The organism is Psychrobacter aestuarii, assembly GCF_904846035.1.
GTDB lineage: Bacteria > Pseudomonadota > Gammaproteobacteria > Pseudomonadales > Moraxellaceae > Psychrobacter > Psychrobacter aestuarii.
Map to the genome: position 1 here is coordinate 2,591,617 of NZ_CAJGYT010000001.1, position 115,343 is coordinate 2,706,959.

Sequence of the window (115,343 nt, forward strand, 5' to 3'; positions counted from 1 at the left end):
TTTTATAATAAGTTAAAATTAAAAACATCTCATTTAATAAAAGCTAATGTAAATATTATGGTATTCCTATAAGAATTTTTACCGATAGTATTATTTAAAAAATAACCTTGTCATCTGATAAGAGCGATATGATGACGAATGAAAAAACGAGCATATAAGGCAGTCTTTTTTGCGCTTGTATGACAAAGCGAAGCATTTTGTCGTTCGGGTCGATGATTGGGAACGATGAGGCACGCCATTTTAGGTTGAGCAGTTTTCTTCTGTCGTGTACCAGTTGATGTTTAAAATCTTGAAAGGAGTCAAAGATTTGCGCGCGTACAACGAGTTTTATGCTTAAAAAAGCAACAATCAAAACATATAAAAATACGATGGCAAAAAAGACATCTCTAAGACTAAACATAGATAAATACTCTAAATAATAAGATTAAAACTGAAGTAGCGGTCACGGATGCATGCTCGTCCATGAGCGCTATGGGGTGTGTTCGGTTTTATAGTATAGAGGCACGGGTTATAAAGCAATTGTTGTGCGTCTTTATGGGGTATTTGAGCGCAGCAAGACACTGTGGTAATGGCGTAAGGTTTTTGCTTGCTTTTCGCGCAGTGCTATTGTACCGCTCATAGATAATCGCTATTATCTTAGGCGCAGTGTGCCAAAACCTATCTGTAACGGGCGTGCTAATGTTGGGTAGGATGGCGGCTGTATGATGAGTGACAACATCAGATACCGCAGTTGCTTTGAGGCGATAGGGCAGCTTATATATTCACTAATAACAATACACCATAACAATCATTTTTCAGACCAGTGATAGGACTGCTTTATGCGTAATACGTTAGTAAATTTTGTGACCGATACAGCAAAAAAGGGTAAGGCGCATGCCTATAGTGCGCTACAGCCAGAGCGCTATTTGGTAGGACTCGAAAAGCAGCAAGCAGGCAAAGACAAGACAATACTCATCACAGGCGCAAGCTCAGGTCTTGGTGAAAATATGGCACGGCAATTTGCCAAACTGGGTTATAACTTGGCCATCTGTGCGCGCCGCGAATCGCGTTTAGAGCAGCTAAAAGGCGACTTGAACGAGCAGTATCCTGATATTCGTATCGAATATCGCACGCTGGATGTGGCGGACTATAAAGCCGTGTTTGAGGTGTTTCAGGCGTTTGCCAAAGACTTTGGGTCGATTGATAAGGTGGTAGTCAATGCAGGTGTTGGCGAGAGCCGCCGCATTGGTAAAGGTCGCTTTGAGACCAATCGCCGTACAGCGGAGATTAACTTTGTAGGGGCGCTGGCACAATGTGAAGCGGCGATGCAGATTTTTCGTGCGCAAAACAGCGGTCAACTGGTCGTCATATCGAGCATGTCAGCGATGCGCGGTTTGCCACGCCATATGACCACATACGGCGCTTGTAAAGCAGGCTTGGCATATTTAGCAGAAGGCATCCGTGCCGATATGATTTTGACCAAATTACCGATTAAAATCAGTACCATTTATCCAGGTTATATCCGTACCGAAATCAATACCAATGCCAAGCCGCTGCCGTTTGAGGTCGATGCCGATACAGGGTCACGCGCGATTGTGGCTGCGATTGAGTCTGAGGTCGAAGAGGCGTGCGTCCCCAGTGTGCCATGGTCATTGGTGGGGCAAATGATGAAGCATCTGCCGCTGCCTTTGGTCAATAAAATCAGCTAATCTGTAGGGATAATAAAAAAGTCCGACTAAGTTCGGGCTTTTTTTATGGCTATGGATTCTTGATTGTGTCTAAAAACTCTCTAAAGCGCAGCAGGTTTGTTACTGTTTTGCAAATACAGCAGGATTTTTGCGCGATAAGGGGTTTTTATTGGCATATCAAGGGGCTAGGCAGATGACCCTTATATCTAAACCCCGTATAATGGGCTGATTTTCTTGTCATCCGCCATATGGCGCGGGATTTATTTTTTTATTTACAGATGTGATATGGGCGTGCGCCAATGTAACCGTTGTCTGTGTTGATGGCTGAATAGGGCGAGCAACACAGACAACGGCAGCCGCCTATAAAAGAGCTTGGGAGTAAAGCGGTATGAGTGCAGTCAATCATCAGTGGAAAAAATGGCAGCAAATAGCAGGGATTACGGTTGTATGTGGTCTGGCAGTTGCTGGATGTAACCGCTCAGAAGACAAAGCAGAAGAGACGGCTGAAGAAGCCCCTGTCGTGGTAGAAGAGCCACAAACGCCACTTATCCAGTGTAATGACCCTATGCTAGAAGACCGCCTAAAAGGTGCGCTCGAAAATGGTCTGAATCAAGAGGCACAGCGTATCTTGGCAGACTATGCTGAGCGTGCCGATATCAGTATCGACAGTGCCGCGCTCAGCACAAAGAGCAACCGCGTGATGATCGATATCAACAATGCCAATATCTTGCCAGACGCAAGCGATGGCACTATGACCACTTGTCAAGCCAGTGTGAGCATGACGCTGTCTAGCGAAGACTTGTATCAAGCCAGCACCTTTGGCGCGGCCAACAACCAGCCCAGCTTGCCTTCGCGTCTTGCTGAGCAAAATATCCGCATCAACAACAATATGCTGATTGATGATGCCTTTACCTATGTGGTCGGTATGCAAGGCGGACAGCTACAGATGCGCATTGCGGGTCGTCCAGCGATTATCGATAGCGTGTCAGAAGTATTGGCAAGCGCTGTGGTGAAAGAGCGTATCGATGAAATCAATGCAGAACGCGCAGCAGCCGCTGCCACGCGCCGTAATGAGCAGCGTGCCAACGAAATCCAGCGTACCCCTAAACCGCCACGCGTCGAGCCAATGCAGCCCACGCAGCCAGCACCTGCCCCTGAGCCAAGTAGCAACAGTGGCAGCACCAGCAGTAGCAGCTCAAGTAGTGCAAATAGCAGCGCTGCCAGCCAGCCTACTGAGAGCAAGCCTGCCAACCAATCAGGTCTGAACCAAGTGCCGACGGACAAGCAAACCGAAATGGTCATCACTTATGACAATGAGGCGACCTACTAATAACAGCGGCTTGAAAGACGCAAGCTGAAAAAATATTGATACAAAAAGCGCCCAGTGAGCAAGACTTACTGGGCGTTTTGTCGTTTTAGTCAAATAGCTTGTAGGCGGTATAGTCCTTATTCTGCGTTATCAAAGCCTTGTAGCACTGCCGCATTCCACAGCGTCTCGGCGCTATGCTGGGTGTCGGTACAAAAGCGCGCTGCCACAAACAGCCAGTCAGACAAGCGGTTGATAAAGCCAAGTGCGCTCTGGCGGATAGCATCACTGCGCTCGATACGCAAAGCCACGGCTTGACGCTCGGCGCGGCGGCAGACACTGCGCGCAATGTGCAACTGGCTGACAAGCGCTGAGCCTGTTGGCAAAATAAAATCCTTTAGCGGTGGCAGTGTGTTGTTTAAGTGGTCAATCTGCGCCTCTAGCCACAAGATGTGCTGGTCATTCACGCCTTGATATTCTGGCATGGCAAGCTCACCGCCTAGGTTAAACAGTAGATGCTGAATGATGGTCAAGGTCTGCATCAGCTCGGCATCTGCTTTATCCCCGTGGTGTGTGGGTGCGGCTGAGAGCTGCGCGCGTACCATACCGAGCTGCGAGTTCAGCTCATCAACGTCACCCATCGTGGCAAATATGGCATCGGCTTTACTGATACGCTGTCCATCTGCCATGCCTGTGCTGCCATCGTCGCCCGTACGCGTGTATATCTTGCTTAAACGGTTGCCCATAGTTATGCCTACTTATAAAATTGAGTATTTATGCGCCATTGTAGTATTTTATGCCCATTTTCGCTAAGATAATCGGCGTCCGCGCGCACCCAGCCGTGCTGCGGCACATATATCTGATATGTATTCGACGATAGTTTTTATATTCTGACCAAAAAGGCGATACCTTTATGACCACACCTCTTGCCGATGCTGCCACGCAGCTCGCCATCTATGATTCATTGACTGGACAAAAACGTCAATTTCAGCCGCTTGTTGCAGGGCAGGTGGGCATGTACGTCTGTGGCATGACGGTGTACGACTACTGTCACATTGGTCACGCGCGGGTGATGGTCGCCTTTGATATGGCGGTGCGCTGGATGCGAGCGCTTGGCTATGACGTCAACTACGTGCGCAATATCACCGATATTGATGACAAAATCATCGCCCGCGCCGCAGAGAATAATGAAGACATCGGTAGCCTAACCGAGCGCTTTATTGCGGCGATGCACGAAGACGCGACGATGCTCGGCTGCGAGCGACCGACTGCCGAGCCACGCGCCACCGACCACATTGATGACATGCAATCGATGATTCAAAATCTGGTCACCAATGACTACGCCTATAGCGCGGATAATGGTGATGTGTACTACGCGGTAGACCACTTTGCCGACTATGGCAAGCTCTCAAAGCGCAACCTTGATGAGATGCAGGCAGGCTCGCGTGTCGATGTGGACAATGACAAGCGCAATCCGTTTGACTTTGTCTTGTGGAAAGCAGCAAAGCCCAATGAGCCACACTGGGCATCACCATGGGGCAACGGGCGTCCAGGCTGGCACATTGAATGCTCGGCGATGTCGACCAAGTGCTTGGGACACACCTTTGATATTCATGGCGGCGGGCATGACTTGCAATTTCCGCATCATGAAAACGAAATTGCCCAATCTGAAGCCAGCACGGGCTGTGAATACGCGCGCAACTGGATGCACGTGGGCTTTATCAATGTCGATGGCGAAAAGATGTCCAAGTCACTGGGTAACTTTTTTACCATTCGCGACGTAATGCAGCAGTATTTGCCTGAGACCATTCGCTTTTTCTTATTATCCAGCCATTACCGCAGTCAGGTAAACTTCTCAGACAGCGCCTTGACCGAAGCGCACAATAGCCTAAGCCGCCTGTATCACGCATTAAAAATCGCTGAGCAACAACATGACGCGCTGCCCACTGATGCCGCCACCACCGATGCGGCGTATGCCAGTGAGGCAGGTCAGCAGTTCATCACGGCGATGAATGATGACTTTAACAGCGCTGCGGCAATCAGCGTGCTGTTTGGGCTGGCACGTGATGTCAATCGTGCCGTCAAAGCAGAAGACATGACAAGCGCACGCCAAGCTGCCAGCCATCTCAAAGCACTTGCCGCTGCGCTGAACCTGTTGCGGCAGCCTGCGTCGCAGTTTTTACAAGCAGTGGTCGGTGACGACAATGCAGATGGCCTTAGTGACAGCGCCATTGATGCGCTGATTGCCGAGCGCGCCGCCGCCAAAAAAGACAAAAACTTTGCGCGTGCTGATGAGATACGCGAGCTGTTAAAAGCAGCGGGCATTGAGCTGGAAGACAGCCGCAGCGGCACGACATGGCGCCGTGCGTAACTTGGGGTTTAGGCGCTAAAAATAAGCGTATAGTCAACAACATATCAACAAAAAAAGCCTGCGATTGCAGGCTTTTTTTTGTACAGTGAGAGCATCATCTGCCCTGTTATTATGGATACCATTTTGTTACCTAACATTAAGTCTACACCTGTTGGTGCTAAGCGTTCTGCTTGGTCGTCACCGCTTTTGTCATTTTGGCGGTTTTTGTGCTGGTTTGTTCTGTCTGCGGTAGTGACCCTCAGCCATGCCGTGACGCACACTGAAGCGGACACAGCGGGTAATGCTGAGCAAACCGAGCCTGCGCCCGATGACTTTATGGGCTATGCTGAGCAAAAGCTAGAAGAGATTAAACAAGTCAGTCGCAACCCCTCTGAAGTAAAAGAGGAGATTTTAAGCCCAATCAACAACAATGCCGCCCAGCAGGCAGGGCAGTTGCAGGGTGATACAGGGCTTACTGGCGATTTTAACGAAAGCTATTATGAGCTAAAGGTACTAAATGCTGGACTGCCAGAGTTGGCAGAGCCGCCGAACTTATCGACGCCACTATCGACGCTTGAGTTTTTTCAGTCCGCCATCGTGCAGCGCAAGTTTGATTTGGCCGCTTATGCGCTGAACATGAACTTGATTGATGTTGAGCTGCAGCGCGGGCAGGCGATAGAGTTGGCACGGCGTTTGGATTTTTTATTAAACAAAAAAAAGCTTTATGCCTTTGATGAGATGCCTGACCGTTCTGATGGCTTGATTGAGCCACCGATTGGCGATACCAGCAGCGTGATGGGCGTGCCTCGCCGCTCTATTAAGCTTGGCTACATTGATTACCGTGAGCGGCGCATACCGATTTATATAGAGCGGGTGCGGGTCGAGGAGCAGACGCCGATTTGGGTGTTTTCGGCGCAGACGGTTGAGAATATCGACAACCTCTATGAGCAGTACCATCCTGCCCAGTTTGAGCGCTATTTGCCTGACTGGATGGAGATGCGTATCTTTGGCATCGCGGTTTGGGAGTTCGTCGCGCTATTTTTATTCGTCGGTTTGACCATGGGGCTTGGGTGGCTGTTTAGTAAAAGCACAGCCAAGCTGCTCAACTGGTATGTGATTGACGAGAGCAGCAGCACCCATTTGCAAGGGCGTCGCGGCGTTGCCGATTTGGTGGACAAGTTCACCGTACCCTTGACCTTTACCATCAGCTCTTCATTGGTGTTTACGCTGGTCTCTGGGGGCTTTCCGTATCTGGATGCGGTGGCGTCATCGTTACGCCCGATTGTGTGGATCGTATTGGTGTTCAGCGCCATGTGGCTTGGCGTGCGCATCATTAACTTTTTTGCCAATCGCTATCGAGATTTGCAGATTGAGACGCTCAGCTCCGAGCATTTTGACAAAGGTCGCCGCCGCCGTACTTACGTGTCGATATTTCGGCGGGTCTTTATCTTTGTCATGATATTGGGCGGGATTTGGATTGGTCTTAGCGAATTTGCCAATATCGAAGGGCTTGGCAAGACACTGTTGACTTCTGCGGGGATTGCAGGCGCGGTGATTGGTATTGCAGCGCAGCCTATTTTGGGCAACATCATCGCAGGGATGCAGGTGGCCATCACCCAGCCTGTGCGTATTGGCGACAGTGTGATTTTGGATGGCGACTTTAGTACCATTGAAGATTTGCGCTATACCTATGCGGTGCTTAAAACATGGGATGAGCGCCGCCTGATTGTGCCGATGCGTAATTTTAGTACCGATGTGATTGAAAACTGGTCACACACCGAGGCGCATCAGACGTGTCCTGTATTTTTGTATGTCGATTATGGTGCCGATATCGGTGTGATTCGCCAAAAATTCATTGAGGTGACCAAAAACAATGCGCTGTGGGATGGCGAGACGACGCCTGAAATCTTTGTGGTAGAAGTGACCGAAAACACCATTCAAATGCGCGGCGCGGTCTCAGCCATCGGACCGATTGAGGCGTGGACGCTGGCCTGTGAAGTGCGCGAGACGATGCTTGGCTACTTGCACCGTGAGCAAAACGCGTATCTGCCGACAGAGCGCTTTACCTTAACTCAAGACAACAGCAGCGCGCAGACGCCAAAAGACATCGTATTGCCAGACGCGGACAAATAATCTGACAAATATAGTATGCTAGGGCGGGGCTTATTTGTTATAATGTGGCGTTATTTTTATAGGATAACTGAGCGCGAATGACCGCGATGACGTATGACGGTGTTTTTAGTCGTTATGGTCAGTTGAGTCGGTCATCACCTAGGTATGACTTAGGCGCTTGGTATCTGCCCACCAAAATAACCACCGCTAGGGGTATGTATGTTGCGAATTGTCGATGACGCTTTTACTTTCGATGACGTTTTATTGTTGCCAGCTTATTCTGAAGTGCTGCCAAAGACGGCCGACCTCACGACACGTTTGACGAAAGATATTTCGCTAAACCTGCCACTCATTTCAGCTGCGATGGATACCGTCACTGAGTCTGAAATGGCCATCACCATGGCACAGCTCGGCGGTATGGGTATTTTGCACAAAAACATGGACATCGAGCAGCAAGCCCGTCAAGTCCGCCGCGTCAAAAAATTTGAAGCGGGCACTGTGGTTGACCCCATCACCGTCACGCCAGAGACGACCATCGGTGAGCTGATCAAGCTGACCAAAGACAACAACATCTCAGGCGTGCCTGTCGTCACCAAAGGCACGGATCACGTGGTCGGTATCGTAACCCACCGCGACTGGCGCTTTGAGACCAATTTGTCACAGCCTGTCAGCAACATCATGACGCCAAAAGAGCAGTTGGTCACCGTACAAGAAGGCGAGAGTAACGAAAATATCAAGCGCCTATTGCACGAGCACCGCATCGAAAAAGTCGTGGTCGTGAGTGATGACTTTAGCTTGCGCGGTCTGATTACGGTCAATGACTTTGCCAAAGCAGAAAACAACCCGAACGCCTGCAAAGACGAAAAAGGTCGCCTACGTGTGGGCGCTGCTGTCGGTACTGGTGCAGACACGCAAGCACGTATCGAAGCCCTTGTCGCCGCTGACGTTGACGTTATCGTTGTGGATACCGCACACGGTCACTCGCGCGGCGTGATTGAAAAAGTCTCTTGGGTCAAAAAACACTTCCCGCATATTCAAGTCATCGGTGGCAACATCGCGACAGGCGACGCGGCAAAAGCCCTACGTGACGCAGGTGCGGACGCGGTCAAGGTCGGTATCGGTCCTGGCTCTATCTGTACCACGCGTATCATCGCAGGTATCGGTGTGCCACAAATCTCAGCCATTGACAGCGTGGCAAGTGCACTACAAGACACCATTCCATTAATCGCTGATGGTGGTATTCGCTTCTCAGGCGATATGGCAAAAGCCATTGCCGCAGGCGCGTCATGCATCATGGTTGGCTCATTGATGGCTGGTACTGAAGAAGCCCCAGGTGAAGTTGAGCTGTTCCAAGGTCGCTACTACAAAGCCTATCGCGGTATGGGTAGCCTTGGCGCGATGTCTGGTCAAAACGGCTCATCTGACCGTTATTTTCAAGATGCCAAAGACGGCGTTGAAAAATTGGTACCAGAAGGTATCGAAGGTCGCGTACCGTATAAAGGTCCAGTTGCGGGCATCGTTAACCAATTGGTTGGTGGTCTGCGCTCATCAATGGGCTACACTGGCTGCGCCACCATCGAAGAGATGCGCCGCAAGCCACAGTTCATCAAAGTGACTTCAGCAGGTATGAAAGAATCACACGTACATGACGTACAAATCACTAAAGAAGCGCCAAACTATCGCGTGAACTAAGCATTAGTGACAATTTGTCTATAAAATAGCCAACAATGCAGGTTCATTGTTGGCTTTTTTTTTGTACAATACGCTATGATACAAAACCAAGAGACAGACCAATAACGATAATTGCGGACCAGCGTGTTCGGCAGCTGATATTTTTATAAACAGGAGTAAGTTCACTATGAGTTATTTTGGCACAGATGGTATTCGCGGAAAGTTCGGTCAATTGCCAATCAGTCCTGACTTTATCTTAAAACTCGGCTACGTCACAGGGCGCGTACTCATAGAGAACAACCAAAAAAGCAAGCGCAAGCCAAGCGTGGTCATCGGTAAAGATACCCGTCTGTCGGGCTACGTGATTGAAGCGGCGCTACAAGCGGGCTTTAACGCGGCAGGTGTCGATGTACACATGCTCGGTCCCTTGCCAACCCCTGCAATCGCGCATTTGACGCGCAGTTTTCACGCCGATGCAGGCGTGGTCATCTCCGCCTCACACAACCCGTATTATGACAATGGCGTCAAATTCTTTTCTGCAGAAGGCAAAAAGCTGAGCGATGAGATGCAAAACGCCATCAATGATAAGCTGAACGACATCATGAATGCTGAGCCTGACACCGTCATCATGCCCATCATTGACCCTGCTGAGCTTGGCAAAAACAACCGCATTGCCGATGCCAAAGGTCGCTATATCGAATTTTGTAAAGGCAGTTTCCCTTATCAATACGATTTGACGCACCTAAAAGTGGTGGTCGATTGTGCCAATGGTGCAGGCTATAGCGTTGCGCCGCGTGTGCTGCGTGAGCTGGGCGCACAAGTTATCGCTATCCACAACACCCCTGATGGCGTCAATATCAATGCTGATTGCGGCTCTACGCACCCAGAATCTTTGCAGCAAGCCGTCATTAATCATGATGCTGACGTGGGCATTGCCCTTGATGGTGATGGCGACCGCATCATTATGGTCGATGAAAAAGGCAATCTGGTCGATGGCGATGGCATCTTGTATATCCTAGCCACCAAAGGCGCAAGCAAAGCTGAAGGCGTGGTCGGTACCTTGATGAGCAATATGGGGCTGGAGCTGGCGCTACAAGCAGCAGGTATTGACTTTAAACGCGCCAAGGTCGGCGACCGCTATGTGATGCAGGACTTGGAGCGCGCAGGCTGGATACTGGGCGGCGAGCCATCAGGACACGTTTTGTGTTTGGACAAGAGCCGTACGGGCGATGCCATTATTGCAGGCTTGCAAGTGCTGGCAGTAATGCAAGCATCAGGCAAGGCGCTCAGTGAGTTGACCGATGGTTTTGAAGTGCTGCCACAAAAGCTGGTGAATGTGCGCCTCGCTCAGATGCAAGACCCGTATGACAATGACGAGCTAGTTGCCGCCTTTGATAAGGCAGAGGCGACGCTGGCAGGGCGCGGGCGCTTATTGATTCGTAAGTCAGGCACTGAGCCGATGATTCGTGTCATGGTCGAGTCGGACGATGAGATTGAATGCGATGTGATGGCCAATGAGTTGGCCGATAAAATCAGAGCGGTATTGGGATAATTGCTGTCGGGTCGCGGCCCGCAGTACACTATAGCGTAACAGCGTAAAGGAGCCATCATGAGTTTGGATTTTACCGAGCAGCGCCTGTCTTACGAAAAAGGCAGCCTTGAACAACAGTCGGTGCCGCAATCGCCCTTTGTTTTATTTGGACAATGGATGCAAGACGCCATTGAACAACAAGTACCTGAGCCATACGCCATGAGCCTCGCCACGTGCGGCGCGGACAATAAGCCAAGCGTGCGTATTGTACTGATGCGTGAGCTGACCGAGTCGGGTGTGGTGTTTTATACCAATTATGAAAGTGCTAAAGGTCAAGATATCGCTGACAATCCGCAAGCGGAAGTTCTGTTCTTTTGGCACGCGCTCGAGCGACAGATTCGTATCAGCGGACATATCCATAAAATCGATGCGCAAAAATCTGCCGCCTATTTTCAAAAGCGTCCGCATGACAGCCAAGTCGGCGCATGGGTCAGTCAGCCGCAAAGTGGCGAGGTTGATAACCGTGAGGTGATGGAAGCACGTTTTGAAGCACTGCAACACCAATACCCTGAAGGCAGTGCCGTACCGACGCCTGAATTTTGGGGCGGCTATGAGCTTTGTGCGGAGCGCGTTGAGTTTTGGCAAGGGCGCGCCAATCGTATGCACGACCGCATTGTCTACACCAAAGATAATGCACAAACCGACTGGCACACGGCGCGCTTGCTGCCTTAGTCGTTAAGTGATTAGCGTTCATAAAAAAACCACGGTATCAGCATTTACGCTGTACCGTGGTTTTTTTTATGTGTAAGCAATCGTGATGACTTTAGCTTTTATCACGCACGCGCTTTTATAACACGATGCGCTTACTGCGCGCGGGTATCGATACTGGCGGCGACCGACATCCCAGGACGCATCTGCGTCAGCTGCGGCTGATCGGGGTCGAGATCGATACGCACAGGAATACGCTGAGTGATTTTAATATAGTTGCCCGTTGCAGGGTTGCTCGCGGCGGCACTAAACTCACTGCCCGTTGCGGGTGAGATGTTACTGATGTGCCCAGTGAACTCCGTACCACCGAGTGCATCCACGCGAATGGTCGCTGGCATGCCGATGCGCATATCTGCCACTTGGGTTTCTTTAAAGTTGGCAATCACCCACACCCCTTTGGGCACGATGTACATGAGCTGCGTGCCCGCATTGACGAACTGACCTGCCTTGACGCTCACTTGGCTCAGCTGTCCTGGCTCAGGGGCAGTGATGACGGTATTGTCCAGATTGATTTGCGCTTGCTTGGCGGCGGCTTCGGCGTTTTTGATATTCGCGTCCAAAGAGGAGCGGCTGCCACGGGTTTTGTCTTTGGCTTCACGCGCGGCTTGTAGATTGGCTTCGGCTTGTTGCACCGCAGCGCGCGCTTTTGCCAGTTGTGCCTTGGTATGGGCGACTTCTGCCTTGGATACCGCACCGATGGCGTCCAGACCTTCGTAACGGCGTACATCTTCTTGCGCACTTTGTACGCTCACTTGTGCGCTATACAGGTCGGCTTGCCGCGCTTCAATCTGAGCGCTGCTGGACTGCGTGTCTTGGACGTTACTGGCACGGTTGGTGGTGGCCACATCGATATTGGCCTGCGCTTGCTCCAGCTGCTGGGTGAAGGTGCGGTCGTCAATTTTTACCAGCACATCACCTGCTTTGACCGTATCAAAGTCCTGCACCATCACACTATCGACGTAGCCTGAGACTTGCGGGCTGATGATGGTCGTTTTGCCTCTGATAAAGGCGTTGTCCGTCTGCTGTACATGCGAGGTGAATGGCGGCAGCTGCCATGCGTAGAGAATCAAGCCCACGCCAATCAAGATTAACGCGCCAAACAGACCCAAGCCAAGGGCAGATTTTTTCTTGGGTGACCAGCGCGCAGGCGAGGGAATCGGCTCTTTTGGCGGCATGGGGGTGTCGTCTGCTGCGGCGTTTTCATTGTCCGTTTCTTGTGCAGCATCATTGTCCGCAGTCGTTGGCTGCTCGCTATCTGCAGGGGCAACAGGGCGGTTGTCTGCACTCTCTTTGGGGTACTGCGTGGCATCATCACGGGAGTCTTGACTCATGACGCACTCCTAAATCAATTAATCAAAATAAATAAAACAGGCCATCGGGTATCTGCTCAGTAGCGCGCGACGCTGTCCGTTGTTTGCGCAATCGTGCTCAACAACAAACAAATAACGCCGCGCGCGCCCACCCATCGCTGCAATCGTGTTAGCGGTTTTCCCGCATTTTCGCCAGCGTCGCCAGCTCTTTTTCTAAGGGGTTGCGCTTGTGGTAGCGGTAGTACAAATAATTCAGCGACAATATCACCACCGTGATACTGGCAAGACTTGCCAAAATAAAGAACAAGTCATTATAAGCGGCGACAACCGCTTGACGCTGTATCTGCCCAAACACCTGCTGCGCCGCCTGCGTGCTGGCAAGTGCGGTGTCGGTCATCTGGCTGCCCACCTGCGCGCGCGCTGCTTGTAGCTGCTGCACCAATGCAGGGTCGCCAAAGTTCAAAGAACCCACCATATCGTTATAATGGGTCTGCGTGCGAATGGTTGTGAATGCCTGAATGCCCGCAGCACCTGCCAGACCACCAATGGTCTGTGAAATACTAAAAATCACCGAAAAGCTGATGATATACGCAGGACCATTGGCAATCGCTCGCAGCATGCCTTCAAAGACCATGGGTCCCATAAAATAAATGGCGGCAAAAGCAATCAAAAACTGACTGACATAAAACATATAAGGCGCAGAGTCGATAGACACGCCCGTATCTATCCAAGCACCAATAGCAATCAAAAGCGCCGCAAAAATAACAGGACGCCGCAAGTCCATCGCATTGGTACGCCAAAAGCTGACCGCCAGCGCACATAAACTGGCCACAGCAATCACCACATAGAACGTCACCAGCTGATCATTGCCATAGCCCAGCTGCGCAAGCAGACCCGCCGCGCCTACGCTTTGTTCTGATAGCAAAATCCGCATCACCGCACCGGTAATCATAAAGGCAATGATGTTGCGGCTTCGCATCCAGCGCACTTGCAGCATGGGGTTTTTACGGTGCGTCTCAATCCATAATGCAGCACTGATGCCCAGCACAGCGATGAGTAGCGGATAGCTGAGCCAAGGCGTGCTCCACCACAGCACCCGCCCTTGCACCAAAAACACCGACAGCGCCGCAAGCCCACTGGCAAACAGCGCAAAGCTGACGATATCAAGCTTTTCAAACACCTGCTGTACATTGCCTGGTGGTAGCTGGAGCAAATTAATCAGTCCAAAGCAAATCAGCGCCAGCCCAAACTCAAACAAAAACAAGCTCTCAATCTGACCGCCTGCTGCCAGATAAGGCGAGATGATGCGCGATAAAGGAATGCCAAATTGCACCACACCAAAGCCCAAAATCAAACCACTGATACGCTTGGCGGTCGGCATGCCTTGCAAGCAATAAAACACCGACAAAATGGTCATGGCACTGGCGACCATACCACTCATCGCCCGCGTCAGAATCTCCAGATAATAAGGGTCAAACAGCGTACTTATCGCACCTGTTAATATGTCGGTACTGATGAGCCACTGCATGCTGGTGGCGAGCAGCAAAAAGAACAGCGTCAGCTTACAAAAGGGCGCGATACCGAACTGCTGACGTATCTTGTAGAGCAATACCGTAATACAGGCATTGGTCATGTTATACGCCACTGATATCCAGCCGCCCTCCATCGGGGTGAGGCTAAGACTCCCTTGAATCTGGGTCAAATTGGCAACGAGCAGACCGTTTTGAAAACCTGCAGTCAGCCCAACGAACAATCCAATCAGCAAATACAACACTTTGCGCGGGACAGGATGGTCAGGATTGGCAGGGGAGCCGACCATAAACGGCTGTTCATGGGGCTTAAACTGGTATTCTTGAGTCATGAAACACGGCAACGTACAAGGGCAAGGAACACGCAACCAACCGCGTCATCGCCGTCAGCTGCATCGTAAAAACAACAAAAGCCCAAGATAGGCTTGGGCTATTTTAACATAAGTCACAGTCGCAAAGGCGCGGGTACAGCCCAGCAATTGACACTAGCGGGTCACATCGGCAGCAATTGCCTAAATGGCGCTGCTGGCATCATAATTCGCCTCAAGGCGCATCGCACGTTGATAACTGTCAAGTTTGGCGAGCTGTAGCGCGTATTGTTTGATGTGTGGATAGTCTTCGAGCGCTTGCTGTTTGGCCAGCATAATCAAGTCAAATGAGAGCATAAAATCTGCCCCGCTTAACTGATTGCCGACGATATACAGCTTGTCGGTGACAGCATCATCTAAATAGCTGAGGACTTTGCGCTTTTCTTTAGCGACATAGCCTTGTAGCGCGGTGCTGTCTTCTAGCTGCATTTTTTTGCTAAACATCTCAAGCAATAAGGGCAGCATCAGCGAGCTTTCGGCAAAGTGTATCCACGACAAATAGTCGGCATACGCTGACGTGTCAGGCTGCGGGCGCAATCGTTTGGGCGCAAAACGCTCAACCAAAACCTCTGTAATCGCGCCAGACTCAGCGATGATGTGCCCATCTATCTCAATCACAGGCGACTTGCCAAGCGGGTGTACCGCCTTTAAGTCCTCAGGAGCAAGGTGGGTGCGCGCATCGCGTTGATAGCTGACCACTTCATAAGGCTGCCCAAGTTCTTCGAGCAGCCACAAAATACGCAGTGAGCGCGATTGATTCAGATGATGTAGACGTATCACAGTTTAGTCCTTAAATCGTGCCAAAAGATGCTCAGCAGTGGCTTCTGATGAGGCTGGGTTTTGCCCTGTGATGAGCAAGCCGTCTTCGACCACGTACGACTGCCAGTCATCGCCTTTGACATAATTGGCACCATTGGCTTGCAGCGCGTCTTCTAGTAAGAACGGCACAACGTCGGTTAGACCAACGCCTTCTTCTTCGCTATTGCTAAAGCCTGTCAGTTTTTTGCCCTTAACAAAGTATTCGCCATCGCTCTTGACGTCTTTTAGCACGGCAGGCGAGTGACACACGAACGCTACAGGCTTCTCAGCTTTAATGAAGCGCTCAATCAGGGCGATAGAGTCGCTGCTGCTTGCCAAATCCCACAATGGGCCATGACCACCTGGGTAAAATACCGCGTCAAAATCCTGTGCATTGATATCACTGAGCTTTTGCGTGCTGGCAAGACGTGCTTGCGCTTCGTCATCTTGTTTAAAGCGCTTTGTGGCGTCTGTTTGCGCGTCTTCATCATCACTTTTTGGGTCGAGGGGCGGCTGTCCGCCAGCAGGTGAGGCTAAGGTCAACTGCGCGCCTGCATCCAAAAAGGTGTAATACGGGGCGGCAAATTCTTCTAGCCAAAAGCCTGTCTTTTCGCCAGTGTCACCTAAAGTATCGTGTGAAGTCAGTACCATTAAAATATTCATAATTATCCTTAATTGTTATTTGATAAGAGCGGTCAAAATAGACGCTACTGTTCGTGCTTGGTATCGATAGGAGAAGGGCTGCAATGGGCGCGTATCTAATTGAATACGACCATTGCTACCCCATTCACAGTAGCGCGTTTCTTTGGACGATATATAGGAAAAATGTTACTTATCAGTGGATATCTGCAACCTGAATCACGGTTTTGCCAAAGTTTTGACCATTGAGCATATCCACAAAGGCGCTCGGCGCGTTGTCCAAACCTTCGACCATATGTTCAAGCGTTTTGATGTCGCCCGCTTCGACCCATTCGCCCATGGTTTGTAAAAACTCAGGGAAATGCTCGCCGTATTCTTCAAAGATAATGAAGCCTTTGACAGTGAGGCGCTGCTTGAGAATCGTGCCCATCAGCATACCCAAGCGGTCTTTGCCATCAGGCGTTTCGGTGGCGTTGTACTGCGAGACCAGACCGCACACAGGGATACGCGCATGGGCATTGAGTAGGGGCAGTACCGCATCGAATACCTTGCCGCCGACGTTTTCATAATAGATGTCGATACCATCGCTGCAAGCGCGCTCAAGCTGCTCGGCAAAGTCATCGGCATAATGGTCGATACAAGCATCAAAGCCCAGCTCGTCAACGGCATAGGCGCATTTTTCCGCGCCGCCTGCCACGCCGACCACGTGCAGACCAAGACGCTTGCCCACTTGTCCGACGGTTGCGCCAACAGGACCGGTCGCTGCGGCAACAACTAAGGTTTCGCCCGCTTTTGGTTTGCCGATATCGGTCAGACCCATGTAGCCTGTAAAGCCAGGCATACCGAGCACACCCAGACCGTAAGAGGGGTGCGGCATGTTGTTATCAAGCTTGTGTACGCCCTCGCCAGTGCTTACGCTGTAGTCTTGCCAGCCAGATTGGGCGACCACAATATCACCTTCACTAAAGCCGTCGATATTGGATTCGACCACTTGCGCGACCGTGCCGCCAGTCATCACATCACCGATATTGAGTGGGTCGGCGTAGCTTTTTGCCGCGCTCATACGTCCACGCATATACGGGTCGAGTGACAGATACAGCGTGCGTAGCAGCATCTCGCCTGCTTTTGGGGTTGGGATGTCGCTGGTCGTCAGCTCAAAGTTGTCCGAGGTTGGCTCGCCGTGTGGGCGGCTGGCAAGTTTAATCTGGCGATTGGTATTGTCGGTTTGTTCTGAAGTAAAGCTCATAATTATTGTCCTTATCGTGTCTTTATTGTTGATTATTTAGGGTTAATAATGATGGATTAAGTTTATACGGCGGCGCGCTCTAGGATGCGACGCGATACGTCCAAATCATTATTGCCGTGCTCACCCAGCTTGGTCATATGATGCGCTTTTAGCTGGTCGATGATGGCATCGATATGGCTGCTGTCGAGCGAAGCGTCAGCAAAATTAACGGGCAGACCGAGGCTGACAAAGAATTCTTCGGTATAAGCAATCGCAGCTTCGATGGCCTCATCATCACTTAGCGTCTCGTCGGTGATGTTCCAGACATTACGCGCATATTGGCGCAGCTTGTCTTTTTTGCTCTCTTTTAGCTCGCGCATGACCGATGGCAAGACGATGGTGAGCGTACGTGCATGGTCAATGCCGTGTAGTGAGGTCAGCTCATGACCAATCATGTGTGTCGTCCAGTCTTGTGGCACACCAGTACCAATCAGACCGTTGAGCGCCATGGTCGCTGTCCACATGATGTTTTTGCGCGTCTCTAGATTCTCTGGGTCTTGTTTGACCACCAAGCCTTCATCAATCAAAATCTTAAGCAGGCTTTCGGCAAAGGCGTCTTGTACCTTGGCATTGACAGGGTAGGTCAAGTACTGCTCCATGACGTGAACAAACGCATCTGCCACACCATTCATGACTTGGCGCTCAGGCAAGGTCAAGGTCTTTTTGGGGTCAAGGACAGAAAACTTAGGATAGACCAAAGGGTTGCCAAAGGGCAGCTTGGCTTGGCGCTCACTGTAGTTAATCACGCCGCCTGAGTTCATCTCTGAGCCTGTCGCAGGAATGGTCAACACCGTGCCCAAGTCAATCGCCGTATCCACCGATTTGCAGTAGCTAAGCAGTGATTCCCAAGCGCGCTCACGCGATACCGTGCCGTCATCTTCGGTCATGTGCGAAACCAGCGCGACAAATTTGGTCCCGTCAATCACTGAGCCGCCGCCGACTGCCAATAAAAAATCGATGTCGTTGGCAACGACGCTGTCTGCTGCGTTTAGCAAAGTGGTAAATTCTGGATTGGCTTCGATACCGCCAAACTCAAACACCGTGCGTTCGCCACTTTGTGCCAAAGCGTTTTTGACTTCGTCTAGTGTGCCTGTACGCTGGGCTGAACCGCCACCATAAGTAATCAGTACGCGGGCATTCTTAGGTACGAGGCTGTCTAGTTGGCTGACTTGGTCATCGCCAAAAACGATGCGTACAGGATTGTAATATTGAAAGTTATTCATAAAGTATCCAATTTTTTGGTGAATAATAATGTGTTAAGCAAATTCGATAGGAAGTATTGTACATGAATTAGACCAGTCGTCTAGAGACGCTTACAAAACTGTCGTACAGCCATAACGGTTGCGTTGTTTTTTATAACATTGGAATAAGCGGCAAAGACGATGCGATTTTGCGTAGCGCCGCAAGACTGGGCGATACGCAAGGCATAAGACGATTAAAAAATAATTGCGCGGGTTTACAAAAGGCGTTACCTATCCGTAAGTATCAGTGACTTATCGCATTAACGCCCCAGCTGCGTGGTGGTCATCTGCCAGACTTCGGCAAGTGGGGTATTGGTCTGACTGATTTTGGCGACCAAGCTGGCACCCAGCCACGCAAAGTACCAGCGCTTGGCAAGACTCTCGGCTGAGATGTGGGCGTCATTCGGTATTGAGCCTTCTGCCCAGCCAGTTTTGATTTGCTGCGCAAGCCACGTGATGATGTACTGATAGCCTTCGTTCAGCGCTTGGCGCATTGGCTCTGAGATGTCCGACACTTCGGCGGAGAGCTTGACCACAAGGCACTTTTCGTCATCACAGCCGTTTTGCTGCGTGTCGTACCAGCCCTGAAAATAACGATAAATGCGCTGCTGTGCGCTGTCCTCAGCCTTGGTCAACGACGTTAGGCGCTGCTGATAGCGGGTAAAGTAGCGCGTAATCACCGCCTCACCAAAGGCTTCTTTAGAAGCAAAGTAGTGATAAAACGAGCCCTTTGGCACGCCTGCGGTGTCTAGGATTTGCTTAATACCCACCGCTGTAAAGCCTTTTTGGGCAATCAGCTGTGTTGCAATAGCCAGTAGATGCGCTCTGGTATCTGACGTGGGCACGGTGTTTTGCGTGGGCATAATGGTCAAAGACTCCTAAATAATAATGCGCCAACCAGTCGGTTAAAGGACAATAGGCTGTGGCTTTTGCAGTACGGCACCAATAAAGTCGAACAGTGTGCAAAAAGGCAGGCTATTGTATAAAACGTGCGTGGCTGCGGCAACAGATAAACGCGGTTAAGAATACTAAGTATTAAAACCACTTACCGCTATAGTAGCATTAGACCAGTCGTCTTGCAAATTGCACAGTGATACACTAGGTAGATGGGTTTAGCCGACAGGTATCGAGATTTGATTGGTGTTTATAAATTTTGATGGGCAAAAAGCCCCGCTGGGCACGCATAGACGCCAAGCAGGGCAGTATCACTTTCAGCAAATATTATCTAGCGCTCTTTAAAGCCAAGCAGCGATTCGATTTGTTCGCTGGTGATGCCGCGCACGACCGCTTGCTCTTCAACCGACAAGCGATTGTTATATTCTTTAATCATCACATACAGCTGGCGCGCCACCTCAGAGGTGCTGGCGTAATACATCTGCGGATCTTCGCTCGTCAGACGTGCCAAAAAGCGATTGACGATTTGGCGTTTGGTCACAGGGGCGTTTTGTGTGCTCATAATCTTCTCCTAATAATCAATCAGTATAGCGAGAATTGATGAGGACTTGGGCACTATCTCAGAACAAATCTAAAGCCGTTAGCCAAACCAATACAATGCGTATCAAGCACCAACTGACAAGTTGTCTTTTTTATTTACGGGTAAGTTTTATGTAATTGGCGTTAAGTTCTTGTTGTGAAGACGGCTGGTTTCTGGGGTTCGCTCAATAATTGTGTTACACATAACAGCACTTACGATAATACACCAGATGATTCATCACCAACATTGAAGCGCGTATTGCCATGGATAAGGGACTGTTTATAGAAAGTAAAAGGCAATACCAATACGATAATTGCCTATAGATTGAATGGGTTTTATCGTCATCGCTGGCGGCGCAACACTGTCAGTAAGCGTTTTTCTGTTGTTAAAATTTGGCTTTGAGGACACCACCACTTATGAGTAACGGTTCACGCTCTACGATTTTATTGCCCGTTTTTGTGCCTGCAGCGATTATTATGATTTTGCTGGTAGTCGGTACGTCGATAGACCCTGAGGCGGCAGGGGAGTTGTTTAGCGATGTGCTGAGCTTCACCACTGAGACCTTTGGCTGGTTTTATATGTTGGCGGTGGCGCTGTTTTTGCTGTTTATCACAACCTTGGCGTTTTCTTCTTATGGCAGTATCAAGTTGGGTCCTGACCATGCTGAGGCGGAGTATCAGTTTGGCGAATGGTTTGCCATGCTGTTTTCGGCAGGTTACGGTATTGCGCTGCTGTTCTTTGGTGTCGCCGAGCCTGTGCTGCATTTTGCCAGTCCGCCGATGTCCGACCCGCAAACGATTGAAGCGGCAAAAGAGGCGATGCAGATTGCTTATTTCCACTGGGGTTTTCATATTTGGGCGATTTATGGGGTGGTCGGCTTGTCGCTGGCTTATTTCTCTTTTCGCCACGGTTTGCCGTTGTCCATGCGCTCGACCTTGTACCCCCTGATTGGCGATAAGATTCATGGACCTATCGGGCACACGGTGGATGTGTTCGCCATTTTGGGCACGTTGTTTGGTATTGCCACAAGTTTGGGCTTGTCCGTCTCGCAGATTAATGCTGGTCTCAATTATTTACTACCTGACCTAATTCCAGTAAATACCAGCGTGCAGGTCATCGCGATTGTGCTGATTACGGCAGCAGCTTTGGTGTCGGTGCTGGCAGGGATGGATAAAGGGGTCAAGCGCTTATCCATCCTCAATATGGTGCTGGCGACGGCGCTGATGATTTTTGTGTTCGTCGTCGGTCCGACGATTTTTATTCTGAACGCCTTTATGGAAAATACGGGCAGTTACTTGGGTAATATCGTCGAGCGTACCTTTAGTTTGCAGGCGTACCAATTAAGCGATTGGATCAGTAACTGGACCCTGTTTATCTTTGCATGGACGATTGCATGGGCGCCGTTTGTGGGGTTGTTTATTGCCAAAATCAGCCGTGGTCGTACCATTCGTGAGTTTGTCCTTGGTGTGATGCTGGTGCCGACGTTCTTTACCTTTTTTTGGTTCGCCGTCTTTGGTGATACCGCGCTGCACATGATTATGATAGACGGTTATGAGTCCTTGATTACGGATGTGCAAAACAACCAAGCGATTGCCTTATTTAAACTACTCGAAAACCTGCCCTTTACGCAGTTTGTTTCGACATTAACTGTCCTATTAATTATTACCTTTTTTGTGACTTCTTCAGATTCTGGCTCATTGGTGATTGATTCCTTAGCGGCAGGTGGGCGTAGCGATACGCCGTGGTGGCAGCGCACGTTTTGGGTGGTGACAGAAGGCGCGGTGGCGTCTGTATTGCTGCTGGCAGGTGGTCTGACGGCGTTACAGACAGCAGCGATTGTCAGTGCCTTGCCTTTTGCGGTGATTATGTTGATTTCGATGTTTGGTATGTGGCGTGCGCTGCGTATCGAAGGACACCGTAACCAAAGCCTCGGTAACAACAATCGCTTACCGCCGCATCTGCTCAAGTCCTCTGCATGGCGCGACCGTATTGATTATATTACCAATCAGCCCACGCGTGACAAGGTGCTCGGCTATATCAAAGAGGTGGTGATGCCATCGATGGAGGAGGTGTCCAAAAAGTTCGCCGAGACAGGCTGGCTGCCAAAGGTGACCTATGATGATGTTAATAACCGCGCCGTCTTAGAGCTGGGTCGTGGTGAAGATGTGGAGTTCTGGTACGAAGTGCGCTTATCGGAGCATGATGCGCCTGATTATTACACAGAGGCGGGCGTAGACAGCTTGCCGCAAGAGCATCATTACCGCGCTGAGGTGTATTTGCGCCGCGGCGGTCAGACCTATGACTTGTATGGCTATCAGCCTGAGTCAGTGATTAATGACATTATCGATCAGTTTGAAAAATACCTGCACTTCTTAAACGTCTCGCCAGACAGCTTGCCATGGCGTATGGCGGAGCATGACGATGACCTAACGCTAGAGCAAGGCAGTACGTTTGATAAATAAGTGCGCCGCCCGCTGAATGACATCCGCCGTATTTATTGACTTAACTATGACGGCTTGGGTCAAATCCAGCGGGTCAAATGCTTGCAATATCTCAAATAAGACTTAGAATAACGGCTTGTTTTATAACGGTTTCGTCGCTTTATGTCTATCTTGTCCACTGATGCTCATCCACTGCTGCAACCCCTATCTATTGGCGGTTTGCAGATTGACAATCGCTTGATGGTTGCGCCGATGGCGGGCGTGACGGACAATCCGTTTCGCCGTCTATGCAAATCTTTTGGTGCAGGGCACGCGGTCAGCGAGATGATTATTGCCGATACCGCGCTGTATGCGCGTAAAAAGTCGCTGTACCGTGCCAACTTTGATGGCGAGATTGCGCCGATTTCCGCGCAGATTGCAGGCGCAGAGCCTGACAAATTGGCAGAGGCGGCGCGCTATCAGATTGACAATGGCGCGCAGATTATTGATATCAATATGGGCTGTCCTGCCAAAAAAGTATGCCGCAAGCTCGCGGGCTCAGCGCTGCTACAAGATGAAGACTTGGTCGCGCGTTTGCTTGATGCGGCGGTGGCAGCGGTTGACGCGCCTGTGACCTTAAAGACGCGCCTTGGCTTTGAAAACGGACGCGAAAACATTTTGCGCGTGGCAAAGCGTGCCGAGCAGGCAGGCATTACCGCGATTGCCATCCATGGGCGCACGCGTGAGGATATGTATACAGGCAATGCACGCTATGAGCTGATACGCGAGGTCAAGGACAGCATTAACATTCCTGTGATTGCCAATGGCGATATCGACAGTCCCGAAAAGGCACAAGCCGTGTATGAGATGACGGGCTGTGATGCGGTGATGATCGGGCGCGCGGCGCAAGGGCAGCCGTGGCTGTTTCGAGATATTGCCCATTACTTGCAGCATGGTGAGCTGCTTGCCGCGCCGAGCATCAGCGAGATTAAGCAGATTGTGCTTGCGCATTTGCAGGAGCTGTACGCGTTTTATGGTGAGTATTCAGGTTGCCGCATTGCGCGCAAACACATCGCGTGGTACACCACAGGCATTCCCAATTCCAACGCCTTTCGCCAAGCCATGTATAGCGAAGAGAGCACCGCAGGACAGTTTAAAGCGGTGGAGACGTTTTTAAGTGACAGCATCGCGCAGCAAGCGTAAATGGTCGTAAATGAATAATCACTTATTCTGTAGGCGTGGTTGGTAATGGCGCGGGTTTGGCGGTGTTCTCATCGTCGGGCGCGCGTTTTTTTTGCCACGGAAAGCGCCCCTCTAATTCAACCTGCAAAGACAAGCTCAAAAAAGTACGAATCAAGACAATAAAGCCCAATACCTGCACATCACGCAAGGTCGGCTCAGTGACCACCGTCGCCATGATATCGGCAGCAATCAACACCTCTAGCCCCAGCAAAATGGATTTACCGACCGTCTGTCGGATAGCGACATACACCGACTGGTCAAAGTTACCAATGGCGCGCAGCGTCTGATAAAGCGCAAATACCAGACCGAGCACCATAATCATCACACCAATAAACTCAATCACTTTGGCAATCATGTCAATATACTGGGTCAGCATGGCTATCATATGCCTTGTCCTTACTGCGCTTTTGGGCAGGGTGTTCTTATGTATTATTCTATTAGTAACGGCTGATGCGGTTGTTCTGAGCGTATGGTTTGGCTAAATTTAGCTAAATATGCGCCATAAAATCCAAAAGACACCAATCATCACAATCGCGATAATCAGCAAGCGGCGCACCCAAAACGGCATGAGTGGTTTTTTATAGCCCATATCGTTCAGCTGGCGGTCTAAGCCGTTTTTGAGCTGATGAAAGTCTTGGTCTTTGTCATTGGATTTAAGATGACTTTTGACCAGGGCATCGTCTTGCTCGGCCTCTGCGCTGCTATCAAAGCGCATGGCTTTATTATCAATGCCTTGCTTATTGGCGATGGCGGTCAGTTTTTGTTGTTGCTTAACCTTGAGCGCATTTTCGTAGGCGTCAATACGCGTCTTTGCCTCATCCATGCTGATGTTTTCTTCAGCGGCAAGGGTTTTGATGGCCATGACCAAGTTGTTTTTTTCAATCATCATGATGACGGCTTTGGGCAGCTTGGGGGTTTTGGCTTTGTCGCTTGGGTCAGGGTTAAACATGGCTGTCCTTGGTGAGCGTTTTGATAAAAAGGTAAAAATAAAGGCAATAAGTATTGTGCCAAAGTATAGCAGTCGCCCGCCGCAAATGGCATAGCGGAGACGGCGCTGGTTGCATACGCTAACCATCTTTTGGCAAAGCGCTGCAAAACAACCACAAAAAAATACCGCCATCGGTCAGACAGCGGTATTTTTTAAGCTTTCAAAAAGCGGGGTAGGCGCGGCTTATTTGTCTGCCCAACGCTTGATGGCTTCTTTAATCACTTCTTTGGCTTCAGCAGTGTCGTTCCAAGATTCAACCACAGTGGTGCCTGCTTTTTTCAGGTCTTTATAGTGGTTAAAGTGGAATTCGATTTGGTTGATAAGCTGCTTTGGCAAGTCTTCTAGGGTATTGATCGCGTTGCCGTTGTTGCGGTCATCAGCAGGAACTACGACGATTTTGTCGTCTACTTCGCCATCATCAACAAACTTCATTACGCCGATGACTTTTGCTTTTAGGAAAACGCCAGTGGTTAGTGGCTGCTCAGTGATGATTAGCGCGTCTAGCTCATCGCCGTCTTCGTCTAGTGTTTGTGGGATAAAGCCGTAGTTACATGGCTTGGCAAAGATTTGTGGGTCAACACGGTCAAGCTCAAATACCGCAAGGTCACGGTTCCACTCGATTTTGTGGCTGCTGCCAGTAGGAATTTCAACGACCACATTGATGATGCCGCCGTCTACGTCGCCTGCGTCCAAAATCTGATTAAAGTCTGCCATACAGCGCTCCTGTGTGCTTTTGTTTGTTATGGATATCCTGATGATTAAAATAGGCAACCATCGAGGTAAAAAAGTGTGCACGCCCAGACCTAAGGCTGCCTAGCGTGTGCCGCCTGCGAGTATAACAAGTTTATTATGATTTTGCTCGCACTGCTTAATTCCAAGCAGGGAAGTGATTATGCAAAATCCGAATCAATCGGTCGTAGCGTTATCTCGCCTGCGTGGCGTTTGGCGATATTGTCGATGAGCTTTTGCGTGACCAGATTGGCAGTCAGCGTACTCGCGGCAGGCAAGTCCACAAAGTCTGCCACACGTAGCATCTGCATGCCTGCATAACCGCAAGGGTTAATCGCGTTAAACGGTGCAAGGTCGCAGTCAATATTGAGCGCCAAGCCATGATAGCTAAAGCCGTGCTTAATCTTAAAGCCGAGCGAGGCGATTTTGCCGAGCATAATCTCGCGCCCTTTATCATCATAGGCATACAGATACACGCCAGGCGCGTCACGGCGAGCGCGGGCAGTGATGGTGGCGTCGTCGTCTGTGCCTTCTGGTGTGAGCAGCTCGCGCAGTACATCTTCTATTGCTTGCTCAGCATGTGAGACCAGATTGCGCACGCCCCAGCCCAGACTGTGCAAGTCAAACAGCCAATACAACACCAGCTGCCCATGTCCGTGCCACGTCACCTGTCCACCGCGGTCGGTCTTGATAATCGGCGTGTCGGTATGCGCGAGGATATGCTCTTCTTTGCCCGCCTGCCCCAAGGTATAGACGTCATTGTGATCGACAATCCACAGCTCGTCAGGGGTGCGCGTGCTGTGCTCTTTTTTTAGGGCGATACGCTCAAGCGTACGTGCCAGCATCGCATCGTGCGTCTCGTTGTAGTCGGCGTGGGTGAGCGATTTAGTGATGAGCATATCGCTCACGGTATGGGTCGGGGCGTTAGATATCATGGGCGCTGTCAAATACAATAATGGATAGAAAAAGCAAAATAACGAGTCAGACACACGGGCAGATGCAGCCATCAGAGTGCCATAACGCTGCTGCTGAGTGTAGCAGCTTTTGTGAGACATCCCCAGCGCTTATCTTGACCTTGGCGCATAGGCGTTGACGCAGTTTACCATTTATCACGCATCGCTTACCGTTCGGTAGCCGCGCACTGCCATGTAACGATTATTACACCAATTGCGCAAGGTGGGTGCTTTTCATTAATCCTGCAATGGGCTACATTAGATTGACACAATAAGGACGCATTATGATGGACGAGTACGCCACCGACCCCGCAGCCAGCCCCGCGCAAAACAGCTACAGTATCATTACGGACACAGAGACTTTGCAGGCACAGTTTGCACACCTGCAACAGCTCAGCCGCCAGCAACCGATTACCGATTGGGCGATGCGCGCCGAGCAGCTTGACAACCTTGAGGCGATGCTGCGCGATGAGCAAGCCGCGTTTGCGACTGCCATCAGTGCCGATTTTAATCACCGCAGCTATGCTGAAACGCAGTTTGCTGAGCTGTTCCCAAGCTTTACGGGCATCACGCACGCCAAAAAACACGGCAAAGGCTGGATGAAGACGCGCCGCGTGGGCATCTCCGCGCTGTATCTGCCCGCGCACAATGAGATACAGCCGCAGCCACTCGGCGTGGTCGGTATCATGGTGCCATGGAATTATCCGTTGTATTTGGCGATTGGTCCTTTGATTGATGCCTTATGCGCGGGCAATCGTGTGCTGATTAAGATGAGCGAGTCTGCGCCGCGTTTTGCTGAGTGCTTTGCCAAGGCGATTGCCCATTATTTTTCGCCCGATATGGTCGCTGTGGTGGTGGGTGAGGTGGCACTTGCCGAAGCCTTTAGCGCGCTGCCGTTTGACCATCTGTTGTATACAGGCTCAACCGAGGTGGGCAAAAAGGTCATGCGCGCGGCGGCGGCGAATCTGACGCCTGTGACCTTGGAGCTGGGCGGCAAGTCGCCTGTGATTGTGCTTGAGGACGCGGCGCTTGAAAATGCGGTCAATCGCATCATGATGGGCAAGACGCTAAACGCAGGGCAAACCTGCATTGCCCCTGATTATGTCTTGCTGCCAAAGGCGCAGCATCCGCGCTTTATCGCCTTGGCAAAAGAATGGTTTGCCAAGCACTATCCCGATATCGGTAACAATACCGATTACTCACACCTGATTAATGACGCGCATTTACAGCGGGTGCAGGGCTATCTTGCCGAGCAGCCTGTTGACATCACTCATCCGCTCAGCGAGCTGCCAACAGACGATGACACACGCTTTATGCCGCCTATCATCGTGGCCGAGCCTGATGCCGATAGCGCCTTGATGCAAAACGAGATATTCGCGCCCATTTTACCGCTTGTGCATTACGACACCTTAAATGATGCCATTGCCTTTGTGAATGCGCGTCCGCGTCCATTGGCGTTATATGTGTTCGGGCAAAAAGAAAGCGCTATTGAGCGCGTGCGTACGCAAACGGTATCGGGTGGCGTCTGTGTGAATGAAGTACTGGTACACGTGGCTCAGCACGAGCTGCCGTTTGGGGGCATCGGGCACTCAGGTATCGGCGCGTATCATGGCAAGGCAGGCTTTGAGCGTTTTAGTCATTTAAAGCCTGTGTTTGTGCAGTCCAAATTAAACGGCATGAACCTTTTATTGCCGCCTTATGGTGAGCTTTTCAAAAAAGGTATGGCATTACTGCTGAAGTAGGCGTATGCTGGTAGAGTAAGAAAAAGTTATTAAAATCAGTGAATTATAAAAATTAGTTGCTTGTAATTATTATCAACGCCCCTATATTTATAAGTCATAGGGTACGATAATAGACGCCGTAAAAGCCACACCACGCTGTCTAAGTTATCGCCATTTTATTTCAAAAGTACCGCGTGTACTTTTACAGGATAAGGTAGCTTATGCCAAAGCATTCTGCAAATCGGTCACTCACAGATTCGCAAGCGTCCGCACATGAGCCGCGCTCAAAATCTGCCAGCGCCACACGGCGATTAATGTATGTGGGCTGCTTGTGTAGCGCAGGTCTGCTCGCCGCTTGCCAACCGAACGAAGCGGGGCGACAAGTGGACAATCCTGATGCCACAAACGCAGGCATCACAAGCTCACGTGACATGCTGCCATCCGATACCTTATTGCGCCTGCAAGCGCTACCGCAGCTTACAGAAGGGCTGGGCAAAAACGGCGCGGCAGTGATTGATAAAGACAAGCCGACCTTGGTGAAGTTTTGGGCGAACTGGTGTCCGCTCTGCCTAGGCACGCTCGAGGAAACTGAGGCGTGGCGCACTGATCCGCGCTTTGATGGGCTAAATGTGGTGACGGTCGCAAGTCCAGGGCATTTGAATGAAAAAAACACCGCTGACTTTACCGCGTGGTATCAAGGCGTGCAAAAAGACTTTGCCAATTTGCCAGTCTTGATTGACGATACAGGCACGCTGATTAATCAGCTTGGCGTGCAGGTGTATCCGAGCTGGGCGATTTTGGACAAACAAGGCAACCTAGTGCAGCTCGTCAAAGGCAACCTGACTGCTGAGCAAGCCTACGCACTGGCGGACAATGCGGACAATGACTTTGCTGAATTAAAAGCGGGCAAAGCCAAGCCTGAGGGCGCGGTCACCAGTACCGCTATGAAAGATGTCAAAAAACAAGGCGATGTCTACTACAACGCGCAAGGTAAACCCATCAATACCCGCACCATTTATCTGGCGGGCGGCTGTTTTTGGGGCGTTGAAGCCTATATGGAGCGCGTAGCGGGCGTGGTCGATGCGGTATCGGGCTATGCCAATGGCGACCCAAAACTCAAAGACCCAAGCTATGAGCAGGTCATCGACGGCTCAGGTCACGCCGAGACGGTCAAAGTCACTTATGACGCCGATAGAATTGATTTAGAGACGGTGCTCGATTATTACTTTCGCGTGATTGACCCGACGAGCATGAACAAGCAAGGCAATGATCGCGGCGTGCAGTATCGCACAGGCATTTACTACACCGATGCCAAAGACAAAGACATTATCGAGCGCGTGATTGCCCAAAAGCAGCAAGACTATACGCAGGCGATTGTGGTTGAAGACAAGCCCTTGGACAATTTTTATTTTGCCGAGATGTACCATCAAGACTACTTGGCAAAAAACCCCAACGGCTACTGCCACATTGATTTGAGCTTGGCTGATGACAAGCCTGAAGGTCAGCTCTCAGGTCGTACGCTTGCACCCGTTAGTAGTGTTGCAGATACCCTAAAACCCAAGCGCTATGCCAACTATGACAAAAACGCACTCAAAGACACCCTGACCCAAGCGCAGTATGACATCACGCAAAAGGCAGGCACCGAGCGCGCGTTCAGTCATGAGTACGACCATCTGTTTGCCCCAGGCGTGTATGTCGATGTGGTCAGTGGCGAGCCGCTGTTCTTATCGACCGATAAGTATGATTCAGGCTGCGGCTGGCCAAGCTTTACCAAGCCGATTGACCCGCAAGTCATCACTGAGCATAAAGACAAGAGCTTTAATATGACGCGCATTGAGGTGCGCTCACGGGTCGCCGACTCGCATCTTGGGCACGTGTTCGATGACGGTCCCAAAGACCGTGGCGGGCTGCGCTATTGTATCAATGGCGGCGCACTACAGTTTATCCCTGTCTCGCGCATGGCGCAGTCAGGTTACGCGCCTCTAGTACCGCTTATTAAAGACAGCAAAACCGCGAGCACTTAATGACCCGCGATTGATGTAAAAAAGACAGCCTATGCGCTGTCTTTTTTTTGTGTCGGGTTTATGCAGGCGTTGTCTGGATGGCGGCAAACGTCGGGGACGGGGCGTACTTGGTGATGTTTTGTACCGCTGATGGTGAAATTCTGCAAAACTAACCAAACTTCGTTATACTAAACGCCCTGTGCTGGCTGGTCGTTTGCTTGGATGTGTGCTTGTGAGCGAAAGACGCCCATACTGTCGTATCGATTTTTATTTTTGTGTTGTTAAGGCTGTCACATGACCGTTATCCATGAACCCATTATTACCTCATTATTAGACAATGATTTGTATAAGTTTACGATGCTACAAGCGATGCTGCACCAGTTCCCGCAGACGCACAGTGTGTATCGGTTCCGCTGCCGCAACAACCATGAGACAGCCTATCCTTTAGCCAATATCAAAGAGTCGCTAGAGCATCAGCTCGACAGCCTATGTCAGCTGCGCTTTTTGCCCGATGAGCTTGAGTATTTGCGCCGTTTGCGCTTTATCGGTTCTGATTTTGTCGACTATCTAGAGCTGTTCCAGCTCAAGCGCCGCTTTATCACCGTCAGTATCGATGCCAAGTCGCGTCTGTGTATCGATATCGAAGGTCCGATGATTCAGGCGATGTTCTTTGAAGTGTTTGTGCTCGCGATTGTCAATGAGCTGTATTACAACGCGTTGACAACCCCTGATGTACTTGCCGAAGGGCAGCGCCGCCTTGATGACAAGGCCGCCCAGCTCAAGCACTACGCCCAGATACAAGGCAAAGATGTGCCACCGTTTATTGTCGCTGATTTTGGTACCCGCCGCCGCTTTAGCAAAAGCTGGCAAGCGCATGTGGTCGATACCCTGCGTGATGCCGCGCCCAGCATCTTTGGCGGTACGTCTAACGTGTATCTGGCAAAGACGCTGAATATGACGCCTATCGGCACAATGGCGCACGAGTTCATGCAGGCGTTTCAGGCACTCGATGTACGTTTGCGCAATTCACAAAAGGCGGCGCTTGAGGCGTGGGTACGTGAGTACCGTGGTGATTTGGGTATTGCGCTGACGGATGTGGTGGGTATGGACGCGTTTTTGCGCGATTTTGATTTGTACTTCGCCAAGCTCTTTGATGGCTTGCGTCACGACAGTGGCGACCCGTATGTGTGGGGTGATAAGGCAATTGCCCATTACGAAACGCTCAAAATCGACCCAAAAACCAAGATTCTCACCTTTAGTGATGGGCTGGACTTGACCAAAGCATGGCAGCTGCACCAGTATTTTAAAGAGCGTATTCGTACCAGCTTTGGCATCGGCACCAACCTGACCAATGATATGGGGCTGGTGCAGATTAATATCGTACTCAAGCTGGTCGAGTGTAACGGTCAGCCTGTGGCAAAAATCTCAGACAGCCCAGGCAAGACTATGATTAACAACGACACCTATTTGGCGTACCTGCGTCAAGTGTTTGAGTTAGATGCGCCAAAATAAGGCAAGCAAAAGATAAGATTTATATCTTATTATTGGCAGATGCCTCGGTAGCGGTCTGAGCCTCGTCTTCTTGCGCGGCAAAGGCAGCATCCAGCGCTTCTTGTACGGCATTGATACGTGCTTCGCACACACGGTAGGCGGCGATAGACTCCTCGACCGTGGTCATCAGATTGTCAATGTCAGGGGTGTCTTGCTGCTGTAGCTCAGTGGCATTGTTTTGCAGTATCTCATATGCCGCCTTAAAGTTCTTTGGGGCGGCTTTTTTGCGTCTTTTTGGGGTGCTGCTCATGGCAAATCCTTGTCGTAAATAAAGCGATAAACATAAATAAATGGGTCAAATAGGGCAGACCGTGCGGTCAGCTTGTCGTCTCGTCAGGACGGATAATGTCAGTCACGCGTGCGCGCAGCTGACCGTCTTGTAAGCGGATGGTGACGGTGTCCTCAGGCGTGACGTCATCGACACTGCTGATATAACGCGCATCGCGCTGGAGGAGGGCATAGCCTTTTTGTAATAAGTGCGTCGGCTGATGCAGTAGTACAATGTCGCGCAGGTGGCGACTGTTGGCACGGGCGCTTGCCAGTTGCTGATAGGCGTGGGTATTTACGTGCTGCTGGGTATCGCGGATATGCTGGCGTGTGCGGCGCAGCTGCTGCTGACTGCGGTCATGAATGTTTTGATAATGACTGCTTGAGGTGGTGCGCGCGCGCTTGAGCTGCTGGCGTGCGCTGTGCTCGGTGGTCTGCCACGCGTAGTAACAGTCTTTTTGTACGGCGGTCAGCGTACCTTGGCTGCTCGCTTGGATGTGCGCCAATGAACGCGCTGTCTGCTGGCGTGCGACATACAGCTGCTGCTGGGCTGCGTGCCAGATTTGCGCTTGGTATTGCAAAGTCTGGTGAATGAGCGTCGATAGATGAGTGACAATCGCGGCAATCACTTTGGAGGGCGTATCAAAGCTGTGATGCGCCACCTCATCGAGCATCACACGGTCGCGCTCGTGACCGATACCGACCCAGACGGGCATCGGCAGCTCAGCGACCAACGCGGCAAGCTCGTAGTCATTTAGGTACGCCAAATCACCCACCGCGCCGCCGCCGCGAATAATCACCAACAAATCAGGAGCGCACGCATGGCTTGCGGCAAACTGCTGCTGCGCGCTGATGATGGCTTGGCGTATCTCAGCATGCGCGTGATTGCCCTGAAAAGTGGCGTGATGGTAATGAAACTGACACGCCCCGTGGCGCATCAGCCTGTCGGCATCGGCACGAAAATCGCCCAGACCCGCCGCTTTTTCAGGGGCAATGACGAGGACATGCTCGATATCAAAGGGGGCGGGCAGCGCTTTATTACGCTCAAGCAAACCCTCACCCGATAGGCGCTCCAAAATCGCCGCGTACTGCTGCGCCAAATCGCCTAGAGTATAGCTGGGGTCAATGTCTTCGATGTTTAAAGAAAAGCCGTACTGTGGATGAAAGCGCGCCGATACCTTTAATAATACCGTCAAATCGCGCGCCAAAGTCATGCCTGCACCGCGCTCGAATTTTTGTAGTACGCGCGGGGCAAGTGAGCGCCACAGCGTCCCGCGGCAGCTGGCGACCACTTTGCCAGCATCGTCTTTTTCTGCCAGCTCAAAATAATAATGCCCGCCCTTGCTCGATAAGTTGCGAATCTCTGCCTTGACCCACACGCGGTGGTCAAAGGTCTGTTTGATGACCATATCGACCGCTGACAAATAGTCGCTCAAGCGCAGCACCGTATCCTCTAGCGCATGCTCCATGGCGGACAGCTCGCCTTGTAATGCCGAGACATCATGCATGCTGTCAGTTGCGGGGTGGTCTGTGAGCTGGTTGAGATTCGGTTTGCGCATAGTACGGTGTCTGTGTGCCATAAAAAGCATAAGATAGCATAGCCGCTCATAAACGCCAGCCATTCGCGCAAAATCTATACCAAAGTCGCCAAAAAAATACCGCAGCTTAATGGCATAAGCGGCGGTATGTCTTTTAAATCGTTAAGTGATGTCTCTGAATTACTGACAACGGAAGCTGACGGTATATTCATAATCGTCATCACGCGATAAATTTGGTGAGCCTGTCCCAAAGATTGTGCCGACCACCGCGCCGACTTGTCCAACCACGCGTCCTGTACGCTCATCGAGCAGGCCGTTATATTTGACTTCATCATCGAGTACGATGACTTGACGTGAGCCACACGTTTTTTTGGCACTCTCAAGCGCATTTTCTTGGGCGCGGACTTTGGTTGAGGCGATGCCTGTGGTCTCATAGGTTGAGTTGGCGCGCTGAATCACAGGTGATGAGGGCGTGCTCTGGCAAGCACTGAGCAGCAATGCCCCTGCCAAAATACCAACGCTAGCGATGGGCTTGTTCCATAAGCGGTTGTTTTTACTTGGTGTCATAACACTGTCCTAAACGGTCTGTAAAAAGGATAGCTTACTGTAACGTATGCCGATTTAAAGCGTCTACAGGGTTATTGTGTGCGCTGTTACGACAATGTTTCGAGTTTAAGTGTTCATCAAAAAGTGCGATTAAGCAAAAAACTCGCCATTATCAAAAGCCAAAACCTCAAACACACGACAAAACCCAGTCAATACACAGCAAATGACTTGAAATATAAACCATATCTAGGATAATTGGTTTATCCATTTTTATACAGATACGAGAGTTATGCCTTTAATTCCTGCCCCTGCTGGCGTGCTAGAAGTCGATGCGCTCTGGCAACACGACAATCCCAACGACCCAGCCACCGATACCGTTGCCTTACTTTGTCACCCAAACCCCTTATTTGCGGGTACGATGAACAATAAAGTCGTGACCACCATGTACCGTTTTGCCCGCGACAGTGGTATGCATGTGGTGCGTTTTAACTTTCGCGGCGTGGGGCAGTCGACAGGCGAGCATGACTATGCAGAAGGCGAAATTGTTGATGCCATGACCGTGCTACAATGGATTGCTACTCAAAGCAGCGCCCGAAAACTGTGGCTCGGCGGCTTTTCATTTGGCGGCTATGTGACCGCGCGGGTGGCTGAGCAGATGCTGACCGCTGCCCACATTTGGGGGTTGGATGATTTTGAGTTGCAGCGTGTCGCGCTGATTGCGCCGTCTGTTGAAAAAAACAACAGCGAGGATTTGAGCTTACCGACTGCGGACACGTTCCAGATTTATGGCGATGCCGATGAGGTGATTGCGCCTGAGAGTATGCGGGTTTTCGCGGAGCGTATGGGCATCACCACCAGCATTGTCGAGGGCGCAGGGCACTTTTTTCACGGGCGTTTGCCTGAGCTAAAGTCGCTTTTAGAAAGCCACAGCGCCTCTTGAGCGTTTTGTGTGCCGCGCTTTAATCTATCAGCGCACCTGTATGCAGTGGCGTGCTGGCGCGCGCCTTGCTGATGCCTTGATGTGAGCGCGGCGGCAGGCGCAGCACGATGTTTTTTTATTCACCCTTTGACCAACAATGAGTCAGCGTATGAAACTATCCCCTTTGCAGCGTTACGAAGCCGCCATCAGTACCGATGAGTTCACCCGTGACGAGCAGCAATACCAAGCCATGGCGTACCTTGACACGCTATACCACGAGCTAAAACAAAACGCGCAGCAAAAAAAGGGCTTTTTTGGGTTTTTAAAAGCCAAGCCGCAAGCGCCGAAAGGTCTGTACATGTGGGGCGGGGTAGGACGCGGTAAGACGTGGATGATGGACATGTTTTACAACTCGCTCGATATTGAGCGCAAGACACGTCAGCACTTTCATCATTTTATGAAGCGCGTGCATCATGAGTTGAATAAACTACAAGGACAAAGCGACCCGCTAGAAAAGGTCGCGGACATCATTCACCAAGAGTCGGTGGTGATTTGTTTTGATGAGTTTTTTGTGTCCAATGTGTCAGACGCGATGATTTTGGGCGACTTATTTACCATGCTCTTTGAGCGCGGGGTGACCTTGGTCGCCACTTCAAACATTGAGCCTGCAGGACTCTACAAAGACGGTCTGCACCGTGACCGCTTTTTGCCTGCCATCAAAGAGGTCGAAGCGCACACGCAAGTGATGAATATCGACTCAGGTATTGACTATCGTCTGCGCGTCTTGCAGCAGGCTGAGCTCTACAAATACCCACTGACCAAAGAAAACCATCACTGGCTTGCCAACCGCTTTGCCAGCCTGAGCAATAACCTAAAAATCAGCCGTGAGCCGATTACGGTTAATGGGCGCGAGATTAAAATCAATGCGCGTACCGAGACCATCTTGTTTTGTGAGTTTCGCCATCTGTGTATGGATGCCCGCTCGGCGGCGGATTTTATTGAGATTGCCCATTGCTACAGTACGGTGATGGTGGACAATGTGCCCGCGCTTGATGACGACTTTCGTGACCCGACCCGACGCTTTATTTATCTGGTCGATGAGTTTTATGACCGCAAGGTAAAACTGCTGGTACGCGCTGAGCAGTCGATTCTTGAGCTGTATCAAGGCGAAAAACTGGCGTTTGAGATTGAGCGTACCCGTTCGCGCTTATTAGAAATGCAGTCTGAGGAATACCTCAAAATGCCGCACCATCTGGATGACTGAGCGCCAAGACTTAGCATACCTGCCCACCACAGAGAATCATGAGGATATTTTTATGAGCCAAACGGACGCCCCAAACAGCACGGTCACGGACGAGCAAGTCATTAATTGGATAAAATCCAGACGCAGTATTGGCAACCTAAATATCCCTGCTCCCAACCACGCGCAAATCACCGCCGCGATTGAATGCGCTGCCACCGCCCCCGACCACAAAAAGCTGCAGCCATGGCGCTTTATCGTGACCGAAGGCAATGCCCGTCACCGCTTGGGTGATGCTTTGCTGGCGGCAGCTGAAGCCAAAGCGCACGCAGAAGGCACGAGCCTCTCGGACAAAGAGCGCAGCAAAACCAAAAACATGCCGCTACGTGCGCCCGTCATCATTACGGTCGTCACCCAAATGCAAGCGCACAAAAAAGTTCCGCCATTTGAGCAGCTACTGAGTGCAGGCGCGGCGGTGCAAAATCTGATTTTGGCGTTAAAAGCGCAAGGTTTTAGCACCGTATGGCGCACGGGACTGCTGTGTAATGAGCCTGCCGTCAAAGCGTACTTTGGCGTAAGCGAGCAAGACTACGTGACCGCGTTCGTGTATACCGGCAGCAGCCACTGTGATATGCCCGTGCGCGAAGCTATGGATGTCGAGGAATTGCTGCGTTTTGACTCTTAACAAGACCAGCAGTAGGGCGGTGGCAACGGATATGCCAAAGCCCACCTCGCACCAATAAACACAACAGACAGGCATTTTGCCCCCAGAATTGACCCTTTATAGTGAATAATACGGATATACGGATATGACAAACGCAAAAAAGACCAACAAAGACGCTGCCAAAAAAGCCGATGCGAGCGCTGAGGCCAAGTCAAAAGCCGCCGCAAAGAGCAGCGCAGACAAGCAAAATGGGCTATTGGCTGGCATCATCGGGCGCGCTGCCAAAACCGCACGCCCACGGCGCAAACTTGACCCAAGTGCGGTTGCGGTCGATGTGGTCAAAAACATGCCGCAGCTGCCAAAAGACCCCACCAAGCTGCGCCTTGCTGTATTGGGCGGCGGCAGCTTTGGTACCGCGATGGCAAACCTTGCGGCAAAAAATGGCTGTGACACCACGCTATGGGTCAGAAACAAACGCACGGTCAAATCTATGGCCAAGCTGCATATGAACAAAAAATACCTGCCAGGGCACAAGCTGGATGAACGCCTGCACTACAGCCATGATTTGGCAGCAGCGATTAAAGACAAAGACATCATCTTTTTGGCCGTGCCCAGCATGGCATTTCGCCAAACCCTCAAAAACATCAAGCCCTTTATCACAGGGCAGGCGCTGGTGTCCTTGACCAAAGGTATGGAAAAAGATACCTTTGCCTTGATGAGTGACATCATCCGCGAAGAGTTGCCTGAGGTCAATTTTGGGGTCATGTCAGGACCCAATCTAGCGGTTGAGATTATGCAAAACATGCCCTCAGCCACCGTCATCGCCAGCGACTCAGAGCCGCTGCGTCACGCGGTACAAGCCGCCTTACACAGTGCGTTTTTTCGCGTGTTTGCCAGTGATGACATTCGCGGGGTGGAGCTTGGCGGCGCGCTCAAAAACATCTATGCCATTGCCATGGGCATGGCTGCAGCCTACGATGTGGGTGAAAACACCAAAGCCATGCTCTTGACCCGCGCGCTGGCTGAAATGAGCCGCTTTGGGGTTGAGACAGGCGCCAATCCCTTGACCTTCTTGGGGCTTTCAGGCGTCGGTGACTTGTACGCCACTTGCGGTTCAGAGCTGAGCCGCAACTACCGCATTGGCAATATGCTTGGTCGCGGTATGAGCATTGATGCGGCGGTCAAAAAGCTGGGACAGACCGCAGAAGGCGTCAACACCATTCAGCAAGTCCATGAAAAAGCGAGCAAAGATGGCATTTACATGCCCATCACCCATGCATTGTACGCGGTCATCTATGAAGACAAAGCCGCGCTCGGTGTGGCGCTAAACTTGATGGAAGCGGGCTTTCGTAGCGATGTCGAGTTCGTCATGCCGCACGACCACAGCAACGCCGCTTTGCGCGCGCAAATGCAAGCCGCGCAAGCAGAGCGCACCGACTCGCCGACGAGCAGCAAAGCGTCCAAATAGCCGCATCTTAATAGATATAAGGAGTCATGATGAAAATTATCTTAATGCGTCACGGACAGGCCGCGCACGATGCGCCAACCGACAGCGAGCGCCCGCTGACCACCTTTGGTGAGGCGCAAGCGCTTGAAACGGGCGAGTATTTGGCGGCGAAATACACCCCTGAGCTACTCATCGTCAGCCCCTATCTACGCGCGCAACAAAGCGCCGCAAAAGTGAGTGCCTGCTTTGACGCGCTTCCAAGCCTCACGCAAGACAACATCACGCCTGAGGACGATGCCCGCGCCGCTTTAAACACCTTGGCACAATATGATGACAATGAATGCATGGTGGTGGTCTGTCACATGTCGATAGTCGCGCATATTGCAGGTTTGCTGACAGGTGAGTACCCAGAGTCTTTTGAGCTGGCAGAAGCGAGGGTGTTTGAGACCGATTTTGTGATGATGGGTATGGCGACCGAGTGCGACCGTTTTGTACCAACGCAGCCGTAACGCAATAATGGCTACGGCTCACAATAAGATGATGGAATAAGGACGATATCTGGTGTTACAGGTTTGGTTACGTACGCAGCACAGCCCGCTACTGGTATGGCATGTAGACGCCCAAGAGTGGCACCCTGTCGATAACTGGCAGCAGCTGCACGACATCTATGGCACGCATGGGCAAAAGGGCGTTTGCCTTTATTTTCCATCGGCGCATGCCTTGCATGTCAGTAGCGTCCTATCGCCCGCGCAGCTCAAACAGCTGGGCGTGAGCGGTCAGCAGTATTTGTTTGAGGAGCTGTCTATCAGCGCGCCGAGCACACTGGTGGTACGCCGCAGCGCTGCAGATACAGACGCGATGCAACATTTGTACGCGCTCACCGACATCGATATTGCCGCATGGGAGCAAGGGCTGGCGTTGGTCGGGCTTCATTTGCAAGCCCTGCTGCCAGATTTTTTATTGCTGCCTGCACCTGAGCTGATGGACGGCACCGAGGTGACCCTATATCAGGATATGGACACCACGGTCTTTCGGCAGTCGATGGCGGTGGGCGGGGCGCTCAGTTACGCGCCGCTATTGCTTGAGCAGCTGCCGACGTTGCAAAGCATCGCGATGCTGCCAAACAGCGAAGGCATCACGCGTGACGATACGGTGCTGACAGCATTGATGCAGCTGCCCGTACAGCTGAGCGAGCGCTATGTGTCGCCCAGTCCCATCACACTGCCTGAACGCCATGCGCTGAATTTTTTTGCGAAGACACACAGCTCAGCACTGTCTCCATATCTGCGTGTGGCTTTGATGGTGGCGCTTGCCGCCTTAGTGCTACAGATGGCAACCGATGCCGCGCAGCTCTACCGCTACCACCAAGCGACCGAGGCGACCAAAGCGGCGACCGCGGAGCAGTATCAGGCGTGGTTTCCAAACGAGCGCCTAAACCCCAAAACCAAGCTCCAAGCACAAGTACAGCCAAAACTGCGCCAAAGTGCCACCACACAGTCTGCGCACATGACCATGCTTGCGCGGGTGTCGCCTGTGCTCAAGCAATCAGCGGTAACTGCGCAAACGCTCAACGTACAGCCCGCCGCCATTCAAATGCAGCTTATCGCGCCCAATCGCCAAAGCCTTGATGATTTGGTAGCGACGCTTGGCACGCAAGGCATCAACGCGCAATTACAACAAGTGAATGCTGCCGAAGCAGGGGCGGTGAATGGTGAGGTACAAGTGCTGATAGATACTGCAAACAATGATAAGGGCGGGGCATGAGACAACTGATGCAGCGTATGACACGCCGTAATGAGGGCGCGGCAGCTGCGGCTGTACCACTACAACAGACGCGCGAGCAAATGCGCCAGCGCTGGCAAGCACTGCCAAAACGCGACCAATGGGCGCTATTGATACTGGCGCTGTTTTTATTAATGGTCGTGGGCGGTTATGGCGGCTACAGCCTGCATCAAGCGGCCAAAGACAGTAAAGCCGATTACCAAGCGGCGATTGCAGATTATTTTTGGCTGCGCGCACAAGCGAATCAAATCGATACGCAAGCGGCGCAGCAGGACACGACAGGCGCCATCGACCCTGCCAGCCAAGTGACGAGTTTGCTTGGGCAGTCAGGCATCAGTAGCCCGCAGGTATTGGCAGTCGGGGATGGCGTGCAGGTCAGCTTTACCCACAGCAGCCAAACACAAGCGAGCAGCGCTTTGGTGGCACTGCAAACCAAAGGCTGGCAAATCAATCAGCTGCTCATGCAGCAAGACCCAAACAGCAAAAGTATTCAGGTGCAAGCCACATTGGCGCAGTGAAGCTAACACAGTAATAAGAACATCGCGCCTAGAAAAAACCGCGCCGCCTTGTGATTGGTAGGGCATGTGTGTGAAGCGCTGCTCGATAGCATGATAATGTACACTTGAAAATCATCCGCACTGCGCCCATAACAGTGACAAAACCAATAAAAATTATCGAGTGCTTATCATGACTGACACCAAACATCGCGGACTGGTCACTTACAATCATATTACTTATTTTTTATACGTCATCAGCTACTTTACCGCAGGGCTTTTGTGGATTGTGCCCATCGTCATGAATTATGCCAAGCGCCGTGACGCAAAAGGGACGTGGCTGGCGACGCATTTTGACTGGCAGATAAAGACCTTTTGGTACAGCATCTTATTATTTATTGCTGGTATTTGGTGCATGGTGTCTTCGGTTGGCGGCATTGGTATCGGTATCGCCGCCGATATGGGCGATATCGTGCAAGGCTCGGGCATGCTGTTTTTCATTGGTTTGCTTATCATGGGTTTTGCCGTTATCTGGCATTTGTATCGCATTATTCGCGGCTGGATTGCTTTGGCTGACGGTCGTCCTGTGCCTTAAATGCTTTGATAATGATGCTAGCGCTGATATAAAAGGGACTGACAATACCTTTTGCCCATTTTGCGGCAGACGCGCTAATGAAACTTTGGTCTTATGGGCATGAAGCTGATATAATCGCAGCGCTTTGTCCTTCTCACGCTATTTTTATTAAGGTTGTTTACCATTATGTCCTACGCCTTACTTCGCCCATTTTTATTTCAAATGGAGCCTGAGCAGGCTCACGAGATGACGCTGTCATTGCTGGATAAGGCACATCGCGCGCGGGCGCTGGGACTCATGTACGGGCAACCGATGCAGCCAACCGATTGTATGGGTTTGCAGTTCGCGAACCCTGTGGGGCTGGCGGCGGGACTGGACAAGAACGGCGAATATATTGACGCCTTAGCAGAGCTGGGTTTTGGCTTTATCGAAGTGGGTACTGTCACGCCAAAGCCGCAGGCGGGCAATGACAAGCCGCGTCTGTTTCGCTTAAAGCAAGCGGATGCCATCATCAACCGCATGGGCTTTAACAATCATGGCGTGGACTATCTGATTGACAATGTGCAGCGCTGCAAATACAAAGGCAATATCGGCATTAATATCGGTAAAAACGCCGCCACTCCTGTTGAGCAAGCGGCGGACGATTATGTTTACTGCCTAGAGCGCGTCTATCCCCACGCCTCATACATCACGGTGAATATCTCCTCACCAAACACCAAAAACTTGCGCGATTTACAAAGTGGCGAGGCGTTAACCGCCTTGTTGTACACCATCAAAAACCGTCACAGTCAGTTGGCAAGCGAATATGGCTTTTATGTGCCGCTGGTGCTAAAAGTTGCGCCCGACCTTGAGCCTGAGCAGATTGATTATATTGCTAAGCAGCTCATTGACTTTGAGATTGACGGCTTGATTGCGACCAATACCACGCTCAAGCGCACAGGCGTTGAAGATTTGCCAGATGGCGACCAAGCAGGCGGCTTATCAGGGCGTCCTGTCAGCCATACCAGTACCCAGATTTTGCATCAATTTGCCGAACAGCTCGAGGACAAAGTGACCTTGATAGGTGTCGGCGGCATCGATAGCGGCGAGAAAGCAGTCAAAAAAATCAAAGCAGGCGCAGAGCTGGTACAGCTCTATACAGGGCTCATCTATCGCGGGCCAGGCTTAGTACAGTCTTGTGTACAGGCCATCGGCGGCTATTATGACGCGATAGAAGGTCAATAAGCTGAGCGCAGCGGACACACAATAAGGCGGTAACTATGAGTGGCTTGGATATCATGATTGCGGTGGTGGTGCTCATCGGGCTGTGGCGCGGCTTTCAGGTGGGTCTTATCAAAACTGCGGTCGGTATGGTCGGCTGGTTTATTGCCTTGATTGCAGGCACGCAGCTGGCGAGCAGTATTGCGCCCAGTATGGCAGGCTTTACTGAAAACCCAGTGCTACAGATGGCATTTGCCTTTATTGCTGTGGTCATCGTTGTGCTTGCTGCCATGCATTTGGCGGCGGCTTTATCTGCAGGTATCGTCAAAACGTTGCGCCTAGGCGTCCTTGATAAGATGGCAGGCGGCGTACTCGGTGCGGCAAAAAATACCTTGATCGTCCTTGTTATCATGAGCGTCGCTGCGCCATTAATGATGCAAATGCCGCAGTGGCAGCACTCGGTCATTGCGCCTGAATTGCTCCCTTATGCGCCTATGGCGAAGACCTTGGCCGCAGATATGTTCGGTGCGGCGTGGGAGCAAATGAACCAATCGTAATCCAAACGCCTGCCCTTGAATTTACAGCAGCTGGCATCATCTAAGGCGTCAGCGCTGGCAGGTGAGTACAAAACGTAGCAGTTACATCAGCTAGGTAAAAACACTGTCTGTGCTGCCACTACAGGTCGCGCAGAGATTGTCATTCGTTGTCATCGGCGAAGTGGTCAGATAAGGGGTGGGTCTTTTTGCCCCTCCTTATCATCGTAATACTAATATATGGTCTAAAATAGGACATAGCTATGTGTGGAGTCGTTGGGGTTGCAGCTCATGAGCCAGTCAACCAAATTCTTTATGATGCCTTAACCATGTTGCAGCACCGCGGTCAAGATGCGGCAGGCATTGTGACACTACAAGACGGTCGCTTGTATCTACGTAAAGAAAACGGCATGGTGCGTGATGTGTTTATGACTCGTCACATGCTGCGCTTGGTCGGTAAGTTTGGTATCGGTCACGTGCGTTATCCTACTGCGGGCACCTCAAGCAGTGCTGAAGCGCAGCCTTTTTATGTCAACTCACCGTATGGCATCACCTTGGCACACAATGGTAACTTGACCAACGCTGAGAGCTTGGCAAAATCTTTGTACCAAGAAGACCGCCGTCACCTAAACACCGATTCTGATTCAGAAGTTTTGCTTAACGTGCTGGCGCATGAAATGCAAAACCTGAACAAAACTGACCCAAGCGCGAGTGATATTTTCAAAGCCGTTTCCGCGGTATATCAGCGTGTCGAAGGTGCTTATGGCGTGGTCGCACTGATTACAGGTCATGGCTTGCTGGCGTTCCGTGACCCAAATGGCATCCGCCCGCTGATTTTTGGCAAGCGCATGTCCGAAAATGGTGGCACTGAATACATGGTCGCCTCAGAGTCGGTCGCCTTGACAGGTTCTGGCTTTAGCATCGTCCGTGATGTGAAGCCTGGTGAAGCCATCTTTATTGATCTTAACCACAACTTACATACCCATCAGTGTGTGGAAGGCAAAGAATACACGCCATGTATCTTTGAATATGTGTACTTTGCGCGTCCAGACTCTATCATTGATAACATCTCTGTGTACAAAGCGCGCCTGCGTATGGGTGAGACGTTGGCACAAAAGATTTTGCGCGAATGGGGCGAAGAGCACGATATCGACGTGGTCATCCCGATTCCAGACACCTCGCGTACCTCAGCGATGGAGTTGGCGCTAAAGATGAACGTTAAGTACCGTGAAGGGTTTATGAAAAACCGCTATATCGGTCGTACCTTTATCATGCCAGGTCAGCAGCAGCGCAAAAAATCGGTACGCCAAAAGCTCAGCGCTGTACCGTTGGAATTTAAAGGCAAAAACGTGCTGCTCGTCGATGACTCTATCGTGCGCGGCACCACCTGCCATGAAATCATCCAAATGGCACGCGATGCGGGCGCGAAAAAGGTATTTTTCGCCAGCGCGTCACCACCAGTAAAATATCCAAACGTCTATGGCATCGATATGCCAGCGCGTACTGAGCTGATTGCCTCAGGTCACAGCGTTGAAGAAGTGCGCGAAATCATCGGCGCAGACCGCTTGATTTTCCAAGACTTGGACGATTTGATTGATGCGGTTAAAGACACCAAGCACAGCCGCGTTGAAGGCTTTGATTGTGCGGTATTTAACGGCTGCTACATCACAGGTCAGATTAACCAAGCGTACTTGGACTATCTACAAGAGCGCCGTAGCGAAACTGCCAAAACGGGTAAAAAAGGCGTACAAGTCGTCGCCGACACCCCTGTAGATATGACGGGCGTTGACGAGTTTTAATCCGTTATCGTACTCATAATAAAAAAGCTGAATCCTAATGGGTTCAGCTTTTTTTATGAAGGTTAACCAACCTTTTATAACATATTGGCAAACAGCCAAATAAAGCCATTTATCGCCGCGATGCCTACGACCATGCTCACCAATAATTGACGACTGACATGATAAATCAGCAGTACCACAGCCAATGCGCAAACTTGCGCCAGTAATAATTGCGTGTCCGTATTGGTGGCATCGATATCCGATAAGGCAGGAACAGACAAACTGCCCAAGATGAGCAGTATCAAAACGGACAGCGGTAAGCTTTCGTTCAAGCGGTGCAGCCATGGTTTGTCCAGCCATGCCTTGGGCAATAACGCAGGCGTGGCGCGGGTCAAAAAGGTCACTGCTGCCATAGCGAGCGTGGCAATAATCAGATAGCTACTGCTCATGATGGTCTCCTTGTGCTGCCTTTGGTTGCCACATGCCGCGTAATAAAATCAGCAGCATACAGATACCAATCGCTAGCAGCAATACCCACTGCTCAGTGAGCGATGACGCAATGATAAACGCCATCGCCGCAATTATGATCGGAAAATAACGCTGAATACTCGCAAACTGCTCATACGCCAAAATCACAAACAAGCACAGCAGCGCAAAATCCAAATGCGGTATCAGCTCGCCCAATGCGCCGCCAATACTGCCACCGATGAGTGAAGCAACGATCCACCACATATGATTATAAAAACTGAGCGGCGTGATAAGCTGCTGGCGCTCGCTGTGCGGCAAGCTGGTCAATACCGAAAAGGTCTCATCAGTCAAGGCAAACAGGCAATATGTACGCGCAACACGCTGCGTCGGTAGCGCACGCATCAAAGGCATGGCATAAAAAATATGGCGCAAATTAATCGCCGCAATATTGGTCGCCATGCTGCCAATAGGCATGCCTGCTGTGAGCATCGGCAAACAGGCATACTGCGCCGCACCCGCATACAGTACCACGCTCAGCATCATGATTGCCCAAAGCGGAACGCCTGCCACTTGTGCCAGTACGCCAAAAGCAATACCTGCAGGCAAATAGCCCATCGCGACAGGCACGCTTTTTTTAAAGCCAGTCAGCCAGCGTTGCCTTGGTGAATAGGTGACAGAGGAGGCGCAAGCGGTCACGGAAATCTCCTTAGGGATAGCGTATTATTTGATAAAGGAAGAAATGAATATACAAACCACGATACAAACAAAGAGTTTATTTTATCTAGTGTGTCAGCGTCATAACTACACGCAGAAATGGCTGTAAATCAATAAACATAAAGCTGCCAACCTATCGCGCAATCATGCTGACAGCGTTTTTTATACTCACCATTGTCTTAAAATATATATTGTATATACAAATATAAAATCACACAATCTATGCGCAAAAATGGCGACGTTTTACACGGTTAGGTGATAAAGAGGATTAAACTGCTGTCGTTGATGATACATTATCTGTACGGCGTTTTAGCCATAAAAAGACAGCCAAAATAAGCAGACGCAGCAGCAATAATGCCCAAACGCTGAGCCAAATACCGACTACCGAAAATTGCTGATACAGCCAAAAGCTCAGCGGAAAAAATAATCCCGCAAGAATAATCGCCGCATAGCGAATCAAGCGTCCTGCGGTCAAACCAAAGAAAATCCCATCTAGCCAGTACGCACCAACCCCGACCAAAGGCAGCAGCACCGCATAATGCTGATACTGCCGCGCAAGGGCAAGCACATCGGTAATGTCGGTCATTGCGTTGAGATAATGGGGCATCAGCAGCCACCACAGCAGGCTAAGCGCTGCTGCGAGCACATAACTGACCAAGCCTGTCCGCGCCACCACCTGATAGAACTGCCGCCAGTTGCGCCGCCCATAGGCTTGCCCGCTTAGGGTCTCTGCAGATACCGCCACACCGTCTAAAGCAAATGCCGAGATGCTGAGCACTTGCAGCAAAATGGCATTGGCTGCCAAGACCAAATCACCACTTTGGGCAGATAGGCGAGTAATCCAAGCAAAGCTCACTGTTAGGATAAGCGTGCGGATAAAGATGTCTTTATTGAGCGAAAATAGCCTAAGCATTTTTTCACGAGTAAAATCATTGCCATTCAGTGTGAGTAGGGCACGTGCATTAATAGTTAAGTGACGCTGACTGAGCCACAACGCAAGCCCAATACCCAACCAGAACGCCAGCACCGTACCGAGCGCAACACCTACCAAACCCATATCCAGCACGTAGACAAAAAACAGCGTCGCCAAAATATTGATAACTGCAATAAAGCTTTGCTGGTACAGCATATAGCGAGTTTTGCCTTGCCCTGCAAACCAGCCCAAAAAGGCATAGTTCATCAGCTCAGCGGTCACGCTCCAAAAACGCACATCCAAATAGGTTTTTGCCGCCGCGCCACTATCAGTATTGGCAGAGAGCAGCTGGAGACCGATATCAATAATCCATGGCTTGAGTACCAGCAGTATAACGCCAATCACTATGGCCAGTACCAACGCGCGCTGTAGGATAGAGAGTAGCGGCGCAGGGTCAATGGTAGCGGTGTGCGCTTGTCTGCCCAGCGCTTGCGCGGAGAGTCCTGAAGAGGCATATTGCAAAAAATTAAAGCTCACCAAGGCTAAGGAGAACAGCTGAATCGCCAAGCCCATGCCCGCCAATTTTGCCGCTTCTGGCATATTGCCCACAATCGCAGTGTCGATGACGCTTTGCATTGGAATGGCAAGATTGGCAAATATCACAGGAACGGCAATCGCCAGAATGCGTCGATAGCTGATATCAAAGGCAGTGGAGGTGACAGCAGACATGGCGCGTGACCTTGAACAAAAAGAGGGTATCAGTGATGAACAACGATGGCAAACGGCAGCGATATATCGCCGCCATCGCGTCCGCCACCAAAAAGCAAAGCACCTAGTGATTAGGTGCTTTGCGTAATATATCATGAAAAGAGCAGACAATTATCAGTCATACATCTTTGGGTCATTAAAATTGATAATTTCTTCTTCAAACTCAGGTTTTACCTTGACCACGAAGTCATCGCGTGACAAGCCCATACGCAGTGGAATCGAGCTTGCGATATAGACCGAAGAGTAGGTACCTGCCAGCAAACCAATGAACAACGCCACTGAGAACCAGTACAAACCATCACCGCCCAAGAACAGCATGGCTAAGACCACCAGCAGTACTGTAGATACGGTCATGATGGTACGGCGCAGCGTCTCGGTCAATGACAAGTCCAAAATCTGACGCGGACTGATACCACGCACGCGGCGGAAGTTCTCACGGATACGGTCATAGACCACGATGGTGTCGTTCAATGAATAACCAATCAAGGCGAGAATAGCGGCAAGTACGGTCAAATCAAACGGAAAGCCGAACAGCGCAAACACACCCAAAGTCACAATGGTATCGTGGAACAGTGCCACGACCGCACCGAGCGCCAGTTTGAACTGAAAGCGAAACGCCACGTAACCAAGCATACAAAGTAGCGCCAAGCCCAATGACATCACAGAGCTGAAATAGACCTCATTGCCCACCTGACTGCCGATAATATTGACGTTACTGATGGTGGCATTGTTGCTGGGCAAATCGAGCGCTTGGTCTAAAGACACGCTCAAGCCATCGACGTTGTCCGACTGCGGCGGCAGACGTACGAGCAGCTCATTACGTTTGCCCAAGTACTGTACGACCGCGTCTTCAAAACCGTCATTGGCAAGGGCGTCAACCACCGTATTTTGCTCAACAGGTTGCTCATAAGTGATGTCTGCTGAAACCCCACCTGTAAAGTCCAGACCAAGGTTTAGACCATTGACCGCAATCGCGATAATACTGCCAACAATGAGTAAAAAAGACACCAACGCCATGGGCTTTTCAATTTTCATAAACGGAATGAGACGCTGCTCACCGATGGCCTTGATACCGCCTTCGGCATTTGCTGCAGCCTCATCAGCACTATCAAACGTGTCTGCGGTGTTCGTATTGGCAACGGCACTGCGCTCAGCGGCGGCTAGGTTGGCATTGGCCGCTTGGTTGCTGCCTTTACCGTTACGGCGCGGCTTTTTACGGCGGCGGCGTGGCTCAGGCGCACCCTCAGCGGTCGTGCGCGTGTTGCCTTGCTCATTGGGGTTCTTTTGTTCAATCGCCATGTTTTTCTCCTAGCCGATGCTCAAACGTTTAATAGATTTGCGCTTACCATAAGCGATTTGTACCAGCGCGCGCGTGACCAAAATTGCTGTAAACAGCGAGCTGACGATACCGATGGCAAGGGTAATGGCAAATCCTTTGATTGGGCCGCTACCGATGGCAAACAGAATAAAGGCAACCAAAAGGGTGGTGATGTTGGCATCAAAAATACTGCTAAAGGCACGGTCAAAGCCTGCAACAATCGCCGACTTGGCACGCACGCCGTTGGCAATCTCCTCCCGTATGCGCTCAAAAATCAGCACGTTGGCATCGACCGCCATACCGATGGTCAGAACGATACCTGCGATACCAGGCAAGGTCAGTGACGAACCAATAATCGACATAATCGCTATCATCATCACAAGGTTCATACCCAAAGCGATGTTGGCAATCAAACCAAAGAGGCGATAGAAGATAATCATAAACGCAAAGACCAATAGGTAACCCACTTGCGTTGAAAACAGACCTTTATCGATGTTTTCTTGACCAAGCGATGGACCAATGGTGCGCTCTTCTACAAAGTACATGGGCGCTGCCAATGCACCTGAGCGTAGCAATAGCGCAAGCTCAGCGGCTTCTGCGCTGCTGTCGAGACCTGTGATACGGAATGATGCGCCAAGTACCGCTTGAATGTTCGCGCGGTTAATGACCTTGGTTTCGGCATATGGCGTACGTACTTCAGTCATCTCGCCAGTAGCAGGGTCTGTCTCATAGGTAATTTTTTGCTTGTTTTCAATAAACAATACCGCCATCTGCTGACCGACCGCCGTACGTGTGGCGTTTTGCATCAGCTTACCGCCAGCATTGTCCAAGGTGATGTTCACCTCAGGACGACCATTTTCATCGACGCTGGTTTGTGCGTTGGTGACTTTATCACCCGTCACAATCGCCTGACGCTCTAGCAGTACGGGCGGACCATCGAGGGTTTCAAACGGAAAGGCTTCGGTGCCTGCAGGTGGAATGCCACCTGTAAAGTTTTCGCTGCCGTCTGCCACCATACGAAACTCAAGGTTTGCGGTACGACCAAGAACACGTTTGGCTTCTGCGGTATCTTGTACCCCAGGCAGCTCGACCACAATACGGTTAGCGCCTTGTGACTGTACCAAGGCTTCGGCAACCCCAAGCTCACTGATACGATTACGCAGGGTGGTCAAGTTTTGGTTGACCGCATAGCTGTTAATCTCATCAATGGTCGCATCGTTGTATTGCAAGGCAAGGGCAGGGCCTTGGGCGTCGATGGTGGGCTGTAGATTAAAGCGGGTACCTATGGCTGACTGCAAGACGTTTTGGGCGCGACCACGAGCGTCAGTATCGGTGAAGTGCAACATGATGCCTTGCTTATCGGTTTTGATACCCGTCACCGCGATACGCTCAGTGCGCAGGCTACGGCGTACTTCACGGCTGTCATTGCTCAAGCGCTGCTCAAGTGCTTTGTCCATATCCACTTCTAATACAAAGCGTACTCCGCCGCGCAAATCCAGACCCAGCTTCATGGGACGTGCGCCGATATCGCGCAGCCACTGCGGGGTGGTTTGGGCAAGGTTCAATGCCACCACATAATCTTCGCCTAAGTTTTGGCGCAGCACCTCTTGTGCTTTTAGCTGAGAGACGGCGTTGTCTAGACGTACCAGCGCGCTGTTGTCTTCAAACGTACCGTCGTGATAGCTGACGCCCGCTTCTTGTAACAGACGCTCAGACTCATCCAAGATGCCCTCAGACAGCTGCGTACCCGCGGCGGCACTGGTAATCTGTACCGCAGGCTCATCAGGGTAGAGGTTCGGGGCTGCATAAAGACCGGCAATGATAAGCACGACGGCAATGAGTAGGTATTTCCAAGTGGAGTATTGCATAATCACTTCTTAAAATTGATAAATACTGGTCACACACCCAACCAATACCCAAAAGCTACAGCACGCGCGGCGCTGCACATCACTTGCAAGGGAGGTTGAGCATCGAACCAGTCGGTCAAAACACGACAAGCAGATATGAAGGTAGCAAAAAGATTGCCAAGTCTATCATCAGCCATGACAAGGTGATGTGGTTGATGATGAGCAGATACTGCGTCGTGGACTAAGAGCAAAAAATGACCGCATACCATAAGCGGTCATTTGATGTCAGCGAGATGGTATCACGTCAGTGATTATACGCTTTCAATGGTGCCTGCTGGCAATACTGAAATGACAGAACCACGTTGTACTTTAATCTCGTTGTTACGGTTTAGGCTGATGACCGCATAGTCGCCTTCAAGCTTTTCGATGCGGCCCATCAAGCCCCCTGCAAAAATCACTTCGCTACCCACTTTTAGTGAATCGACCATCGCGCGGTGCTCTTTGGCACGCTTAGACTGTGGACGAATGACCAAAAAGTAAAAAATGGCAAAAAAGGCAACAGGCAATAAAATAGAGCTCAGCATGGAGCTGGCAGTGTTTGGCTCTGCGGCATGGGCGGCTTGAATAAAAAAGCTCATAATTTCTCTCGGTAAGTGACAGATATAAATAAAATTAGACGCATAGTAACAAAAAATACCAAGCTTGGTAACTGTTAATACGAAGCGAGACGCATTTTATATGACAAAAGTAATCTGATGGGGTACGTCATATAAAAAGGCAAAGACCAAGGTCAGATGCCAGCGGGTAGCGGTATTGGGTGCAGGTTACAAAGGCGTTATCAGGTATTGTTTGGTATGCGAGTAATTGGGTCATCTTCGATGTGAATGATACCTTGAAAAACCTGGTAAGAACCATAACTGGACATGACGCAAGCGTTATCGTTTTGTTTATTCTTAGGGTGATTGTACAATCGAAATATCAGTGCTACTATCAAACGACTATAATAGCCACCATGTTTAATTTTCTTTAATTTTCTTTTCACTTCATTCGATTAGGTTATCTCACTTGTTGACCACTTTGTTTTCTGTATCTTCTGTTCAGCGCACCAGCGCCTATTGTGAGGAGGCAGCATCAGAGCCTCCGCCGGCACCACGACGCATAGCACCTTTTGGTTATCGTCAGTTTGTGTTGTCAGCGCTTGGCGTTGTAACCGCATTATTACCTTATCCTGCCCTCGCTGTTGGTGCAGGTTCAGCCACTGCAGAGATTGCCGCTGAGCCCACCGCGGTCAATGTGCTGCTACTGCTACTGTTTGTCTTTGTTGCTATTGGCATCTCCTTTATATGTTCGTTGGCGGAGGCTGCGTTATTGACTATGACGCCCTCGTATATCGCTGATGTCGAAGAGACGAGTCCTAAAAAAGCAAACATGCTCAGACGCTTGAAAGTTGACAATATCGATCAGTCCTTGGCGGCGATTTTGACCCTAAACACCGTCGCGCATACATTAGGCTCTATTGGAGCAGGTGCGCAGGCGACGATTGTCTTTGGTAGCGCTTGGTTTGGTCTGTTCTCAGCGCTCATGACGCTGGCGATTTTGTTCTTATCAGAGATTATTCCCAAAACACTGGGCACCATATATTGGCGTCAGTTAAGTGGTGTGGTGGCGTATTTTGTTCGCGGTATTATTTTACTGCTGTATCCACTCATTTGGATATCAGAGCGCCTGACCAAACTGCTGGTACGCGGTAAAGAGCACCAGACCTTTAGCCGCCGTGAGTTTGCCGCACTTGCCAGTATTGGTGAGGAGTCAGGACAAATCGACCCGCTGGAGTCGCGCATCATCCGTAACCTATTGGCGTTTGGTGCCATGAAAGTTGAGGACATCATGACCCCGCGCTCAGTGATGCTCGCTTTTGAACAACAAAAAACGGTCGCTGAACTGCTTGTAGACCGACCCAAGCTGACCTTTTCACGTCTGCCGATTTATGATGGTGATTTGGATAACATCACAGGGTTTGTCTTAAAAACCGACATGCTGCTTGCCAAAGCCAACCATGGTATGCATAAGCCATTGACCCAATTTCAGCGTGAGATTAGCTTTGTTTTTTCGAAGATGAAGCTGTTCGATTTGCTCGATTTGATGCTCAAAAACCGCATTCATATTGCCATCACGGTCGGCGAGTATGGCGAAGTCAAAGGTTTGGTCACGCTAGAAGATGTGTTTGAGACCTTGCTTGGGCTTGAGATTGTCGATGAGATTGACCGCGTAGAGGATATGCAGGCGCTGGCAAGACAGCTGATGGACAAGCGGGTTGAGCGCTTAGGTATGCGCCTTGCAGATGATGAGTCTGCAGTCGAGCAAAAATGACACAGGGTGTTACATGGCTGTGATGATTTAATGATAGGCTAAACAATATGGCTATTGTCTATCCACACAGGCAAAACACCGCTGCCACACTAGGATTAAGGATAATTATGAAACGTATGTTCGGTAAAGGGTTGTTGGCATTGGCGCTCAAAGGCGCAGGCGTGGTCACCGTGGCTGCTGCTGTCAGTGCTATTGCGATGTCTGCTCAAGCCGCAACCATGACAGAAGGCTTGGTAGAAAACTACGCGTCGGCTATGAAAACGGCGGCAAACAGCCAAGACATCAACCGTGTGGCGAATCTGGTATCCGATGAAGCGCTGATTTCGCTGTCTCGTCGCGGCAAATCAACGAGCCTTGATAAAGACGGCTATCTTAACTTGCTACAAAGCAGCTGGAACCAGACGTCCAACTACCAATATGACATCCAAGTCGAAGATGTGGTCACCTCAGGCACGCAAGCCAAAGCCAACGTACGCACTGTAGAAAGCTGGGTAAAAGATGGCAAACAAGTCACCTTTGTCACAAGCTCGCGTGTGACGTTGACCGTCTCTACTGGCAATGCTGTGCTGCTGCGCGCCGTCTCTCAGGTCACTATCAATTAAAAGTTATTCACTGTTTATTTAAGACACCACCGTCAATTCAATCAATAACGGTGGTTTTTATTATGTAGAATAGATTATACTTTTTTTGTTTAATTTTACTTACTTATCGCTGTTAGGAAGTCGTCGTTATCATGTCTACTGTGTCATCCTCTTCTCGCTCTTTTATCGCGCTGCCTTTGACGCTTGCGGTTTCTACATTGCTTATTAGTGCGTGTAGCAACACAACAGCAGTAAAAAATACCAGCGTGAACAACCGCACCCCTGTGGTTAATAAGCGACCTGCGCAAAATACTGCCCAGCGTCCACAAAACACTACCGATGAAGGCTACTCGACCGCCTATCTTGACGAAGAAAGTCTCGATGAGCTCGCCGACTTGCTCGAAGCGACCGACATGACGATGGTAGAGGACAACAAGCTTGCCATTCAGCAATACGGCGACTTGTGGAATCGCTTGCGCGCAGGCTATCGTATGAATGGCGGCAAACACGGCTACAACCAGCGTATCGAAGCACAAAAGAACTGGTTTATTACCCGTCAAGACTACTTAAACCGTCTAACGGCGCGTGCCAGTCGTTATATTTACCATACCGTCCGTGAAGCCGAGCGCCGCAACATTCCTACCGAGCTTGCGCTACTGCCTGTGATTGAAAGCTCGTATGATCCAAGTGGTACCAGTACGGCTGCTGCCGCAGGTTTGTGGCAGTTTATCCCCAGTACAGGTCGTATCTATGGTCTGAACCAAAGCAGCAGCTATGATGGTCGCCGTGACGTGATTGAGTCGACGCGCGCCGCCTATGACTTTTTGACCGCGCTGTACAACCAGTTCGGCAGTTGGGAGCTGGCATTGGCGGCTTATAACGCAGGTCCAGGTCGCGTGCAAAAAGCCATTGATGCCAACCGAGCAAATGGTCTGCCAACCGATTATTGGTCACTAAGACTGCCAACTGAAACCATGAACTATGTACCGCGTTTCTTAGCGGTGGCAGATATCGTCAGTAAACCTGATCAATATGGCGTGTATTTCCCAGCGATTGCCAACCGTCAGCATTTTCGCAGTGTGCCCGTCAATTATGGCGTCAGTCTCGCTGAAGTCTCACAAATCACAGGCGTGAGCTACGATGAGCTGCAAAAGCTAAATACCGCGCTGATATCAGGGCGTGTCGATTCTGCAGGTCCGCAGCGCGTTATCGTACCGAACGATGTCAGTCTAAACGCCGATGCCAAGCTCAGTATGCTGCGCGGTAATGGCACGAGCAATGTCCTAGCGGCTGCCGCAAACACGCCAGCACCAACCACACCAAGCAGTAGCAGTAGCCCAAGTTATAACAACAAGCCTTACACAGGCGGGTCATTGCCAACGACAGGTGCAGGTCTTGCCGATTATGCGGCGAGCGCGAGCGTACCGCAGCAGACCACCAGTTATATCTCGCCCTCTGCCAACCCAAGCAGCAGCTCAGTGTATAGCAACAACGCCCCGCGTTATAGCGAGCCACCAATTAGCAGCAAAGAAACCAGTCGTATCAATGCGGAGCTAAAAGACAGCAACAGCTTGCCAACGACCTCAGCGCAAATCACGCAAAACAACACCATCGTGCAAGAGCCTGCGCTCAGTAAAGCCGAGCGTGACTTTATCGCGCGGCAAATCCAAGCGCAAACGCGTGAAGACGATGTGGTCAGCTCAGTGGATGGTAACATCAAGCTCTCAGCAATTCAGACGCAGCAATCTATCCTAGAAGCCAGCGGCAAAGAGAAAAAACTCAGCTTTGCGACCAGCAACAATACTGCCAAGCCAAAACCACAAGGCACGCGCAGCACTTATACCGTCATGCGCGGTGATACCTTGTCCAACATTGCCAGCCGTGCTGGAGTCAGCTGGCGCGACATCGCTGAATGGAACCAGATTGACCCTTCGGCAAGTCTGTTTGCAGGCGCGACCTTGTATCTGTACAACGCCAAGCCGATTGAGCCGCTTACGAGCAGTACAAGCAGCAGCACATCGAGTAACAGTAGCCAATCCAGTAGCAATCAATCCAGCAGCCGTAAGCCTGAAAGCTATACCGTACAATCGGGCGATACGCTTATCGGTACAGCAAGCCGTTTTGGACTGTCGGTATCGCAGCTTGCGAGCTACAACAACCTAAGTACCCAAGCCTCACTGCTGCGTGGACAGAAGCTGTGGCTGATACCTGGCAAAGTGGCAACGCCTGCGCGTAGCAGCACGTCTACAAATACCAGTAGCAGCTCAAGCAGCAGCGCCGCACGTACGCAAAACTATAAGGTTCAAGCAGGTGACGGTCTGATTGCACTCGCGCGTCAGTTTAATATGTCATCAGCCGCGCTTGCGGACATGAACGGCATCAGCGCCACAGACAATCTGTATGTTGGGCAAACGCTAAAAATCCCAGCCAGTGTTGATGTCAATGCCGCGAGCAAGTCGAGCAGCAGCTCAAGTAGTGCAAGCAGCACACGTAGCACTTCAAGCACCAGTTCATCAAGCAGCTCACGCACACCGACCAGTACCTATACAGTAAAATCAGGCGATACGCTCATCGGTATTGCCAATGAGCTGGGCGTCAGTGCAGCAGACATCGCAGCGGTGAACAGCAGCTTTGATGCCAACGCGCGTCTGCAACGTGGACAGCGTATCAATGTTCCTGTAGCACAAGCGAAAGTGGACTTGAAACTGAACGACAAGCCTGTCAGCTACAAGGTACAATCGGGCGACAGCTTGACCAGTGTCGCGCGCCGTTACAACATCGGCATTAGTGACTTGGCGGCAGCAAATGGTCTGAGCACCACATCGAACCTTATCTTAGGACGCAGCATCACCATTCCTGCTGGCGGCAGCGCACCTGCGGCAAGTAGCAGTGCATCCAGCAGCAGCTCAAGTGCTAAAGCTTCAACCAGCAGCGCACCAGCAGCAAGCAGCAGCAGTGGTAAAAAACTGGGCAATACGGAGCGCTACAAAGTCCAGTCGGGCGATGGTCTGATTGTTCTTGCCCGCCGCGCAGGGGTATCGGTTGAGGACTTGGCAGCGACCAACAACCTCGCCACCAACGCACAGCTACAAGTCGGACAAGTGATTCAGATTCCAAAGGCGACGGTCACTTACACCGTCGGCTCTGGTGATAGCTTGATTGGTCTGGCGCGCAAATACGGTATCTCGACCCAAGCGCTGGCGGATATGAACAACATCCCAGCCGATACCATGCTCCAGCGCGGTCAGCGTCTGACCGTACCAAACCGCTAATCGCAATAATATAAATTAAGCACAAAAAAACGGCATCTAAGTATGCCGTTTTTTTATAGTTATTTTTTGATTGAGGTTTTCGACAACTTAGCCTTTAAAGGTCAACCAATAGCGCCCTGTCATTATGCCACCTTATGCGATTTGCGTTTTGATGGCTTCAAGATAGCTGCGAATATTGCTCACATAATGCATGCACTGGGTATAGCGACTGTTCAGCGCTTGGTTTTTATCGAGATACGCATAGACATTGTGCCAGCTGTTGCTGTCGATGCCCGCAGCGGTCAGCTTGTCTTGGATGCCTTTGACGGCATTGGGACCCATGTTGTAGGCGGCAAGGGCAAACCACAGACGATCGCCCGTCGGTACATCAGCAAATTCTGCTTTCATTTTTTCTAAATATTTTGCGCCGCCTGTGATGCTCTGAACCGGGTCAATACGGTTGGCAATGCCCATGGCTTTAGCAGTGGCATTGGTCAGCATCATCAGCCCGCGCACGCCCGTTGGCGATACGGCATTGGCATTGAGGTGCGATTCTTGATAGCCCATCGCGACCAAGACTTCCCAGTCATGATTGTACTCGCGCGCTTCTTTTTGAAAAAACGCCTGATAATCGGGCAGTTTTTCGCTCAACGTGTCCTTAAAGTGCTGCTGGCTATAAGCGTCTTTTAACAGCTTGCGGTTATAAAAGGTCGCCAGCTGCTGAGTATTGTCCAGCTTGATGTTATCACACAAAAAGTAGCTCGCCTTTTTTGACAATGGGTCGCTTGACTGGCGAAAGCTCCAGCTGACTTTTGGGTGCAGCCCGTTGTCGGTTAGACTGGTATCGTAGCCACAGCTTAGATTGACCGATGCCAGCTCCAGCTGGTTGTTCAGCTGAGTACTGGCGGTGGTCAGCGCCATGTCCGCTTGTCCTGATTTAAGCGCGCGCAGGGCGGCCTCATCGGTGGCATAGCCTTTTAGGTGCACAGCAACACCCAGCTCATCGGCATACTGGCGCACCAAATCATAGCCAAAGCCGTGCTGAAAGCCATCGGTTGCAAAAAACGTGCTGTCACCAGGAACAGCGGCGATGGTCAAGGTTTTTTTGCTCATCACTTGCTGATAGCTGGGTGCTTCGGTATTGAGCGCGGGCGCACTTTGCGCGGGCAAGGATAATAGTGCAATTCCCGACGCCTGAAGCCAGCGTTTGGTCATCTGATACATGGTCTGCTGCATGATGAATCTCCTAACTGTGGTCACTAAGCCTACCGTGCATGGCAGTGAGCGTTGCTACTGCATGCATATATAATGCCAAGTCAAGCAAGGCGGCACTGTGTGCTGTGGCGGTAGGGTCATGAAAACGCAATTGGACAAAATGCCAGCACATACGTTTATGGGTCATGGGGTGTGATTGTCCGCGCCGAGGACTTGGTCAAAATGTGGCGCGCTCAGGCAGTGATGCCGTAATCGTTACACGGGGCATAGGGGTTGGGTAGCATGTCCCTTTGTCCCTATGGCAGTCGTGGTTTCCCATATTTTTCATGACAAATAAATTTCATAACAAAATAATGTGGTAGCCATAAGATAGGGGCGCATGAGCTTTATTCAAGTTATTGTCATACTCTGGTAAGATGCGGTAACATTTAGATGTTAAGTATTTGAAATTGCGATATTTTTTCGATGAGCCAAGTATCTTTTGCTGGGCGCGATGATAGCACAGCCATATCACGCCCATGTCTCTATATTCTTTATAAGTACATGTATCGTGTGAGTTAGGTATATCCCTCAGCAATCTAAGCAGGATTGTCAATATCAATAAAGGTCACAGGCAAGTTAAATTCTGCCTTTAGATGTTCGCCTAATGCTTCGATACCGCCGCGCTCGGTCGCGTGGTGTCCTGCAGCAAAATAATGAATGCCCAGCTCGCGCGCGCTATGTGTGGTGCGCTCGGAGATTTCTCCTGAAATATAAGCGTCGCAGCCCATCTCTGCCGCTTGCTCAATCATATCTTGCGCGCCGCCCGTACACAGCCCCACGCGGCGAATCAAACCGTCATCATTAGGCAATTCGGCCGCGATGTGTAGCGGTGTACGTCCGAGCGCAGTCGCAATCTTGGTTGCCAGTGCCTCTGCCGTTTGCGGCGCGCAGGTCGCAATATTGCCGACAGGGTGCAACTCGTGAGGATAGAGTCCGCCTGTTATTTCTAAATCCAGCAGCTCGGCTAAAATGGCATTGTTGCCTATCTTTGGGTGCGCATCGAGTGGCAAGTGATAGGTGATGAGCGAGATACCATGTGTCAATAATTTACGGATGCGCGTGCCTTTCATGCCTGTCAGCGGGGCAGGCTCGCCTTTCCAAAAATAACCGTGATGCACCAAAATGGCATCGGCATTATCGGCAATCGCCGCATCAATCAGGGCCTCGCACGCGGTCACGCCTGTGACGATACGGCGAATCGGCTGCCCGCCATCGACTTGTAAGCCATTTGGGCAATAGTCCTTGAAGTCATGCGCTGATAGGTAGTCATCGCAATAAGCGGTCAACTGCTGGGCGCTGATGCCATCATTGGGCGTACTTGAGGTATCGCTTTGGGTACTCATAAAAATTCCTTATATCAGTATCGTTAACGCGGTCTTAACGTGCGCGCGGTTATGCTTATATTTTGGTGATTGTATGCTCGTTAAAGGGGTGTACTGCGCCAATCACAGCACAAATAAAAAATGGCATCAGCCCTTATCATTTGGGCGCTGCGTAAAGGTCTTATCTTACCATAAGCAGCAAAAAGCCCGATAACTTCACTAACTGAATAAATACACGATACGTTACTATTTATAAGGTGTGACCGTTATAATTTGAAAACCAAAAGCGCTTTACTTGCTTAATTTTGTGCCGTCTATTTCATTTATGTGTCGAGGTTTTTTTGTATGTCCACCCCCAATAACAATCGTAATACCCCGTTTTTCCGTTGGCTGCCTTGGGCGCTACTTGCCGCTGCGGTTGTGGTCGCGATTTGGTTATTTATCAGTACAAAAGGTGCCTCAGAGACAACGTGGCAACCGCCAAGGACACCTGAATCCGAAAAACTCACGCCGCCGCCTGTGAGCAGCACCGCGCCTGCGGTCAGCTCGTATCACGATGCGGTGGCACGTGCGGCGCAATCGGTGGTCAATATCTACACCACCCAAAGCATGGCTGAAAACCCATACATGAATGACCCTGTGCTGCGCCGATTCTTTGAATATCACAATGGCGTGCCCAGCGACCAAGGCGAAACCAACTTAGGCTCAGGCGTCATCGTGTCCGATGATGGCTATATCGTCACCAACGCGCACGTGGTCGAAAAGGCGGATGAAATCATCGTCGGTTTTAATGATGGGCGTAAAAGCCGCGCAACGGTGGTCGGTGTTGACCCTGACAGTGACCTTGCGGTAATCAAAGTCGATATGAAAGGACTGACGCCGCTTGCATTCCGCGAGTCGCCGATTCAGGTCGGTGATGTGGCGCTAGCGATTGGTAACCCCTTTGGGGTTGGACAGACCGTGACCCAAGGCATCATCTCAGCGACAGGGCGCACGGGTCTTGGCGTCAATAAGTTTGAAGACTTCATCCAGACCGATGCGGCGATTAACCCTGGTAACTCAGGCGGCGCGCTCGTCGATGCCAGTGGCGAGCTGGTCGGCATCAATACCGTGATTTTCTCTAAGTCGGGCGGCTCTATGGGCATTGGCTTTGCCATTCCGACAGCGCTCGTTGAGCAGGTGATGACCGCACTGATTAAAGACGGTCGCGTCAGTCGTGGTTGGCTCGGCATCGAGATTCAATCCCAGCTGCGTGACCCAACGCAATTAGAGACCTCAACGGGCGTCGAAGTGCTCAATGTCGTGCCCAATGGTCCAGCGGCGAAAAGTGGTCTAAAAGTAGGCGATATTATCCTAAGTATCGACGGCGTTGAGATGACCGATGCCAATACCTTGGTACAATATGTGGCACGAAAACCACTCAATACCAAGCTCAATGCCCAAGTATTGCGCGGCGGCAAAACGGTACAGGTAGAAATCACCCTGACCGCACGTCCACAACAAGAAGAAATCCCCGCGCAGCCTGCGGCATTTGAGGGTGACTTTAACAATGAAATGGGCGCGCAAGATGAAATCCGAGAAGCGCCCACCATGTCAGATGAAGAGCGTCTGCGCCTGCGCGAGGAGCTGCTCCAGCTGTTTGAACAAAATGGCATGGCGCAGCCACAACAACAGCCCACACAGTAAAGGCGGCGTATGGGTTACACTCGAGGCATAAGACCCGACTGAATCTATAAACAATCCATAAAAAAGCGCCCGTTAATGACAGCGGGCGCTTTTTTAGGTCGTTATTTTTTAATCACTATCCATTGATTCGCTAACACGCTTACTCAATAATCAATTCTTCATTGATATGAATCACGCCTTGGACGCGGCAGCAGCAGGGCAGTATCTCGTCTTCATCAATCATCGCCAGCGGGTGAATAAAATACTCAATCGGCTGCGAATGCGCCAGCTTTTGCACGCGGCAGCTGCCACAGTAGCCCTCACGGCATTGGTAGTTGATGTCGTGCCCAGTACGCAGCAAGCCGTCTAGCAAGGTCTCGCTATCGTGCAGATAAAAGCGCTGTTTGCTGGTCACTACCCATGTCATGACGACATACCTCCTGATGTTAATGGTGCTTTAGATAAATAGTAGCGCGCGTGGATGACAAAAGGATGTCATCTACGCGCGTGGTTTGGGTTACAGCTCAAAGTCGTCAAAGTCACTGTTGGACAAGTCAGAATCAATCTGTCCGACCAAGTACGAGCTGATTTCGGTCTCTTGCGGCGCAACCTGCACATTGTCAGACGACAGCCATGTATTAATCCACGGAATCGGGTTGGATTTTGAATGCGGGAACGCCGCTGGCAAGCCCACCGCTTCCATACGCAAGTTGGTGATGTACTCCACATACTGACACAAGATGTCTTTGTTCAGACCAATCATTGAGCCGTCTTTAAACAAGTAGCCCGCCCAGTCTTTTTCTTGCTCGGCGGCCTTGCGGAAAATCTCGATGCTCTCTTCACGGCACGCCTCGGCAATCTCTGCCATCTCAGGATCGTCCTTGCCATGACGCATGAGGTTAATCATGTGCTGCGAGCCTGTCAGATGCAGCGCCTCATCACGGGCAATCAGCTTGATAATCTTGGCATTGCCTTCCATCAGCTTGCGCTCGGCAAAGGCAAACGAGCAGGCGAACGACACATAAAAACGAATCGCCTCTAGCACATTGACCGCCATGATGCACAGATACAGCTGCTTTTTGAGACTGCGCAAGTCAACGGTGATTTGCTCGCCATTGACCGTATGCGTGCCCGCGCCATATAGGCTGTATAGCTGACTGTTGCGGTACAGCTCATCGTAGTAGTGGGCGATGTCCGAGGCGCGCTCTAGGATATTGTCATTCGCCATAATGTCGTCAAACACCACGCTTGGGTCATTGACAATATTGCGGATGATGTGCGTATAGCTGCGCGAATGGATGGTCTCAGAAAACGACCATGTCTCAATCCACGTCTCTAGCTCAGGGATAGACACCAGCGGCAACAGCACCACGTTTGGGCTGCGACCTTGAATCGAGTCGAGCAAGGTCTGGTACTTAAGGTTGCTCAAAAAGATGTGCTGCTCGTGCGAAGACAAGTTACCAAAGTCAATACGGTCGCGCGACACATCGACCTCTTCGGGACGCCAAAAAAAGCTGAGCTGCTTTTCAATCAGCTGCTCAAAGATGGGGTGCTTTTGCTGGTCGTAGCGCGCCACATTGACGGGCTGACCGAAGAACATCGGCTCGCTCAAAGCATTGTTTGGGGTTTGACAAAAGATTGAGTAAGTCATGGCATTGCCTTTTTGGGTTTTCGGTGTTGGTCTGTGTGTAAGGGTTTTTTAGCTTCAACTAGTCTTGTAAGCAAAAGACTTTTTCAAATGAGATTGTGTTATCAGAAATAATCTCAAGTACAGCTTTTATTAAACATGCGCTAGAAAATTGCTTAATGATTATTGTATAAGGTGCCCAAAAGTAGTTATTAAATACGTCTATGCTGGTATCTGCATTCAAAGCGATAACACTGTCTAGTGAAAATGCCGTACAAGCGTAATGATTACCTTGGTACGCCACAAAAAAATCTAAATTTTCATCTTGTTTAGATTTCACTTCAAACGAATGATGTGTATAAATATGGACGTCATTATCATGATACAAAGTATTAAACATAGGGATGTTCTCTATCTGCGCTGACATTCAAAATATGGCAAGTTTAAAGCAGACTACATAGGACTACAAATTATCTAACGCTATCTGCGCCGAGCCTTGACCATCATTGATATACGCCTTGAGCATTTCGCTCAGCTCGCTGTCGTCCAGTGCGTCCAGCTCACTGATGGCTCTATCACGCAGGGTGTCTGCGTCTGCCACCTCCGCCATCGGCGGGACTGCGGGCGCTTTTCTGGCGGTTTTTTTTACTGGCTTTTTGGCGGCTTTTACGCTGTCCTTTGGTGCGGCATCACTACCTAACTGCTGACGAACACTTGCCATATCAACGGTCACTTGAACGACATGGGTGCGGTCGTCGTCTAGGTCTGAAAATACATTGGGAATAAACAAGCCACCATCTTTGATGATTGCGGTATATTGCACACGACCTCCGTTGTTTTAGTTCTGTCTACTGCTGTGAGTATAATAGTGTGAATTTTACTTTATGCAGTATTTTTTCAATTCATCATTTGAGTTTAAGAGGATATATTATCTCTGCTCATTTATCTTCGTTATCGACTTGAACTTGAGATTTATGATTTTTACACTTATTTATAGGCACTTCTAAGCCCAGCTTTTCATTTAGTCTTTTATACATTTGAAAATTATCGCTATCTTTTGATGAGAGATGTTGAGTAACTTGAGCAACAAGAGTTTCTTGATGCTCTTCTGAAAAGTTAATAGGAATATCTAAAAGCCAATTTATTTTCTGTATATGATTGCTATCTATCCATATTATAAGTCTTCTTTCTAAATTTCTCTGATCTACATTCTTAATATAGGGTTCAATAGATGGTGCTATTAACATGAAACCTATATCATCTAAAGGATCTTTGTCGTTAGGTTGAAAATAAGTTTTTGTTAAATCTTCAATATGTAATTCTATATCCAAAACTTTACTTTTCAAGTCCCAAAATAATTTTAAATTATCATGATGTGGTGAACTAGAAACATTAGAGAAGATCTGTTTGAAGTAACTTGACCACGCCAAACTAAAAGCAGGAACGCTTTCTGGAACACATAATAATAGCTCATTTTCTTTTTCAAAAGCTTCTAACCATTGATCTTTAGTAAGATTTTTTAAAAGCGATATAGCAAAATTCTTAGCATCATGAGTACCATATCGAGTTAGTAGGTTAATAGATCTATGATACAAATGAATATTTTCTTTCATATCTTCATGTATATTTTCTAATGCCCCGCTCTCACATACTTTAATAATTACTGCCTTCAATACTGATTCATTGCTCCAATTTATTTCATCGAAATACCTTGCATCACATGAAAATAAATCTGAGTCATTACTAGTTTCTAGAATATGTATAGCAAATTTATTTTCTTTATATCTAGCTAATTCCCAAATGGTATGTAAGCTATCAGCTTGTCTAAATAAATTTAAAATCCAATCAAGTTTATCTTCTTCAAACTCTTGTAATAAATAGTCTTTAATAAATTCAGGTACTTGGGTGTTATTTCTATAATCTTCATCTAGAATAGTTACTAAAAAAGGTAATGTTGGGTTTTTTTCTATACTTGAATGCCTAGATCTTTGCCAAAATTCAGGTGATTTTATACACTCTTCCAGTTTTTCTCTACTATTTCCTTTTAACATAGAAATTATGTTTATAATGAAACTATAGAATGGTTCTATATCAGATTCCCTGGAAGGTAAGTTAAGCCAGTTTATAACTGAAGGTACTAAGGTTTTCCAGTTGGATATATCGCTATCTATTTTTAGAGAGTTAATTAATACTTTAAAGTTTTCTGTTTTTAGTTGATTAGAACTAAAACCACAATTAGCAACAATTTGTTCGTAAATATTAGTTCTAGGTAAAACCGTATTGATTATAACGTTTTCATCTGAACACTCTGTTATCCATATTTTCCAGTCTTCATAGGTAAAAGAATAACGAAATTTTTTTATAGTGCTATCATTCGTAAACAGGATAGCCTCAATTTCTGATAAACCTAATAACTCTGGACGGCTAAATTTTTCAGTACCAACTGATTTTACTAAACTATTCATTCTAATTTTAAATTTAGAGTTTAAAGACTCAATAAAACATTTCTCATTCTTAATAACTTTAATTAATTTTTGCACAGTTTCGACATAACTGTATTTTTCAAAATTTAAATCCTTGAAGGAATGTATAAAAATAGTTTCTATTCTATTTGTATATTCATATATATATTCTACTTCATCTAAAAAAGCATCGTGTAAGCTAGCAATAGCATTTATAAGATAACCATCGCTATTACTGTTTTGAACTATCCATTCGTTTTCACTAGCTCTAAGTGCAAGCCAAAAAGCATCTTGGTGATTTTCTCTAAGTTCTTTAAGTTTCTTACCGTCACCCTTAAAAATAGATGATCTTATTTCTGGAGAGAGAAGTAGTTGTGTGCCTTTATCTGCGCTAACACCGAATAAAAGACCCGCAAGCTCAGGTTTTATCTGTGATTCCTCGAGGCTAATTGGAAATGATCCAGGAATACCTTCTTTCAATAAAGTATTTCTAAACTCATTCTCAGTCATTGATTGTCGAGCAAGACTATAGATACATAATGATTCAGCACTAAATTCGTTTTTCCAGTGCAAAGCTAGAATTCCAACTCTATTAATTGTACTATGTATATATCTAGGCGATGGTGACTTATCTAGTTTGCTCATACATTTTATATAACTCTCTATGTATTCATCTTTAAATTCTTCAGGCCAACCATGACATGACTTATCAACACATTTTTTAAAATAATCAATCCAAGCAGACATGACAGGAGGTGGTACCTCAATTGTAATTTGAAAGCTTTTCTCCATAAATGAAGTTGCTACTATACTTTTTGATGCTGCTCCAATTTTCCCATTATCAGCCTTTAAATCGTTATCGTTATGCTGAACTTGAAAACTGTCACTTTGCCATATTTTCTGTATAGCCTCCCTATCAAATGGAATTAGAAACCAAAGTTTATCCTTCCAATCGAGCGATTTTGGGTTGAGTGAAGAGCTTCTATGCTGAAAAAAAGTTTGTAATGTTGACCAAATTGTTTGGGCGTAGTCAGGATCAACTCTATCAAGATTATCAATAACAATGACAGCCTGTTCGTAAGTAGTTGTGGATTCTGATGAGAACAAATGTGACATAATCTCATCAAAGAATTTCTCAAACTCGATAGAGGTTCTTTCTCCATCTTCAGTAATATCTTGAGTATAGTTTTCAGTAGACTCTGATTCAAAAAAGTCCCATTTAGTCTTACCTTTAGAGTTTTTTTCACCCCACAGCCACCAATAAACAATCATTAATAAAGGACCGAATGCAAACAGAAGACCAAAGATCAGTCTAAAGCTAGGAGAAGTGGCTGATTCATTAAAAGGCCATACTAAACTATCATAGGGAGTTTGGTTTAATAGTGCCGCTCCTGCAGGTACAAGAATAGCAACGGTTGATAAGTATTTTCCAAGTTTTGAAGCAGACTTTTCAGAGTTGACAGTTACAGTTTTCTTTCTAGCACTTACTTTGTTTTTTAGCTCAATTAATTTCTCATCTTCACTGCTTGATTCTATAGAATCAATTAAGCTTTCTAAAAAAATTTTTCTTAAAGGATCTCCATCATGTGCCCATGCATCAAAAGCGAAAAAAAATACCTTTTTGTTTTCTTCTTGTAGTTTTTGTCTAAGAATATTAATGATTGTGGATTTTCCAGAACCCCAGCTGCCTTCTAAACCAATAGTCAGACCGTATTTTTCTTGATTCATTAATGTGTTTAAGGTCGTTGCTACCTTTTCATGAGTTTTATCTTCGAACAGGTCAGTTTTTGCGACTTGTTCGTGAAGTACATGAAATGAGTAATCATGATTGAGTTCTTTATCATTCATTGGAGTTACGGCCCTTTTATTTTTGAGCAAAAGGTATAATTCTTTGTAAACATAAAATACATGCTTAGTACGACACTTGATTATGAAATAAGTTTGATGTTCAAACTTATTTCATATGACAGATAACTTATGACTTATATAGAAAAGTATTAATAAGTTTTTATAGTCAAATCTAAATAAAAGAGATGCAGAATAATAAATTCATTTAATTCAACGCTATTTTTCTTGCTTGCTGTGACTACGTCTCCAGAGGCTGCAAAAAATAACGTTGAATCTCTTTGTATCGACTTTATCGTGAACTGACTATATCTTATAAATAAAGATCTCAATTTTTCTAAATTATTTAAACCTTACAACTTACACGCGCCGCCAGCACAGCCGTCATCTTCCATATCCGCTTGGGCATCGTTCGCACCGTCACGGGTGTTGTGGTAGTACAGCGTTTTTACGCCCAGCTTATACGCGGTCAATAGGTCTTTTAACAAGACTTTCATCGGTACGCGCTGACCCTCAAAGCGAGTGGGGTCGTAGTTGGTGTTCGCCGAGATGCTTTGGTCGATGAACTTTTGCATGATGGCGACCAATTTTAGGTAGCCGTCATTGCTTGGCATTTGCCACAGCAGCTCGTACTGATTTTTTAGCGTATTAATCTCAGGCACGACTTGCTTTAGGATGCCGTCTTTTGATGCCTTGATAGAGACCAGACCGCGTGGCGGCTCGATGCCATTGGTCGCATTGGCAATCTGACTTGAGGTTTCAGAGGGCATCAGCGCCGATAGGGTCGAGTTGCGCAGACCGTGTTCGGTGATGCTGCTGCGTAGCGCTTCCCAATCGAGGTGTAGCGGCTCTTGGCAGATGCCGTCCAAGTCCTTTTTATAGGTGTCAATCGGCAAGATGCCTTGCGAGTAGGTGGTCTCGTTAAAGGCAGGGCACGCGCCTTTTTCTTGCGCCAGCTTGTTTGAGGCTTTTAGCAAGTAGTATTGCAGCGCTTCAAAGGTCTGGTGCGTGAGTCCAAGCGCACTGTCGTCCGAGTAGCGTGCGCCATTTTTGGCAAGGTAATAGGCGTAGTTGATAACGCCCACACCGAGCGTGCGGCGGCGCATACTGCCATTTTCGGCAGCGGCGACAGGGTAGTCTTGATAGTCGAGCAGGGCATCAAGGGCGCGGACGATAAGCTCAGCGGGCTCTTCGATGTCGCTCACGTTATCGACTTTGCCAAGGTTGACGGCAGACAGTGTACAGAGCGCAATCTCGCCCATCTCGTCATTGATGTTGTCCAGCGGGCTGGTCGGTAGCGCGATTTCCATACACAGGTTTGACTGACGAATCGGCGCAACTTTGGCATCAAAGGGGCTGTGCGTATTGCAGTGGTCGACGTTTTGGATATAGATACGACCTGTGCTCGCGCGCTCTTGCATCATCAGGCTGAATAGGTCAGCGGCTGGGATTTGGCGCTTGCGGATGCTCTCGTCTTGCTCGTACTTGGTGTATAGCGCTTCGAATTTGTCTTGGTCTTCAAAGAACGCATCATACAGACCGGGTACATCTGAAGGTGAGAACAGGCTGATGGCTTGTCCTTTGATCAGGCGCGTGTATAGCGTTTTGTTAATCTGTACGCCGTAGTCCATGTGGCGCACGCGGTTGTCATCAACGCCGCGGTTGTTTTTGAGCACCAGTAATGACTCAACTTCTAAGTGCCATAGCGGATAGAATAGGGTCGCAGCACCGCCACGGACGCCGCCTTGTGAGCAGCATTTGACCGCGGTTTGGAACAGTTTATAAAACGGGATACAGCCTGTGTGCTGCGCTTCGCCGCCACGGATAGGGCTGCCTAGGGCGCGGATGCGACCTGCGTTGATGCCGATGCCTGCGCGCTGAGACACATAGCGGACGATGGCGCTGGTGGTGGCGTTGATAGAGTCAAGACTGTCGCCGCACTCAATCAACACGCACGAGCTGAACTGGCGCGATGGCGTACGCACGCCTGACATGATGGGCGTGGGCAGTGATATTTTAAACTGAGACGCGGCGTCATAAAAACGCTTGACGAAGTCTAAGCGCGTGTCTTTGTCGTAGCTTGAGAACAGGCACATACCGACCAGCATGTATAGGAACTGCGGGCTTTCATAGACTTTTTTGCTCACGCGGTCTTGTACAAGGTACTTGCCCGCCATTTGCTCAACGGCAGCATAGGCAAGGTTCATATCGCGCCAATGGTCGATATAGTCGTTTAGCTCGTCAAATTCGGCTTTGTCGTAGTCGGCGAGGATGTGCTCGTCGTACTTACCCGCTTCGGTCAATGTTTGCACATGGTCAAACAGGTGCGGCGGGGTAAAGGTGTTATACGCAATCTTACGCAGATGAAAAATCGCCAAACGTGCTGCCAGATATTGATAGTCTGGCGTGGTTTCAGAGATGAGGTCGGCGGCAGACTTGATGATGGTCTCATGGATATCGCGGGTCTTGATGCCTTCATAAAACTGAATGTGCGACTTTAGCTCCACTTGCGACACTGACACATTGTCTAAATCATGCGCGGCCCACGTGATTACCTTATGGATTTTGTCCAGATTAATCGGCTCTAGACGTCCGTCACGTTTGGTCACTTGAATCTTGTCAATATGTGTCATGGTGTCCTCATGGGGTTGTGGTGCAGTACGGCAAAAACCGCGCAAAATATCAAGCTATCTATAGGGCGATGCGGGATGGTGACTGCCAAAAATTAGGCAATACAAAGCCGTTATCTACTGCTCGTTTTTTGAACAATAGATACTATATATAGCGTTCTTTGTTGTTGGTAGGCACAATATAGCGGTATTTTTTTTAAAATACTAGATTGATTTTAGCCAGATAATATGTTGGACGTGCTCAAAATGGTGCTGAAATTGGGGTTGATTTTTCGCAACAAAAGAGCGCATAAGGGCTAAGCGGAATTTGTAAAAAATTAAATTTTTTTGTGCCTGTTTTTACCCCGCCCAGATACGTCACAAAAAGGCGTGCGCGGCGGCAAAGGGCGCTGATTGTAGCGCAAAATGCAGCAAATCGCCAGCCATTCGCATGACGATTGTGCCTATATAAAAAATAGCATAAAACGGGGGAAAAAAAGGCGGCAGCGGACGCGTGATTTATAGGTGCGCTGCCAAGCGATTACAGCACCATACGCACCGTTTTGGCGTTATCGAGTGCCGCGTACAATGCATTGACCTGCTCGGCTGAGGTCAAGTACAGGTTGACACGTACCGAGTGGAAGCGGTTGGTCTTTGAGGGTTTGACTTCCATTGAAGCAAAATCAAAATCAGGGAACATGCCGCCCAAGATAAGCTTTAGCTCATTAAGGAGCGTGTCGTGCTCGCCTTCGTGTCCGATGATGCTCATCGGGTAGTTCATGGGAAAGTCCCACAGCTCAGGATTTTGGATGTCGGTTTTTTTACCACGGATGCCTTTTGCCGCGCCAATCGCGTTGATGTTTAGTGCCTTGTTGGTTTTGTTGTCGTTGTTTTGACTCATAATAAATGCCTTGTGTTGACGGTATCAATAAAATGGGTGGTGAGTGCCCTTGTTTATAATGGCGCACGGCGCGTTATTCAAGCGCACGTGTTTATCGCTGTATTTGTGCTTGGCACAAAGCGGTCAGGGCAGATAGCCATTCACAGGTGCGATATCAGGCGGAATGTCGCCGTCGTCCAGTGCCTCTAACAGATTGACCTCAATCGTGCGTGACAGCGCCATCAAGGGCAGCTGATTGGCTGCCATGCCAAAGGGGTCTTCAAGCTCTTCGCTCAGCGCGTCTAACCCAAAGAAGGTATAGGCAATCACCGCGCAGACAAAGGGCGTCGTCCAGCCCATCGATGCCACCAGCCCAAAGGGCAACATAATACAATAAATATAAGTGGTGCGGTGTACGAGCAGCATATACGCAAAGGGCAGCGGTGTGTTTAAAATACGCTCGCAGGCGGCAAGCACGACGGTCATGGAGTTTAAGCGCTCGTCCATGTTTTGGATGATTTGCTCCGATACCATCTGCTGACGGCGAATGTCACCGAGCGCTTTACCCATCAGACGCATGATGGCGTCTGGCACATTGCGCACGTGTCGCAGCTGCTCGATATGTTCGGGGGTAACATAAGGCGCAATATCCGTCCACGGCGCGGTGCCACGCAAACGGTGACGCACAGCATGGGTAAAGGCAATGGTCAAATGAATCATGGTGCGCTGCGCCTCGCGTCCTGCGGGCGTGTCACTGTCGATATAAGAGGTGATTTGACGGGCAAAGCTGCGCGCATCGTAGACCAGCTGACCCCACAGCGTGCGCGCCTCCCACCAGCGCTGATAACTGGCATTGTTACGAAAGCCCAAAAATAGTGACAAGGCAATGCCCAATAAGGTGAACATCGCGGTGCTGTAATAGGGAAAGGACTTGGGCAACTCATGCTGAATGATGGTCACGATTAAACTGAGCAGCGTAACCAATACTATCTGCGGATAGATTTTTGGGATGATTGAGCCGCGCAAGGTAAAGAAAATCTTTAACGGGTGGGGCTGCTGGCGGACAATCATGGTATTTCCTAGCGGTGGGGGCGGTATCATTCTAATACAGAAATAAAATCTGTAAAGCCAAAGTCAAAACTGATTGGCGTCCGACAAACTGAGCGTTACAGCGCGTATCCAGCGACGGATAAGCGGATAACATCAACGAGCGCTCAAGTCGCTGTGACCGATGTTAATAAACGCCGTGCGCGGGACGATTATGCTTTAAGCCCAGATAAAATGAGCTTAAACGCCGTCAAAGCATTGGGCAGCGCCTCTTGTGGATTGGGACTTGCGGCAATCCAAAGTGAGGCGTTCATACCAGCACCATTGATGAGTATGGCAGCGGCTTCTGGATCGACTGCCTTCATTGTGCCTTCTGCGATTAACTGCGTTACAGTGTGCTGGGTAGAGAGCAAGCAGCGGTTTTGACTCGGCCAAAGAGAGGGATCTCCCAGCACTGCAGGACCATCCAACAAGATAATTCTTTGGATTTCTGGATCCAGGGCGCTTTCTATATACGTCTCTCCCTCAATGAGCAACCCTTCCCAAAGACTGGCACAGCTTTTTGCTCTGGTTTTTGCTTTTTCTACCATCTCTAAATCAATCTCTTCAACGACAGCGGCAAACAGTCCTTTTTTGTCCCCAAAGTTGTGATACAGCGCCCCTCGGGTCAGGTTCACCTCTGCCGTCAGCTTGTCCATCGACGTGTCTGAATAGCCGTATTCAGCAAATGACTTTCTGGCGGCAGCGAGTATGTTTTTTTTGGTTTCGGCCATTTTTAGTGCGCGTTTTGACATAAGTGTGCCTTCAAATAAACAATATAAAATGACATACGCTGCGTATATTAACTTGACATACGCCGAGTATGTGATAAATTCATATACGTAACGTATGTTACCTCATAGGACATACCATGAAAAGGGCTGCATGTGTTGCAAGCCAAGCGGCAGTCAGTATTAATCAAAACATATCGGAGACACCCATGACGCAAAAAACAGCCATATTTCCAGAAGGCAGACACGCGCTGTATGAAAAGCACGGTTATTCTGCCGCCATTCAATCCAAAGACTTGCTCTTTGTTTCAGGTCAGGTAGGCAGCCTGCAAGATGGTAGCGCAGAGATTGATTTTAAGCAGCAAGTCGCTCTTGCTTTTGAGAATCTACGTCAGACTCTAGCGGCCGCAGGCTGCACTTTTGATGACGTCATTGATGTAACGACCTTTCATACAGACCCTGAAAACCAGCTAGCGTCGGTATTGAGCGTAAAAGATGATATTTTTAAAGCGCCACCGTATCCCGCTTGGACGGCAGTGGGCGTGACGTGGCTTGCGGGCTTTGATTTTGAAATAAAGGTGATTGCTCGATTGCCGAATGCCGTGAGTGAGAGCCAAGACTAGATACTAAGGACAGCTCAGACCATGATACGGGCTCAGCAGGTGACAGGCTGGCGTCATAAAACGAACACCATTGCGCCTTAAGCAGCCATTTTTAGCAGCCGCTATATAAATAAAAGGGGCACCAATTGCCCCTTTATCGCATCACGATACGCTTGAATGACTGCTCATGTGTCCTCAAGCCATTTCTTCTTCCCGCAATGTCAACACTTCATAGCCGTCCGCCGTCACCGCGATGGTGTGTTCCCACTGGGCAGAGAGTTTTTTGTCCGCCGTGACCACCGTCCAGCCGTCTTTTTTCATTTTGATTTTGGCTTTGCCTTGGTTAATCATCGGCTCGATGGTAAAGGTCATGCCTGCTTCTAACACCAAGCCTTTGCCCGCGCGTCCATAGTGCAGCACTTCGGGCTGTTCGTGCATCTCGCGCCCGATGCCGTGCCCGCAATACTCGCGGACGACCGAATAGCCGTGTTTTTCAGCATGGCTTTGGATGGCGTGTCCGACATCGCCGAGCGTCACGCCTGCTTTCACCACGCGGATACCTGCCCACATCGCGGCGTAAGTCTCATCCACGAGGCGTTTGGCTAGCGGCATAACCTCGCCAATCATATACATTTTGCTGGAGTCGGCGATAAAGCCATTTTTTTCCAACGTAATATCGACATTAATGATATCGCCTGATTTGAGCGTTTGCGTGTCCGAGGGTACGCCGTGACACACCACTTGATTGACCGAGGTGTTGAGCACGTATTGATAGTCGTACTGACCTTTGCTGGCAGGTCGTGACTGTAATTCATCAACGATATAGCGCTCCGCCGAGTCATTAATCGCCATCGTGGTGATGCCTGCGCTGATGTGCTGGTCTAAATAAGCAAAAACTGACGCCAGCAAGCGTCCAGACTCACGCATCAGGTCAAGCTCTTCTGGGTTCTTTAAAGTAATATCAGCCATCAATCAGATTCCTTACGTTCACATCGGCGTGTTTTAGTTGCTCGTGGATGATGTCGGTGTAGGACAGGTGCGGGTTCGCTTCAGCAAGCATGCCTATTTTTATCCAATATTCTGCTTGTGCGTTAATCGAGCGCACCATGACGCTGCTGGCTTTACGAATCTCTTCGTGCAGCGTGTCATCAATTTTTACAATACCCATAGGATTTCTACTATATGAAATGTATACGTATCATATATGTTTTATAGTACCATTTCAAATGAAAGGCTGAACGCTTTGGTTCATTGCCTTACTGCGTTTATTAAAAGAACCATAAAAAAAGCCGAGACTCAGCTCGACTTTTTATTGATTATTTATTCAAAGCAGGTCTTAGTCATTTTCTAAGAACGAACGCAGATGCTCAGAGCGCGATGGGTGACGCAGTTTACGCAAGGCTTTTGCCTCAATCTGACGGATACGCTCACGTGTCACGTCAAACTGTTTACCGACTTCTTCTAGCGTGTGGTCGGTCGGCATATCGATACCAAAGCGCATTTTTAGCACGCGCGCTTCACGCTCGGTGAGGTTGCCCAATACGTCGCGGGTCGCTTCACGCAGACCTGCTGAGGTGGCATCATCGACAGGACTTGAGATGGTCGAGTCCTCGATAAAGTCACCTAGGTGCGAGTCTTCATCATCACCGATAGGGGTTTCCATTGAAATCGGCTCTTTGGCGATTTTGAGCACTTTACGGACTTTGACTTCGTCCATTTCTAAACGCTCGCCCAATTCCTCAGGCGTTGGCTCGCGTCCCATTTCTTGTAGCAGCTGACGTGAGACACGGTTGATTTTGTTGATGGTCTCAATCATGTGTACAGGGATACGGATGGTGCGCGCTTGGTCAGCGATAGAGCGGGTAATCGCCTGACGAATCCACCATGTGGCGTAGGTTGAGAACTTATAACCACGGCGGTATTCAAACTTGTCTACCGCTTTCATCAGACCGATGTTACCTTCTTGAATCAAGTCCAAGAACTGTAGACCACGGTTGGTGTATTTTTTGGCGATAGAGATGACCAGACGCAAGTTTGCCTCGACCATTTCTTTTTTGGCGCGGCGGGCTTTGGCTTCACCGATGGCCATACGGCGGGCGACGTCTTTCATGTCGTGGATTTCCATGTCGAGCTTTTGCTCGTAGTCACGGATTTTGCGCTGCAAGATGATGACGTCATCGATGACTTTTTCTAGCGTTTCGGCAAAGGCAGGCTTGCCTTTTAGACGCTCAGTCAACCAATCGACGTTGGCTTCGTTGCTTGGGAACGTCTTACGGAACTCGGCACGCGGCATGCGACCACGGCGGATGACCAGACGCATGATTTGGCGTTCTTGTTTACGCACATCGTCATACACGTCATGCATGATGGCCATGACTTGGTCAGAGAGGCGGTTGTTGAGCTTGAGCATCATAAAACGATTGGCGAGCAGCTCATACGCCGCTTCAGCCTGCGGGCTGCCGCGACCATAGTCCAGCAAGGCTTGCTTGGCATCTGTAAACAGTGCCTCAATCTCTTCTAGACGTGCGCGCACTTCTTCTGGGTCAAGACCGCTGCTTTCTTCTTCTGCATCGTCATCGCTGTCCTCGATGTCGTCATCTTCGATATCGTCGTCGTCATCATCAAGGTCGGCTTTACCGCTGCTTTTGGTTTTGATAACGGGGATTTTGTCGTCATCATCGCCCGCGGCGTCGTCGCCTGTTTCTGGGTCCAAAAAGCCTGTAATCACATCAGAGAGCTTTTTTTCACCCTCGAGTACGCGCTGATATTCATCAAGGACGAACTGCACGGTACCTGGCCAATATGCCATGGCGTGCTGTACGTCGCGGATGCCTTCTTCGATGCGCTTAGCGATGGCAATCTCGCCTTCACGAGTTAATAGGTCAACCGTGCCCATCTCGCGCATGTACATACGCACAGGGTCGGTGGTGCGACCTGGCTCCGTCTCAACCGATGCCAGTACCGCCGCCGCTTCATCGGCTGCCATATCGTCATCGCTTGAGTCGTCATTCATTAAGATGTCGTCATCATCAGGCGCTGATTCAAAGATTTTGATGCCCACATCGGTCAGCATCTGGACGATATCTTCAATCTGATCGCTTTCGGTGATGGATTCGGGCAGCTGGTCATTCACCTCAGCATAGGTAAGGTATCCTTGCTCTTTACCCATCTGAATTAAGGTGGCCAGCTGAGAGGTAGGATGAGAAACTGACTTATCGTTCATAAATACTCGCTTTGCTTGCATCAGGCATGATTATGGTAGTGCTGCTACGCTTATTAATCCTGTTGGTGCTTATTAATGTTCAGGCTTGTCTGACCAAACCGTGGTGCGCATCAGTCATCATAAAAATGAGTTGATAAAATATAAAGGCTTAAAAACTTACAATACGATGGCACTGTCTTGCCATCTCAAAAACATCAAAAATACGACATGCAGTACTGACATCAGTAGGGTCGTGATAACAGACCAAGGGCTGAGCGCGCGTCATGACAGCGCATTTTAGCACAGACCCTAGCTGTCGGGCACGATGTTCCGACCGCGTGCGTTCTCCTTTATAGTGGGGATGTTGCTGTTTTATTTAAAGGGCTGGCTTTGGTTGTCTGTTGGCATGGGCAGATGTCTTAGGCAAACCCAGTCAATAAATAACATAAGTTAGCCCATCTGCGCCGACTGTTCGGCCTGTTTGGCGCGCAGCCAATCGTTTAGGCACTGGCTTTGTTTGCGCACGATGGCGAGGGTCACAGGATTGGGATTGCTGATTAAGGCTTGGGTCTTTTTTTGCAAATGGCGGTTCAGCACTTGTGTGACCAAGTTGTCAATCAAGTCATCAAAGTTTGACACCTCGTGCTTGGCTAGGGTGCGATAAAACTCCGCCCAGCTGCGGCTCAGTACCGCTTGGGTATCCGCGCTTAGATTGGCTAAGATAAAATGCGCCGCCGCGTTGATGTCTGCTGGCAGGTGTGGCAGACAGCGCTGAATGGTGCTAACCACCTCAAAGAGCATGGCGTCTTGTAAGTCCGCCCACGCAATGGGACGCAAGGCATCGGCAGGGGCTTTTTGTTTGATATGCTGGGGCAGTGCTTGAGCAATGCCTGCCTGTTGCCAAATGCGCAGCAATACATCGGTATCAAGCGCGCGCGGGCAGTATAAAAAGCAAAGCTGCAACTGCTGGCTGACGGTCATCCCGCCATCAAAATCGAGCAGTGCGTCTTTGGCACTGATGCTTGCTTTGCGCTTGCCGCCCAGTTTTTGATAAATGTCGTTGTTTAATAAATAACGAAAACTGCTGCCTTTGGGCAAGGCGGTGCTGAGCGCCTTGACCTGCGCCATCAGTTTGGCTTTGCCCTCGACCAGACTTAAATCATAGCGCTCACTCAGATAAGCATAAATATATTGCGACAAAGGCACCGCATGACGGATTTGCTCGCGCATCGCCTCAGCGCTGTTTGCCTTAATGTAAGTATCGGGGTCGTGCGCATCAGGCAGGGTCAAAAAACGCAGCTCTTTGTCATCGCTCAAAATCGGCAAGCTGACCTCAAGCGTGCGCCAAGCCGCCTTTTGTCCTGCGCTGTCGCCATCAAAGCACAAGGTCAAAGTCGGGTTGAGCGTGAGTAAGCGCGAGATTTGGCTCTCGTTAATCGCTGTCCCCATCGACGCCACCGCACCATAGATGCCCGCTTGGTACAGCGCAATCACATCCATATAGCCTTCGACCACAAGCCATGAGTCCGCGCGCTGCTGGCGCGACTCATAATAGCCATAGAGGACGTGTTGCTTATGAAACACAGGCGAGTCAGAGGAGTTGATGTATTTTGGCTTCACCTCATCATCGAGCGCCCGCCCAGCAAAACCAATCACCCGCCCTTGATTGTCGCGAATAGGAAAAATCACGCGGTCGCGCAGTAGGTCATAGTCGCGCCCCGAGTCAGAACGGCGCACGAGCCCCAGAGCGCGTAGCCCTTCGATGTCTTGCGGAAAGGCGTGCTCTAAATGCTGCCAGCCAAAGGGTGCATAACCGAGCATAAAGGTGTCGAGACTGGCGTCCGTAATGCCGCGACTGTTAAAGTAATGCTGCGCGTGCGGGTGGCTGCTCAGACTCTGCCGATAAAAGGCTGCGATGCGCTCTAACAGCTCATACAAGTTGCCGTCGGCGCCGTGCTCTTGCTCATCGGGCATCGGGGCGGGCAGGTAATCATCATAGCCCATGCCGCTCATGTCATCATAACTGTCGTCAGAATAGTCGCTATCGGCATAATCGGCGTAGCCTGCATCCATCATCGGTGGATAGGGCGGCGCGTCCATTGGGATGCCTGCACCATCAGGCATCGGAGCAGCATCACTGGGGTAGGCTTGAGCATCACGGTCAGGCACTGCAGACGCAGGCGCTTGCTCGCTATAGTCGGGCGGTACGCTTGGGATACTGGGTGCTTTTGATGCCGCTTTGATGGGCGTGCGCTGGTAGCTGACGTTTTTTTGCTCGTCTTTGGGCACCTCGATGCCTGTCTGCCGCGACAGCTCATCGACCGCTTCCATAAAGCTAAGATTTTCGTAATCGCGCAAAAAGCCAATGGCATTGCCGCCGACACCGCAGCCAAAGCAGTGATAGATGTTTTTTTGCGGATTGACATAAAAGGAAGGAGATTTTTCGCCATGAAACGGGCAGCAGCCTTTGAACTCATTGCCCGCGCGTTTAAGCGTGGTGTGTCGCCCAATAATACTGACCAAATCAGCTTGGCTGTTTAATTGTTCTAAAATATGATTGGGAATACTCATACCGACGCCAGCTTACCACCAAAAAACCACCACCAAAGCCTGTTTTGTACGCGCCTGCCTGCCGCCCATATTTAAGACAAACATAAGCTGTCAGCAAAATACGCCTTGATAGCAAAGCGTCGTAAAGGCGTAGAGAGTCGCACAAAAAAGACCGATAAAAAAAGGTCAACCGTAGAAAGGTTGACCTTGCAGTATAGCATGGATAGCGATTTGCGAGGGGGCTTAATCGTTATCCATCATATCATCACTCGGCGCAAAACGGATGCGGCTGTTGCTCGCGTCTGTTGTGGTGCGGCGTGTGGGGTTGGTGAACTGCGGGTCGACGCTTGCGTCATTTGCCGCTTCGCTCGCGCTGGCTTGGCTGGTGATTTGCTCAGTTGCGCTCTCAGGCAGACCAAGACCGACATTCACGCCATTGCCGCCTTGTAAGCTGGTGCTGCTTTGCGCGGCAGCGCTATTGCTTGGCAATCTGAGCTGCGCTGCGTTACGAATCATCTGCGTACGGGTTGCGCCTGTGTATTCGCCGCGCATATTTGAATCGGTGTTCACACCTGAGCGACCCAATTTACCAAAGGTCACCTTGTTCAGCCACGAGCGCGCGCGCTTGGTTGAGATTTTAACCTCGCCATCGCTGGTGAGCCATTCAGGGTAGTTAATTCGCAACAAGGTGCGGTAGTCATTGGCAAGGTCGGTTAAGCCCAACTGCTCATGACTGTACGCCAAAATCGCGATGGCTTCAGGCACAGAGTCGCTTTGTGGGTAGTATTGGAATACCCATTTGGCACGGTTGGCGGCCGCTACGTAGGCTTCGCGCTCGATATACCATTTTGCCGCGCTGATTTCGCTTTCGGCAAATTGGTTATAAATAAAGGTCATGCGCTGGGCAGCATCAGGGGTGTAAGGGCTGTTCGGGTACTTGCTCACCAGCTCTTGGAAGTTGGCAAAGGCAATACGCAAATACGCGGTATCACGCTCGGCTTGGTTGAGCTTAAACAGTTGTAGACCGTCTGAGCTGCCTTCCATATTGGCCACACCGCGCACATAGTAAGCGTAGCTCACTTGCGGGTTGGCAGGGTAGAGACGAATAAACTGGTCAGCACTGGCGGCCGCGTCTTCAAATTTGTCACTTTCATATTGCGCGTACATGGTATCAAGCAGCGCTTGCTCAGCGTATTGACCTGTGGGGTAAAAGGTACGCAAGTTGGTCAAGTTCTCGATAGCCGCGTTATAATGGTTTTTGTCAAGGCTCGTGACGGCATCGCGGTAGTAGCTTTGCTCTGACTTTTCTGCCGTTGCAATCGCATCTTCGTTTTTGCCAGTTAGGTTTTTAAACGTTTGACAGCCTACCAAGTTGACGCTGAGAGCAAGCAAGGTTATTGATGATAATTTGATAAACGTGTTGCCAGCAGGGCGCATATTCCTCTCCAGTACCAAACGCATCATAGCAGCGCTATATGCCATATACAGATTAATAGTAATAAAAAATAAGACCGATAGACAGTCAGGGTAATACATCCAGACGTTGTGCCGAGTGTGTCGTCTACTGCCAAGCAGGGCAGCGCAATAAGCAAAGCGCGCTATTGGTTATAGTAAGTCAGCTTAGCAAACGTTTGGCAATATCTGCCAATATTCGACACAGACCGAGGCACAGTTTAGCACGAGTCGCCAAAGACGCGAGTAGAAATCGTCATCCATGCCATGAAGATACAGTAAATTACTTGGACGTGACATTATAGTGAGTTTTTGTGGCGCGGATTGCTGCACTTAACTATAGGGCATCATCGGCAGGCGTGTTACACTATGCGGTTACTAACGCCAAAGGTTGCCAGCCATATATGCTGGGCTTTTGCTTGAAATATTGCCTGCGATGACGGTCTGTTATGATACCAGACCTTTACTAACCAATTGAATTGATGACGCTATGACCACACCGACCCCACAGCCTTTAACCACCGCCGCACCTCACGATACGGACATCGATACCCTCGATGAGCGCTTGCTTGATGACAGCGATGCGTTCGATGATGACGAGCCTGAGGCAGCAGCGGCGTCTGATGTGGTTGATGTCCGTCATGAAGTGACCGAAGATGAGGTAGGACTGCGTATTGATAAGGTTGCCTCTCTTGCCTTTGGTGACTTTTCGCGCGCGCAGTTACAAGGGTGGCTAAGCGATGGCAGCCTTGTGTGTAATGGCGAGACGCAAAAGCCCAAATACCGCGTAAAGGCGGGCGATGTGTTGCAGCTATCAACCACGCTTGAGCAGCATGGCGCAGATTTGCCCGAAGACATCGATTTGGATGTGGTCTACGAAGACGATGCGGTACTGGTGATTAACAAACCTGTCGGCATGGTGGTACACCCAGGCGCGGGCAATCCGACGGGCACGCTGGTCAATGCGCTGCTGTATCATTATCCTGCCCAGCATCATTTGCCGCGCGCAGGCTTGGTACACCGTATTGATAAAGACACCTCAGGGCTATTGCTGATTGGCAAAACCAAGCCTGCACAGATGGCATTGATGGCACAGCTTAAAGACAAGTCGGTCTACCGTCATTATCAGTGCGTGGCGGCAGGCGATGCGGCGAGCTTTATGCGCCATCGGGTGATTGACGCGCCTATCGGTCGTCACCGTACCCAGCGCACCAAGATGACGGTGATGACGGCAGGGCGTGATGCGGTTACCCATTTATTAGAGATTACTCCGCTTAATGAAAACTACTGCCTGCTTGATATCGGTCTTGAGACAGGGCGCACGCATCAGATTCGTGTGCATTTAAGCCACATCGGGCACCCTTTGGTCGGTGACCGTATGTATGGCGGGCGTCGTCAGCTGCGGGCAGGCTTGAGAGAAGGGCAGCGTCAGATGATTCAGCGCTTTCCGCGTCAGGCATTGCACGCCTATGCGCTCGGCTTTGTGCATCCCGTGACTGGCGAGGATATCGAAGTCACCGCGCCCTTGCCAGAAGACATCGTGGCGCTGATTGATGCGCTCGATGACGGCTTAACCCAAAGATAACGGGCAAAGGGTACTTATGAGCGAGCCACTACAAATACTGGCGCACCGTGACCGCCTTTTGGTGTTACAAACCACCACGGGGCTTGCCGCGGCGGCAAGCGACATGCTGCAACCCCAAACCGCAAGCTATGGCGCGTTCAATCTGGGGCTGCATGTGCGCGATGACAGCGCGTCGGTACTTGCAAACCGTATGGCGCTGCTGGATGCGGTAAATCAATACACAACCGCGCAGCCCATTACCAAAATACAATGGCTAAACCAAGTGCATGGGGATACGGTATATCTGGCAGACAAAGCGCCAAGCCTGCAAGCACCTGATGCCGATGCGCTTATCAGTCAGCGCGCGGGGCAAGCATTGGCCATTATGACGGCAGACTGCGTGCCTGTGGTATTGCACCAGCCAGCCACAGGGCAGATTGCGGCCATCCATGCAGGCTGGCAAGGACTGGCAAACGGTATTATTGCTAAGACTGCCGCGCAGTTTGCCACAGACATGCCCATTCATGCATGGATAGGGGCGTGTATCAGCCAAGACAACTATGAAGTCGATATGACGGTGGCGCAGAAGCTGTACGCAGGCTGCCAGCAGGCGCGCAGCGTGTCTGATATGACGGCAGCCGCGTTTGTCGCCCGCTACAGTGACGCGCCATCATTAAGCGCCGCCAAATGTCATATTGACTTACCGAAGTTGGCTTTTGACCAGCTGCGCTATGCTGGCGCCGAAGTGCAGCACCCACTGCCCATCGATTGCAGCTACGCGCAGACGCGCTATTATTCCTATCGCCGTCAGACGCACCGCGCGCAGACTGCTACAGGGCGTATGGCCATGGTGATTGTTCGTTTGTCTTGATAGTGCCTTGATAGCACGTGAATAAAGCCGCGATGGCGTATTTTTTTAATAGTATTTATTGATGATTTGATAGTAGAGCGTGTATGACGACCTCAGTGACTCCCAAAACCGCCACTCAAGACTTGTCTATGGCGGTGATTTATCACAGCAACTACGGGCACACCCGCCGCGTAGCCGAAGCCATTGCCGAGGGCGCGCGCCAAGTGCTGCCTGCCGAGCAAATCAAGGCGATAGACATTCACGATGTGGATTGGGACTTTATTGATGCTGCGGATGTGCTGGTGTTTGGCTCTGCGGTGTATATGGGCAGCATCACGGCAGAATTTAAGACCTTTATGGATGAGACCTCACAGCGCTGGTATCACCGCAAATGGGAAGGTAAGTGGGCAGCAGGCTTTGCCAACTCAGGTGGACTGAGTGGGGACAAGCTCGCCGTTTTGCAACAAATCTGCCTATATGCCATGCAGCACGGGATGCATTGGCTGGGTTTGCCCTTGATGCCGACAGGACACAGTGAAACTGACTTAAACCGTCTGTCCAGCTTTTTGGGCTTGATGACCCAATCTATCGATGCGCCGCCAGAAGAGACGCCATGTAAAGGCGATATCGATACCGCCATCTGGTTTGGTGCATATTTGGCAAAGACCATCATCAAGCACGCACCCAATAGCGTTTAAGCCGCTACATCATACCGAAAAAGCAGCGCATGAGTCATGGGCTGCTTTTTTTTGTGTTCCGTTAATGCTAAGGCGCAGTGGTTTTGTGACCTTGCGGCTGTAAGGTGGTCACAGGAATCGGGCTATCAACGAACTGTATGCTCTGACAGCCTGAGAGTGACAGCGTGATGAGTACAGCTGCCCATGTCGAAAAAATCTTAGTCATCATAACGATGTACATCTCGTTAATGGTACAGGGTACGGCGCATGGGGCAGCGCCCGTACAGCGCGGCGCATCCAGTCAACCGTAGGGTAATAAAAAAGTGCCTTATCTAAACTATAAGGCACTGATGATACAACATACAAGCGTTATTATACTGCCAACATAAGGGCGATGCTATGCGTGCAGCAAGTGGCAGATTATTGCGCCGCCACCGACCATACAGGTGAGCGGATGATGCCATCGCCTGTCTTGGTCAAGGTCGTACCATCGCTCAGTGACTTGATGGTCAGTGCGCCTTTGCTGCCTTGTTTGGTCGCGATGACCACACGCTTGCCACTCGGTGAGAAGCTCGGCGCTTCATCAAGCCCTGTGCCGCCAAAGCTGGCAACGTTGCCGCCGCCGCTGGTCATCACCGCCGCCGACCGACCACTTAGATAGGCAATCTGACTGCCATCAGCATTGAACTGCGGCGTGGTTGCATAGCCGCCTCTAGAGATTTGCTGAATGCTACCTGAGCCAAAGTTATAGCGGTAGATGCGCGGTTGGTTGTTCTTTTCATTGTCATACACAAACGCAAACGATTGACCATCAGGGGCGTAGCTTGGCTGCCAGCCTTTGGTCAGTCTGCGCGGTGTGCCGCCGCTGGCGCTGATTTCATAGATATTGGTACCGCCTTCGTGCGTACCTGAAAACAAAATGCGTCCGCCATCAGGAGAGAATGAGGGGCTTAGGCTTGAGCCGTTGACTCTGGTGATGGCATTGGCACCGCCGCCATTGACGTTTTGGACATAGATGACCGCATAGGACTTGTCACGCTGCACCGCATAGGCGATACGCTTGCCATCGGGTGACCATGCTGGCGAGAACATCGAGCCTTGTACTTCGCTGATGGTGGTTTCGTTTTCGCCAGTCGCGTCCATGACCTTGATGCGCGAGACTTTTTTCGCGCCGATGCCTGACTCTTCAATATAAGCAATGCGTCCAGCAAAGTCGCTTGGCTCACCTGTGATGAGGTGATGCACATTGTCCGCGATGACGTTCGCGGCATAGCGCATGCTATTGGCGTCACGTTTTGACTTGAGCGTTTGCTTGCCTTCTATTGCGCGCCCTGTTTGCGTATTCACCACTTCATAGTCGATGACCACTTCGCTGCCTACGGTGCGCGTATTGCCCACGACCACATAAGGAATGGCGATACTTTGCCACAGTTGCAGTTTACTTGCCACCTCACGGCTGGTGTGCGGCTGCTCTGGTAGGTTTTGACTGGTGGTCTTTAAGTCAGTGTTGAGCACTTTGGTGGCAATTGGGGAGATGACCGTGTCACCCGCAAAAGGTACAAAGGCAACCTGATTGCTTTGTACAGGAATGGTGTAATCCAAATCTAAATTTACAGGCGCAGCAGCGGCATAAGGCGCAGCACTTGCCATCATTACCGCGCTAACAAGGGGTAACAGATAGGGTTTGCCAAACGTGCTTTTTTTACGGGCTGGTTTATGAGTAATGACTGACAAAATATAAACTCCTAAAATCAAGTATTTATTGTTGTAGGCGATATCGTGCAGCGCCTGATGTCCATAAAGTAATGCAATATCAAAGGGGATACAAGTGGCACGCTGTAAACGACAAACCTCTACACTATCTTATGCCCATTTAATTTTGACCGCGAAAGAGTATTTTAAATGTGGGATATTTGGGGTCGCTGCTGTCAATCGGAAAGCGCCCAACGGCGCGTATGGCAGCAATTGCCGCCTGAGCATGCGCGTCATTGCTTGAGGCGTGTACAGCAGTCACATACCCTTGGCTATTTACTGTAATGGTGAGGGCCGTCACCACGGTTTTAGAACAGCTGCATGTCGGCGCGACGAACTTACTGCGAATTAATTGCAAAATTTGGGCATTGTTGTTGGCTTGAGCGTCACTGTCTGTACGGACAGGGATATCCATTGGCATCGAATCTGCATACAGTGGCGGCGCAGCACATATGAGGGCTATGGCAATAACCAAACGACAGGGGGTATGTATCCTTATCGACAAAACAAAAACTCCAGCAATCCTCAAAAAGGAATAGACTGAACAAATATAAGCTTTATGTCAATAAATAAATGTCATTTGAGCAGATAAGTCCAATGTTTAGGACTATAAGACAAAATATAGTCTGTCTTTGTTGGCTGATTAATTGCTACCACGGAAGGTAACGGTGAAGGTAGGGTATTTAGGGTCATCACTGTCAATCGGGAAGCGACCCACAGCGCGTACCGCCGCAACCGCCGCTTGCGCGTGTGCGTCATTACTAGACGCGGCAACGCCTGTGACATTGCCGCCACTGTCCACGGTAATCGTCAATCTTGTACTGCTAGTAGCGCCCTTTGCGCCTGGAGGCGGCGTGAATCTGCTGCGAATCAGACTGACAATCTCTGAATTGCTCGCGCCACTACTGCCACCTGCATTGTTGCTGTTGCCAGTACGCGGGCTGGTGGCTTGGCTATTTGAACCAGTAGAGGTTGATATGCCATCGCTCAAATCAAACACTCGACCCGTATTGCCTGAGCCTGAGTCGTTACTGTTATTTCGCGGCGGTGCTTCGGGTTGTTCGACACGCCCAGAAGTTGCACGGCGTGCTTGATAGTCGTCTAGTCTGCGTTGCAGTGCTTCTTGGTCGCGGCGGCGTTGTTCATTCACATCCTCGAGGCGCTCATTAGCGGCAGATTCTTGCTCGCGCACCCACGCTTCACTTTCACGCTCGTACTGCTGCATCTCTTCGAGAATTTGTTGCTGTTGCTCCTCGCTCATGAGTAATGGGCGGTTGTCACTGGTATAGACAGGTTCATTGGACTCGGTGAATATCGGCTGGCGCTGCGGGCTGGGATTGACATTATCACTGCCATCACTGGGCGCTGTCATGGCACTGCTGTCAGTTGCGCTATCGCTTTGGCTGCTGGCGGCGGCTTGGGCGGCAGCACGATTGGCGAGCACTTGCCCTTGGATGGCAGCGAGCTGCTCGGGTGAGACCATGGTCGTCTCAAGGCTGCCAGTGGGCGTCAAATCATCGGCTTGATAGTTATAAATCAGCAGTCCCAAGATGATGCCATGCGCGAGCAGACTCAACAAGGTGGGCGCGGACAGACCGTCACCTTTTGGCGGAACAGGAACAAAGACGCTCGGAGCTGTATTCATGGCACGTATCATCGCATAGATCTATAAAGTAGCCGTTACTGAGGCATGGGCAGTGGCTTGCCTGTCAACAGACCAACCTTTTGCACCCCTGCTTGTTGTAATTTTGCCATAAGTGACATAATCGCACCGTATTGATTGTTTTGATCGGCGTTAATCATCACTTGAACGGGGGCTTCGCCTGCATTTTGGTTTTGGGTTTGCAGGTTAGAGAGGATATTAATCAGCTCCGCTTCCGTAATCGGCATATCGACATTGTTTTCGTAGCTGATATACAGCTCGTTGCTGTCGGTTAGGGAGACAATCACAGGCAGCTGCTGCTGGCTTAGCGTATTGGTTTGCTCTTTGGGCAAGTCCACATCCACGCCTGTGGTTAGCATTGGCGTCGTTACCATAAAAATAACCAGCAACACGAGCATGACGTCAATATAAGGCACGACGTTCATTTGCGCATTGAGCGCCGTTTTGCGGCGGGCAAAGGGGCTCGGTCTCATAGCCGTTGTCCTTGCATCGGCGCTGCTGCTGGCATTGGCACCGTATCCGTTTGCGTCTCGCGCTGGAGCATGCCTGTCATCTCATCACAAAATAGGGCGCGCGCATCATAGAGTAGGGCGGACTTGGCGGTAAAGTGGTTGTACGCAAGTACCGCAGGAATGGCAGCGAATAAGCCCATCGCGGTGGCAATCAAGGCTTCGGCAATACCAGGGGCAACGGCGGCAAGTGAGGCTTGCTCCGTTTGTGACAAGCCTAAAAAGGCATTCATAATGCCCCATACCGTACCGAACAGACCGACATACGGCGCAACCGAGCCAATGCTGGCAAGGACGGCAATGCCAGACTCTAACAGCTGCTGCTGACGACCCAAGCCCACGCGCAGTTTGCGCTCTACGCCATCGATGATGTCGTCTTTTGGCTGTCCTTTTTTGTGCATGCGCAAGTATTCAGAAAAGCCAACATAAAAAATCTGCTCTAGCCCCTGACGGTCAGGTGAGCCTTGAATGCCTTGATACAGCTTTGCCAAGTCTTCGCCCGACCAAAACCACGTCTCAAACTGCGCGTCATAGCGCTTGGCAGTACCCAAACGACTGCTGAGCTGAAAAATCAGCACCCAGCTCAATAGCGAGGCGAATAACAGCAGCCCCATAACAATCTGCACCAGCAAGCTGGCTTGCATAATAAGGTCAATGATATTTAACGATTCAGGCATGTCACAGACTCACGGATAATGGGGTCAATACAGATACGCGCACGTATCGCTCGCAAAATAGCGCGTCACTATACTATATATATTGGCGCACGGTAATGGGTATAAAAAATTATAACGACGCATAAAAGGACAATAAAAACACCTTTGTACGTATCGTGCATTGCTTAGGTTTAATATGAGCAGCAGTAACGGCGCATACGCCTATAATATAGCCAATAGCGCGCGATAATAGCAAAAAGCATCGTAAGAATATATCTATAAAGTGCGGGGTCATATAGAGCATATAAAACGATTTATACGCATCAGGCATCGATAGCGATTGAATTCATAAGGCTGCTTCTCTAAAATGTTACGTTTTGTTAAAGCTGCCTGTTTGCGGGGCGTGTTGTGGGTGCGCGTCATCTACACTATAGCGCCTCAAAAGGCATAAACCAATTTATCTTTAAGATAAACAAGCTAGGCGCGACATTTATGAACGCAATTGAACGTTATTTTGGCATCAATGGTGACAATACCACGGTAAAGACCGAGATTATTGCGGGTATTACCACTTTTTTAACGATGGCTTACATCATCTTTGTAAACCCGAACGTACTCTCAGAAGCGGGTATGGATAAGGGTGCGGTGTTTGTAGCCACCTGTCTTGCCGCAGCGGTTGGCTGCTTTATTATGGGTCTGTACGCCAGATTGCCTGTGGCGCTGGCACCAGGTATGGGTCTCAATGCCTTTTTTACCTATGGCGTGGTACTTGGGATGGGTTACACTTGGCAAACCGCGCTCGGTGCGGTGTTCTTGTCAGGCTGTTTGTTCATTCTACTGAGCTTATTTAAAGTGCGTGAGTGGGTGATTAATGCCATTCCCCTGTGCCTAAAGCAAGGCATCGTGGCGGGTATCGGCGCGTTTTTGGGTTTTATTGCTCTGCAAAGCTCAGGCATCATCGTCGGACAAGAAGCCACCCTCGTCAAACTGGGCGATATGAGCAGCTTTGCCCCCATGATGGCGGCGCTGGGCTTTTTTATTATTATCGGTCTGGTGTATAAGCAAGTTTCAGGCGCGGTGACGATTGGTATTTTGGTCATCACCATCATCAGCTTGCTGGTGGGACAGACGCAGTACAGCGGCATCATCAGTGCGCCGCCATCGATTGCCCCAACGCTCATGCAGCTGGACATCCGCGGCGCCTTTGACGTGGGCATGATTAGCGTGATTTTTGCGTTCTTATTCGTTGATTTGTTCGATACCACAGGCAGTCTGGTGGGTATTGCCAGTAAAGCGGGCTTGCTTGACAAAGACGGCAATATTCCGAATATGGACAAAGCGCTACTTGCGGATTCGACCGCGACTGTGACAGGCGCGATGCTCGGTACGTCATCGACCACCAGTTATATCGAAAGTGCCTCAGGGGTGGCTTCAGGTGGTCGTACGGGTCTGATGGCGGTGACCGTCGGCGTGATGTTCTTACTCAGTATCTTTTTTGCACCGCTGGCAGGTATGATTCCTGCGTATGCCACTGCAGGGGCGATATTTTATGTGTCGGTGTTGATGCTGTTTACGCTAAAAGACATCAACTGGGAAGATTTGACCGAAGCGGCACCTGTTGCGGTGGTCTTGATGCTCACTCCGCTGACGTACTCTATTGCTGATGGTATTGCGCTTGGCTTTATTACCTTTACGGCAGTGAAGTTTATGACGGGCAAATTCTCTGAAATCACCATACCTGTATGGATATTGACCGCAATTTTGTTGATAAAAATCGTTTTGTTATAGATTTTCTTGTTTTTTTATAAAAAAAGTTGTCTAAAAGGTAGCATTTGCAGTTATTTTTGTGTATTTTACTGCCCTGAACACGGCGGCTGTTATGCCCAATCGGCAGCGCTGTGGAACAGGACAAGCATGGCGGTAGGGTTCGTTTTTTTTGACCGTTTTTTTGACTAAGGTCACACAGTAAAAGCGCACGCCGCCGCCTTGCAGTCGGGTTTTATAAGAAAGAAGGAGAGTTTTACCTAAGCCTATAATTTAGTTAGGTTTTAAAAAAAGTCTGTGCTAGTATAGCTAAGTTAAGCGCATCACCTCAATCAACGCCGTAGAGGTTTTTCTTATAGTGAATCAGTTTCAACCAGAAGGACAATAAAGCCCTGATACGCATCAGACCGCTGTCTCTTCACCTCCTTTCACTACGAACGAGAAGAAGGCACTAATGCCGCTTAACTGTTCATTGTTGCCTTCGTATTGTTAGCGTAGTACGTCTAACGTTCGACGACATACTAAACTGTTTTCAGTGTACGCTGGATTTACTCGTTTTGTGATGGCGTTGTTAGACCTTATATCGTTATTGATACAATCGTTTGTTGTCTGAGTTTAGGTTAGTCCAGTTTGACGCTTCATTGTTACTGATGATTCGGTCACCTATCTTCTATTCTCTAAATTTAGTCAGCGCTATTGCATCAACTTAAGGTCGTCTCGTCTCATCTATTATGTTTTATAAACGATAGTTGTGGAGTTGGTATGAACCCAATAGACAAATTTACCCCAAAAGAGCCCATTTTGTTTTCACCGACAGAGTTGCTAAACCCAAAGCATCTCGAGCAGTCGTCGGCGGCGTTGTATTCTTATATTTCCCCATTGTATTGTGCGCCAGAAGAACGCTGGCTCGGTGAGCTATTGCCTTTGGCAAAGCCAACCGATGACGAGCGTCAAAATGCAGCAGACCAGACGCGTGCGCTGGTTGAGCATGTGCGTAACAACAATAAAGCCGTCAAAATGGTTGACTCATTACTGCTTGAGTACAGCCTAGATACCCAAGAAGGTATCTTGCTCATGAGCTTGGCAGAAGCCTTGATTCGTGTGCCTGACAACTACACCGCTGACGCGCTTATCCGCGACAAGATGAGTGTGGCTGACTGGAAAAAACACTTAAAAGACGACAACGGTCTGATTGTCAATGCCTCAACATGGGGTTTGATGATGACGGGTCGTGTGGTCAGTATTGATCACAACACCACCGCGGCAGGCTTTTTGGATCGCATGACCAAAAAAATGGGCGAGCCAATGATTCGTAGTGCCATGCAAAAGGCGATGCGTATCATGGGTCACCAGTTCGTTCTTGGTGAGACCATTGAAAGCGCCAACCGTAACAGCCAGCCATACCGTAACAAAGGCTACACCTATTCATTCGATATGCTGGGTGAAGCGGCGATTACGCACAAAGATGCTGAAAAATACTTCAACTCGTACTTGCACGCGATTAAAGCGACGGCAAACGTGAAAGTAGAAGAAGGCATGCCAAAGCCGTCAGTCTCTATCAAGCTGTCAGCACTGCACCCACGCTATGAAGCGACCCAAGAAGCGCAAGTGCTTGGCTTGTTGCGTCAGCGCTGCTTGCTGCTGATCGAAGCGGCTCGTGAAGTGAATGTCGATATCAGTATCGATGCTGAAGAAGCAGACCGTTTAGAGATTTCACTAAAACTGTTCGAATCACTGTACCGTGACCCATTAACCAAAGGTTGGGATGGTCTGGGTCTGGTTGTTCAAGGCTACTCAAAACGTGCGATTGCTGTATTTGCATGGCTTGCGCGTTTGGCAAAAGAAGAAGGCGACCGTATCCCTGTACGTCTGGTAAAAGGCGCATACTGGGATTATGAAATCAAGCTTGCACAGCAAAAAGGCTTGGTCGGTTATCCAGTATGGACACGTAAAGAAGGCACAGATACCGCCTATCTTGCGTGCGCACGCTTCTTGTTGTCTGACCACTTGCGCGGCTTGATTTGGCCACAGTTTGCCACGCACAACGCGCACACCTTGGCATCTGTGATGACCATGAGCACGCACAAAGAGTTTGAGTTCCAGCGTCTACACGGCATGGGCGATGCGCTATACGACCACATTTTGCAGGCGTATAACATCCCTGTACGTATCTACGCTCCAGTGGGCGCGCACAAAGACTTGCTACCATACTTGGTACGCCGTCTGCTAGAAAACGGTGCCAACAGCTCGTTTGTTCACCAGTTACTAGACAAGTCGTACCCAATCGACAAGCTGACGGTGCATCCATACGACAAGCTGACAGCAAACGCCACCTTGCGTAACCAAAGCATCGTGATGCCACTCGACATCTATGGCGATCGCCGTGCAGGATTTGGTCCGAACATCTTTGTTGAGTCACAATGGCATCCGTTTAAAGATGCGATTGACAGCCACATCACCAAGCAGTGGCACGCCATGCCTATCATCAATGGCAACAGTCTGGACAAAACGGCCAATGCAGCACTAGAGGACCATCCAGTACACGCGCCTTGGGATCATGCTGTACAGGCAGGCACAGTCACGTATGCCAATGCTGATGTCGCCAAGCAAGCGGTACAAGCGGCGATTGACGGTCAAGCAGAATGGCAAGCGTTCCCAGCCGCAAAGCGTGCTGATATCTTGCGCAAAATTGCGGACTTAATAGAAGACCATTACGCTGAGTTCATGGCGTTGTGTCACGTCGAAGCGGGTAAGACCACCCAAGACAGCATCGATGAAGTACGTGAAGCGGTAGATTTCTGTCGTTTTTACGCCAACGAAGCTGAGCGTCTAGACGAGAAGTCTTACAGCTTTACCGACCTTGATGGCAATGAGATGCATCAGGTGTACCGCGCACGTGGTACGTTCGTCTGTATCAGCCCATGGAACTTCCCATTGGCAATTTACACGGGTCAGATTGTTGCTGCACTTGCGGCAGGTAACACCGTGGTTGCAAAACCTGCTGAACAAACCAGCTTGATTGCGCATTTTGCAGCGCAGCTCATGTACCAAGCAGGTGTACCTGCAGGCGCACTACAGTTCATCACTGGTGCAGGCGAAGTCGGTGCGGCATTGACCACAGCGGACAACCTAGCAGGCGTTATCTTTACAGGTTCAACGCAAACGGCGCAGCGCATCAACCAAAGCCTAAACAGCAAAGACTATGCAGGTCGCGAATTGCCAATCTTGATCGCAGAAACGGGCGGTCAGAACGCCATGATTGCTGATTCAACGGCATTGCCTGAGCAGGTGGTACGTGATGCGGTGATGTCAGCGTTTGGTTCAGCAGGTCAGCGCTGTTCAGCGTGTCGTATCCTGTGCGTACAAGAAGAAGTCGCAGATGAGATGATTGAGCTGCTAAAAGGTCACATGTCAGAGCTTATCGTTGGTAATCCACTAGAGATTTCAACGGATGTGGGTCCTGTCATTGACGCTGATGCGAAGCATGGATTGGACGCACACATCGAGCGTATGCGCGATGAGTCAACCACGAGCATCATCAGCCAGACGCCAGTCAACAACAGCTCAGCTGTCGGCACAGAGCATACCTTTGTCTTGCCAACGGCGATTGAAGTACAAAACATCGATGTCATCGGTGGTGAGCACTTCGGTCCTATCCTGCACGTATTGCGTTATCAAGCGCGTGACTTGGATCTGTTGATTGACAGCATCAATGCCACAGGGTTTGGTTTGACGCTAGGTATTCACAGCCGTATCGAGCATTTGGCTGAGCGTATCGAAAGCCGCGTACGCGTGGGTAACACCTACGTTAACCGTAACCAGATTGGTGCGATTGTAAACGTACAGCCATTTGGTGGTTGTGGGTTGTCTGGTACCGGTCCAAAAGCAGGTGGTCCACACTACTTGGCGCGTCTGATGACGCTGACCAATGAGTCTCGTGATACTGCCACTTCAACTAGCGTCGCATAAGGAGTAACGACATGGCGAAAGAATTTAAAAAAAATCATGCGCAGGTTTGTGAAGCATGGCGCTTGTTGACTGCAGCTGAGCGTGCCCGTTATATCGAAGCTGCCATTCCAAAATTGGCACTGATGACTGGCAACGCGACCAAAGCACGCCGCTTGTTTAACCACTTGCTTAGCCACACCGCTGAGCTTGATGAGGTCACACGTTTGATTGGCGCAACAGGCGAATCAAATGACTTGTACCTCACTGCGCGTGGTAAAACCATGGTGATGGGTGGCGAGTCTACCAAGACCATGGCGGTACTTGGTCAGCTTATCGCGGCGCTCTTGACTGGTAATGAAGTCATTTTGCATTGCCCAAGCCAAGCAGAGATGTGTGAAGAAGCGGCTCGCGCCTTGTACGATGCGGGTATCAATGAAGATGTCTTGAGCGTCGCGAACGACTCACAGACCATCACTTTGTTGCACATCGACCGTTTGGCACAGGTTGCGGTTTCTGGTAGCCCAAGCGAAGTGCAAAACGTGAGCCAAGAGCTTGCCAAAACCGATGGTATTCTAACCCAAACGATTGGTGTTACGGATATGACAGGTCTGTCTGAAATGTTGACACCTGACTACATCCACCGTTTTGTGACCGAGCGTGTTAAGACCATCAATACCACCGCTATCGGTGGTAACGCAAGCCTGCTAGAGCTTGGCGCGTCTTAATCGTTACGTCTGGTGACTGCCCGATAGCGTTGCTATCGGGCAGTCACAAACGGCAATATCGAAAGCGATCAGTACCTGTTGATGATGATTCTATGCAGAATTTTTTATCAATCGGTGCTGGTCGTTTTTTTTATGGCTTGAGTTTTGCGGTGGCTGCGATATCCTTGAATCACACGCGAATGCCCCCATAACTTGAGCACCCATAAAAATAAATAGCCTAAGCAAAATTAACCCATTCTGTCATAATAATTGGCTTTATGACCATTTTTAGTCATTTTTTAAACGATACGACAGACAGTGAGTAATCAATGACCCAAGTACCTAATGATACGAATACTGATCTGCCAGTACTCGCCAAAGACCGCCATTACCTATACCGCCTTGAGCAAGACGTCCGCCGCCTATCAAAAGGCAAAATAGACGCGCGCAAACAAAGCGAGCTGGATAAAAAAACCGAACAACTGGATAAAATAAAAGCCCGCTCACAAGAGGCGGTACAAGCGCGCATTGATAGTGTGCCTGCGGACTTGGCAGCGCGCCTTAATATGGACCTGCCTGTCAGTCAGCGCGCCGACGACTTGATCGCGGCGATTCGTGGGCATCAAGTCATTATCGTGGCGGGGGAGACGGGCTCAGGTAAGACCACCCAGCTGCCCAAGCTTGCCATGCTCGCAGGGCGCGGTATCACAGGGCAAATCGGTCATACCCAGCCGCGCCGACTTGCCGCGCGCAGTGTTGCCAACCGCGTTGCCGAAGAATTGGGCGAGCCACTCGGGCAAACCATCAGCTTTAAGATTCGCTTTAATGAGCAAGGCTCGGCGCAGTCGATGGTCAAGCTGATGACCGATGGTATTTTGCTCGCAGAGCTCGGTCACGATAAGTTTTTAAGCAAATACGACACCATCATCATTGATGAGGCGCACGAGCGCAGCTTAAATATTGACTTTATTATGGGTTATTTAAAAAACCTATTGCCTAAGCGCCCTGATTTAAAAGTCATCATTACCTCGGCAACCCTCGATACCAAACGCTTTAGCGAATATTTTAGCCATTACGACAAGGCGAGCAAACGCCGCGTGCCTGCACCGATTTTCAATGTCGAAGGGCGCAGCTATCCTGTCGAGGTGCGCTATCGTCCGCTGACCGACGAGCCTGTGACCAGCTCGGACGATGACAGCTATGATGACTTTGAAGACAATCTACCACGTGCGGTGGTGGCGGCGGTCGAAGAATGCTTTGATGACGCCAAGAGCAAAGGACACCCTGACCAAGCGGACATTTTGATTTTTGCGGCGACAGAGGCAGAGATTCGCGAACTGCAGGAAGTGCTTGAGCGGCATGGTCCGCGCCATACTGAGGTGCTGCCTCTGTTCGCGCGCCAGACCTACGCTGAGCAGCAGCGTATCTTCCAGCCGTCTGGACGCGGGCGGCGTATCGTCATCGCGACCAACGTCGCTGAGACTGCCTTGACCGTACCCGGTATCCGCTATGTGGTGGACTTGGGCTTTGCGCGTATCTCGCGTTATTCTTACCGCTCGCGTGTGCAGCGTCTACCGATTGAAGCCATTTCGCAAGCGGCGGCAAACCAGCGTAAAGGGCGCTGTGGTCGTGTTGCACCAGGCGTGTGTATTCGCTTATATAGCGAAGAGGACTTTACCAGTCGTCCCGAATTTACGGAGCCTGAGATTCTGCGTACCAACTTGGCATCGGTCATCTTGCAGATGGCGAGCCTGCGTTTGGGCAGTGTCGAGGACTTTGATTTTATCGAGCCGCCTGACAGCCGTTTGGTGACCGATGGGCGCAAACTGTTGGATGAGCTGGGTGCGATTAACATTGCCGAGAATGCTGCAAAAGCCGCTGAGCATAAAGGCAAGCCGCGCGGTAAAGCCAATGGTCTACAGCTGACCCGCGTTGGGCAGCAGATGGCGCGGATGCCGATTGACCCGCGTTTGGCGCGAATGCTGGTGGCGGGCAGTGAGTTTGACTGTATCAAAGAGATGCTGATTGTGGTGGCGGCGCTCGCGGTGCAAGACCCGCGTGAGCGTCCTGCCAACAAGCGCACGCAAGCGGATCAAAAGCACGCGCTGTTTCGCCAAGACGATTCGGACTTTTTATTTTATATCAGTCTGTGGCAAGCGCTGTTTGAGACTGATAATGATGGACAAAAGCTGTCCAGCAACCAGCGTAAGCAGTTTGCCAAAAAGCATTACTTAAGCTTTCCGCGTATCCGTGAATGGCACAAGACCCAGCGTCAGCTTGAGCAGATGGTCGGGGATTTAAACCTCATCGATGCGCAAACGCAAAAGGACAACAGTACGCCGATAGGCGATGACACGCAGCAAAAGGCGGTCAAATACGCCAACTTGCACCGCGCCTTATTGACAGGCTTGCTGTCCATCATCGCGCATAAGACCGAAAATCGCGGCGAATACCTTGCTGCGCGTCAGCAAAAGACCAAGATTTTCCCTGCAAGTACAGTGTTTAAACAAACACCGCCATGGGTCATGGCGTTTGAGATGGTAGAGACCTCACAGGTCTTTATGCGTACGGTTGCCAAGATTGAGCCTGAGTGGATTATCTCAGCGGCAGGCAACTTGCTAAAGTACCATTACTTTGAGCCGCATTGGTCGAAAAAAACAGGGCGCGTCAAAGCTTACGCGCAAATTAGCCTGTTCGGTCTGATTATTATCGGTAAGCAGCTCGCTAACTATGAGCAGGTCAATCTGACCGAGGCGCGCGAAATCTTTATCCGTGATGGTCTGGTGACGGGCAATTTTGGTCGCCAAGCGCCATTTTTGCAGCACAATATGGACAAGATTGCCCATGTTGAGCGCATTGAGGACAAGCTGCGCCGCCGTGATTTGCTGGTTGATGAAGAGGCGCTGTATCAGTTTTATGACCGCAAGATTCCTGAGCATATCGCCAGTCGCAAAGCCTTTGAAGACTGGCGCGCTGAGGTGGAAAAAAGCGACAGCCGTTATTTGTTCTTCTCAGATGATGACGTGTTAACCAGTCAAGCACCGACCACGGGCGATTTTCCTGAGCAATGGCAATTGGGCGATTTAAAATTGCCACTGCGCTATGTGTTCGACCCTGCAAGCGAAGATGATGGCGTGAGCATTCGCGTGCCTTTAGCCGCCTTGCCGCAGCTGGACGCGCTGGAGCTGATGTGGGGCGTGCCAGGGTGGCGCTTTGAGCTGGTACTTCAGCTCTTAAAATCGTTACCCAAAGATGTGCGCCGTCAAATCGTTCCGATTCCTGATACAGCGGATGCGCTGTTTGATGAGCTTGCGCCTGAGCATTCACAAGGGCTGCTCAAGCAGCTGTGTCAGGCATTAGCGCGGCGCGGTATGACCAAAGTCACGCCTGAGATGTTCAATCCTGAGAGTATTGATAAGTATCTGCAGCCGCAAATCTGCGTGGTTGATGACAAAAACCGTTTGATTGAAAAAGGGCGTGACCTTGCGACCTTGCAGCTGCGTCATGCCAGCGAAACCAGTCAAGCACTGACCACGCAGCAGGGCGCGCACACCAGCTTCCCTGAGCATTTTGGTTTTAGCAAAAACCATCACAGCGCAGGCGTGGTGATGAAGCAATTTTCGGCATTGGTCGCGGATGAGGCGGGCGAGGCGGTCTCGATTCATGAGTATACCGATGTCACAGCCGCGTTGCAGGCGCATCGCATCGGCGTATTGACCTTGATAAAAGGCAGTTTGGGCGCGAAGAAAAAACAGCTGACCAGCCAAATTGACAAGATATTTAAGCTTGCCTTTGCGCCACTCGGTGACCTTGAAGCGCTTAAAACCATTGTCATTGATGCGACGCTGGATGCGACGTTAGAAGAGCATTATGTATTATTCGACCATCATCAGCATTTGCCTGAAAACGTGCCTGAAGTCGCGGTTGAGCTGGCAGAAATGCTGCCGCTGACGCAAGCGGAATACAAGCAGACCGCCGATGTGGTGTTGCAGCAGTTTTTGTTGACAGGGCAAAAGGTTATTAAGACGCTCAAAGACGTCTATACCCGCTGGCAGCGCGTGCGCCAAGGGCTATTGATGCTCGATAGAGAAATCTTTGGCGAGTCGATTGACGATATGGAAGACCAGCTTGAGGATTTGCATCTGGCGGACTTTGTATATCGGATGGATTACAGTCATTGGCAGCAGTACCCGCGCTACCTTGAGGCGCTAGAGATTCGTCTTGACCGCCTTGAGCACAATCTCGATGCCGACCTTGATGGCGTATATGCGCTTGATGTACACATGGAGCGTTTGGCGGGGCGTGCGGACAGTGATGCCATCAGCGCCTATCGCTGGCTGGTGGAAGAGTACCGCATTCAGCTGTTTGCGCAGCCGATGAAAACGCGCCAGCCCGTATCGCCCAAGCGCTTAAGCAAACTGTGGGACAAGGTCAGTTAAGCGGCGAGATCGCTTAGTTTTAGGACAATATACAAGCATCACGGCACGAGTCGTGGTGCTTTTTTTATGCGTTAATTTTTATTTTCTAATTATTGTTTCTCATTATTTTGTACGTCAATCATTGGTAAGACGTTTTCGTTTTTCTGAGTTATAGAACCAATTTTGACTCTTATCATCATTTTGTCATATTTGTTGCCTATCCTTGAGCGCAATATCAACGGCAACTGTTACTTATTGTTATTAATTAGTAAACAAAAGTATATTAAATAAGCAATGGCTAGCGTAAGGCGGCACGTCCTGCGACGAACAGTATGCCACGGACAAAGGCAATGGGTTATGGGTCGAGTGGGTAAGTTTGGCAGTATTACCACAAGAATGCTGGTGATTTTGGCAGTGGCGTTTTTATTGATGGTGATGATGGTGTATTGGGTGATTGATACCCAAGCCAAACCGCGCATTTCTGAGATGACGTCCGAGACGGTGGTCGAGACGGGCAACGAAGTCATCAACAGCATCATGGTCAGCATCAACCATGTAGACGGGATGGCAAAGGCGACCAGTGCGGTGGCAGGTGGGTTACCCAAAACCGCTGAGAGCTATCAAAATACAGTGGGCAACCTGATGCAGCAGACAGATCAGCGTATTGTCGGTGGCGGCGTGTGGTTCGATCCTAACATGTATCAAGACGGCGTTGAGCGTCAGTCCTTTGTTTGGTCGCGTGATGCCAATGGTAAGATGCAGCCCACCGAGCGCTATAATAGCAACACAGCGACGCCCAATGCCTACTACCGCGACTGGTGGTATATCCCTGCGATGTACGCGAGCCATGACCACTGCGTCTGGAGCCGCGCCTATATCGACCCTGTCAGCAATAATCCCATGATGACCTGTGCCAAGGCGCTATACAACAGCCAAAACCAAGCCTTTGATGGCGTGGTGTCGTTTAATTTGTTGCTCGATAATCTCGATGACGCCATGCAAAAGTGGCAAGACAAAGTGGGCGGCTATATGTTTTTGGTCGATTTGGACAACCGCTTTTTGACGTTTCCTGACAAGTCGACGGTGACCACGGTAACCGAGAACAACCCGCAAGGCGAGATGATGACCGCAAGCCAACTTGCCGAAAAACAAGTGAGCTTTGCCCCGATTGCTGCCAGTTTGGAGGGCGTTAACAGTCAGCTGATTGACGCCGCAAAACAAAAGGACGAAGGGCGCTATAACCTTGCCGCGCGCAGTATCTTATCAACCACCAACATGAACCGCATCAGCGAAAACGAATCCAACCTGCTGTCCGCGCTGCTGCTGTTAAACGTCGACCAAGCCTTTAACCTAGTGAACAGCCATTTGGTCGATACCATCGATATCGGTAACGACTTTATCCTAAATGAGCCTGCGACGGCATTTGTATTTAAGATGCCATTTACCTATTGGAAGATGGTCGTGGTCAAGCCAAACAGTGACCTGATGGGCGTAGCGAATACCTTGTCTGATCAGTTGGTACGCGCGATGTTGTTTGGTTTCTTACCCATTTTGCTACTGACTGCGTGGGCGTTTCGCCGCTACTTTACCGACCCGCTAAAAAATATGGCAGGCTCGGTATCGCGCATGGGCAAGCTGATTGAGCAAAAGCAATATCAAAAACTTGGCGAGCACAAATTACCAAATTCAAGCGTCAGTGAAATCCAATTAATTAGTGACAAGACCAACCGCCTCATTGACCGCGTGGTCGAAAACGAAGGCGCACTTGCCGAGATTAACGTACATCTGGAGCAGCAGGTCGCCAACCGTACCAAAGATTTAGAGCACGCTTTGCATGAGCTAAAAACCTCACAAGTGCAGCTGGTGCGCTCAGAAAAAATGGCGACCCTTGGTCAGATGGTCGCGGGTGTGGCGCACGAGGTGAACACACCGCTCGGCTATGTACGCAGTAATATGGAATTGATTGGCGGCAATTTAACCCGCTTTGATGAGCTGATGACGCATACCGAAGCGCTCCTCATCGCATTAAACGCCCCAAGCACCAGCCAAGACGACAAAAATAAGCTCATTGCCGAGACGCTAAACTGCTGTGATGAGATTAAAGAAGATGAAGTCAGTGACGACTTGGCGCATCTGATTAGCGACAGTCTATACGGCGTTGACCAAATTGCTGAGCTGGTGGTGAGCTTACGCGACTTCTCGCGCATTGATGAATCTAAGATTAAAAACGTCGATATTAACGACTGTATTGCCAGCTCATTGACCATGGCACGTAATAATCTAAAAACGCTGAATGTCACGACAGACCTTGCCGAGCTACCAGCGGTACAGTGTAACCCCTCGCAGATTAACCAAGTCTTGTTAAACCTGTTTAATAATGCCGCACAAGCGATGCGTCAAGACACCAAAGGCGAGCTAAAAGTGGTCACGTGCCTTGATAATGAGGCGGGCGACAACGTATTGATTAGCGTCACCGACAACGGCAGCGGTATTGAGGATGCGGTGCTGGCGCGTATCTTTGAGCCGTTTTTCACCACCAAAAAGGCAGGCGAGGGCACGGGGCTTGGGCTGGCGATTTGCTCACAAATCATTGAGCAGCACGGCGGCGACATCAGCGTGCACTCGGTCATCGGACGCGGCACGACTTTTACCATTCGCTTACCGATTGAGGTCTACGTCGCACCCACGCACAAGAAAAAAACCTCAAAAGCGCTGTTTGCTTAGCCGCGTGCACAGCCGTCACGCTGTATATGGACGAATACGTATTTTATTGATTGAGAACCCAAACCATGAGTATGCCAAAACCCAAAATCGCCTTTATTGATGACGAGCAGCGCATCTTACGCAGTCTAAAGATGCACTTTCGCCAGTCGCATGATGTGTTTACCACCACCGACCCTGAGCAGCTGATTGAATACGTCAGTCAACATGATGTGCAAGTGGTCATCAGCGACCAGCGTATGCCTGACAAGCAAGGCACAGAGGTGTTGCGTGAGGTCAAAGAAGCCTCGCCCAATACCATCCGCATTCTATTGACAGGCTATGCAGACTTAAATGCGGTCATCGATTCGGTCAACGAAGGTGAAATCTATCGCTACATTACCAAGCCTTGGCAGAACGATGAACTCAAAAAAGTCGTCGATAAAGCTACCGAAATCGCCCAGCAAACGCGTGATGTCGCTGCGCCTATAACAGAAAGCACCTCGTCGCGCCGCAATCGTCATGTGCTGGTACTCGATGACGACGAGGACGTGTATCTACAAATCAAGCAGCACTTTGACAGCGCCTATCAAGTGAGCTGGGCGAGCAACCTAGACGACGCATCAACACTGCTACAAAAGCAAAAGTTCGGCGTGGCAATCGCTGATGTGACGCTCAATGGCGACAATATTGCTCCTGTGGTGTATGCGCTCAAAAACCTACAGCCTGATCTTATGATGCTGATGCTGACCGAATTTAAAGACGCGCACATGATTATTGACTTGATTAACAAAGGACAAATCTACCGCTGTCTGCCGCGTCCGACCAACCTGACCATCATGGGTATCAGTCTCGACCGCGCTTACCAGCACCATGAAGCGCTGGTACAACAGCCGATACTCGCTGCCCGCCACCATGTCGAGGATGTGCCTGAGTCTGAAACCTTTGACCTCTCAAGCAAGCTCAAAGGCTTCTTTAATAAGTTTAAGGGCTGGCGCTGGGGACGCGCGTAACGCATTTATGTTCAATATTTATACATGCGGTTTGGTATTTAGGTCGATAATAGAGGATATATTACACTTATCAGACCGTTGCCAACGCCTATGAACACAAATAATGACGCCTTGTTTAACGACTTTACCCACGCGCAAAATAATGTGTATCCTTCAGTAGTAACCGAGCTGACCCAAGGTCGCAAGCGCACGCATTGGATGTGGTTTATTTTTCCGCAGATAGCAGGTCTGGGTCACAGCAGGATGGCGCAGCGCTTTGCGCTGGCAAGTGTGGCGCAGGCAACGGCTTACTTACAACACACAGTGCTTGGCGCACGATTGATAGAATGCGCCGAGCTGCTGCAATTGCACCCGAACAGAAGCTCTTTAGAGATTTTTGGCACACCCGACAATCTAAAGCTGCATTCCTCATTGACCTTGTTTGCGCTCGCGGCGGGCAAGGACAGTATTTTTGCCGCGCTTTTGCAGCAGTTCTTTGCTGGCGACTATGATGCCAATACACTGCGCATCATTCAGCAAGGTCAACAAAGTCAGCAATGAAAGCAAGCCCTCAAAGTAATGTTATAATGCGCCAATCATTGATACTTTAAAATTAATACTTTAAAAAGGGTTTAGCTATGGCTCGTACCGCAAGCGCACTGCATATTTTGGTCAAAGATAAAGCACTGGCTGAAAGTTTGATTGCTCAGCTTAACAACGGCGCGCATTTTGACGTGCTCGCTAAAAAGCACTCAACCTGTCCATCAGGCAAAAAGGGCGGCAACTTGGGCGAGTTTACCAAAGGGCAGATGGTACCTGCATTTGATAAGGTGTGTTTTACAGGTGAGCTGTTCACCCCGCATTTGGTCAAAACCAAATTTGGCTGGCATGTGGTCAAAGTGCTGTATAGAACTTAAATTTAAAATATAAGCGATAATAAAAAGCCAGATAGCATTAGCGGTCTGGCTTTTTTGTGGTATTAGGGCGTGTCTTCAATTCAAACGTCTATGACTAAATGGGCTAAAAATGGCTAAATCTTCGGCAAACGGTGTCAAATAGCTGGTTAATATCTCAATATTATCTGCACTATTTTCCTTGTTTGCCTTTAATTTATCTCATTTTTATCACCATTTTTAAAATGAAGACATGCCCTAAAAACGTATCGTAATAATAATGGTGACATGAATGATCAGAGAGCTAAAAACCTTTGTCGCGGTCTGCGAATTAGACAGCTTTGCCGCCGCTGCTCGGCACATCAACCTGACGCAATCAGCAGTCAGCGCGCAGATTAAAACGCTAGAAGACAATCTGGGCGTGCCATTGTTTACGCGCTCTGCTAGAGCGATTACGCTAAATCCGCAAGGCACGCGTATTTTGCCGATTGCCAAAGAAATCCTAGCGCTGTATGCCACCATGCAGCTGCCGTCAGACACCGATATTGCCAGCTACTATGGACAGCTGAGGATTGGCGCGATTAACTCCGTACAAGTGGGCATCTTGCCCGAAGCGCTCAAGGCAATTACGCTCCTTGCACCCTTGATGCAGACAGAGATTGTCCCTGGACGCGCGGTCGAGCTGTTCGAAAAGCTGGAAGTCGGCGAGATAGATGCGGCGATTACCATACAGCCGTCTTTTGCCTTGCCCAAAGACATTGTCACCCAGTCGGTTATGACCGAGCCGTATGTACTGATCAGCCCCAAAAAATGGCCATTTCATAGTGTCAAACAAACGCTTGAGCAGCACCCATTTATTCATTACAGCTTACAGTCCTCAGCAGGGGCAAAGCTCAGCAAGTTCTTTAAGCAGCAAGACATCAAGGTCAATACCATCATGGAGATTAACGATTTGGACGCCATCGTTAGGATGGTCGAGTCGGGTCTTGGCGTGGCGTTGATACCCTATGCGGGGCTGTGGATTCGTAGCGCCGCGCCTGTGCAAGTGCATTACTTGGGCGATAACAGCTTGGTGCGCGAAGTCGTACTGGCGTATCGCTATGCCGATCGTCAGCAGCCGCAAATCACAGCGTTAAAGCAAGTGCTGGGATTGTAAGCGTTTTGCAAGATAACTGTCCAAAAATATGTCGTCCTAATAGCACAACCATATCTATAATAAAACGTATTGAGCGCAAATATTTTTGTCTCTGAGAGACGAATATTTGCGTTTTTCTCATGCTTGCTTCTCGGTTACGATGGCTTTGTTTTTCAGTCATACCAAGATTGATGTCGTTAATGACGTAAATGTTAAACCCATCAATTTTGCGCACGGACTGATACCACTGACCTTATTTGTAAAAGACTGAGAATTATGACAAACATCGACACCCTCATCAGCGACAACACCCAAACGCGTATCGAAAAAGATTTGCTCGGCGAACAAGCCGTGCCTGCATCGGCATTGTATGGTATCCAGACCCAGCGCGCCTATCAAAACTTTGACATCACAGGCACGCCAATCAGTGAGTTTCCTGACTTGATTAAAGCGCTTGCGATGGTAAAAGCCGCCGCTGCCAAAGCCAACTATCAGCATGGCTTACTGACTGATGACAAGCTCAGCGCCATCACCGAAGCGTGCGCGGATTTGATTAACGGCGAGCATCATGAGCAGTTTATTGTTGACCTTATCCAAGGCGGGGCGGGCACGTCGACCAATATGAATGCCAATGAAGTCATCGCCAATATGGGTCTAAAAAAGATGGGCTTTGAGTACGGTCAATACAGCCACTTGCACCCCAATAACGATGTCAACCGCTCGCAATCGACCAATGATGTGTATCCAAGCGCGGCGCGTCTGGCGATTGTGTTTGCGGCAGCGCCATTAAAAACAGCCATTAATAATCTGCAACACAGCCTAGCGGCAAAAGGTGAAGAATTTAGCGGTATCTTAAAGATGGGTCGTACCCAATTACAAGATGCGGTACCCATGACGCTCGGTCAAGAGTTTCACGCATTTGCCAATGACCTCAGCAGCGAGACGGCAAGTATCGAACAGGCGTGCTTGCAACTGTGCGAATTAAATTTAGGCGGCACGGCAATCGGTACAGGCATCAACGCGCCAAAAGGCTATGCGAGCATGGCGATTGAAGAATTGGCGGCTATCAGCGGTTTGCCCGTGACGCTCGCTGATGATTTGATTGCCGCAAGCGCAGACATGGGTGCGTTTGTGACTTTCTCAGGTGCGCTCAAGCGTCTGTCTATTAAGCTGTCGAAAATCAGCAATGACTTGCGTTTGCTCTCAAGTGGACCACGTACAGGCTTGGGTGAGATTAACTTGCCTGCAAGACAGCCTGGTTCGTCTATCATGCCGGGTAAAGTCAACCCTGTGATTCCTGAAGCCATGAGCCAAACGGCGTATCAAGTGATGGGGACAGATACCACCATCACTATGGCAGCAGAAGCCGCACAGCTCCAGCTCAACGCAATGGAGCCATTGATTGTTTACAACTTATTAAACAATGCGCGCCTACTAGAAAAATCAATCCGTATGCTCGATGAATTATGTATTAAAGGCATCACCGCTAATGAAGCGCGCTGCGAGCAGCATGTCCAAAACAGCATCGGTATCGTAACCGCCCTTGTGCCGCATATCGGCTACGAAAATGCCAGCCGTATTGCAGGTAATGCCTTACTAAGTGGTTCAGGCGTGGCGGAACTGGTCAAACAAGAAAAGCTACTCAGTGATGAAGAGCTGGCAGCAATCTTATCACCTGATACGATGGTCAGCAGCATCTAGATGTGCTGCGTGTTAAAACGCAACGTCGTTTAAAGTAGCGTATCTGTTTCGTTACTCAATCAGAGCCAAAACATATCAGTACCTAAAGTTACTGGTGTGTCTTGGCTTTTTTGTTTATACATATCTAAGCTTTGTCGTTTAAAAGAAGTAAAAAGTATCAAAATAGGGATACAAAGCATCTGTCAACTTATGTTATAACTTATTTTTATGATGCGCATTCCAAAAATATTGCTATAGAGCGATAAAAGAGCAATTGCCATTCATAAATAGATGACTAAGCGCATCATAATCCACAATAACAGACAAGGAACGACAAAATGACGCAGCAATACACGATTGCAGATTATTTGTTTGAGCGTATTCACGAGGCAGGAGCGACCGATATCTTTGGTGTGCCTGGGGATTTTAATCTGCCGTTTTTGGACAATATCATTGCCGCCAAAGATTTGCGCTGGGTGGGTAACACCAATGAGCTAAACGCAGGCTACGCCGCCGATGGCTATGCGCGTGAGCGTGGGTTTGCCGCGATGGTCACGACCTTTGGGGTGGGGGAGCTGTCCGCTATCAATGCTACGGCAGGGTCATTCGCCGAATACGCGCCCGTACTGCATGTGGTGGGCGCGCCGTCCATGGCGCAGCAAAATGCTAAGCGGCGTATTCACCATACGCTCGGCGATGGGGTGTTTAACCATTTTATTAAAATGGTCGAGCCTGTCACCGTGGCGCGCGCACAAATCACGCCTGAAAATGCGGCATCCGAGATTGACCGCGTGATTCGCATGGTACTCAAAAAACACCGCCCAGGCTACCTGATGCTATCGCCCGATGTGGCGCGCCAGCCTATCTATCCGCCGACTACCAAGCTGATAGACAGCGAAGAGGACATCACCAGTCAGGCGGCACTCAAAGACTTTAGGCAAGCGCTGATAGCGTTTTTACCCAACAAAACCACCACATTGATGGCGGATTTGATGGTGCATCGTTTGGGATTACAAAACGAACTAAAAGCCTTGATTGCGGATACAAACATTCCTTATACCACATTGTCATGGGGCAAGACCTTGCTCGATGAGCACAGCGAGCGCTGGGCGGGCACGTATGCGGGCGTGGCATCGCGTCCTGTAGTCAAAGATGCGGTCGAAAACTGCGAATGTTTGATTAAAATTGGGGTTAATTATACCGATACCACCACGGCAGGTTTTAGCCAAGATATTGATGATGATGTGGTTGTCGATTTGCATTACGAGCGCGCCTCGGTAAGCGGCAAAACCTTTGCACCGATTGCGCTAAAAGACGCTTTGCAAACCTTGCACGAGGTCATGACCTCAGGCATCACCATCACGCCAAAGCCATTTTGTGAGCCGATGCAAACGCACCAGCAGCAAGGCGCGGATGATGAGGCTATCAGGCAAGACGACTTATGGCATATCGTCGCTGATCAGTTGGCGGATAATAACTTAGTCTTTGCTGATCAAGGGACGGCATACTTTGGCATCAGTGACGTGCGCTTGCCAGAAGGCGTTACCTGTTATGGGCAGCCCATGTGGGGGTCTATCGGTTATACCTTGCCTGCCAGTCTCGGTGCGGCAATAGCATCCCCGCACAAGCGCAGCGTGGTACTGATTGGCGATGGCTCGGCGCTACTGACCATACAAGAGATGGCGACCATTATCAATCAGCGCATCAACCCTGTCATCGTACTGGTCAATAATGATGGCTACACGGTAGAGCGTGCGATTCATGGCGAAAATCAGCCCTACAATGACATTCCAGCATGTCAGTGGTCACTGATGCCGCAAGCCTTTGGCGGTACTGATGATACGGTACTGGTGCTCAAGGCAAGCACGGCGGGCGAGCTAAAATCTGCCTTTGAGCAGGCGGCTAAGGCGACGGATAAGCTCGTAATGCTGGAGGTCATGACGGACAAATACGACATCCCGCCGCTGCTGGCTGACATTACTGAAGCGTTAAAGCCGAAGTCGGATTCGTAAAAAAGTACATTGCAATTCATTGAAAACACCTCATGACTTAATCACAAGTTGCGAGGTGTTTTTGGTGTTTGGGGTAGAGCAAGAGGTTAGCTTTAAAGGCTTGGCAGAGTATATTGAAATTGATGTTGCCATTATTTACTGACAAGCTAGAGCTTATGCATTCGTATAGGTCAATATCAGCACTAAAGCCCATGTTATTTTGTTTGCTATTATAAGTGACGTGTCTTGTAATGATTCGATATTGACGTCACCACCGATAGTTCCTTGGGCGCGATTGGTGTTGATAATGCCGCCTTTTAGGTTTAGATCGTTGCCGACGTATAGGGTAGTCATGCCACCACGTTTATTTGGTTGTTGGAGTAGAAAAATGAAAGAGCTACGAATCTTGAAGAATCGTAGCTTTTAGTTTGAATAAAAACGTCGGTTTTATTAAAAAAATAAGCTTTTATTTAATGATTACTCAACCAAGTGATAAAAATCATTCTTTAGAGTTTCTTTAAAATCCCAACATGGAGATGATGTACTATATCTTATTATTATAGAAATATAAATTTCATCTTCTGTAGCTTTCAACTCGTACTTATCTTTACAGAAAAAGTATAATCTCTCCTTTTGAGATTCTTTTCTATATTGTATCCAACCATTCTCCACAATTTTATTTATATCATCATCGGTTATACCATTATTATTTTTAAATGTCATTCCGTAACGTAGCGAGCTACTACTTCTGCTTGTTCGACCTTCGGATATCAGTTCGCCTACAAATATTTTCTTTAAAGGTGGTGCAAGCTGTTCTTTAGCAAAAACCTCGCTTTTCTTAACGTCTTCCGAATAATCTTCTGGCTTTTCTAATTCCTCTTTAATCATCATAGCCATGATAAAAACAAATAATCCAAAGAAAAATATATTAAATGTTCGCTGACTAAAAAAACCTTTAGAATCTTCACTCATATTTACCACCTACTGACGGTAATGACTTATCATTAAAACCGCGACAGACCCAAAAAACAAACAAAAAAAAGCCTCACTATGAAGTGAGGCTTTTTTAGAATTTGGAGCGGGATAAGAGATTCGAACTCTCGACCCCAACCTTGGCAAGGTTGTGCTCTACCACTGAGCTAATCCCGCTTGATGTACCAGCCAATCTTTGTTTCTGTTGTCAGCTGATGAGGGCGTATTATACGCGGTTTGATTTTACTGTCAACCCTGCAATGCAAAAAACTTTAAAAAATTTGCACTGCGTCAGTTTTCCCTCTTTTTAGCGGTAGGGACAGCTGTTTTAACGGTTGGTTTCATTCATTGGCATATTTGCTTTAGCGTTTTTATCATGATGGCGCATAGCGTGCATGCCTTTTTTAGGACGTTCTTTACGCATTTCGGCAAGCTTATCGCGCTGCTCTTTGGTCAATACTTGAGCGATGGCGTGCTCGGTCTGTACGCGTTTGACAAAACGTGCTTTGGCTTGTGCGGCTTCTGCATCTGCCAGCTGGTTGAGCTGAGCGGTGTTTAAGGTTTTGTTATTGACGAGCGCTTGTACTTGTTCGCGTTTTTGTTGCCACTCGTTCATACGTGCGCCGCGCTCACCTTTATCGCCGCGATTTTGCTGGTAGATGGCTTTGATTTGCGCTTTTTGTGCGTCGGTGAGATTCAGTTTTGCCATATCGCCGCGCATACCCATAGCATCTTTATGGGCAGCCATAGGCGTGGCGGGCGCTGTGGTATCGGTAGCTGCGCCGACATTGGTACAGGCGGTGATGGTAAGGGCGCTCGATAGGGCGAGGGCTGAGGCGGTGAGTAGTTTTTTCATAGTAATTCCTTTGTCATGATAAGGGTGCGGTGACGCGTGGGTATGCAGGCACGATTATTGATTCTGCGTTATGAGTGCTATCATAGAGCAGTGAGCGGTTGCGAACATTTATAAAAGATTAAGAAAGGTAACGTTTGTGGCGGCTTGCATCATATTGAATGTAAAACGTAGGGGATAGCGTATCGGCAGATGGATGAGGCTTATGTATTGATAGGCAACTCTATATCCGTGGGCTGTCAGTCGACGTGCGAGCAGGGCGATGCTTTCGCGGCGAGAGGTAATAAACCGTCTTGATAAGTACGTATAAATAAGCACTGATATTCGCGGTGCTTATTTTTTTTATTACTGCGCTATCTGATTTGTGGGTGCTGGCTTTAAGCGTTGGGCTCATGTTGACCGTGCCGACTAGGGCACTTTTTTTGTTGGTTGTTATGACAGATGATATTAAGACGGGTACTGATACCCGCAATGTACAGTATTTTCGCGTGTTTCTGATGGGCATCAGCGCGTTTGTGGTCAATACCACAGAGTTTGTGCCTGTGGCGCTGCTCAGTGATATTGCGCGCGACTTTTCGATTACGACGGCGCAGACGGGCGGGATGCTGACGCTGTATGCGTGGATTGTGGCGGCGATGTCCTTGCCACTCATGCTATTGACAGGCAAGCTTGAGCGCAAGCGTTTGCTGCTGGGCTTGTTTGTGGTGTTTATTGCCAGTCATGTGCTCTCCGTATTTGCTTGGAGCTTTGAGGTGTTGCTGGTGAGCCGTGTGGGTATTGCCTTGGCGCACGCGATATTTTGGTCGATTACGGCGGCGATTGCACTGCGGGTCGCCCCTGATGGCAAAAAGGCCTTGGCGCTGAGCGTCCTTGCGACGGGCACTTCATTGGCGATGGTCTTAGGTGTGCCGTTAGGGCGGCTGGTTGGGCAATGGTTTGGCTGGCGCGCGACCTTTGGTGGTATCGGCGGCATTGCCTTTTTGGTGTTTATCTTGCAATTTAAGCTATTGCCGACCATGCCGAGTATGTTTGATGGCTCGGTCAAAAAAGTCCCTGAGCTGCTCAAAAATCCACTGCTCGTTTGCCTCTATCTGTTTTGTTTTGTGGTCTTTACCGCGCATTATGCCGCGTACTCGTATATCGAGCCGTTTATGCGCGAGATAGGGCAGATTAGTGAAAACTTTGCGACCTTTGTGCTATTGCTGTTCGGCGGCGCGGGTATTATTGGTAGTGTGCTCTTTAGCCGCTTTGGTGAGCGTTCCAACACGCGCCTGATGCTTGGCTCTATCGTACTGATGCTGGTGTCGATGCTGCTACTATTGCCTGTGATATCTTCGACATGGGGGCTGTCAGCGGTGACGCTCGTTTGGGGCACAGCGCTGATGTTATTGATGCTTTGTATTCAGGCCAAAGTCATTATGATTGATGTCGGCGCTCAAGACGTGGTGATGTCGATGTTTTCAGGCATTATCAATCTCGGTATCGGTACAGGCGCGCTGCTCGGCGGCTATGCGGTGACCCATATTGCGCTATCGAGCGTGGGCTTTGTCGGCGCGTCGGTCGCGGCAGTGGCGTTACTGCTTATGATATTTATGCTCAGTCGTTTTCGCTCACTGCGTTACAGCTGATAATGTTGTTGATAATAAAAAACCAGCCTTGAAATGGGGCTGGTTTTTGTAATATGGCTGAGTCACATTTTTGTTTAACCAAACCATTTTTTATAAAGACGTATATTTTTATTCAAGTTATCCTTGCTATAACAGCAAGTTCTGCTTTCGTCTAAAATAATTTTGTTATCTATTGTTAAGTTTCCGTCGATGCTATGTATAATGCTGCAGTAGCACAGTTTTCACTCACATGTCCTTGATAAGAAGATTCTATTATGTCAAACAAGCGTCCCTTATATATTACCGTTGCTGGCCCCGCCCTTTTAGAAACCCCATTATTGAATAAAGGCAGCGCTTTTTCAGCAGAAGAACGTAATAGCTTTAACTTAACGGGTCTGTTGCCGTACAACATCGAGACGATTGAAGAGCAGTCTTTGCGCGCTTATCACCAGCTGCGCTCATTTACCAATGATATGGACAAGCATATCTACTTGCGCAATATCCAAGACACCAACGAAACCTTGTTTTATCATTTGGTTGAGCAACATATCGAAGAAATCATGCCGCTGATTTATACCCCAACCGTGGGTCAGGCGTGTGAAAAATTCTCGCAAATTTACCGCCGTAAACGCGGTCTGTTTATCTCATACCCTGAGCGTCACCAAATCGACGACATCTTGCACAACGCCACCAAACAGAACGTCAAAGTTATCGTAGTGACCGACGGCGAGCGTATCCTAGGCTTGGGCGACCAAGGCATTGGTGGTATGGGCATTCCAATCGGTAAGCTGTCGTTATACACCGCTTGCGGCGGTATTAGCCCAGCGTATTGCTTGCCTATTTTGCTTGACGTGGGCACCAACAATCAACAGCTGCTCGACGACCCAATGTACATGGGCTGGCGCAACCCACGTATCTCTGGCGAGGAATACGATGAGTTTGTTGATTTGTTTATTCAAGCCGTCAAGCGCCGCTGGCCAGAAGCCTTGCTACAGTTCGAAGATTTTGCGCAAGGTAACGCCACGCCATTATTGGACAAATACCGCGACCAGTTGTGCTGCTTTAACGATGACATTCAAGGTACTGCTGCGGTATCGGTGGGTACATTGATTGCAGCGTGCCAAAACAAAGGTCAAAAACTAAGCGAGCAAAAAATTGCCTTCCTAGGCGCAGGCTCGGCAGGCTGTGGTATTGCTGAACACATCGTTCGTCAAATGCAGCGCGAAGGGCTGACAGAGGCGCAAGCTCGCAGCCAAGTATTCATGGTGGACCGCTATGGTCTGTTGACCGACAGCATGACAGAACTACAAAAGTTCCAAGTGCCGTTGGTACAAAAAGAATCAGACATTGCGCATTGGGACAAGAGTAATAAGCTCGGTCTGGCTCAAGTCGTTAAGCAAGGCGGCGTCACGGTATTGTTCGGTGTCAGTGGACAAAAAGGTCTGTTCACACAAGAAGTCATTGAAAGCTTATGCGCAAATACAGAGCACCCAATTGTATTGCCACTCTCAAACCCAACCTCACGCGTAGAAGCGACACCGCAAGAAGTGATGAACTGGAGCCGCGGCAAAGCGATTATTGCGACAGGCAGCCCGTTCCCAAATACGATTTGTAACGGTCAATCGTATGAAGTGTCTCAGTGTAACAACAGCTACATCTTCCCAGGCATTGGTCTTGGGGCGTTGGCAGCGGGCGCGACAGGCATCAGCGACAATATGCTGATGGCGGCAAGTCAGGCACTTGCAGATATTTCTATGGAATACGAAAAAGCACCAGGTGCGATATTGCCACCCATCAATGTGATTCGAGAGATTAGTGAAAAGATTGCTTTTGCTGTCGCTGTGCAAGCGGTTGAAGACAAGCTGGCACTGCATGATACTGAAGAGAACTTACTGCGCCGCATTGAGGCAAACTTTTGGTTGCCTGAATACCGCAACTATCGCCGTACTTCTTTTTAATCCATAACCGCGATATAGAAAAAGCCCAACACTGCGATAAAAGTGGTGTTGGGCTTTTTTTGGGGTAAGGGGATGATAAGTAGTGCGGTGATGGGAGAGGGGCTGGAATTTATAAGTGCCCACGACAGTATATTATAAGCTCCGACTGTGAGAAAGGTTAGAAAAACGCTAAATGCTTTTTTGGGAAAATTTACAAGTCGCATCTACGCATATTGCGCTGTGCAACGATATGCCATGTCATTTTGCATCTGACTGATACCGAGCGTGCAGACAGATTTTTGACCAGCCGTATTCGTATTGAGCTGGACGCGGCGGTTAACGTGCGAGAGCTGTCCGAGCTTGCGCCCACGCTATCGCGGCTTGTGCCATGGCAAGTCGTCCCTGAAATAGCAGTCAGCCTACCGCAGACGGAGGGCTTAGGTATCAAGGCGGCTGTGGCTGGCGAGGTCATCGCTGTGTCCAATTTTTCGCCTTTTTGATTGTAGTTCAAAATAGTATTTTATTTGACAATAAATATCAAAATAATGATATATAGAACTAAAGTTCACTTTAAAGTTGTGAAATTTTGTTGGTGTATATATTATATACATAATTCAACAAACATTAAGAATATAGCATTATGAAGACTACATATTTTTTCATTATTTGCATTGGTGTTAGTATTGTATCATTCAATCAAAATGCTTTTGCCTATAATGATTGTACTAAGGATGGGAAAAATTATAGTTGTTTTCCAATAAAAAGATGGGATTACAAGCGATGGTATATATTAGATGCTCGTTATGCATACAAGCTGTATAGTAAGGATGGATACGAAACTGCAGAACAAGCAAAATCAGTTGTTGGTGAAGTGGAAATTCCTTGGTTTCCGATTAACATTGATGAAAATAATTATGTTTATGGCTGGATGAGCGGTATTGATTACAATAATCCATATATGCAGGGTTGGAGGGGAAAACATATTCAACAAGAGAGAAACTGGAATACATGTCCATCTAATACTGTCGAATCTTTTAAATCTGATAAAGCTATCTATTGTAAAATACCCAAGCCATTAGCTCTTGGTTGCTCTCCATCTGTTGGTAACCCTTGCTCAGTAACTACTGGGAATAAATTTTTATCTGAAATTGACTGGGTATCCTCTACTTCTCTATTAAAGGTTCATCGTTTTTATAACAGCTTACCTAGTGGTGATTTACAACAAGAAGGTGATGAAAATTATGCTGCTGGATGGACACATAATTATGCTATGAGTTTATCTATTGGGGAGGTAAAAGATGACAAACTTAATCTTAGAGCTCAGTCTTTAGAAGATTTTACTAGCGCTATCGTACTTGAGCGTGCTGATGGTAAGAAGGTGCTTGCTGTACGGGATTATACTGATACTACTATCGCAGGGAACTCAGGATGGTTTATTGATAGAGATGAAAGTCTCAAACTTAAACAAGTACAGAATGACAATAAGTGGCAGGTAACACATGTAGATACAGGTCAAGTAGAAACATATGAGCCTCTCATAACAGGTCAGTCAGAACCTTCTAAGTTTGTATTGACACGCATCGATTATCTCAATGGTCAATATATTGCTTTGACTTATGACCAAGGGCGATTATATCAAGTTCGTGACCACTTTGGAAATACGTTAACCTATGAGTATGCAAACAGTTTAGATAATGCTATTAGTGCAGTTACTCTACCTTCAGGAAAGCAAATTTCATATGTCAAACAAGACAATGAGTTAAAAGTCACTCGACCAGGATATGGTACAAAGACCTATCTTTACGATGAACCTGAATATGCACCAAATCCAAATGGACTTATTACAGGTATTATTGATGAAAAAGGTGACCGCTATGCTACCTATGCCTATGACGATAAAAATCGAGGTGTCAGTACAGA

The 115,343-nt window shown here is 49.5% G+C and carries 92 protein-coding genes and 1 tRNA gene (1 of these 93 running past the window's edge); 46 read left to right on the forward strand and 47 right to left on the reverse strand.

The annotated features are described in order from the left end of the window. The first annotated feature begins 818 nt into the window (after positions 1–818). A complete protein-coding gene (locus JMW05_RS11085) occupies positions 819–1,688 on the forward strand; it encodes an SDR family oxidoreductase (protein ID WP_201505302.1) in 870 nt (289 codons plus the stop codon). Between the two features lie 367 nt (positions 1,689–2,055). Continuing rightward, on the forward strand, positions 2,056–2,997 hold the full coding sequence (locus tag JMW05_RS11090) for a hypothetical protein (RefSeq protein WP_201505303.1): 942 nt from the start codon (positions 2,056–2,058) through the stop codon (positions 2,995–2,997). A gap of 116 nt (positions 2,998–3,113) precedes the next feature. On the opposite strand, the gene JMW05_RS11095 is transcribed toward JMW05_RS11090, so the two are convergent. Beyond that, positions 3,114–3,719, reverse strand: a complete 606-nt coding sequence (locus JMW05_RS11095) for a cob(I)yrinic acid a,c-diamide adenosyltransferase (protein WP_201505304.1) — start codon at positions 3,717–3,719, stop codon at positions 3,114–3,116. 167 nt (positions 3,720–3,886) lie between these two features. On the opposite strand from JMW05_RS11095, the gene cysS reads away from it, so the two are divergent. The 5 genes from cysS to pdxH all read left to right on the forward strand — a co-directional run bounded on the left by cysS (position 3,887) and on the right by pdxH (position 11,369). Beyond that, the gene (cysS, locus tag JMW05_RS11100) at positions 3,887–5,344 is read left to right on the forward strand and encodes a cysteine--tRNA ligase (protein ID WP_201505305.1); all 1,458 of its coding nucleotides are present in this window, start codon (positions 3,887–3,889) and stop codon (positions 5,342–5,344) included. Positions 5,345–5,548: 204 nt separating this feature from the next. Further along, positions 5,549–7,456: a mechanosensitive ion channel family protein gene (locus JMW05_RS11105; protein ID WP_227691520.1), complete on the forward strand. Its 1,908-nt coding sequence runs from the start codon at positions 5,549–5,551 to the stop codon at positions 7,454–7,456. A gap of 198 nt (positions 7,457–7,654) precedes the next feature. Further along, the gene (guaB, locus tag JMW05_RS11110) at positions 7,655–9,127 is read left to right on the forward strand and encodes an IMP dehydrogenase (protein WP_201505307.1); all 1,473 of its coding nucleotides are present in this window, start codon (positions 7,655–7,657) and stop codon (positions 9,125–9,127) included. Positions 9,128–9,293: 166 nt separating this feature from the next. After that, positions 9,294–10,658 carry a phosphoglucosamine mutase gene (gene glmM, locus JMW05_RS11115; protein WP_201505308.1) on the forward strand — a complete coding sequence of 455 codons (1,365 nt, stop codon included), beginning with the start codon at positions 9,294–9,296 and terminating at the stop codon, positions 10,656–10,658. Positions 10,659–10,715: 57 nt separating this feature from the next. Continuing rightward, a complete protein-coding gene (pdxH, locus tag JMW05_RS11120) occupies positions 10,716–11,369 on the forward strand; it encodes a pyridoxamine 5'-phosphate oxidase (RefSeq protein WP_201505309.1) in 654 nt (217 codons plus the stop codon). Positions 11,370–11,500: 131 nt separating this feature from the next. On the opposite strand, the gene JMW05_RS11125 is transcribed toward pdxH, so the two are convergent. From JMW05_RS11125 to JMW05_RS11160, 8 genes are all read right to left on the reverse strand, one after another. After that, positions 11,501–12,736, reverse strand: coding sequence for an HlyD family secretion protein (locus JMW05_RS11125; RefSeq protein ID WP_201505310.1), 1,236 nt, complete (start codon positions 12,734–12,736; stop codon positions 11,501–11,503). Between the two features lie 148 nt (positions 12,737–12,884). After that, the gene (locus tag JMW05_RS11130) at positions 12,885–14,576 is read right to left on the reverse strand and encodes an MFS transporter (RefSeq protein ID WP_201505311.1); all 1,692 of its coding nucleotides are present in this window, start codon (positions 14,574–14,576) and stop codon (positions 12,885–12,887) included. 180 nt (positions 14,577–14,756) lie between these two features. Next, positions 14,757–15,392 (reverse strand): glutathione S-transferase family protein, encoded by a 636-nt coding sequence (locus JMW05_RS11135; RefSeq protein WP_201505312.1) that lies wholly within the window; start codon positions 15,390–15,392, stop codon positions 14,757–14,759. A gap of 3 nt (positions 15,393–15,395) precedes the next feature. After that, positions 15,396–16,073 carry a type 1 glutamine amidotransferase domain-containing protein gene (locus tag JMW05_RS11140; protein WP_201505313.1) on the reverse strand — a complete coding sequence of 226 codons (678 nt, stop codon included), beginning with the start codon at positions 16,071–16,073 and terminating at the stop codon, positions 15,396–15,398. 172 nt (positions 16,074–16,245) lie between these two features. Beyond that, positions 16,246–17,295 carry an NADP-dependent oxidoreductase gene (locus JMW05_RS11145; RefSeq protein ID WP_201505314.1) on the reverse strand — a complete coding sequence of 350 codons (1,050 nt, stop codon included), beginning with the start codon at positions 17,293–17,295 and terminating at the stop codon, positions 16,246–16,248. A 62-nt stretch (positions 17,296–17,357) separates the two neighbouring features. Beyond that, the gene (locus tag JMW05_RS11150; RefSeq protein WP_201505315.1) at positions 17,358–18,557 is read right to left on the reverse strand and encodes an iron-containing alcohol dehydrogenase; all 1,200 of its coding nucleotides are present in this window, start codon (positions 18,555–18,557) and stop codon (positions 17,358–17,360) included. Positions 18,558–18,835: 278 nt separating this feature from the next. Further along, positions 18,836–19,438, reverse strand: a complete 603-nt coding sequence (locus tag JMW05_RS11155; protein ID WP_201505316.1) for a TetR/AcrR family transcriptional regulator — start codon at positions 19,436–19,438, stop codon at positions 18,836–18,838. A gap of 362 nt (positions 19,439–19,800) precedes the next feature. Next, the gene (locus tag JMW05_RS11160; RefSeq protein ID WP_201505317.1) at positions 19,801–20,031 is read right to left on the reverse strand and encodes a hypothetical protein; all 231 of its coding nucleotides are present in this window, start codon (positions 20,029–20,031) and stop codon (positions 19,801–19,803) included. Between the two features lie 434 nt (positions 20,032–20,465). Between JMW05_RS11160 and JMW05_RS11165 the strand changes: the two genes are divergently transcribed. After that, positions 20,466–22,511 (forward strand): BCCT family transporter, encoded by a 2,046-nt coding sequence (locus JMW05_RS11165; protein ID WP_201505318.1) that lies wholly within the window; start codon positions 20,466–20,468, stop codon positions 22,509–22,511. Between the two features lie 141 nt (positions 22,512–22,652). Next, a complete protein-coding gene (gene dusB / locus JMW05_RS11170; RefSeq protein WP_201505319.1) occupies positions 22,653–23,672 on the forward strand; it encodes a tRNA dihydrouridine synthase DusB in 1,020 nt (339 codons plus the stop codon). A 22-nt stretch (positions 23,673–23,694) separates the two neighbouring features. Here dusB and JMW05_RS11175 read toward each other — a convergent pair whose 3' ends face one another. The 4 genes from JMW05_RS11175 to lipB form a co-directional block, all read right to left on the reverse strand. Next, positions 23,695–24,096: a DUF1622 domain-containing protein gene (locus JMW05_RS11175; protein WP_201505320.1), complete on the reverse strand. Its 402-nt coding sequence runs from the start codon at positions 24,094–24,096 to the stop codon at positions 23,695–23,697. 99 nt (positions 24,097–24,195) lie between these two features. Further along, positions 24,196–24,660 (reverse strand): hypothetical protein, encoded by a 465-nt coding sequence (locus tag JMW05_RS11180; protein ID WP_201505321.1) that lies wholly within the window; start codon positions 24,658–24,660, stop codon positions 24,196–24,198. Between the two features lie 222 nt (positions 24,661–24,882). Then, positions 24,883–25,413: an inorganic diphosphatase gene (locus tag JMW05_RS11185; RefSeq protein ID WP_199508001.1), complete on the reverse strand. Its 531-nt coding sequence runs from the start codon at positions 25,411–25,413 to the stop codon at positions 24,883–24,885. Between the two features lie 176 nt (positions 25,414–25,589). Further along, a complete protein-coding gene (lipB, locus tag JMW05_RS11190; protein ID WP_201505322.1) occupies positions 25,590–26,363 on the reverse strand; it encodes a lipoyl(octanoyl) transferase LipB in 774 nt (257 codons plus the stop codon). 302 nt (positions 26,364–26,665) lie between these two features. Between lipB and JMW05_RS11195 the strand changes: the two genes are divergently transcribed. The 3 genes from JMW05_RS11195 (at position 26,666) to pncB (ending at position 31,617) form a co-directional block, all read left to right on the forward strand. Continuing rightward, the gene (locus JMW05_RS11195; protein ID WP_201505323.1) at positions 26,666–28,123 is read left to right on the forward strand and encodes a coniferyl aldehyde dehydrogenase; all 1,458 of its coding nucleotides are present in this window, start codon (positions 26,666–26,668) and stop codon (positions 28,121–28,123) included. A gap of 293 nt (positions 28,124–28,416) precedes the next feature. Further along, positions 28,417–30,126 (forward strand): bifunctional peptide-methionine (S)-S-oxide reductase MsrA/peptide-methionine (R)-S-oxide reductase MsrB, encoded by a 1,710-nt coding sequence (msrAB, locus tag JMW05_RS11200; RefSeq protein ID WP_201505652.1) that lies wholly within the window; start codon positions 28,417–28,419, stop codon positions 30,124–30,126. A gap of 273 nt (positions 30,127–30,399) precedes the next feature. Further along, the gene (pncB, locus tag JMW05_RS11205) at positions 30,400–31,617 is read left to right on the forward strand and encodes a nicotinate phosphoribosyltransferase (protein ID WP_201505324.1); all 1,218 of its coding nucleotides are present in this window, start codon (positions 30,400–30,402) and stop codon (positions 31,615–31,617) included. A gap of 19 nt (positions 31,618–31,636) precedes the next feature. Here the strand turns inward: pncB and xseB are convergent, their stop codons facing one another. The 3 genes from xseB to JMW05_RS11220 all read right to left on the reverse strand — a co-directional run bounded on the left by xseB (position 31,637) and on the right by JMW05_RS11220 (position 34,028). Beyond that, the gene (xseB, locus tag JMW05_RS11210) at positions 31,637–31,906 is read right to left on the reverse strand and encodes an exodeoxyribonuclease VII small subunit (RefSeq protein WP_201505325.1); all 270 of its coding nucleotides are present in this window, start codon (positions 31,904–31,906) and stop codon (positions 31,637–31,639) included. Between the two features lie 67 nt (positions 31,907–31,973). Next, on the reverse strand, positions 31,974–33,482 hold the full coding sequence (gene xseA / locus JMW05_RS11215) for an exodeoxyribonuclease VII large subunit (RefSeq protein WP_201505326.1): 1,509 nt from the start codon (positions 33,480–33,482) through the stop codon (positions 31,974–31,976). Positions 33,483–33,641: 159 nt separating this feature from the next. Beyond that, complete coding sequence (locus JMW05_RS11220; RefSeq protein ID WP_201505327.1) at positions 33,642–34,028, reverse strand: hypothetical protein; 387 nt, start codon at positions 34,026–34,028, stop codon at positions 33,642–33,644. Between the two features lie 268 nt (positions 34,029–34,296). Here JMW05_RS11220 and JMW05_RS11225 point away from each other — a divergent pair, with 268 nt between their 5' ends. The 11 genes from JMW05_RS11225 (at position 34,297) to purF (ending at position 44,659) form a co-directional block, all read left to right on the forward strand. After that, complete coding sequence (locus JMW05_RS11225) at positions 34,297–34,947, forward strand: alpha/beta hydrolase (protein WP_201505328.1); 651 nt, start codon at positions 34,297–34,299, stop codon at positions 34,945–34,947. A 148-nt stretch (positions 34,948–35,095) separates the two neighbouring features. Next, on the forward strand, positions 35,096–36,190 hold the full coding sequence (zapE, locus tag JMW05_RS11230; protein ID WP_201505329.1) for a cell division protein ZapE: 1,095 nt from the start codon (positions 35,096–35,098) through the stop codon (positions 36,188–36,190). Between the two features lie 52 nt (positions 36,191–36,242). Further along, the gene (locus tag JMW05_RS11235; RefSeq protein ID WP_201505330.1) at positions 36,243–36,851 is read left to right on the forward strand and encodes a nitroreductase family protein; all 609 of its coding nucleotides are present in this window, start codon (positions 36,243–36,245) and stop codon (positions 36,849–36,851) included. Positions 36,852–36,975: 124 nt separating this feature from the next. Further along, on the forward strand, positions 36,976–38,298 hold the full coding sequence (locus tag JMW05_RS11240) for an NAD(P)H-dependent glycerol-3-phosphate dehydrogenase (RefSeq protein WP_201505331.1): 1,323 nt from the start codon (positions 36,976–36,978) through the stop codon (positions 38,296–38,298). A gap of 29 nt (positions 38,299–38,327) precedes the next feature. Next, positions 38,328–38,786 carry a phosphohistidine phosphatase SixA gene (sixA, locus tag JMW05_RS11245; protein WP_201505332.1) on the forward strand — a complete coding sequence of 153 codons (459 nt, stop codon included), beginning with the start codon at positions 38,328–38,330 and terminating at the stop codon, positions 38,784–38,786. A gap of 52 nt (positions 38,787–38,838) precedes the next feature. Then, complete coding sequence (gspL, locus tag JMW05_RS11250) at positions 38,839–40,041, forward strand: type II secretion system protein GspL (RefSeq protein WP_201505333.1); 1,203 nt, start codon at positions 38,839–38,841, stop codon at positions 40,039–40,041. Beyond that, positions 40,038–40,577, forward strand: coding sequence for a type II secretion system protein GspM (gspM, locus tag JMW05_RS11255; RefSeq protein ID WP_201505334.1), 540 nt, complete (start codon positions 40,038–40,040; stop codon positions 40,575–40,577). The genes gspL and gspM overlap by 4 nt, the downstream gene beginning before the upstream one ends. A 169-nt stretch (positions 40,578–40,746) precedes the next feature. Beyond that, on the forward strand, positions 40,747–41,148 hold the full coding sequence (locus tag JMW05_RS11260; RefSeq protein ID WP_201505335.1) for a DUF4870 family protein: 402 nt from the start codon (positions 40,747–40,749) through the stop codon (positions 41,146–41,148). A 165-nt stretch (positions 41,149–41,313) separates the two neighbouring features. Next, a complete protein-coding gene (locus JMW05_RS11265) occupies positions 41,314–42,351 on the forward strand; it encodes a quinone-dependent dihydroorotate dehydrogenase (RefSeq protein WP_201505336.1) in 1,038 nt (345 codons plus the stop codon). Positions 42,352–42,386: 35 nt separating this feature from the next. Further along, positions 42,387–42,884: a CvpA family protein gene (locus tag JMW05_RS11270; RefSeq protein WP_201505337.1), complete on the forward strand. Its 498-nt coding sequence runs from the start codon at positions 42,387–42,389 to the stop codon at positions 42,882–42,884. A 239-nt stretch (positions 42,885–43,123) separates the two neighbouring features. Continuing rightward, on the forward strand, positions 43,124–44,659 hold the full coding sequence (gene purF, locus JMW05_RS11275) for an amidophosphoribosyltransferase (protein ID WP_201505338.1): 1,536 nt from the start codon (positions 43,124–43,126) through the stop codon (positions 44,657–44,659). A gap of 74 nt (positions 44,660–44,733) precedes the next feature. Here purF and JMW05_RS11280 read toward each other — a convergent pair whose 3' ends face one another. From JMW05_RS11280 to yajC, 6 genes are all read right to left on the reverse strand, one after another. Beyond that, positions 44,734–45,087: an AzlD domain-containing protein gene (locus JMW05_RS11280; protein ID WP_201505339.1), complete on the reverse strand. Its 354-nt coding sequence runs from the start codon at positions 45,085–45,087 to the stop codon at positions 44,734–44,736. Continuing rightward, positions 45,077–45,721 carry an AzlC family ABC transporter permease gene (locus JMW05_RS11285; RefSeq protein ID WP_201505653.1) on the reverse strand — a complete coding sequence of 215 codons (645 nt, stop codon included), beginning with the start codon at positions 45,719–45,721 and terminating at the stop codon, positions 45,077–45,079. Before JMW05_RS11285 ends, JMW05_RS11280 begins: the two co-directional genes overlap by 11 nt. Before the next feature lie 367 nt (positions 45,722–46,088). Next, complete coding sequence (locus tag JMW05_RS11290) at positions 46,089–47,462, reverse strand: MATE family efflux transporter (protein ID WP_201505340.1); 1,374 nt, start codon at positions 47,460–47,462, stop codon at positions 46,089–46,091. A 153-nt stretch (positions 47,463–47,615) separates the two neighbouring features. Beyond that, positions 47,616–48,800, reverse strand: a complete 1,185-nt coding sequence (gene secF, locus JMW05_RS11295; RefSeq protein ID WP_201505341.1) for a protein translocase subunit SecF — start codon at positions 48,798–48,800, stop codon at positions 47,616–47,618. 9 nt (positions 48,801–48,809) lie between these two features. Then, on the reverse strand, positions 48,810–50,687 hold the full coding sequence (secD, locus tag JMW05_RS11300) for a protein translocase subunit SecD (protein ID WP_201505342.1): 1,878 nt from the start codon (positions 50,685–50,687) through the stop codon (positions 48,810–48,812). Positions 50,688–50,977: 290 nt separating this feature from the next. Beyond that, entirely contained in the window at positions 50,978–51,304 is a 327-nt protein-coding gene (gene yajC / locus JMW05_RS11305) for a preprotein translocase subunit YajC (protein WP_201505343.1), read from the reverse strand. Positions 51,305–51,851: 547 nt separating this feature from the next. Between yajC and JMW05_RS11310 the strand changes: the two genes are divergently transcribed. The 3 genes from JMW05_RS11310 (at position 51,852) to JMW05_RS11320 (ending at position 56,889) form a co-directional block, all read left to right on the forward strand. Further along, entirely contained in the window at positions 51,852–53,036 is a 1,185-nt protein-coding gene (locus tag JMW05_RS11310; protein ID WP_227691521.1) for a CNNM domain-containing protein, read from the forward strand. A 107-nt stretch (positions 53,037–53,143) separates the two neighbouring features. Continuing rightward, on the forward strand, positions 53,144–53,638 hold the full coding sequence (locus JMW05_RS11315; RefSeq protein WP_201505344.1) for a hypothetical protein: 495 nt from the start codon (positions 53,144–53,146) through the stop codon (positions 53,636–53,638). 131 nt (positions 53,639–53,769) lie between these two features. Then, the gene (locus JMW05_RS11320; protein ID WP_201505345.1) at positions 53,770–56,889 is read left to right on the forward strand and encodes a LysM peptidoglycan-binding domain-containing protein; all 3,120 of its coding nucleotides are present in this window, start codon (positions 53,770–53,772) and stop codon (positions 56,887–56,889) included. Positions 56,890–57,021: 132 nt separating this feature from the next. On the opposite strand, the gene JMW05_RS11325 is transcribed toward JMW05_RS11320, so the two are convergent. Next, positions 57,022–58,104, reverse strand: coding sequence for an MltF family protein (locus JMW05_RS11325; protein ID WP_201505346.1), 1,083 nt, complete (start codon positions 58,102–58,104; stop codon positions 57,022–57,024). 557 nt (positions 58,105–58,661) lie between these two features. Then, complete coding sequence (locus JMW05_RS11330) at positions 58,662–59,468, reverse strand: Nif3-like dinuclear metal center hexameric protein (RefSeq protein ID WP_201505347.1); 807 nt, start codon at positions 59,466–59,468, stop codon at positions 58,662–58,664. 324 nt (positions 59,469–59,792) lie between these two features. On the opposite strand from JMW05_RS11330, the gene JMW05_RS11335 reads away from it, so the two are divergent. Further along, positions 59,793–61,133 (forward strand): S1C family serine protease, encoded by a 1,341-nt coding sequence (locus JMW05_RS11335; protein ID WP_201505348.1) that lies wholly within the window; start codon positions 59,793–59,795, stop codon positions 61,131–61,133. Between the two features lie 139 nt (positions 61,134–61,272). Here JMW05_RS11335 and yfaE read toward each other — a convergent pair whose 3' ends face one another. The 8 genes from yfaE to JMW05_RS11375 form a co-directional block, all read right to left on the reverse strand. Further along, positions 61,273–61,539 carry a class I ribonucleotide reductase maintenance protein YfaE gene (gene yfaE, locus JMW05_RS11340; protein WP_201505349.1) on the reverse strand — a complete coding sequence of 89 codons (267 nt, stop codon included), beginning with the start codon at positions 61,537–61,539 and terminating at the stop codon, positions 61,273–61,275. 90 nt (positions 61,540–61,629) lie between these two features. Next, entirely contained in the window at positions 61,630–62,763 is a 1,134-nt protein-coding gene (gene nrdB / locus JMW05_RS11345; protein WP_201505350.1) for a class Ia ribonucleoside-diphosphate reductase subunit beta, read from the reverse strand. A 439-nt stretch (positions 62,764–63,202) separates the two neighbouring features. Then, positions 63,203–63,562 carry a hypothetical protein gene (locus JMW05_RS11350; protein ID WP_201505351.1) on the reverse strand — a complete coding sequence of 120 codons (360 nt, stop codon included), beginning with the start codon at positions 63,560–63,562 and terminating at the stop codon, positions 63,203–63,205. Between the two features lie 115 nt (positions 63,563–63,677). Next, positions 63,678–67,049, reverse strand: a complete 3,372-nt coding sequence (locus tag JMW05_RS11355; RefSeq protein ID WP_201505352.1) for a P-loop NTPase fold protein — start codon at positions 67,047–67,049, stop codon at positions 63,678–63,680. A 350-nt stretch (positions 67,050–67,399) separates the two neighbouring features. After that, entirely contained in the window at positions 67,400–69,679 is a 2,280-nt protein-coding gene (nrdA, locus tag JMW05_RS11360) for a class 1a ribonucleoside-diphosphate reductase subunit alpha (RefSeq protein ID WP_201505353.1), read from the reverse strand. Positions 69,680–70,196: 517 nt separating this feature from the next. After that, positions 70,197–70,556 (reverse strand): YbeD family protein, encoded by a 360-nt coding sequence (locus tag JMW05_RS11365; RefSeq protein WP_201505354.1) that lies wholly within the window; start codon positions 70,554–70,556, stop codon positions 70,197–70,199. A gap of 123 nt (positions 70,557–70,679) precedes the next feature. Next, positions 70,680–71,606, reverse strand: a complete 927-nt coding sequence (locus JMW05_RS11370; protein ID WP_201505355.1) for a bestrophin family protein — start codon at positions 71,604–71,606, stop codon at positions 70,680–70,682. Positions 71,607–71,794: 188 nt separating this feature from the next. After that, on the reverse strand, positions 71,795–72,376 hold the full coding sequence (locus tag JMW05_RS11375) for a TetR/AcrR family transcriptional regulator (RefSeq protein ID WP_201505356.1): 582 nt from the start codon (positions 72,374–72,376) through the stop codon (positions 71,795–71,797). 185 nt (positions 72,377–72,561) lie between these two features. Between JMW05_RS11375 and JMW05_RS11380 the strand changes: the two genes are divergently transcribed. Further along, positions 72,562–72,975, forward strand: a complete 414-nt coding sequence (locus tag JMW05_RS11380) for a RidA family protein (protein ID WP_201505357.1) — start codon at positions 72,562–72,564, stop codon at positions 72,973–72,975. Positions 72,976–73,149: 174 nt separating this feature from the next. Here the strand turns inward: JMW05_RS11380 and map are convergent, their stop codons facing one another. From map to JMW05_RS11405, 5 genes are all read right to left on the reverse strand, one after another. Beyond that, a complete protein-coding gene (map, locus tag JMW05_RS11385) occupies positions 73,150–73,923 on the reverse strand; it encodes a type I methionyl aminopeptidase (protein ID WP_201505358.1) in 774 nt (257 codons plus the stop codon). Continuing rightward, complete coding sequence (locus JMW05_RS11390) at positions 73,916–74,122, reverse strand: ParD-like family protein (protein ID WP_201505359.1); 207 nt, start codon at positions 74,120–74,122, stop codon at positions 73,916–73,918. The genes map and JMW05_RS11390 overlap by 8 nt, the downstream gene beginning before the upstream one ends. A 168-nt stretch (positions 74,123–74,290) precedes the next feature. Next, entirely contained in the window at positions 74,291–76,177 is a 1,887-nt protein-coding gene (gene rpoD, locus JMW05_RS11395) for an RNA polymerase sigma factor RpoD (protein ID WP_201505360.1), read from the reverse strand. Between the two features lie 429 nt (positions 76,178–76,606). Continuing rightward, the gene (locus JMW05_RS11400; protein WP_201505361.1) at positions 76,607–78,727 is read right to left on the reverse strand and encodes a DNA primase; all 2,121 of its coding nucleotides are present in this window, start codon (positions 78,725–78,727) and stop codon (positions 76,607–76,609) included. Positions 78,728–78,949: 222 nt separating this feature from the next. Next, a complete protein-coding gene (locus JMW05_RS11405; protein WP_201505655.1) occupies positions 78,950–80,143 on the reverse strand; it encodes an outer membrane protein assembly factor BamD in 1,194 nt (397 codons plus the stop codon). A 505-nt stretch (positions 80,144–80,648) separates the two neighbouring features. Here JMW05_RS11405 and JMW05_RS11410 point away from each other — a divergent pair. The 3 genes from JMW05_RS11410 (at position 80,649) to JMW05_RS11420 (ending at position 83,270) form a co-directional block, all read left to right on the forward strand. Further along, complete coding sequence (locus JMW05_RS11410) at positions 80,649–81,743, forward strand: RluA family pseudouridine synthase (protein WP_201505362.1); 1,095 nt, start codon at positions 80,649–80,651, stop codon at positions 81,741–81,743. A gap of 16 nt (positions 81,744–81,759) precedes the next feature. Beyond that, on the forward strand, positions 81,760–82,593 hold the full coding sequence (pgeF, locus tag JMW05_RS11415; RefSeq protein ID WP_201505364.1) for a peptidoglycan editing factor PgeF: 834 nt from the start codon (positions 81,760–81,762) through the stop codon (positions 82,591–82,593). Positions 82,594–82,676: 83 nt separating this feature from the next. Beyond that, a complete protein-coding gene (locus tag JMW05_RS11420; protein WP_201505365.1) occupies positions 82,677–83,270 on the forward strand; it encodes a flavodoxin family protein in 594 nt (197 codons plus the stop codon). Positions 83,271–83,337: 67 nt separating this feature from the next. Here JMW05_RS11420 and JMW05_RS11425 read toward each other — a convergent pair whose 3' ends face one another. From JMW05_RS11425 to tolQ, 6 genes are all read right to left on the reverse strand, one after another. Next, positions 83,338–83,478, reverse strand: a complete 141-nt coding sequence (locus JMW05_RS11425) for a YdgH/BhsA/McbA family protein (protein ID WP_201505367.1) — start codon at positions 83,476–83,478, stop codon at positions 83,338–83,340. A gap of 191 nt (positions 83,479–83,669) precedes the next feature. Next, positions 83,670–84,983: a translocation protein TolB gene (locus JMW05_RS11430; protein ID WP_227691522.1), complete on the reverse strand. Its 1,314-nt coding sequence runs from the start codon at positions 84,981–84,983 to the stop codon at positions 83,670–83,672. Between the two features lie 139 nt (positions 84,984–85,122). Continuing rightward, entirely contained in the window at positions 85,123–85,422 is a 300-nt protein-coding gene (locus JMW05_RS11435; RefSeq protein WP_201505368.1) for a cell envelope integrity TolA C-terminal domain-containing protein, read from the reverse strand. Positions 85,423–85,644: 222 nt separating this feature from the next. After that, positions 85,645–86,646 (reverse strand): energy transducer TonB, encoded by a 1,002-nt coding sequence (locus JMW05_RS11440; protein ID WP_201505369.1) that lies wholly within the window; start codon positions 86,644–86,646, stop codon positions 85,645–85,647. Between the two features lie 35 nt (positions 86,647–86,681). After that, entirely contained in the window at positions 86,682–87,137 is a 456-nt protein-coding gene (gene tolR / locus JMW05_RS11445; protein ID WP_201505370.1) for a protein TolR, read from the reverse strand. Next, on the reverse strand, positions 87,134–87,850 hold the full coding sequence (gene tolQ / locus JMW05_RS11450) for a protein TolQ (RefSeq protein ID WP_201505371.1): 717 nt from the start codon (positions 87,848–87,850) through the stop codon (positions 87,134–87,136). Before tolQ ends, tolR begins: the two co-directional genes overlap by 4 nt. Positions 87,851–88,321: 471 nt before the next feature. Between tolQ and JMW05_RS11455 the strand changes: the two genes are divergently transcribed. From JMW05_RS11455 to JMW05_RS11505, 11 genes are all read left to right on the forward strand, one after another. After that, positions 88,322–89,617 (forward strand): NCS2 family permease, encoded by a 1,296-nt coding sequence (locus JMW05_RS11455; RefSeq protein WP_201505377.1) that lies wholly within the window; start codon positions 88,322–88,324, stop codon positions 89,615–89,617. Between the two features lie 738 nt (positions 89,618–90,355). Next, entirely contained in the window at positions 90,356–93,562 is a 3,207-nt protein-coding gene (gene putA, locus JMW05_RS11460) for a bifunctional proline dehydrogenase/L-glutamate gamma-semialdehyde dehydrogenase PutA (protein ID WP_201505378.1), read from the forward strand. 11 nt (positions 93,563–93,573) lie between these two features. Continuing rightward, positions 93,574–94,266 (forward strand): 1-pyrroline-5-carboxylate dehydrogenase, encoded by a 693-nt coding sequence (locus tag JMW05_RS11465; RefSeq protein ID WP_201505379.1) that lies wholly within the window; start codon positions 93,574–93,576, stop codon positions 94,264–94,266. Positions 94,267–94,574: 308 nt separating this feature from the next. Then, positions 94,575–98,684 carry an ATP-dependent RNA helicase HrpA gene (gene hrpA / locus JMW05_RS11470; protein WP_201505382.1) on the forward strand — a complete coding sequence of 1,370 codons (4,110 nt, stop codon included), beginning with the start codon at positions 94,575–94,577 and terminating at the stop codon, positions 98,682–98,684. 336 nt (positions 98,685–99,020) lie between these two features. After that, positions 99,021–101,387 (forward strand): sensor histidine kinase, encoded by a 2,367-nt coding sequence (locus JMW05_RS11475; protein WP_201505383.1) that lies wholly within the window; start codon positions 99,021–99,023, stop codon positions 101,385–101,387. Positions 101,388–101,458: 71 nt separating this feature from the next. Next, positions 101,459–102,376: a response regulator gene (locus JMW05_RS11480; RefSeq protein WP_201505657.1), complete on the forward strand. Its 918-nt coding sequence runs from the start codon at positions 101,459–101,461 to the stop codon at positions 102,374–102,376. A gap of 90 nt (positions 102,377–102,466) precedes the next feature. After that, entirely contained in the window at positions 102,467–102,916 is a 450-nt protein-coding gene (locus JMW05_RS11485) for a DUF1810 domain-containing protein (protein WP_201505384.1), read from the forward strand. Between the two features lie 77 nt (positions 102,917–102,993). Further along, positions 102,994–103,272, forward strand: coding sequence for a peptidylprolyl isomerase PpiC (gene ppiC / locus JMW05_RS11490; protein ID WP_201505385.1), 279 nt, complete (start codon positions 102,994–102,996; stop codon positions 103,270–103,272). A 268-nt stretch (positions 103,273–103,540) separates the two neighbouring features. Then, positions 103,541–104,404: a LysR substrate-binding domain-containing protein gene (locus JMW05_RS11495; RefSeq protein WP_201505386.1), complete on the forward strand. Its 864-nt coding sequence runs from the start codon at positions 103,541–103,543 to the stop codon at positions 104,402–104,404. 276 nt (positions 104,405–104,680) lie between these two features. Further along, on the forward strand, positions 104,681–106,084 hold the full coding sequence (locus JMW05_RS11500) for an aspartate ammonia-lyase (RefSeq protein ID WP_406947478.1): 1,404 nt from the start codon (positions 104,681–104,683) through the stop codon (positions 106,082–106,084). Between the two features lie 317 nt (positions 106,085–106,401). Next, the gene (locus JMW05_RS11505) at positions 106,402–108,075 is read left to right on the forward strand and encodes an alpha-keto acid decarboxylase family protein (protein ID WP_201505388.1); all 1,674 of its coding nucleotides are present in this window, start codon (positions 106,402–106,404) and stop codon (positions 108,073–108,075) included. A gap of 153 nt (positions 108,076–108,228) precedes the next feature. On the opposite strand, the gene JMW05_RS11510 is transcribed toward JMW05_RS11505, so the two are convergent. The 4 genes from JMW05_RS11510 to JMW05_RS11525 form a co-directional block, all read right to left on the reverse strand. Beyond that, on the reverse strand, positions 108,229–108,408 hold the full coding sequence (locus tag JMW05_RS11510) for a hemagglutinin repeat-containing protein (RefSeq protein ID WP_201505389.1): 180 nt from the start codon (positions 108,406–108,408) through the stop codon (positions 108,229–108,231). Between the two features lie 123 nt (positions 108,409–108,531). Further along, positions 108,532–109,026, reverse strand: a complete 495-nt coding sequence (locus JMW05_RS11515; protein WP_201505390.1) for a hypothetical protein — start codon at positions 109,024–109,026, stop codon at positions 108,532–108,534. A gap of 102 nt (positions 109,027–109,128) precedes the next feature. Then, a tRNA-Gly gene (locus tag JMW05_RS11520) sits at positions 109,129–109,203 on the reverse strand. Positions 109,204–109,354: 151 nt separating this feature from the next. Next, entirely contained in the window at positions 109,355–109,882 is a 528-nt protein-coding gene (locus tag JMW05_RS11525) for a Spy/CpxP family protein refolding chaperone (protein WP_201505391.1), read from the reverse strand. Positions 109,883–110,313: 431 nt separating this feature from the next. Between JMW05_RS11525 and JMW05_RS11530 the strand changes: the two genes are divergently transcribed. From JMW05_RS11530 to JMW05_RS11545, 4 genes are all read left to right on the forward strand, one after another. Next, positions 110,314–111,507, forward strand: a complete 1,194-nt coding sequence (locus tag JMW05_RS11530) for a sugar transporter (protein ID WP_320158762.1) — start codon at positions 110,314–110,316, stop codon at positions 111,505–111,507. Positions 111,508–111,761: 254 nt separating this feature from the next. Beyond that, on the forward strand, positions 111,762–113,444 hold the full coding sequence (locus tag JMW05_RS11535; protein WP_201505392.1) for an NAD-dependent malic enzyme: 1,683 nt from the start codon (positions 111,762–111,764) through the stop codon (positions 113,442–113,444). 242 nt (positions 113,445–113,686) lie between these two features. Next, entirely contained in the window at positions 113,687–113,923 is a 237-nt protein-coding gene (locus tag JMW05_RS11540) for a hypothetical protein (RefSeq protein WP_201505393.1), read from the forward strand. 140 nt (positions 113,924–114,063) lie between these two features. Beyond that, a protein-coding gene (locus tag JMW05_RS11545; protein WP_201505394.1) for an RHS repeat-associated core domain-containing protein crosses the window boundary here: on the forward strand, positions 114,064–115,343 show its 5' portion. Its footprint extends 3,217 nt past the window's final position; only the first 1,280 of its 4,497 coding nucleotides appear in the window; its start codon is at positions 114,064–114,066; the stop codon falls past the right edge of the window.

Bases quoted from the DNA above. Each gene is read 5' to 3' on its own strand.
- JMW05_RS11085 (WP_201505302.1), top strand. From the start codon at position 819: ATGCGTAATACGTTAGTAAATTTTGTGACCGATACAGCAAAAAAGGGT.
- JMW05_RS11090 (WP_201505303.1), top strand. From the start codon at position 2,056: ATGAGTGCAGTCAATCATCAGTGGAAAAAATGGCAGCAAATAGCAGGG.
- JMW05_RS11095 (WP_201505304.1), bottom strand. From the start codon at position 3,719: ATGGGCAACCGTTTAAGCAAGATATACACGCGTACGGGCGACGATGGC.
- cysS (WP_201505305.1), top strand. From the start codon at position 3,887: ATGACCACACCTCTTGCCGATGCTGCCACGCAGCTCGCCATCTATGAT.
- guaB (WP_201505307.1), top strand. From the start codon at position 7,655: ATGTTGCGAATTGTCGATGACGCTTTTACTTTCGATGACGTTTTATTG.
- glmM (WP_201505308.1), top strand. From the start codon at position 9,294: ATGAGTTATTTTGGCACAGATGGTATTCGCGGAAAGTTCGGTCAATTG.
- pdxH (WP_201505309.1), top strand. From the start codon at position 10,716: ATGAGTTTGGATTTTACCGAGCAGCGCCTGTCTTACGAAAAAGGCAGC.
- JMW05_RS11125 (WP_201505310.1), bottom strand. From the start codon at position 12,736: ATGAGTCAAGACTCCCGTGATGATGCCACGCAGTACCCCAAAGAGAGT.
- JMW05_RS11130 (WP_201505311.1), bottom strand. From the start codon at position 14,576: ATGACTCAAGAATACCAGTTTAAGCCCCATGAACAGCCGTTTATGGTC.
- JMW05_RS11140 (WP_201505313.1), bottom strand. From the start codon at position 16,073: ATGAATATTTTAATGGTACTGACTTCACACGATACTTTAGGTGACACT.
- JMW05_RS11145 (WP_201505314.1), bottom strand. From the start codon at position 17,295: ATGAGCTTTACTTCAGAACAAACCGACAATACCAATCGCCAGATTAAA.
- JMW05_RS11150 (WP_201505315.1), bottom strand. From the start codon at position 18,557: ATGAATAACTTTCAATATTACAATCCTGTACGCATCGTTTTTGGCGAT.
- JMW05_RS11155 (WP_201505316.1), bottom strand. From the start codon at position 19,438: ATGCCCACGCAAAACACCGTGCCCACGTCAGATACCAGAGCGCATCTA.
- JMW05_RS11160 (WP_201505317.1), bottom strand. From the start codon at position 20,031: ATGAGCACACAAAACGCCCCTGTGACCAAACGCCAAATCGTCAATCGC.
- JMW05_RS11165 (WP_201505318.1), top strand. From the start codon at position 20,466: ATGAGTAACGGTTCACGCTCTACGATTTTATTGCCCGTTTTTGTGCCT.
- dusB (WP_201505319.1), top strand. From the start codon at position 22,653: ATGTCTATCTTGTCCACTGATGCTCATCCACTGCTGCAACCCCTATCT.
- JMW05_RS11175 (WP_201505320.1), bottom strand. From the start codon at position 24,096: ATGATAGCCATGCTGACCCAGTATATTGACATGATTGCCAAAGTGATT.
- JMW05_RS11180 (WP_201505321.1), bottom strand. From the start codon at position 24,660: ATGTTTAACCCTGACCCAAGCGACAAAGCCAAAACCCCCAAGCTGCCC.
- JMW05_RS11185 (WP_199508001.1), bottom strand. From the start codon at position 25,413: ATGGCAGACTTTAATCAGATTTTGGACGCAGGCGACGTAGACGGCGGC.
- lipB (WP_201505322.1), bottom strand. From the start codon at position 26,363: ATGATATCTAACGCCCCGACCCATACCGTGAGCGATATGCTCATCACT.
- JMW05_RS11195 (WP_201505323.1), top strand. From the start codon at position 26,666: ATGATGGACGAGTACGCCACCGACCCCGCAGCCAGCCCCGCGCAAAAC.
- msrAB (WP_201505652.1), top strand. From the start codon at position 28,417: ATGTATGTGGGCTGCTTGTGTAGCGCAGGTCTGCTCGCCGCTTGCCAA.
- pncB (WP_201505324.1), top strand. From the start codon at position 30,400: ATGACCGTTATCCATGAACCCATTATTACCTCATTATTAGACAATGAT.
- xseB (WP_201505325.1), bottom strand. From the start codon at position 31,906: ATGAGCAGCACCCCAAAAAGACGCAAAAAAGCCGCCCCAAAGAACTTT.
- xseA (WP_201505326.1), bottom strand. From the start codon at position 33,482: ATGCGCAAACCGAATCTCAACCAGCTCACAGACCACCCCGCAACTGAC.
- JMW05_RS11220 (WP_201505327.1), bottom strand. From the start codon at position 34,028: ATGACACCAAGTAAAAACAACCGCTTATGGAACAAGCCCATCGCTAGC.
- JMW05_RS11225 (WP_201505328.1), top strand. From the start codon at position 34,297: ATGCCTTTAATTCCTGCCCCTGCTGGCGTGCTAGAAGTCGATGCGCTC.
- zapE (WP_201505329.1), top strand. From the start codon at position 35,096: ATGAAACTATCCCCTTTGCAGCGTTACGAAGCCGCCATCAGTACCGAT.
- JMW05_RS11235 (WP_201505330.1), top strand. From the start codon at position 36,243: ATGAGCCAAACGGACGCCCCAAACAGCACGGTCACGGACGAGCAAGTC.
- JMW05_RS11240 (WP_201505331.1), top strand. From the start codon at position 36,976: ATGACAAACGCAAAAAAGACCAACAAAGACGCTGCCAAAAAAGCCGAT.
- sixA (WP_201505332.1), top strand. From the start codon at position 38,328: ATGAAAATTATCTTAATGCGTCACGGACAGGCCGCGCACGATGCGCCA.
- gspM (WP_201505334.1), top strand. From the start codon at position 40,038: ATGAGACAACTGATGCAGCGTATGACACGCCGTAATGAGGGCGCGGCA.
- JMW05_RS11260 (WP_201505335.1), top strand. From the start codon at position 40,747: ATGACTGACACCAAACATCGCGGACTGGTCACTTACAATCATATTACT.
- JMW05_RS11265 (WP_201505336.1), top strand. From the start codon at position 41,314: ATGTCCTACGCCTTACTTCGCCCATTTTTATTTCAAATGGAGCCTGAG.
- JMW05_RS11270 (WP_201505337.1), top strand. From the start codon at position 42,387: ATGAGTGGCTTGGATATCATGATTGCGGTGGTGGTGCTCATCGGGCTG.
- purF (WP_201505338.1), top strand. From the start codon at position 43,124: ATGTGTGGAGTCGTTGGGGTTGCAGCTCATGAGCCAGTCAACCAAATT.
- JMW05_RS11280 (WP_201505339.1), bottom strand. From the start codon at position 45,087: ATGAGCAGTAGCTATCTGATTATTGCCACGCTCGCTATGGCAGCAGTG.
- JMW05_RS11285 (WP_201505653.1), bottom strand. From the start codon at position 45,721: ATGGGCTATTTGCCTGCAGGTATTGCTTTTGGCGTACTGGCACAAGTG.
- JMW05_RS11290 (WP_201505340.1), bottom strand. From the start codon at position 47,462: ATGTCTGCTGTCACCTCCACTGCCTTTGATATCAGCTATCGACGCATT.
- secF (WP_201505341.1), bottom strand. From the start codon at position 48,800: ATGGCGATTGAACAAAAGAACCCCAATGAGCAAGGCAACACGCGCACG.
- secD (WP_201505342.1), bottom strand. From the start codon at position 50,687: ATGCAATACTCCACTTGGAAATACCTACTCATTGCCGTCGTGCTTATC.
- yajC (WP_201505343.1), bottom strand. From the start codon at position 51,304: ATGAGCTTTTTTATTCAAGCCGCCCATGCCGCAGAGCCAAACACTGCC.
- JMW05_RS11315 (WP_201505344.1), top strand. From the start codon at position 53,144: ATGAAACGTATGTTCGGTAAAGGGTTGTTGGCATTGGCGCTCAAAGGC.
- JMW05_RS11320 (WP_201505345.1), top strand. From the start codon at position 53,770: ATGTCTACTGTGTCATCCTCTTCTCGCTCTTTTATCGCGCTGCCTTTG.
- JMW05_RS11325 (WP_201505346.1), bottom strand. From the start codon at position 58,104: ATGCAGCAGACCATGTATCAGATGACCAAACGCTGGCTTCAGGCGTCG.
- JMW05_RS11330 (WP_201505347.1), bottom strand. From the start codon at position 59,468: ATGAGTACCCAAAGCGATACCTCAAGTACGCCCAATGATGGCATCAGC.
- JMW05_RS11335 (WP_201505348.1), top strand. From the start codon at position 59,793: ATGTCCACCCCCAATAACAATCGTAATACCCCGTTTTTCCGTTGGCTG.
- yfaE (WP_201505349.1), bottom strand. From the start codon at position 61,539: ATGACATGGGTAGTGACCAGCAAACAGCGCTTTTATCTGCACGATAGC.
- nrdB (WP_201505350.1), bottom strand. From the start codon at position 62,763: ATGACTTACTCAATCTTTTGTCAAACCCCAAACAATGCTTTGAGCGAG.
- JMW05_RS11355 (WP_201505352.1), bottom strand. From the start codon at position 67,049: ATGAATGATAAAGAACTCAATCATGATTACTCATTTCATGTACTTCAC.
- nrdA (WP_201505353.1), bottom strand. From the start codon at position 69,679: ATGACACATATTGACAAGATTCAAGTGACCAAACGTGACGGACGTCTA.
- JMW05_RS11365 (WP_201505354.1), bottom strand. From the start codon at position 70,556: ATGAGTCAAAACAACGACAACAAAACCAACAAGGCACTAAACATCAAC.
- JMW05_RS11370 (WP_201505355.1), bottom strand. From the start codon at position 71,606: ATGATTGTCCGCCAGCAGCCCCACCCGTTAAAGATTTTCTTTACCTTG.
- JMW05_RS11375 (WP_201505356.1), bottom strand. From the start codon at position 72,376: ATGTCAAAACGCGCACTAAAAATGGCCGAAACCAAAAAAAACATACTC.
- JMW05_RS11380 (WP_201505357.1), top strand. From the start codon at position 72,562: ATGACGCAAAAAACAGCCATATTTCCAGAAGGCAGACACGCGCTGTAT.
- map (WP_201505358.1), bottom strand. From the start codon at position 73,923: ATGGCTGATATTACTTTAAAGAACCCAGAAGAGCTTGACCTGATGCGT.
- JMW05_RS11390 (WP_201505359.1), bottom strand. From the start codon at position 74,122: ATGGGTATTGTAAAAATTGATGACACGCTGCACGAAGAGATTCGTAAA.
- rpoD (WP_201505360.1), bottom strand. From the start codon at position 76,177: ATGAACGATAAGTCAGTTTCTCATCCTACCTCTCAGCTGGCCACCTTA.
- JMW05_RS11400 (WP_201505361.1), bottom strand. From the start codon at position 78,727: ATGAGTATTCCCAATCATATTTTAGAACAATTAAACAGCCAAGCTGAT.
- JMW05_RS11405 (WP_201505655.1), bottom strand. From the start codon at position 80,143: ATGCGCCCTGCTGGCAACACGTTTATCAAATTATCATCAATAACCTTG.
- JMW05_RS11410 (WP_201505362.1), top strand. From the start codon at position 80,649: ATGACCACACCGACCCCACAGCCTTTAACCACCGCCGCACCTCACGAT.
- pgeF (WP_201505364.1), top strand. From the start codon at position 81,760: ATGAGCGAGCCACTACAAATACTGGCGCACCGTGACCGCCTTTTGGTG.
- JMW05_RS11420 (WP_201505365.1), top strand. From the start codon at position 82,677: ATGACGACCTCAGTGACTCCCAAAACCGCCACTCAAGACTTGTCTATG.
- JMW05_RS11425 (WP_201505367.1), bottom strand. From the start codon at position 83,478: ATGATGACTAAGATTTTTTCGACATGGGCAGCTGTACTCATCACGCTG.
- JMW05_RS11435 (WP_201505368.1), bottom strand. From the start codon at position 85,422: ATGCCAATGGATATCCCTGTCCGTACAGACAGTGACGCTCAAGCCAAC.
- JMW05_RS11440 (WP_201505369.1), bottom strand. From the start codon at position 86,646: ATGAATACAGCTCCGAGCGTCTTTGTTCCTGTTCCGCCAAAAGGTGAC.
- tolR (WP_201505370.1), bottom strand. From the start codon at position 87,137: ATGAGACCGAGCCCCTTTGCCCGCCGCAAAACGGCGCTCAATGCGCAA.
- tolQ (WP_201505371.1), bottom strand. From the start codon at position 87,850: ATGCCTGAATCGTTAAATATCATTGACCTTATTATGCAAGCCAGCTTG.
- JMW05_RS11455 (WP_201505377.1), top strand. From the start codon at position 88,322: ATGAACGCAATTGAACGTTATTTTGGCATCAATGGTGACAATACCACG.
- putA (WP_201505378.1), top strand. From the start codon at position 90,356: ATGAACCCAATAGACAAATTTACCCCAAAAGAGCCCATTTTGTTTTCA.
- JMW05_RS11465 (WP_201505379.1), top strand. From the start codon at position 93,574: ATGGCGAAAGAATTTAAAAAAAATCATGCGCAGGTTTGTGAAGCATGG.
- hrpA (WP_201505382.1), top strand. From the start codon at position 94,575: ATGACCCAAGTACCTAATGATACGAATACTGATCTGCCAGTACTCGCC.
- JMW05_RS11475 (WP_201505383.1), top strand. From the start codon at position 99,021: ATGGGTCGAGTGGGTAAGTTTGGCAGTATTACCACAAGAATGCTGGTG.
- JMW05_RS11480 (WP_201505657.1), top strand. From the start codon at position 101,459: ATGCCAAAACCCAAAATCGCCTTTATTGATGACGAGCAGCGCATCTTA.
- JMW05_RS11485 (WP_201505384.1), top strand. From the start codon at position 102,467: ATGAACACAAATAATGACGCCTTGTTTAACGACTTTACCCACGCGCAA.
- ppiC (WP_201505385.1), top strand. From the start codon at position 102,994: ATGGCTCGTACCGCAAGCGCACTGCATATTTTGGTCAAAGATAAAGCA.
- JMW05_RS11495 (WP_201505386.1), top strand. From the start codon at position 103,541: ATGATCAGAGAGCTAAAAACCTTTGTCGCGGTCTGCGAATTAGACAGC.
- JMW05_RS11505 (WP_201505388.1), top strand. From the start codon at position 106,402: ATGACGCAGCAATACACGATTGCAGATTATTTGTTTGAGCGTATTCAC.
- JMW05_RS11510 (WP_201505389.1), bottom strand. From the start codon at position 108,408: ATGACTACCCTATACGTCGGCAACGATCTAAACCTAAAAGGCGGCATT.
- JMW05_RS11515 (WP_201505390.1), bottom strand. From the start codon at position 109,026: ATGAGTGAAGATTCTAAAGGTTTTTTTAGTCAGCGAACATTTAATATA.
- JMW05_RS11525 (WP_201505391.1), bottom strand. From the start codon at position 109,882: ATGAAAAAACTACTCACCGCCTCAGCCCTCGCCCTATCGAGCGCCCTT.
- JMW05_RS11530 (WP_320158762.1), top strand. From the start codon at position 110,314: ATGACAGATGATATTAAGACGGGTACTGATACCCGCAATGTACAGTAT.
- JMW05_RS11535 (WP_201505392.1), top strand. From the start codon at position 111,762: ATGTCAAACAAGCGTCCCTTATATATTACCGTTGCTGGCCCCGCCCTT.